97 protein-coding genes and 1 riboswitch (2 of these 98 running past the window's edge) are annotated in these 115,343 nt (G+C 74.3%); of the genes, 54 read left to right on the top strand and 43 right to left on the bottom strand.

The genetic code is table 11. The annotated features are described in order from the left end of the window. Positions 1-68: the 3' portion of a xylose isomerase gene (xylA, locus tag AC4OR8_RS08960; protein ID WP_492165186.1), read on the top strand. 1,093 nt of this gene lie to the left of the window's left edge; the window shows 68 of its 1,161 coding nt (coding positions 1,094-1,161); its start codon lies off the left edge, out of view; its stop codon occupies positions 66-68. A gap of 2 nt (positions 69-70) precedes the next feature. Beyond that, a complete protein-coding gene (locus AC4OR8_RS08965) occupies positions 71-1,375 on the top strand; it encodes an ROK family transcriptional regulator (protein WP_492165187.1) in 1,305 nt (434 codons plus the stop codon). A gap of 157 nt (positions 1,376-1,532) precedes the next feature. Here the strand turns inward: AC4OR8_RS08965 and AC4OR8_RS08970 are convergent, their stop codons facing one another. The 8 genes from AC4OR8_RS08970 to AC4OR8_RS09005 form a co-directional block, all read right to left on the bottom strand. Next, entirely contained in the window at positions 1,533-2,789 is a 1,257-nt protein-coding gene (locus AC4OR8_RS08970) for an ROK family transcriptional regulator (protein WP_492165188.1), read from the bottom strand. A 7-nt stretch (positions 2,790-2,796) separates the two neighbouring features. Next, positions 2,797-4,062, bottom strand: a complete 1,266-nt coding sequence (locus tag AC4OR8_RS08975) for a sugar ABC transporter permease (protein WP_492165189.1) — start codon at positions 4,060-4,062, stop codon at positions 2,797-2,799. Positions 4,063-4,111: 49 nt separating this feature from the next. Further along, positions 4,112-4,888, bottom strand: a complete 777-nt coding sequence (locus AC4OR8_RS08980; protein ID WP_492165190.1) for an ATP-binding cassette domain-containing protein — start codon at positions 4,886-4,888, stop codon at positions 4,112-4,114. A 204-nt stretch (positions 4,889-5,092) separates the two neighbouring features. After that, positions 5,093-6,148 carry a sugar ABC transporter substrate-binding protein gene (locus AC4OR8_RS08985; protein ID WP_492165191.1) on the bottom strand — a complete coding sequence of 352 codons (1,056 nt, stop codon included), beginning with the start codon at positions 6,146-6,148 and terminating at the stop codon, positions 5,093-5,095. Positions 6,149-6,451: 303 nt separating this feature from the next. Next, complete coding sequence (locus tag AC4OR8_RS08990) at positions 6,452-7,495, bottom strand: mechanosensitive ion channel family protein (RefSeq protein WP_492165192.1); 1,044 nt, start codon at positions 7,493-7,495, stop codon at positions 6,452-6,454. A 101-nt stretch (positions 7,496-7,596) separates the two neighbouring features. Beyond that, a complete protein-coding gene (locus AC4OR8_RS08995; RefSeq protein WP_492165193.1) occupies positions 7,597-10,188 on the bottom strand; it encodes a bifunctional FO biosynthesis protein CofGH in 2,592 nt (863 codons plus the stop codon). 91 nt (positions 10,189-10,279) lie between these two features. Further along, entirely contained in the window at positions 10,280-11,311 is a 1,032-nt protein-coding gene (locus AC4OR8_RS09000) for an LLM class F420-dependent oxidoreductase (RefSeq protein ID WP_492165194.1), read from the bottom strand. A 126-nt stretch (positions 11,312-11,437) separates the two neighbouring features. Beyond that, the gene (locus tag AC4OR8_RS09005) at positions 11,438-13,522 is read right to left on the bottom strand and encodes an acyltransferase family protein (RefSeq protein ID WP_492165195.1); all 2,085 of its coding nucleotides are present in this window, start codon (positions 13,520-13,522) and stop codon (positions 11,438-11,440) included. Positions 13,523-13,661: 139 nt separating this feature from the next. Here AC4OR8_RS09005 and npdG point away from each other — a divergent pair, with 139 nt between their 5' ends. Further along, positions 13,662-14,351 carry an NADPH-dependent F420 reductase gene (npdG, locus tag AC4OR8_RS09010; protein WP_492165196.1) on the top strand — a complete coding sequence of 230 codons (690 nt, stop codon included), beginning with the start codon at positions 13,662-13,664 and terminating at the stop codon, positions 14,349-14,351. A gap of 38 nt (positions 14,352-14,389) precedes the next feature. Here npdG and AC4OR8_RS09015 read toward each other — a convergent pair whose 3' ends face one another. Then, a complete protein-coding gene (locus AC4OR8_RS09015) occupies positions 14,390-14,932 on the bottom strand; it encodes a YbaK/EbsC family protein (protein WP_492165197.1) in 543 nt (180 codons plus the stop codon). Positions 14,933-15,058: 126 nt separating this feature from the next. On the opposite strand from AC4OR8_RS09015, the gene AC4OR8_RS09020 reads away from it, so the two are divergent. From AC4OR8_RS09020 to pcrA, 5 genes are all read left to right on the top strand, one after another. Beyond that, positions 15,059-16,180, top strand: a complete 1,122-nt coding sequence (locus tag AC4OR8_RS09020; RefSeq protein ID WP_492165198.1) for a glycerophosphodiester phosphodiesterase family protein — start codon at positions 15,059-15,061, stop codon at positions 16,178-16,180. A gap of 103 nt (positions 16,181-16,283) precedes the next feature. Beyond that, positions 16,284-17,720, top strand: a complete 1,437-nt coding sequence (locus AC4OR8_RS09025; RefSeq protein WP_492165199.1) for an APC family permease — start codon at positions 16,284-16,286, stop codon at positions 17,718-17,720. Position 17,721: 1 nt separating this feature from the next. Next, complete coding sequence (locus AC4OR8_RS09030) at positions 17,722-18,192, top strand: universal stress protein (RefSeq protein ID WP_492165200.1); 471 nt, start codon at positions 17,722-17,724, stop codon at positions 18,190-18,192. A gap of 10 nt (positions 18,193-18,202) precedes the next feature. Further along, positions 18,203-18,565 (top strand): hypothetical protein, encoded by a 363-nt coding sequence (locus AC4OR8_RS09035; RefSeq protein ID WP_492165201.1) that lies wholly within the window; start codon positions 18,203-18,205, stop codon positions 18,563-18,565. A gap of 116 nt (positions 18,566-18,681) precedes the next feature. After that, positions 18,682-21,117: a DNA helicase PcrA gene (pcrA, locus tag AC4OR8_RS09040; protein ID WP_492165202.1), complete on the top strand. Its 2,436-nt coding sequence runs from the start codon at positions 18,682-18,684 to the stop codon at positions 21,115-21,117. A 557-nt stretch (positions 21,118-21,674) separates the two neighbouring features. Here the strand turns inward: pcrA and AC4OR8_RS09045 are convergent. Continuing rightward, positions 21,675-22,784, bottom strand: coding sequence for a M23 family metallopeptidase (locus tag AC4OR8_RS09045; protein ID WP_492165203.1), 1,110 nt, complete (start codon positions 22,782-22,784; stop codon positions 21,675-21,677). A 202-nt stretch (positions 22,785-22,986) separates the two neighbouring features. On the opposite strand from AC4OR8_RS09045, the gene AC4OR8_RS09050 reads away from it, so the two are divergent. From AC4OR8_RS09050 to sucD, 3 genes are all read left to right on the top strand, one after another. After that, positions 22,987-23,319, top strand: coding sequence for a hypothetical protein (locus AC4OR8_RS09050; protein WP_492165204.1), 333 nt, complete (start codon positions 22,987-22,989; stop codon positions 23,317-23,319). Positions 23,320-23,488: 169 nt separating this feature from the next. After that, on the top strand, positions 23,489-24,649 hold the full coding sequence (gene sucC, locus AC4OR8_RS09055; protein ID WP_492165205.1) for an ADP-forming succinate--CoA ligase subunit beta: 1,161 nt from the start codon (positions 23,489-23,491) through the stop codon (positions 24,647-24,649). A 16-nt stretch (positions 24,650-24,665) separates the two neighbouring features. Continuing rightward, positions 24,666-25,562: a succinate--CoA ligase subunit alpha gene (gene sucD, locus AC4OR8_RS09060; RefSeq protein WP_492165206.1), complete on the top strand. Its 897-nt coding sequence runs from the start codon at positions 24,666-24,668 to the stop codon at positions 25,560-25,562. A gap of 70 nt (positions 25,563-25,632) precedes the next feature. Here the strand turns inward: sucD and AC4OR8_RS09065 are convergent, their stop codons facing one another. The 3 genes from AC4OR8_RS09065 to AC4OR8_RS09075 all read right to left on the bottom strand — a co-directional run bounded on the left by AC4OR8_RS09065 (position 25,633) and on the right by AC4OR8_RS09075 (position 29,048). Then, positions 25,633-26,463 carry a hypothetical protein gene (locus AC4OR8_RS09065; protein WP_492165207.1) on the bottom strand — a complete coding sequence of 277 codons (831 nt, stop codon included), beginning with the start codon at positions 26,461-26,463 and terminating at the stop codon, positions 25,633-25,635. After that, a complete protein-coding gene (locus AC4OR8_RS09070; protein WP_492165208.1) occupies positions 26,456-26,962 on the bottom strand; it encodes an RNA polymerase sigma factor in 507 nt (168 codons plus the stop codon). The genes AC4OR8_RS09065 and AC4OR8_RS09070 overlap by 8 nt, the downstream gene beginning before the upstream one ends. Before the next feature lie 121 nt (positions 26,963-27,083). Then, a complete protein-coding gene (locus AC4OR8_RS09075; RefSeq protein ID WP_492165209.1) occupies positions 27,084-29,048 on the bottom strand; it encodes a hypothetical protein in 1,965 nt (654 codons plus the stop codon). Between the two features lie 92 nt (positions 29,049-29,140). On the opposite strand from AC4OR8_RS09075, the gene AC4OR8_RS09080 reads away from it, so the two are divergent. The 5 genes from AC4OR8_RS09080 (at position 29,141) to AC4OR8_RS09100 (ending at position 35,053) form a co-directional block, all read left to right on the top strand. Continuing rightward, positions 29,141-30,487, top strand: a complete 1,347-nt coding sequence (locus tag AC4OR8_RS09080) for a cell division protein PerM (RefSeq protein ID WP_492165210.1) — start codon at positions 29,141-29,143, stop codon at positions 30,485-30,487. A 9-nt stretch (positions 30,488-30,496) separates the two neighbouring features. After that, positions 30,497-31,105: a phosphoribosylglycinamide formyltransferase gene (purN, locus tag AC4OR8_RS09085; protein ID WP_492165211.1), complete on the top strand. Its 609-nt coding sequence runs from the start codon at positions 30,497-30,499 to the stop codon at positions 31,103-31,105. Between the two features lie 10 nt (positions 31,106-31,115). Then, positions 31,116-31,214, top strand: a riboswitch (ZMP/ZTP riboswitch). A gap of 35 nt (positions 31,215-31,249) precedes the next feature. Beyond that, positions 31,250-32,812, top strand: coding sequence for a bifunctional phosphoribosylaminoimidazolecarboxamide formyltransferase/IMP cyclohydrolase (purH, locus tag AC4OR8_RS09090; RefSeq protein WP_492165212.1), 1,563 nt, complete (start codon positions 31,250-31,252; stop codon positions 32,810-32,812). 938 nt (positions 32,813-33,750) lie between these two features. Next, complete coding sequence (locus AC4OR8_RS09095) at positions 33,751-34,599, top strand: bifunctional methylenetetrahydrofolate dehydrogenase/methenyltetrahydrofolate cyclohydrolase (protein ID WP_492165213.1); 849 nt, start codon at positions 33,751-33,753, stop codon at positions 34,597-34,599. 10 nt (positions 34,600-34,609) lie between these two features. Then, positions 34,610-35,053 (top strand): DUF3017 domain-containing protein, encoded by a 444-nt coding sequence (locus AC4OR8_RS09100; protein WP_492165214.1) that lies wholly within the window; start codon positions 34,610-34,612, stop codon positions 35,051-35,053. 125 nt (positions 35,054-35,178) lie between these two features. Here AC4OR8_RS09100 and AC4OR8_RS09105 read toward each other — a convergent pair whose 3' ends face one another. Together AC4OR8_RS09105 and AC4OR8_RS09110 are read right to left on the bottom strand one after the other, a co-directional pair. Then, a complete protein-coding gene (locus AC4OR8_RS09105; RefSeq protein WP_492165215.1) occupies positions 35,179-36,165 on the bottom strand; it encodes a malate dehydrogenase in 987 nt (328 codons plus the stop codon). 182 nt (positions 36,166-36,347) lie between these two features. Next, positions 36,348-37,499 (bottom strand): MIP/aquaporin family protein, encoded by a 1,152-nt coding sequence (locus tag AC4OR8_RS09110; RefSeq protein WP_492165216.1) that lies wholly within the window; start codon positions 37,497-37,499, stop codon positions 36,348-36,350. 165 nt (positions 37,500-37,664) lie between these two features. On the opposite strand from AC4OR8_RS09110, the gene AC4OR8_RS09115 reads away from it, so the two are divergent. The 4 genes from AC4OR8_RS09115 to AC4OR8_RS09130 all read left to right on the top strand — a co-directional run bounded on the left by AC4OR8_RS09115 (position 37,665) and on the right by AC4OR8_RS09130 (position 45,456). Then, a complete protein-coding gene (locus AC4OR8_RS09115; protein WP_492165217.1) occupies positions 37,665-39,878 on the top strand; it encodes an NADP-dependent isocitrate dehydrogenase in 2,214 nt (737 codons plus the stop codon). A 135-nt stretch (positions 39,879-40,013) separates the two neighbouring features. Beyond that, complete coding sequence (locus tag AC4OR8_RS09120; protein WP_492165218.1) at positions 40,014-43,553, top strand: ATP-binding cassette domain-containing protein; 3,540 nt, start codon at positions 40,014-40,016, stop codon at positions 43,551-43,553. A gap of 65 nt (positions 43,554-43,618) precedes the next feature. Further along, positions 43,619-44,053: a hypothetical protein gene (locus tag AC4OR8_RS09125; RefSeq protein ID WP_492165219.1), complete on the top strand. Its 435-nt coding sequence runs from the start codon at positions 43,619-43,621 to the stop codon at positions 44,051-44,053. Between the two features lie 116 nt (positions 44,054-44,169). Beyond that, entirely contained in the window at positions 44,170-45,456 is a 1,287-nt protein-coding gene (locus AC4OR8_RS09130) for an MFS transporter (protein ID WP_492165220.1), read from the top strand. Here AC4OR8_RS09130 and AC4OR8_RS09135 read toward each other — a convergent pair. Further along, positions 45,405-46,556 carry a GNAT family N-acetyltransferase gene (locus AC4OR8_RS09135; protein ID WP_492165221.1) on the bottom strand — a complete coding sequence of 384 codons (1,152 nt, stop codon included), beginning with the start codon at positions 46,554-46,556 and terminating at the stop codon, positions 45,405-45,407. The genes AC4OR8_RS09130 and AC4OR8_RS09135 overlap by 52 nt on opposite strands. A 109-nt stretch (positions 46,557-46,665) precedes the next feature. Between AC4OR8_RS09135 and trpS the strand changes: the two genes are divergently transcribed. The 4 genes from trpS to AC4OR8_RS09155 are packed head-to-tail and all read left to right on the top strand — an operon-like array spanning position 46,666 to position 49,642. Beyond that, positions 46,666-47,721, top strand: coding sequence for a tryptophan--tRNA ligase (trpS, locus tag AC4OR8_RS09140; RefSeq protein WP_492165222.1), 1,056 nt, complete (start codon positions 46,666-46,668; stop codon positions 47,719-47,721). Positions 47,722-47,730: 9 nt separating this feature from the next. After that, the gene (locus AC4OR8_RS09145; RefSeq protein ID WP_492165223.1) at positions 47,731-48,252 is read left to right on the top strand and encodes a 2'-5' RNA ligase family protein; all 522 of its coding nucleotides are present in this window, start codon (positions 47,731-47,733) and stop codon (positions 48,250-48,252) included. Next, positions 48,252-49,346 carry a YihY/virulence factor BrkB family protein gene (locus AC4OR8_RS09150; RefSeq protein ID WP_492165224.1) on the top strand — a complete coding sequence of 365 codons (1,095 nt, stop codon included), beginning with the start codon at positions 48,252-48,254 and terminating at the stop codon, positions 49,344-49,346. Before AC4OR8_RS09145 ends, AC4OR8_RS09150 begins: the two co-directional genes overlap by 1 nt. After that, positions 49,343-49,642 carry an SCO4848 family membrane protein gene (locus AC4OR8_RS09155; RefSeq protein WP_492165225.1) on the top strand — a complete coding sequence of 100 codons (300 nt, stop codon included), beginning with the start codon at positions 49,343-49,345 and terminating at the stop codon, positions 49,640-49,642. The genes AC4OR8_RS09150 and AC4OR8_RS09155 overlap by 4 nt, the downstream gene beginning before the upstream one ends. 121 nt (positions 49,643-49,763) lie before the next feature. On the opposite strand, the gene AC4OR8_RS09160 is transcribed toward AC4OR8_RS09155, so the two are convergent. The 4 genes from AC4OR8_RS09160 to AC4OR8_RS09175 all read right to left on the bottom strand — a co-directional run bounded on the left by AC4OR8_RS09160 (position 49,764) and on the right by AC4OR8_RS09175 (position 54,419). Then, positions 49,764-50,507, bottom strand: coding sequence for a succinate dehydrogenase/fumarate reductase iron-sulfur subunit (locus tag AC4OR8_RS09160; RefSeq protein ID WP_492165226.1), 744 nt, complete (start codon positions 50,505-50,507; stop codon positions 49,764-49,766). Further along, positions 50,504-52,525 (bottom strand): fumarate reductase/succinate dehydrogenase flavoprotein subunit, encoded by a 2,022-nt coding sequence (locus AC4OR8_RS09165; protein WP_492165227.1) that lies wholly within the window; start codon positions 52,523-52,525, stop codon positions 50,504-50,506. Before AC4OR8_RS09165 ends, AC4OR8_RS09160 begins: the two co-directional genes overlap by 4 nt. Before the next feature lie 12 nt (positions 52,526-52,537). Further along, the gene (locus tag AC4OR8_RS09170) at positions 52,538-53,236 is read right to left on the bottom strand and encodes a succinate dehydrogenase cytochrome b subunit (protein WP_492165228.1); all 699 of its coding nucleotides are present in this window, start codon (positions 53,234-53,236) and stop codon (positions 52,538-52,540) included. 106 nt (positions 53,237-53,342) lie between these two features. After that, a complete protein-coding gene (locus tag AC4OR8_RS09175) occupies positions 53,343-54,419 on the bottom strand; it encodes a glycosyltransferase (RefSeq protein ID WP_492165229.1) in 1,077 nt (358 codons plus the stop codon). 172 nt (positions 54,420-54,591) lie between these two features. On the opposite strand from AC4OR8_RS09175, the gene AC4OR8_RS09180 reads away from it, so the two are divergent. The 12 genes from AC4OR8_RS09180 to AC4OR8_RS09235 all read left to right on the top strand — a co-directional run bounded on the left by AC4OR8_RS09180 (position 54,592) and on the right by AC4OR8_RS09235 (position 71,473). Then, positions 54,592-56,382 (top strand): methylmalonyl-CoA mutase family protein, encoded by a 1,791-nt coding sequence (locus AC4OR8_RS09180; protein WP_492165230.1) that lies wholly within the window; start codon positions 54,592-54,594, stop codon positions 56,380-56,382. Continuing rightward, entirely contained in the window at positions 56,379-58,559 is a 2,181-nt protein-coding gene (gene scpA / locus AC4OR8_RS09185; protein ID WP_492165231.1) for a methylmalonyl-CoA mutase, read from the top strand. Before AC4OR8_RS09180 ends, scpA begins: the two co-directional genes overlap by 4 nt. Before the next feature lie 10 nt (positions 58,560-58,569). After that, positions 58,570-59,565, top strand: a complete 996-nt coding sequence (gene meaB, locus AC4OR8_RS09190) for a methylmalonyl Co-A mutase-associated GTPase MeaB (protein ID WP_492165232.1) — start codon at positions 58,570-58,572, stop codon at positions 59,563-59,565. Positions 59,566-59,673: 108 nt separating this feature from the next. After that, positions 59,674-60,867, top strand: a complete 1,194-nt coding sequence (locus AC4OR8_RS09195) for an amidohydrolase (RefSeq protein ID WP_492165233.1) — start codon at positions 59,674-59,676, stop codon at positions 60,865-60,867. Between the two features lie 111 nt (positions 60,868-60,978). Beyond that, positions 60,979-62,085: a BMP family lipoprotein gene (locus AC4OR8_RS09200; RefSeq protein ID WP_492165234.1), complete on the top strand. Its 1,107-nt coding sequence runs from the start codon at positions 60,979-60,981 to the stop codon at positions 62,083-62,085. 156 nt (positions 62,086-62,241) lie between these two features. Beyond that, positions 62,242-63,822 (top strand): ABC transporter ATP-binding protein, encoded by a 1,581-nt coding sequence (locus AC4OR8_RS09205; protein WP_492165235.1) that lies wholly within the window; start codon positions 62,242-62,244, stop codon positions 63,820-63,822. Further along, positions 63,819-65,060, top strand: a complete 1,242-nt coding sequence (locus AC4OR8_RS09210; RefSeq protein ID WP_492165236.1) for an ABC transporter permease — start codon at positions 63,819-63,821, stop codon at positions 65,058-65,060. The genes AC4OR8_RS09205 and AC4OR8_RS09210 overlap by 4 nt, the downstream gene beginning before the upstream one ends. After that, on the top strand, positions 65,057-66,385 hold the full coding sequence (locus AC4OR8_RS09215; protein WP_492165237.1) for an ABC transporter permease: 1,329 nt from the start codon (positions 65,057-65,059) through the stop codon (positions 66,383-66,385). The genes AC4OR8_RS09210 and AC4OR8_RS09215 overlap by 4 nt, the downstream gene beginning before the upstream one ends. A 2-nt stretch (positions 66,386-66,387) precedes the next feature. Then, entirely contained in the window at positions 66,388-66,810 is a 423-nt protein-coding gene (locus AC4OR8_RS09220) for a cytidine deaminase (protein WP_492165238.1), read from the top strand. Between the two features lie 42 nt (positions 66,811-66,852). Then, on the top strand, positions 66,853-68,142 hold the full coding sequence (locus AC4OR8_RS09225) for a thymidine phosphorylase (RefSeq protein ID WP_492165239.1): 1,290 nt from the start codon (positions 66,853-66,855) through the stop codon (positions 68,140-68,142). A 296-nt stretch (positions 68,143-68,438) separates the two neighbouring features. Further along, a complete protein-coding gene (locus tag AC4OR8_RS09230; RefSeq protein WP_492165240.1) occupies positions 68,439-69,944 on the top strand; it encodes a fused MFS/spermidine synthase in 1,506 nt (501 codons plus the stop codon). Between the two features lie 101 nt (positions 69,945-70,045). Further along, positions 70,046-71,473, top strand: a complete 1,428-nt coding sequence (locus AC4OR8_RS09235) for a GntP family permease (protein WP_492165241.1) — start codon at positions 70,046-70,048, stop codon at positions 71,471-71,473. 59 nt (positions 71,474-71,532) lie between these two features. Here AC4OR8_RS09235 and AC4OR8_RS09240 read toward each other — a convergent pair whose 3' ends face one another. Beyond that, a complete protein-coding gene (locus AC4OR8_RS09240; RefSeq protein WP_492165242.1) occupies positions 71,533-71,988 on the bottom strand; it encodes a MaoC family dehydratase in 456 nt (151 codons plus the stop codon). 57 nt (positions 71,989-72,045) lie between these two features. Here AC4OR8_RS09240 and AC4OR8_RS09245 point away from each other — a divergent pair, with 57 nt between their 5' ends. Next, complete coding sequence (locus AC4OR8_RS09245; protein WP_492165243.1) at positions 72,046-73,140, top strand: adenosine deaminase; 1,095 nt, start codon at positions 72,046-72,048, stop codon at positions 73,138-73,140. Between the two features lie 60 nt (positions 73,141-73,200). Here AC4OR8_RS09245 and AC4OR8_RS09250 read toward each other — a convergent pair whose 3' ends face one another. The 4 genes from AC4OR8_RS09250 to deoC form a co-directional block, all read right to left on the bottom strand. Further along, positions 73,201-73,752 carry a hypothetical protein gene (locus AC4OR8_RS09250; protein WP_492165244.1) on the bottom strand — a complete coding sequence of 184 codons (552 nt, stop codon included), beginning with the start codon at positions 73,750-73,752 and terminating at the stop codon, positions 73,201-73,203. Then, positions 73,749-74,360, bottom strand: coding sequence for an ATP-binding protein (locus AC4OR8_RS09255; RefSeq protein WP_492165245.1), 612 nt, complete (start codon positions 74,358-74,360; stop codon positions 73,749-73,751). Before AC4OR8_RS09255 ends, AC4OR8_RS09250 begins: the two co-directional genes overlap by 4 nt. 33 nt (positions 74,361-74,393) lie before the next feature. Continuing rightward, the gene (locus AC4OR8_RS09260) at positions 74,394-74,822 is read right to left on the bottom strand and encodes a Rieske (2Fe-2S) protein (protein ID WP_492165246.1); all 429 of its coding nucleotides are present in this window, start codon (positions 74,820-74,822) and stop codon (positions 74,394-74,396) included. 82 nt (positions 74,823-74,904) lie between these two features. Then, positions 74,905-75,603, bottom strand: a complete 699-nt coding sequence (deoC, locus tag AC4OR8_RS09265; protein ID WP_492165247.1) for a deoxyribose-phosphate aldolase — start codon at positions 75,601-75,603, stop codon at positions 74,905-74,907. Between the two features lie 148 nt (positions 75,604-75,751). On the opposite strand from deoC, the gene AC4OR8_RS09270 reads away from it, so the two are divergent. After that, positions 75,752-76,375, top strand: a complete 624-nt coding sequence (locus tag AC4OR8_RS09270) for a hypothetical protein (protein ID WP_492165248.1) — start codon at positions 75,752-75,754, stop codon at positions 76,373-76,375. A gap of 41 nt (positions 76,376-76,416) precedes the next feature. Here AC4OR8_RS09270 and AC4OR8_RS09275 read toward each other — a convergent pair whose 3' ends face one another. The 6 genes from AC4OR8_RS09275 to AC4OR8_RS09300 form a co-directional block, all read right to left on the bottom strand. Then, positions 76,417-78,099 carry a phospho-sugar mutase gene (locus AC4OR8_RS09275; protein ID WP_492165249.1) on the bottom strand — a complete coding sequence of 561 codons (1,683 nt, stop codon included), beginning with the start codon at positions 78,097-78,099 and terminating at the stop codon, positions 76,417-76,419. Positions 78,100-78,154: 55 nt separating this feature from the next. Further along, entirely contained in the window at positions 78,155-79,159 is a 1,005-nt protein-coding gene (locus AC4OR8_RS09280; RefSeq protein ID WP_492165250.1) for an aldo/keto reductase, read from the bottom strand. Beyond that, positions 79,156-79,848, bottom strand: a complete 693-nt coding sequence (locus AC4OR8_RS09285) for a biliverdin-producing heme oxygenase (protein ID WP_492165251.1) — start codon at positions 79,846-79,848, stop codon at positions 79,156-79,158. Before AC4OR8_RS09285 ends, AC4OR8_RS09280 begins: the two co-directional genes overlap by 4 nt. A gap of 13 nt (positions 79,849-79,861) precedes the next feature. Further along, entirely contained in the window at positions 79,862-80,560 is a 699-nt protein-coding gene (locus AC4OR8_RS09290) for a TetR family transcriptional regulator (RefSeq protein ID WP_492165252.1), read from the bottom strand. 5 nt (positions 80,561-80,565) lie between these two features. Beyond that, the gene (locus AC4OR8_RS09295) at positions 80,566-81,372 is read right to left on the bottom strand and encodes a purine-nucleoside phosphorylase (protein ID WP_492165253.1); all 807 of its coding nucleotides are present in this window, start codon (positions 81,370-81,372) and stop codon (positions 80,566-80,568) included. Positions 81,373-81,483: 111 nt separating this feature from the next. Beyond that, the gene (locus tag AC4OR8_RS09300; RefSeq protein WP_492165254.1) at positions 81,484-81,936 is read right to left on the bottom strand and encodes a gamma-glutamylcyclotransferase family protein; all 453 of its coding nucleotides are present in this window, start codon (positions 81,934-81,936) and stop codon (positions 81,484-81,486) included. A gap of 70 nt (positions 81,937-82,006) precedes the next feature. On the opposite strand from AC4OR8_RS09300, the gene lpdA reads away from it, so the two are divergent. Both lpdA and AC4OR8_RS09310 read left to right on the top strand, forming a co-directional pair. Further along, positions 82,007-83,413, top strand: a complete 1,407-nt coding sequence (gene lpdA, locus AC4OR8_RS09305) for a dihydrolipoyl dehydrogenase (RefSeq protein ID WP_492165255.1) — start codon at positions 82,007-82,009, stop codon at positions 83,411-83,413. A gap of 11 nt (positions 83,414-83,424) precedes the next feature. Beyond that, positions 83,425-84,831 (top strand): NAD(P)H-quinone dehydrogenase, encoded by a 1,407-nt coding sequence (locus AC4OR8_RS09310; protein ID WP_492165256.1) that lies wholly within the window; start codon positions 83,425-83,427, stop codon positions 84,829-84,831. Between the two features lie 36 nt (positions 84,832-84,867). On the opposite strand, the gene AC4OR8_RS09315 is transcribed toward AC4OR8_RS09310, so the two are convergent. After that, positions 84,868-85,566 carry a DUF305 domain-containing protein gene (locus AC4OR8_RS09315; protein ID WP_492165257.1) on the bottom strand — a complete coding sequence of 233 codons (699 nt, stop codon included), beginning with the start codon at positions 85,564-85,566 and terminating at the stop codon, positions 84,868-84,870. A 135-nt stretch (positions 85,567-85,701) separates the two neighbouring features. Between AC4OR8_RS09315 and AC4OR8_RS09320 the strand changes: the two genes are divergently transcribed. Both AC4OR8_RS09320 and AC4OR8_RS09325 read left to right on the top strand, forming a co-directional pair. Continuing rightward, positions 85,702-87,243: an LVIVD repeat-containing protein gene (locus AC4OR8_RS09320; protein WP_492165258.1), complete on the top strand. Its 1,542-nt coding sequence runs from the start codon at positions 85,702-85,704 to the stop codon at positions 87,241-87,243. Between the two features lie 135 nt (positions 87,244-87,378). Beyond that, positions 87,379-88,629, top strand: coding sequence for a SpoIID/LytB domain-containing protein (locus AC4OR8_RS09325; protein ID WP_492165259.1), 1,251 nt, complete (start codon positions 87,379-87,381; stop codon positions 88,627-88,629). On the opposite strand, the gene AC4OR8_RS09330 is transcribed toward AC4OR8_RS09325, so the two are convergent. The 6 genes from AC4OR8_RS09330 to AC4OR8_RS09355 all read right to left on the bottom strand — a co-directional run bounded on the left by AC4OR8_RS09330 (position 88,610) and on the right by AC4OR8_RS09355 (position 99,752). After that, positions 88,610-89,794 (bottom strand): benzoate/H(+) symporter BenE family transporter, encoded by a 1,185-nt coding sequence (locus tag AC4OR8_RS09330; protein WP_492165260.1) that lies wholly within the window; start codon positions 89,792-89,794, stop codon positions 88,610-88,612. The two genes, AC4OR8_RS09325 and AC4OR8_RS09330, sit on opposite strands and share 20 nt — an antisense overlap. A gap of 800 nt (positions 89,795-90,594) precedes the next feature. After that, positions 90,595-91,920, bottom strand: coding sequence for an HNH endonuclease signature motif containing protein (locus tag AC4OR8_RS09335; protein WP_492165261.1), 1,326 nt, complete (start codon positions 91,918-91,920; stop codon positions 90,595-90,597). Positions 91,921-92,396: 476 nt separating this feature from the next. Continuing rightward, positions 92,397-95,798 (bottom strand): pyruvate carboxylase, encoded by a 3,402-nt coding sequence (locus AC4OR8_RS09340; protein ID WP_492165262.1) that lies wholly within the window; start codon positions 95,796-95,798, stop codon positions 92,397-92,399. A 26-nt stretch (positions 95,799-95,824) separates the two neighbouring features. Further along, on the bottom strand, positions 95,825-97,429 hold the full coding sequence (locus tag AC4OR8_RS09345; RefSeq protein WP_492165263.1) for a PH domain-containing protein: 1,605 nt from the start codon (positions 97,427-97,429) through the stop codon (positions 95,825-95,827). Further along, positions 97,426-97,920: a PH domain-containing protein gene (locus AC4OR8_RS09350; protein ID WP_492165264.1), complete on the bottom strand. Its 495-nt coding sequence runs from the start codon at positions 97,918-97,920 to the stop codon at positions 97,426-97,428. The genes AC4OR8_RS09345 and AC4OR8_RS09350 overlap by 4 nt, the downstream gene beginning before the upstream one ends. Before the next feature lie 47 nt (positions 97,921-97,967). Continuing rightward, positions 97,968-99,752: an acetyl/propionyl/methylcrotonyl-CoA carboxylase subunit alpha gene (locus tag AC4OR8_RS09355; protein ID WP_492165265.1), complete on the bottom strand. Its 1,785-nt coding sequence runs from the start codon at positions 99,750-99,752 to the stop codon at positions 97,968-97,970. A 170-nt stretch (positions 99,753-99,922) separates the two neighbouring features. Here AC4OR8_RS09355 and AC4OR8_RS09360 point away from each other — a divergent pair, with 170 nt between their 5' ends. The 4 genes from AC4OR8_RS09360 to AC4OR8_RS09375 all read left to right on the top strand — a co-directional run bounded on the left by AC4OR8_RS09360 (position 99,923) and on the right by AC4OR8_RS09375 (position 103,348). Further along, positions 99,923-101,119 carry an acyl-CoA dehydrogenase family protein gene (locus AC4OR8_RS09360; protein WP_492165266.1) on the top strand — a complete coding sequence of 399 codons (1,197 nt, stop codon included), beginning with the start codon at positions 99,923-99,925 and terminating at the stop codon, positions 101,117-101,119. Between the two features lie 84 nt (positions 101,120-101,203). Beyond that, positions 101,204-102,595 carry an OFA family MFS transporter gene (locus tag AC4OR8_RS09365; RefSeq protein ID WP_492165267.1) on the top strand — a complete coding sequence of 464 codons (1,392 nt, stop codon included), beginning with the start codon at positions 101,204-101,206 and terminating at the stop codon, positions 102,593-102,595. Beyond that, positions 102,592-102,690, top strand: a complete 99-nt coding sequence (locus AC4OR8_RS09370) for an MFS transporter small subunit (protein ID WP_492165268.1) — start codon at positions 102,592-102,594, stop codon at positions 102,688-102,690. The genes AC4OR8_RS09365 and AC4OR8_RS09370 overlap by 4 nt, the downstream gene beginning before the upstream one ends. Before the next feature lie 97 nt (positions 102,691-102,787). Further along, positions 102,788-103,348, top strand: a complete 561-nt coding sequence (locus AC4OR8_RS09375) for a GtrA family protein (RefSeq protein ID WP_492165269.1) — start codon at positions 102,788-102,790, stop codon at positions 103,346-103,348. On the opposite strand, the gene AC4OR8_RS09380 is transcribed toward AC4OR8_RS09375, so the two are convergent. Then, positions 103,275-103,877, bottom strand: coding sequence for a Maf family protein (locus AC4OR8_RS09380; RefSeq protein ID WP_492165270.1), 603 nt, complete (start codon positions 103,875-103,877; stop codon positions 103,275-103,277). The two genes, AC4OR8_RS09375 and AC4OR8_RS09380, sit on opposite strands and share 74 nt — an antisense overlap. 47 nt (positions 103,878-103,924) lie before the next feature. Continuing rightward, positions 103,925-104,530 (bottom strand): TetR/AcrR family transcriptional regulator, encoded by a 606-nt coding sequence (locus AC4OR8_RS09385; RefSeq protein WP_492165271.1) that lies wholly within the window; start codon positions 104,528-104,530, stop codon positions 103,925-103,927. A 94-nt stretch (positions 104,531-104,624) separates the two neighbouring features. On the opposite strand from AC4OR8_RS09385, the gene AC4OR8_RS09390 reads away from it, so the two are divergent. After that, the gene (locus tag AC4OR8_RS09390; protein ID WP_492165272.1) at positions 104,625-106,055 is read left to right on the top strand and encodes a DHA2 family efflux MFS transporter permease subunit; all 1,431 of its coding nucleotides are present in this window, start codon (positions 104,625-104,627) and stop codon (positions 106,053-106,055) included. A gap of 13 nt (positions 106,056-106,068) precedes the next feature. On the opposite strand, the gene AC4OR8_RS09395 is transcribed toward AC4OR8_RS09390, so the two are convergent. Further along, entirely contained in the window at positions 106,069-106,320 is a 252-nt protein-coding gene (locus tag AC4OR8_RS09395; RefSeq protein WP_492165273.1) for an acyl-CoA carboxylase subunit epsilon, read from the bottom strand. Beyond that, entirely contained in the window at positions 106,320-107,939 is a 1,620-nt protein-coding gene (locus tag AC4OR8_RS09400; protein WP_492165274.1) for an acyl-CoA carboxylase subunit beta, read from the bottom strand. Before AC4OR8_RS09400 ends, AC4OR8_RS09395 begins: the two co-directional genes overlap by 1 nt. 56 nt (positions 107,940-107,995) lie before the next feature. Between AC4OR8_RS09400 and AC4OR8_RS09405 the strand changes: the two genes are divergently transcribed. The 6 genes from AC4OR8_RS09405 (at position 107,996) to AC4OR8_RS09430 (ending at position 113,585) form a co-directional block, all read left to right on the top strand. Then, the gene (locus AC4OR8_RS09405; RefSeq protein WP_492165275.1) at positions 107,996-108,877 is read left to right on the top strand and encodes a biotin--[acetyl-CoA-carboxylase] ligase; all 882 of its coding nucleotides are present in this window, start codon (positions 107,996-107,998) and stop codon (positions 108,875-108,877) included. Between the two features lie 176 nt (positions 108,878-109,053). Next, complete coding sequence (locus tag AC4OR8_RS09410; RefSeq protein ID WP_492165276.1) at positions 109,054-110,037, top strand: adenylate/guanylate cyclase domain-containing protein; 984 nt, start codon at positions 109,054-109,056, stop codon at positions 110,035-110,037. A gap of 95 nt (positions 110,038-110,132) precedes the next feature. Next, complete coding sequence (locus AC4OR8_RS09415; protein WP_492165277.1) at positions 110,133-110,633, top strand: winged helix-turn-helix domain-containing protein; 501 nt, start codon at positions 110,133-110,135, stop codon at positions 110,631-110,633. Between the two features lie 25 nt (positions 110,634-110,658). Next, complete coding sequence (locus AC4OR8_RS09420; protein ID WP_492165278.1) at positions 110,659-111,819, top strand: 5-(carboxyamino)imidazole ribonucleotide synthase; 1,161 nt, start codon at positions 110,659-110,661, stop codon at positions 111,817-111,819. A 4-nt stretch (positions 111,820-111,823) separates the two neighbouring features. Continuing rightward, the gene (gene purE, locus AC4OR8_RS09425; RefSeq protein WP_492165279.1) at positions 111,824-112,378 is read left to right on the top strand and encodes a 5-(carboxyamino)imidazole ribonucleotide mutase; all 555 of its coding nucleotides are present in this window, start codon (positions 111,824-111,826) and stop codon (positions 112,376-112,378) included. A gap of 7 nt (positions 112,379-112,385) precedes the next feature. Further along, on the top strand, positions 112,386-113,585 hold the full coding sequence (locus AC4OR8_RS09430) for a heparan-alpha-glucosaminide N-acetyltransferase domain-containing protein (protein ID WP_492165280.1): 1,200 nt from the start codon (positions 112,386-112,388) through the stop codon (positions 113,583-113,585). Between the two features lie 79 nt (positions 113,586-113,664). On the opposite strand, the gene AC4OR8_RS09435 is transcribed toward AC4OR8_RS09430, so the two are convergent. Then, positions 113,665-114,123: a CoA-binding protein gene (locus AC4OR8_RS09435; protein WP_492165281.1), complete on the bottom strand. Its 459-nt coding sequence runs from the start codon at positions 114,121-114,123 to the stop codon at positions 113,665-113,667. 58 nt (positions 114,124-114,181) lie between these two features. On the opposite strand from AC4OR8_RS09435, the gene AC4OR8_RS09440 reads away from it, so the two are divergent. Further along, positions 114,182-115,343, top strand: the 5' portion of a protein-coding gene (locus tag AC4OR8_RS09440; protein WP_492165282.1) for an acyl-CoA dehydrogenase family protein. Its footprint extends 11 nt past the window's final position; only the first 1,162 of its 1,173 coding nucleotides appear in the window; it begins with the start codon at positions 114,182-114,184; the stop codon falls past the right edge of the window.

The following is a 115,343-nucleotide window of genomic DNA, read 5'->3' on the forward strand; positions in this document are numbered from 1 at the left end:
CGGCCAAGGGCATGGCGTTCGAGCACCTCGACCAGCTCGCCCTCGAGCACCTCTACGGCGTGCGCTGAGCGTGACCGACACCGACGGCGCCACCGTCGTCCCTGACGCCCCCCGCACCTCCGGGGCCGTCGGGACGGGGGTGGCGCCGTTCGGCGTCCCCGGCGACCGGGCGACCGGGGAGCGGGGAACCGGCGAGGGGCTGCGCCGGGCCAACACCGCCCTGCTGCTGCGCACCCTGCGCGCCGACGGCCCTGCCAGCCGGGCCGACCTGGCCAAGGCCACCGGGCTCGCCAAGGCCACCGTCGGCTCGATCGTCGCCGCCCTCGAGCAGGCCGGGGCGGTCGCCGAGGACGAGGCGGCCGCGCCGGTCGGGCGTGGCCGCCCTGGCCGACCGGTGCGGCTCACGGGCGCGTCGTACGTCGGTGTGGGCCTCGAGCTCAACGTCGACTACGTCGCGGCCGTCGTGGTCGACCTCGCCGGGGTCGAGCGGCTGCAGGAGACCCGGCCCGCCCACGGCGACGGCCTGGCCGACCTCGTGGCCCTCGCCGCCGACGTCGCCCGTGCCGTCGCCACCGACCACGTCGTCGGCGCCGTGGTGGCCGTGCCGGGGCAGGTGCGCAGCGACGACCGCACGATCGCGTGGGCACCCAACCTGCAGCCCGGCGTGCTGCCGCCGGCCCTCGACCTCGCCGCGGTCGTGGAGGAGGCGCTGGGGCGCCGTACGCCGGTCGCCGTCGGCAACGACGCCAACTGCGCGGTGTACGCCGAGTCGCGCCACGGCGCGGCCGTCGACGTGGGCCACGTCGTCTACGTCACCGGCACCGTCGGCATCGGTGCCGGCATCCTCGCCGACGGGCGCGTCGTGCACGGCTCCGGCGGGTTCGCGGGCGAGGTCGGCCACATGCCCGTCGGCGACCCCGCCGCCCGCTGCGGGTGCGGTCGCCGCGGCTGCTGGGAGGCCTCGGTCGGGCTGCTGGCGATGCTCGAGGCCGTGGGCGGCGAGGAGCTGGACACCCCGCTGCGCACCGCCCAGGCGGTGGCCGAGGCCGCGGCGACCGACCCCGAGGTGCGTGCCGGGCTGGTCACGGTGGGCGAGCACGTCGGCCTGGGGCTGGCGGCGGTGACCTGCCTGCTCGACCCCGACGTGGTGGTGCTGGGCGGCTACTTCAGCGCGCTCGGCGAGCTGGTGCTCGACCCCGCGCGGGCTACCCTCGACGCCCGCCTGCCGGCCAGCGCGCAGCGCCGCCCGGAGCTGCGGACCAGCCTGCTCGGCATCCGCGCCGCCGCGCTGGGCGCGGCCGAGCTGTCGCTCGACGGCGTCTTCGCCGGCACCCGCGACCTCGACGACCCCCGCGGGCGGTGCCTCGCGCCGTAGTCCGGGCGCGTGGCCCGGTCGTCGGCGCGGGTGCGGAGCCGCCTCCCGGCGACCGACGTCCAGGGAGTGAGGCGGAAACCGGCACTGGGCGGCCGAAATTTCAGCCACCCAGTGCCGGTTTCCCCGGCCGGCCGGGGAAACTGCCCACCCCGGCCCCTCAGGCGGAGGCGGGGGAGCGCTGCAGCCCGCGCGGGTCGAGGCCCGTGCCGACGTCGAACAACGCGGTGGACAGGCCCGCGACGGGGTCCTGGAAGAGCGGCTCGAGCGCGGCCTCGGCAGCGCCCATCAGCACGGAGTCGGCGCCGAGGCCGGGCGCGGTCAGCGTCACCGACTCCAGCGGGGCCGGCAGCGCGCGGTCGGCGAGGCCGGCGTCGACGGCGTCGCCCACGAGCGCGTAGAGCGGGCGGAAGTACCCGCCGAGCACGACGACCTGCGGGTTGAAGGCGTTGACCACGCTGGCCAGCCCGTGGCCGAGGTGGACGCCGGTGCGCCGCAGCGCCTCGGTCGGCTCGGCGTAGCCGTCGAGCACGGAGTGCAGCTCGGCCACCCGGTCGGCCGTCAGGCCGATGGCGGCGGCGATCGCGTGGGCTCCGACCTCGGTCTCCCAGCAGCCGCGGTTGCCGCAGTGGCAGGGGGCGCCGTCGGGGTCGTAGCGCAGGTGGCCGACCTCGCCGGCGTACCCGCCCGCGCCCTCGAGGCGACGTCCGCCGGTGATCACCCCGGCACCGACGCCGACGTTGCCCGAGACGTAGATCAGGTCGTCGACGCCGCGTCCCGCACCGCGGTGGTGCTCGGCCAGGGCGCCGAGGTCGGCGTCGTTGGCCACCGACACCGGCACGTCGACGCCGAGCGCCGCGAGCACGATCGGGCCGAACGACACGTCGTGCCAGCCCAGGTTGGGCGCGAGGCGCACGAGGCCGTCGCTGCGGCGCACGAGGCCCGGGACGCTTACGCCGATGCCGACCAGCGCCGATCCGGTGGGGGCGTTCGCCACCACCCGCCGGGCGAGGGAGGCGACACCCGAGCCGACCTGCCAGGCCTCGCCGCCGCCCAGGATCGGGGCCTCGGCGCGCTCCTGGACGACCCCGCCCAGCCCGACCCGGGCCACGACCATCCGGTCGACGCCCAGGTCGACGGCGATGACGAACGGGCCCTCGGCGGCCGGGGCGACCCCCGCGGAGGGCCGGCCGGCGCCGGTGCGCCGGCCGGGGGCCAGGGTGCGCTCGGTGACCCCGAGCGCCTCCAGCTCGGCGACCAGTCCCGCGATGGTGCTGCGGTTGAGCCCCATGCGGGTGGTCAGGTCGGCCCGGGAGATGGCGCCGGCGCGGTGGACGTGGCGCAGCAGGGTGCCGAGGTTGTGGCGACGGACGGCCTCCTGGTTGGTGCCGGTCCCGACGCGTCGATCCGGCGCCACCGGGTCCTCAGACGCCCGAGGCCGAGCGGCGACGCCGCGAGATGGCGTCGACGCTGGCGGCGAGGAGCAGCACACCGCCGGTCACCAGGTAGTTGATGTAGCTGGCCTGGTTGAGCAGGCCCAGGCCGTTGGCGATGGTCGCGATCACGACGCCACCGAGGACGGCGTCGAGGGCGCGCCCGCGGCCGCCGAAGAGGCTGGTGCCGCCGATGACGGCCGCGCCCACGGCGTACAGCAGGACGTTGCCGCCACCGGAGGCCGTGGAGACCTTGCCGGTGTAGGACGACTGCACGATGCCGCTGACCGCGGCCATGCTCGAGGCGATCACGAAGGCCGAGACGCGCATGCGGGTGACGTTGATGCCGGCGCGGCGCGCGGCCTCGGCGTTGCCGCCGACGGCGTAGAGGTGGCGACCGAAGGTGGTGCGGGTCAGCACGAACGTCCACAGGATCAGCAGGGCCACGACGACGGGCAGCACGTAGGGGATGCCGGCGATCGGGAAGTTCGGGTTCAGGCTGCGGTTGGCGTTGAGCAGGGCGGTCAGGCCGAGGACGACGACCGCGAACACGACGACCTTGGCGGCCACGATGCTGACGGGGCTGTGCTGCAGGCCGTTGGCGACCTTCTTGCGGTAGGACAGCAGGCTGCCGGCGGCGAAGGCCACGGCGAGCACGACGGCGGCGATCCAGCCGACGGTGACCGGGACGTTGTCGATGGTCAGGCCGCGGATGACGGGGTCGGCGACGCGGATCGAGCCGCCCTCGCCGATCAGCTTGAGGATGACGCCCTGCAGGCCGAGGAAGAACGCCAGGGTCACCACGAACGACGGGATGCCGAGCCGGGCGACCAGCTCGCCGATGACCAGGCCCATGAAGGCGCCGACCACCAGCGCGCCGAGCACGGCGACGTACCAGGGCAGGCCCTGCTCCACGATGAGCATCGCGGCCACCGTGGCGGAGACGCCGCCGGCCACGCCGGCCGACAGGTCGATCTCGCCGATGAGCAGCACGAAGACCAGGCCCATGGCGAGCAGGCAGATCGGGCCCGCCTGCACGACCAGGTTGGCCATGTTGAGCAGCGAGAAGAAGCGGTCGTTGGCCAGGCCGAAGATGATCAGCAGGACGACCAGGCCGGCGATGGCGGGCAGCGAGCCCATGTCGCCGCCGCGCAGCCGGTCGCGGTAGTCGCGCACGGCGTCGCCGAAGGTCGAGCTCGAGCGGGAGTCGGCCGCGAAGTCGCCTTCGGCGACCTGGGAGGTGGGTGTCGTGGTCATCGTGGTTCCTCGGCTCGAGCGGGTGGGTGGCAGTCGGGGTGCGTCGTCGTCAGACGGTCGCGGTGGCGGGGTCGCTGGCGATGCCGAGGCTGCCGCTGCGGCCGGCGGTGATCAGCTCGACGACCTGGCTGTGGTTGACCTCGGTGGTCGGCACGTCGGCGGCGACCCGACCGAGGTAGAGGGCCGTGATGCGGTCGGCGACCTCGAAGACGTCGGTCATGTTGTGGGAGATGAGCACCACGCCGAGGCCGCGGTCGGCCAGGCGGCGCACCAGGTCGAGGACCTGGCGGGTCTGGGCGACGCCGAGGGCCGCGGTGGGCTCGTCGAGCAGCACGATCTTGGAGTTCCACAGCACGGCCTTGGCGATGGCCACGGTCTGGCGCTGGCCGCCGGAGAGGCTGGACACGCTCTGGCGCACCGACTTCACGGTGCGCACCGACAGCGACGCCAGGGTCTCGCGGGCGCGCGACTCCATCGTGGTCTCGTCGAGCACGATGCCCTTGCGGGCCTCGCGGCCCAGGAACATGTTCTCGACGATGTCGAGGTTGTCGCACAGCGCGAGGTCCTGGTAGACGATCTCGACGCCCAGGTCGGCCACGTCGCGCGGGCCGTGGACGGAGACCTGCTTGCCGTCGAAGAGGTAGTCACCGGTGTCGCGGCCGTAGATGCCGGCGATGATCTTGACCAGGGTCGACTTGCCGGCGCCGTTGTCGCCGACGAGGGCGGTCACCTGGCCGGGGTAGACGGCGAAGTCGACGTCGTGGAGCACGTGCGCCACGCCGAAGCTCTTGTTGACTCCGCGCAGCTCGAGCAGGGGTGAGGGCATCGGAGGGCCTCCGGTCGTGGGTTCGGGTGGTCTGTCGGACGGGTGCTTCCGGCTGGTGCCGGGTGGTGCCGGACGTGCTGGTGGCCGGGGAGGCCGCGGGGTGGCCGCGACCTCCCCGGAGCCGGGGGCCCCGCCGCGGTGGCGCCCGGTGGGGCGCGACGGCGGCGGGGCGGTGGTCGACCGGAGCGGTCGACCGGGGGTGGATCAGGAGATGCCGGCGTCCTCGCAGGCCTTGGCGAACTCGCCCGCGCAGATGTCCTCGGCGGTCTGGCCGCCGTCGTCGATGACGTCCTGGACGTTCTCGGCGGTGATCGAGACCGGGTCGAGCAGGACCGAGGGGACCTCGCGGTCGCCGTCGACGTCCTCGGTGGTGCCGTTGGTCTCGGCCTCCTCGCCGCTGGCCAGGGCGATCGCGGTCTCGGCCAGGGCGGCCGCCTCGTCGTTGGCCGACTTGTAGACCGTCATGCACTGGGTGCCGGTGAGGATGTTCTGCAGGCCCTCGACGGTGGCGTCCTGGCCGGTGACCGGGACCTCGCCGGCGACGCCGTTCTTCTCGAGGATGGAGATGGCGGAGCCGCCGAGACCGTCGTTGGCGGCGTACACGCCCTGCACGTCGCCGTCGGCCTGGGTGTAGAGCTGCTCGAAGATGGTGACGGCCTGGTCGTTGTCCCAGTCGGGGACGGCCTGCTCACCGGCGTTGGTGTAGCTGCTGACCTCGTCGAGCACGCTGTGGGCGCCCTCGGAGAACAGCGTCGCGTTGTTGTCGGTGGGCGAGCCGTTGAGGTAGATGATGTTGGCGTCCTTCTCACCGAGGCAGTCGGCCAGGCCCTGGCCCTGCAGCTCGCCGACCTTCGTGTTGTCGAACGACACGTAGTAGTCGGCCGAGCCGCCGAGGGTGAGGCGGTCGTAGTCGATGGTCTTGACGCCCTGGGTGGCGGCCTTCTCCTGGATGGCCGCGCCCGAGTCGGAGTCGAGGTTGACGATCGCGAGGACGGTCACGCCGTCGGCGATCATGCCGTCGGCGATCTGCGCCATCGTGTCGGCGCTGCCCTCGGCGTTCTGGATGTCGAACTCGACGCCGGCGTCCTCGAAAGCGGACGTGAGCGCGGGACGGTCGGCGCTCTCCCAGCGGACCGACGACTTCGTGTCGGGGAGGATGACGCCGATCTTGCCGGCCGCCTCGCTGCCGCCGCTCTCGCTGCCGGTGGAGCTCGAGCTGTCGTCGGACCCACACCCGGTGAGTGCGATCGACAGACCCACGACACCCGCCACTGCCAAACCCTGAATTCGCTTCACGCGATCCGCCTCCTCGCGGTGAACAGCGGCGACCCACCATGGGCCCTCGCCTGTTTGTTGTTCGCCACAACATAAGGAGTGACTGCAGTCACGTCCATAGCCCAGCCGGACTATGTGTCCAACTTGTTACCGACTGGTTCCGGCGCCCTGCGGTGCCGGGACGCCCCGACGGGGCGCGTCGGCGGTCGGTGGACCGGGTCAGATGGAGGGCGGGGTGAATGTTGTGGCGGACAACGTTCAGCCGGTGCGGGCCCGTCGGCGCAGCGGTCAGTCGCGCTCGTCGCCCTCCAGCCGCAGCCGCGGCAGCGCGTCGGGGTCGTGCTCGCGCAACCAGGCCACGAGCCCCTCGCGCACGTGGCAGCGCAGGTCGAACAGCGTGCCGGCGTCCACCGCGGTGACCAGCACCCGCACCCGCACGTAGCCCTGCACGGCGTCGGTGACCTGCACCAGTGCCGTGCGCCCGTCCCAGAGGTCGCCGCCGGCGTCGAGGATCGCCGGGAGGGCGGTGCGCATGCGGGCGGTGTCGACGCGCCAGTCGAGGTCGAGCTCGACCGCGCCGAGCAGCTCGGAGGTGTGCCGCGTCCAGTTCTGGAAGGGCGTGGTGGTGAAGTACGTCGACGGCACCACCATCCGCCGGTCGTCCCACAGCCGCACGACGACATAGCTGAGCGTGATCTCCTCGATCCAGCCCCACTCCTCCTCGACGATCACCACGTCGTCGATGCGGATGGCGTCGCTGAACGCCAGCTGCACGCCGGCGAAGACGTTGGCCAGCGTCGACTGCGCCGCCAGGGCGGCCACCACGGAGATCAGGCCCGCCGAGGCCAGCACGCTCGCCCCCACCGTGCGCACCCCCGGGAACCCCATCAGGATCGCGCCCAGCGCGAGCAGCACCATCAGGGCGACGGTGAGCCGACGCAGGATCAGCACCTGGGTGCGCACCCGCCGGGCGGCCCGGTTGTCGCGCACGTCGGTGCGGGCCCGCCCCAGGCCGAGGTCCTGCAGGAACAGCAGCACGACGGTGATCAGCCAGGCGGCCGCGATGATCCACAGCGACCGGCCGGCCAGCACCGCGACCTGCCACCACGTCTCGTCGTCGCCGCGCCGACGCACACCGACGACCCAGCCGTTGAGCGCCACCACCAGCACCAGCACGCGGTAGGGCACCCGCGCCTGCCGGAACAGCCGCTCGCCGGGCGCCCACCGGCGCACGACGAGCCGCGCCAGCAGGTGGGTGACGACGATGACGAGCAGGGCGCCCAGCAGGGCCGACCCGCCGGCGACCAGGGCGGTGCTCCACGAAACGCGCATGCGTCATCGTGGCAAGCCACCACCCGTCGGCGCGCGCCGACCCCGTGCGGACCCGGTGCCGACCCCGTGCCGACCCCGTGCCGGACCCTCCGGGGGCAGGGTCAGCGAGCGCCGTACAGGGTGGTGCGCTCGCGCACGGGCCGGTCGATGCCGGCGCCGATGTCGACGAGCTCGGCCACCGTCTTGGCCGAGCCGTGCTCGGAGCCGGCCATGCGGCTGATGGTCTCCTCCATCAGGGTGCCGCCGAGGTCGTCGGCGCCGGCGAGGAGCATCGCGCGGGTGCCGTCGACGCCGAGCTTCACCCACGAGGTCTGCACGTGGTCGATGCGCCCGTGCAGCAGGATGCGCGCCATCGCGTGCACGGCCAGGTTGTCGCGCAGGGTGGGCCCGGGGCGGGCGACGCCGGCGAGGTAGATGGGCGCCGAGGTGTGCACGAACGGCAGCGGCACGAACTCGGTGAAGCCGGCCCCGCCGTGCTCGCGAGCGGTGTCCTGCACGCGGGAGAGCACCCGCAGGTGGGCCACCCAGTGTCGCGGGTCGTCGACGTGGCCGTACATCATCGTCGAGGTGGTCGGGATGCCCACGCGGTGGGCGGTGGACACCACGTCGATCCAGGTGGCGGTCGGCAGCTTGCCCTTCGTGAGCACCCACCGCACGTCGTCGTCGAGGATCTCCGCGGCCGTGCCGGGCAGCGAGCCCAGCCCCGACTCGCGGGCGCGCAGCAGGAAGTCCTCGAACGACAGGCCGGTGCGGGCCGCGCCGTTGACGACCTCCATCGGGGAGAAGGCGTGCACGTGCATGTCGGGCACCCGCGCACGGACGGCGGCGGCGAGGTCGAAGTACGCCGTGGCCGGCAGCTCGGGGTCGATGCCGCCCTGCATGCAGACCTCGGTGGCCCCGAGCTCCCAGGCCTCCTCGGCGCGGTCGGCGACCTGGTCGAGCGAGAGCGAGAACGCGTCGGCGTCGGTGCGGCGCTGGGCGAAGGCGCAGAAGCGGCAGCCGACGTAGCAGACGTTGGTGAAGTTGATGTTGCGGTTGACCACGTAGGTGACGTCGTCGCCGACGACCTCGCGACGCAGGTCGTCGGCCAGCCGGGTGACCTGGTCGAGCAGGGCGCCCTCCGCGGTCATCAGGGTCAGCGCGTGGGCGTCGGAGAGGCCGCCGGGGTCGGCCTCGGCCGCGGCCAGGGCCTCGCGACCCGCGGCGAGGTTGACGCGGGGGCCGGGCACGGCGGTGGGCGTCGAGGTGGACGCCGCGGCCTCGCGCACCGACTCCCAGTCGCCGTAGACCCCGGCGAAGTCGGAGCGTCGGTCGTCGGTGCGGCCCTCCGAGTCGACGGCGGTGTGCAGGTCGGTGCGGCCGGTGGCGGTGGTCAGCGCGGCCCCGCCGTCGGGCTCCTGCCAGGGCAGCCCCACGGCGCGTGCGCCGGGGCGCGCCAGGCCGTCGTCGTCGGCCAGTGCGGCGACGTGACCGGCCACCCGCGGGTCGAGCCACGCGCTGCCGTCGTGGAGCGCGGCGCGCACGTGCTCGGGATGGACGGTCAGCCGGGCCCGCAGCTGCAGGCCGGCGGCCGCGGTGAGCTCGCGCAGCCGCTCGAGGGTGGGCCAGGGCCGCTCGGGGTTGACGTGGTCGGGCGTCAGCGGCGACACGCCACCCCAGTCGTCGACGCCGGCGTCGAGCAGCGCCCGGCACTCGCCCGAGCCGGCCTCGGTGTCGACCAGGTTGGGCGGGGCCTGCACCCGCGCCCGGGGACCCAGCACGACCCGAGTGACCGCGATCGCCGCGCGGTGCTCGTCGAGGCCGAGGTCGTCGGTGTGGCGCATCGCGGTGTCGGGCTTGGCGCGGAAGTTCTGCACGATCACCTCCTGCAGGTGGCCGTAGGCCTTGGCCACCCGGCGCAGCGCGAACACCGTCTCGGCCCGCTCGCGGCGCGTCTCGCCGATGCCGACCAGCAGCCCCGTGGTGAACGGCACCGAGAGCCGACCGGCGTCCTCCAGCACGCGCAGCCGCACGTCGGGGTCCTTGTCGGGCGAGCCGAAGTGGGCCTCGCCGCGGGTCTCGAACAGCCGCCGGGAGGTGGTCTCCAGCATCATCCCCATCGAGGGGGCCACCGGCTTGAGCCGGTTCATCTCCTCCCAGGTCATCACGCCGGGGTTGAGGTGGGGCAGCAGTCCGGTCTCCTCCAGCACCCGCACGGCCATCGCCCGCACGTAGGCGAGCGTGGAGTCGTAGCCCTGCTCGTCGAGCCACCGGCGCGCCTGCGGCCAGCGCTCCTCGGGGCGGTCGCCGAGGGTGAACAGCGCCTCGAGGCAGCCCGCCTCGGCGCCGGCACGGGCGAGGTCGAGGATCTCGTCGGGGGAGAGGTACATCGCGTGGCCGGCGCGCTCGAGGCCGCTCGGGGAGTCGACGAAGGTGCAGTAGTGGCACCGGTCGCGGCACAACCGCGTGACCGGCACGAACACCTTGGGGGAGTAGGTGACCACCCCGGGGCGTCCGGCCGCCACGAGCCCGGCGTCGCGCACCCGGCCCGCGACGGCCGTGAGCCGGTCGAGGTCGTCGCCGGTGGCGCCGAGCAGCACGGTGGCCTCGTCGACGTCGATCGCGGCTCCGCGCTCGACGCGGGCGAGCGCGCGACGCAGCTGCTGCGGGGTCGGGGAGGGCTCGAGAGGTCGCGGCGGGGGCAGGTCTGGCATCGCCGTCAGGCTATCCCCGGCGCACCCCACTGCCCCGGCCCGCCCCGCCCCGGTCCGCCCCGGTCCGCCCGTCGGCGCCGGCCCCGGCGTCCTAGGAGATCCACTCCTTGACCTGGGCGATGGTCGCGGCGGGGTCGGCGGAGGCCGGCACGACCGACAGGTTGGTGACCCCGGCCTCGCGGAAGGCCTCGATGCGCTCCTTGACGTACGACGCCGGGCCGACCAGGTTGCCGGCCTCGAGCCACTCGGTCGGCACCAGCGCCTCGGCCTCCTTCTTCTTGCCCTGCAGGTAGAGGTCCTGGATCTGCGCGGCCTCGGCCTCGTAGCCGTACTGGCAGGCCAGCTCGTTGTAGAAGTTCTTGCCGCGCGCGCCCATGCCGCCCACGTAGAGGGCGTAGGTCGGCCGCATCAGGTCGAGCATGCCGCCCACGTCGTCGCCTATCGCCACCATGCCGCCGGCGGAGACCTCGAGCGGCGCCAGGTCGGGGGACCGCTTGGCCGCACCGGCCGCCAGCGGCTCGCCCCACACCTCCTGGGCCTTCTCGGGCAGGAACAGGAACGGCAGCCACCCGTCGGCGACCTCGGCGGTCATCCGCACGTTGGCGGCGCCCAGCGCGGCCACCCACAGCGGCACCGACGGGCGCTCGGGCTTGACCAGCAGCTTCAGCGGCTTGCCCAGGCCCAGGCCCTGGTCGGCGGGCAGCGGGAGCGTGAACACCTTGCCGTCGTGCACCAGCGGCTCGCGGCGCAGGCCCATCCGCAGGATCTCGATCATCTCGCGGGTGCGGCCCAGCGGCTTGTCGTAGGCCATGCCGTGGAAGCCCTCGACCACCTGCGGCCCGGAGGCACCGAGACCGATCACCGCACGGCCGCCGGAGACGTTGTCGAGGCCCGCCGCGGTCTGCAGCATGGCGCCCGGCGTGCGGGAGTAGACGTTGAGGATGCCGGCACCGATCTCCACGGTCTCGGTGCGTGCGGCGAGGTAGCCCATCAGGGTCGGGGCGTCGAAGCCGTAGGGCTCGGCCACCCACACCATGTCGAGCCCGGCCCGCTCCAGCGCGACGACCTGGTCGGCGGCCTCGCGCGGGTTGCCGGAGTAGGTGAGGGGCATCGACAGCTTCATGGCGCTCCTGGGCGGTGGGGACGGCGGACGGGGTCGGCCGGCTGGTCGACCGCCGTCGCGACCCTAGCGTGACAGCGCCGCTGTGAGCATCGGTCGCGACGGCTCACGGCCCGGGGTCGGCCCCGGTCAGCCGGTCATGTCGAGCGCGCGGCCCAGGGAGCCGGCCAGCAGCTCGGAGTACTCGGTGGTGATGTGGTCGGTGTCGCGGTAGGACAGCGTGCCGCCGATGACCACCGGGCACTCGCCCTGGTAGCACAGCCACGGGGTGGGGTCGACGACCTCGGTGCCGGACGCCAGCGCGGAGTCCACCGCCACGTCACCGAGCACCCGGGCCCGCTCGGCGGGCCGGAACATGCAGTCGCCCAGGCTGGGGCTGCCGCTGGTCAGGCACTCGCCGGGGTCGTCCTCCGACTTGGGCACGTCCTTGATCAGCACCACGCGGTCCGACGGCGCCTGCAGCTGGGCCCACAGCTCGTCGTAGCCCTCCTCCAGCACGGGGGCGACGCGGTCGATGGTGAGGGCGAGGTCGTCGTCGACCCACACGCCGTTGACCGGCGGCGACGACGACACGACGGTGAGGTCGGGCTCGAGCAGCTCGACCTGGTCGACCACCCAGTCCTGGAAGTCGCTGCACTCGGTGAAGACGCGGCGCTCGTTCAGCGGCGCCACCGGCACGCGCGCGGCGGGGCACTGCGGCTTGACCAGGTAGTAGGCACGCCACCCGTTCTCCACCGCGATGCGCTCGAACGCGGGGATCCAGGCACGGGCGTGGGAGTCGCCGACCACGACGACGGTGCGCCCGGCGTCGGGGTCGCCGCGCAGGCACAGCTCCTGCACGTCCTCCTCGTAGTCGCACGCGCCGACGTCCGCCACGCTCTCGCGCAGCCGCAGCAGGCTGGGGTCGAGGTCGCTCGGCACGGCCATCGCGTCGCGCGCGGCGTTGACCGAGGCCCGCACCAGCGCGACGGTCGCGCGCTCGCCGCCCCGTTGGGCCAGCGCGATCGGGGGGTTGTCGCCGCTCTCGCCGGCTCGGGCGTCGATCCACTGCCACCCCCCGACGCAGGAGGCGGCGACCAGCGCCAGGCTGACGGGGTAGAGCACCAGCGGCCGCGGCGCGCGCAGCACGCGTGCCGGGAGCCCGTGGCGGAACGGCGTCTCGACGAAGCGGTAGGTGAGCACCGCCAGGCACAGCGCGACCAGCACGGCGACGCCGCGCTCGGCCCCGGTGAGCGGGCGCAGCGCCCACTCCTCGGCGAGCACCAGCGCCGGCCAGTGCCACAGGTAGAGGGAGTAGGACCAGTCGCCCACGGCACGCATCGGGGGGCTGACCAGCACGGCCCGCACCGGGTCGAGGCGGACCGCCGGGGCGGTGCCGGCCAGCAGCAGCGCGGCGGTGCCGAGCACCGGGAGCAGCGCCGCCCAGCCCGGGAACCGGGTGTCGGGGGAGTAGAGCGCGCACGCCGCGACGACGGCGGCGAGCCCGGCCAGGCCGAGCGCGCTCGCCGCGACCCGCGGCAGGTGCTTGCCGAGGCGGGGGGCGGCCAGTGCGGCGAGCGCGCCGACGCCGAGCTCCCAGGCCCGGCCGGGCGTGGAGTAGTAGGCGGCGCCGGGGTCGGTGAGGGTGCCGCTCACCGACCAGGCGAAGCTGGCCAGCGTGAGGACGACGAGCCCCACGGCGAGGCTGCGCTCGGGCAGCCCACTCCCCGGGCGGCGGGTGAGCAGCCGCACCAGCGCGGCGCAGCCGAGCAGCAGCAGCGGCCAGACGACGTAGAACTGCTCCTCGACCGCGAGCGACCAGTAGTGCTGCAGCGGAGAGGGCGGGCCGTCCTGGGTGAAGAAGTAGTCGCCCTGGTCGGCGAAGCGCACGTTGGCGGCGAAGAGCGTGGCCCACGCGGCGTCGACGACGACCTCACGTGCGTCGATCAGGCTCATCCACGCAACCGAGGCCACCACCGTGACGGCGGTGACCACCGTGGCGGCGGGGAGGATGCGCCGGGCCCGGCGCGACCAGAACACCAGCAGCGAGACCCGGTCGCCGCGGCGCAGCTCGCGGAACAGCAGGCCGGAGATCAGGAATCCGGAGACGACGAAGAACACGTCGACCCCGACGAAGCCGCCCGGCAGGAACGGGACGCCGGCGTGCGTGGCGACGACGACCAGCACCGCGACCGCGCGCAGTCCCTGGACGTCACTGCGGTAACCCGTGACCACCTGCATCCCCTGCCCCCCTGGCGCCCGCGAGGCTACCAGGGCCCGACGCGACGCACGGCGTCGTCGCGGCGGGTGGCATCATCGCCGGGCACCGCGCGTCGCCCCGGCGCGACGGCCGCCGCCGCGACAGGAGCCCACCGTGACCCCCACCCCGACCCGCCACCGCATCGCCGTCGTCGGGGGCACTGGGCCCCAGGGCAAGGGCCTGGGCTACCGCTTCGCGCGGGCCGGCCACGACGTCGTGCTCGGCTCGCGTGCCGCCGACAAGGCCGAGGCCGTCGCCGCGGAGGTCGCGCAGCGCCTCGCCGGCACGAGCGGCGCGGGGGCGGTGTCGGGGGCCGCCAACGCCGAGGCCTGCGCCGACGCCGACCTGGTGCTGCTCGCCGTGCCGTGGGACGGCCACGACGAGCTGGTCGCCACGCTGCCGCTCGACGGGCGCCTGGTGGTCTCCTGCGTCAACCCGCTCGGCTTCGACAAGCGCGGGGCCCACGGCCTGGTCGTCGACGGCGGGGAGGGCTCGGCCGCCGAGTCGGCCCAGCGTCTCGCGCCCGGTGCGACCGTGGTGGGCGCCTTCCACCACGTCTCCGCGGTCACCCTCTGGGAGAGCGACGAGGCCCTCTCGGACGACGACGTGCTCGTGGTGGGTGACGACCGCGACGCCAAGGAGGTCGTGATGGCCCTCGCCGCGGCGGTCACCGGCCGCCCCGGCGTCGACGCCGGGAAGCTGCGCCTGGCCCGCCAGCTGGAGCCCCTCACCGCGGTGTTGATCTCGGTCAACCGCCGCTACAAGGTGCACTCCGGGGTCCGGGTCACCGGTCTCGACCGCTGAGCCACCCGGCGCCGAGCCGGCGCGTGGGAGCGCCAGCGTCAGCGAGCCAGGCCGTCGACCACCTCGGCGCCCGGCACGTCGGCGAGACGGTGCCCGGGCAGCAGCAGCTTGGAGCGGCGTACGCCGGAGCCGACCACGGCGACGTCGATGTCGACGACGCGCGGGTCGAGCAGCAGCCGCCAGCCGGCGGGCAGCCCCAGCGGGGTGATGCCGCCGTGCTCCATGCCCGACTGCGCGACGGCCGCCTCCATCGGCAGGAACGACGCCTTGCGGACGTCGAGGGTGCGCTTGACCAGGCCGTTGACGTCGGCGCGGGTGTCGGCGCGCACGACGCAGGCCGCCACGCGCTCCTCGCCGTCGCGCCGCCCGCCGACGACCACGCAGTTGGCGCTGGCCTCGGTCGGCAGGTCGTGGGCGGCGTTCAGCGCGGCGGTGTCGGCCAGGGCGGGGTCGATCTCGACGACGCCCACCTCGTCGGCCCAGTCGAGGCCGGCGAGCAGCGCGGCCACCGGGTCGGCCAGCAGGTCGGGGCGGGTGGTGGCGACGACGGTGGCGAGGGAGCCGAGGCGGGGAGTGGTCACCGCCCCATCCTGCCGGGCCCGGTGCCCGCGGCGGGTCGTGCACCGGACCGCCGACCCTCACACGCCGTTCACCTCAGGGCCACCGCGACGTCGGAGGTGCGGCGCACGGTGGGGTGCGTGACGTCCATGACGCTCCCCGTCCGCCGTGCCTCGCCGCTGGCGGTGACCCCGGCCGTCGTCGGCCACCGCGGTGCCAGCGGGGCGTGGCCCGAGCACACCATCGAGGCCTACCGCGCGGCGATCGCCGCCGGCGCCGACGACATCGAGCTCGACCTGGTGATCACCGCCGACGGCGTCCTCGTGGTGCGCCACGAGACCGACCTGGCGTGCACCACCGACGTCGCCGAGCGTCCCGAGCTCGCCCACCGCCGCACCACCCGCGTGGTCGACGGGGTCGAGGTCACCAGCTGGTTCGTCGAGGACCTGCTGCTCGACGAGCTGCGGCTGCTGCGGGTGCGCGAGCGGATGCCGCAGCTGCGCCCCCTCAGCGCCCGTCACGACGGCCTGCTGCGCATCGCCACCTTCGACGAGGTGCTGGTCATGGTCGGGCGCGAGACCCGGCTGCGCGGGCGCTCGATCGGGATGATGGTCGAGCTGAAGGACGCCGCCTTCTTCGCCGCCCGCGGCCTTCCGATCGACGAGCCTCTGGTCGCCGACCTGCGCCGCCACGGCCTGGACACCCCCCGCTCGCGGGTCACGGTGATGTCGTTCGAGCCCACGATCCTCCAGCAGCTGGCCGGCCGACTGCGGGTGCCGCTGGTGCAGCTGCTCGACCGCCGCGACGCCCGCCCGGCCGACCTGCGCGCCGCCGGCGACCCGCGCACCTACGGCGACCTGATCACCCCCGCCGGCCTGGCCCTGGTGGAGCGGTACGCCGACGGCGTGGGCGCCCACCACTCACTGGTGGCCCGCGAGGCCGCCGACGGCCGCGGCATGGCGACCTCGTCGCTGGTGGCCGACGCCCACCGCGAGTGGCTGACCGTGCACGTGTGGACCGTGCGCGCGGAGAACCACTTCCTGCCCGCGCCGTTCCGCCGCGGCACCGACCCGGCCGCCCACGGTGACCTCGCCGGCTTCGCCGAGCTGCTCCTCGAGCTGGGCGTCGACGGGCTTATCACCGACCAGCCCGACCAGGTGGTCGCGGCCCGCTCGCGCTGGCTCGACCCCTTCGGCCTGCTGCCGTCGGTCGCCCGGGTCGCCAGGGGCGAGCGCACGGCGCCGTCCGTGCACCTCGCGCACGCCTCCTGACCCCCACCGAGGGGCGTCCGCCGGCGGCCCGTCGTCCACCCCCGGGGGTGGAACCGCCCACCGGGCGTTGACACGGGCCTTCCCTGACCGGTTCGGTGGGTCGATGGCCGACCTCTCGGGTGCACCTCCCACCGCCGCTCCACCGTCGGGCGACGACGAGCTCAGCAAGTCGATCACCGGCAGGCTGCTGTTCTTCTACGTGCTCGGCGACGTGCTCGGCTCCGGCATCTACGTGCTCATCGGCGGGGTCGCGGCCGCCGTGGGCGGGGCGTTCTGGATCGCGTTCGGCGTCGGGGTCACCGTCGCCACGGTCACCGGGCTGGCCTACGCCGAGCTGGTCACCAAGTACCCCCGCGCCGCCGGGGCGGCGCTCTACGTCAACAAGGCGTTCGGCAACCCCGCGCTGACCTTCCTCATCACGATCAGCATGCTGTCGGCGACGTTCGCGGCCGCCGGGTCGCTGGCCACCGGCTTCTCCGGCTACTTCGCCGAGGTGTGGTCGCTGCCGCCGGCGCTGCTGGTCGGGCTGGTGTTCATCCTCGTGCTGGCCGTGGTCAACTTCATCGGCATCACCGAGTCGGTGGTGGCCAACATGGTGATGACGTTCGTGGAGCTCTTCGGCCTCCTGGTCGTCGTCGTGTGCGGCGTGATCGTGGTGAGCCAGGGCGACGCCGACTTCGGGCGCCTCGTCGACTTCAGCGCCGAGGGCAACCCCGCGGTCGCGGTGGTGGCCGGCGTGGCCCTGGCGTTCTTCGCGATGACCGGCTTCGAGAACGCCGCCAACGTCGCCGAGGAGTGCGTCGACCCGAAGCGCAGCTTCCCCAAGGCGCTCGTGGGCGGCATGGCCGCCGCGGGCGTGATCTACGTGCTGGTGGCCCTGTCGGCGTCCCTGGCGGTGCCGACCGGCACCCTGGCCTCCTCGCCGGCCGCGCTGCTCGAGGTGGTCGAGTCGGGCATCCTGCCGCTGCCGGTGGGCCTGGTCTCCGTGGTCTTCGCCTGCATCGCGATGGTCGCCATCACCAACACCACGCTGGTCTCGGTGGTCACCCAGTCGCGCATCCTCTACGGCATGGCCCGCGAGGACGTCGTGCCCGGGGTCTTCAGCCGCCTGCACCAGTCGCGGCGCAGCCCGTGGGTGGCGCTCGTCTTCTCGGCGATCGTCGTCATGGGCCTGCTCGTCGTCGGCACGGTGCTCAACGAGGTCGGCGTCGGTGTCGACGTGGTGACCCGCCTGGCCACCGTCACCGTGGTGCTGACGCTGTTCATCTACACCCTGGTCATCATCTCCGCGCTCAAGCTGCGCGGGCACGACGAGTCCGAGGAGACCTACCGCGCCAGCACGCCGCTGCTCTACGTCGGCATCGTGGCCAACCTCGTGCTGCTCGTCTACGTCGTCACCGACGACCCCGCGTCGCTCTACTGGTGCGGCGGGCTGCTCGCCGTCGGCCTGCTGCTGTACGTCGCCGAGCGGGCCTTCGGGCGCCGCGACCGCCCCGCCGGCCGCGGGCGCGGCGAGACCACCGTCGAGACGGGAGCCTGAGATGCACGTCGTCGTCGCCACCGACGGGTCGAAGCAGTCGCTGGCCGCTGCGCGGCACCTGCGCTCCTTCGCCGACCCCACCAAGATCACCGACGTCACGGTCGTCGCGGTCGTGCGCCCGCTCGCGGCGGTGGCCTTCGCCGACGAGCTGTCGCCGCTCGACCGGCGCGACGCCGCCGGCGACGCGACGTCGTTCCGGGCCGCCGCCCAGGGCGCCCTGCGCACCGTGGCCGCCGAGCTCGAGGGCTGGGGTCCCGCCGTGCACACCCGCATCCGCAGCGGCTCGCCGGCCAGCGAGATCATCAAGGCCGCGACGCAGCTCGGGGCCGGGCTGGTCGTGGTGGCCGCCGGCGGGCGCGGGCTGAGCAACACGGTGCTGCTGGGCAGCACCGCCCAGCGGGTGCAGCACTCCGCGCCGTGCCCCGTGCTGGTGGTGCGGCCCGTACGACGTCCGGCCGCCAAGAAGTCCTAGGCTGCGGGCCATGGAGATCGCCCGGCTCGCCCTGCTGCTCGTCCACCTCCTGGGCTTCGCCGCCCTCTTCGGCGGCCTGCTGGCGCAGGTGCGCGAGCCGCACAAGCGGGTCAACGAGCTGATGCGCGACGGCTCCGGCACGGCGGTCGTGGCGGGCCTCGGCCTCGTCGGCGTGCTCGAGGCCGGCGACGCCGACGTCGACCACGTGAAGATCGGGGTGAAGCTGCTGATCGGCGTGGTCGTGCTGGTGCTGGTGATGGCCAACCTGCGCAAGGACCGGATCCCGCAGGGGCTGTGGGCCGCGCTGCTGGTGCTGACGGTCGCCAACGTCGCCGTCGCCGTCTTCTGGTCGCCCGCCCACGGGTCGTACTGAGCCGCGCCCTGCGCTTCCCCCTGAGCTTCCCCTGCGCTTCCCCGGCACGGCCCTCCACAGCGCGGCCCCTCCGGACACCGGCACCGGGGGAGCCCGGACGTAGGGTGGGCAGCAGCATGAGCACCCCGTTCCCCCTCCCCGGTCTCGAGTCCCTCGCCCCCGCGGAGCCCCGCACCACGCGGCGCGGCCCCACCCGCGAGCAGCTGCTCGAGGGGCTCAACGAGCCCCAGCGCGCCGCCGTCGTCCACGAGGGCGCGCCGCTGCTCGTCGTGGCCGGCGCGGGCTCCGGGAAGACCCGCGTGCTGACCCGCCGCATCGCGTGGCTGATCTCCGAGCGCGGCGCCCACCCCGGCTCCATCCTGGCGATCACCTTCACCAACAAGGCCGCCGCCGAGATGAAGGAGCGCGTCGAGGACCTCGTCGGCAAGCGCGCCCGCATCATGTGGGTCTCCACGTTCCACTCCGCGTGCGTGCGCATCCTGCGCAAGGAGATCGACAAGCTGGGCTACAAGTCCAGCTTCTCCATCTACGACGCCGCCGACCAGAAGCGGCTGATGGGGCTGGTCTGCGCCGACCTCGACCTCGACCCCAAGCGCTACCAGCCCGGTGCGCTGCTGCACTGGGTCTCCGACCACAAGAACGAGCTCCGCGACGCCGAGCAGGCCACCGCGGAGGCGAAGAACACCCTGGAGGAGACCTACGCCGCGGCGTACACGCTCTACCAGCGTCGCCTGCGCGAGGCCAACGCCCTCGACTTCGACGACCTGATCATGTCGACCGTGCGGGTGTTCCAGGAGTTCCCGGAGGTGCGCGAGACCTACCGCCGCCGCTTCCGCCACGTGCTGGTCGACGAGTACCAGGACACCAACCACGCGCAGTACGCGCTGGTGCACCAGCTGTGCGCCGCGCAGCGCGAGGAGACCGGTGGGCCGGAGGGTGCGGGCGGCTCGGGCGGGGAGCGGGTGGCGCCGGCGGAGCTGATGGTGGTCGGCGACGCCGACCAGTCGATCTACGCCTTCCGCGGCGCCAACATCCGCAACATCCTCGACTTCGAGCAGGACTTCCCCGACGCCAGCTCGGTGCTGCTGGAGCAGAACTACCGCTCCACCCAGACCATCCTGACCGCCGCCAACTCGGTGATCGGCAACAACAAGGGGCGCAAGCCGAAGCGGCTGTGGTCCGACGCCGGTGACGGCGAGCGGATCGTGGGCTACGTCGCCGACGACGAGCGCGACGAGGCCCGCTTCGTCTCCTCCGAGATCGACACCCTCGTCGACGGCGGGGCGCGTGCCTCCGACGTCGCGGTGTTCTACCGCACCAACGCCCAGTCGCGGGTGTTCGAGGAGGTGTTCATCCGCACCGGCCAGCCCTACAAGGTGGTCGGCGGCGTGCGGTTCTACGAGCGCCGCGAGGTGCGTGACGCGCTGGCCTACCTGCGGCTGCTGGCCAACCCCGCCGACCAGGTGTCGCTGCGCCGCGTCCTGAACACCCCCAAGCGCGGCATCGGCGATCGCGCCGTGGCCTGCGTCAACGCGCTGGCCGAGCGCGACCGCACCACGTTCTGGGAGGCGCTGCGCCGCGCCGACCAGGCGCCGGGGCTGGCCACCCGCTCGCTGACCAGCATCCGCGGGTTCGTGGCGATGATCGAGGAGCTGCAGTCGATGGTCGACGGCGGCGAGCGCGCCGACGTCGTCCTCGAGACCGTGCTGGCCCGCTCGGGGTACGTCGCCTCCCTCGAGGAGTCCGACGACCCGCAGGACGCCACCCGCGTGGAGAACCTCGCCGAGCTGGTGGCGGTGGCCCGCGAGTTCAGCGACGACCCGGTCGCCGGCCCGTCGGCCGACCCCGCCGACGTCGACGCCGACCAGGTCGCGCCGGGACTGCGCGACTTCCTCGAGCGGGTCGCGCTGGTCGCCGACACCGACCAGCTGCCCGACCAGGGTCCCGACGACACCGGCGTCGTCACGCTGATGACGCTGCACACCGCGAAGGGCCTGGAGTTCCCGGTCGTGTTCCTCACCGGCCTCGAGGACGGCGTCTTCCCGCACGCCCGGTCCCTCGGCGACCAGCCCGAGCTCGAGGAGGAGCGCCGCCTGGCCTACGTCGGCGTCACCCGCGCCCGCGAGCGCCTCTACCTGTCCCGGGCCGTCGTCCGCTCCGCCTGGGGCGCGCCCGCGCACAACCCCGCCTCCCGGTTCCTCGACGAGATGCCGGTCGACCTCGTCGACTGGCGCCGCACCGAGGCCGCCCAGACCCGGTGGAACCGCCCCGACCTCAGCGAGTCGTGGGGCGGTGGGCTGGCCAGCCCCACCGCGGCCGGACGCCGCAACTTCTCCTCCGCCGCGCTGCGCGCCGACGCCGTCGCCAAGTCGCGCCCTGCGCGCGACGTGCCCTCCCTCGAGCCCGGCGACCGCGTGCAGCACGACTCCTTCGGCCTCGGCTCCGTCGTCGCGGTCGAGGGCGTCGCCGACAAGTCGGTGGCCTCCATCGACTTCGGCTCCCAGGGCGTCAAGCGCCTCCTGCTGCGCTATGCCCCGGTGCAGAAGATCTGACGCTCCGCCTTCGCTCGTCGGTCGAGCAGGCCCCGCATCGTGCGACCCCCGTTCGTTGGTTGAACAGGGCGCACAGCGCCGGCCTCGTCGTTGGTCGGCAGGGCGCGCTAGCGCCCGTGTCGAAACCTCCGCAGCCTGCGCATCTGCGGCCCCCGTTCGTTGGTTGAGCAGGGCGCGCTAGCGCCCGTGTCGAAACCTCCGCAGCCCGCGCTGGGACCTGCCCTCGTCCAGTCCCCGGCGGACGGTCGGGTGGTCTCGATACACCTCGTCGCTGGCGCTCCTCGGCACTCGACCACCGAGTGCAGGCCCCCGTTGGTCGAGCAGGGCGCGTGGTCTCGATACACCTCGTCGCTGGCGCGGTTCCTGAGGAGCGAGCGCAGCGAGCGTCTCGAAGGGCTCCTCGGCACTCGACCACCGAAGTGGGCCCGGCCCGTTCGTCGGTCGGCAGGCGCGCAGCGCTCGTGTCGAAACCTCCGCAGCCCGCGCTGGGACCTGCCCTGGCCGGTCCCAGGGTCCCTCGGACACCGAGGACGCCGGAGGGTCCTGTCAGGGGTGGGTCAGGGGGTGACGCCGTTGACCGAGAGGGCCTCGGCCGGGTCGACCGGGTCGCCGCCACCGGGGCGCACCTCGAGGTGGAGGTGGGGGCCGGTGACGTTGCCGGTGGAGCCGACGGTGCCGAGCAGCTCGCCGGCGCGGACGACGTCGCCGGGGGAGACGTTGATGGAGGTCTGGTGGCAGTACCAGATCTCGGTGCCGTCGTCGAGGGTCAGCACGGTCTTGTTGCCGTACGCGCCGTCGTAGCCGGTGGAGGTGATGGTGCCGTTGGCGACCGAGACCAGGGGGGTGCCGGTGGGGGCCGCGAAGTCGAGGCCGGTGTGGTAGGTCGCCCACAGGCCGTACTCGCCGTAGCGCGCGGTGAGGCGGTAGCCCGACAGCGGCAGCACCCACAGGTTCTGCTCGATCTTCTCCGACTGCAGCTCCGCGGCGTCGGCGAGCTCGCGCAGCGCGCTGTTGCGCTCGGCGGCCTGCGCCTCGGCGGCGTCGACGAGGTCGGCGTCGGCCTTGCCGGCGAGCGCCTCGCGGCTGGAGTCGCGGCTGAGCACCCGGTCGCGGTCGGCGAGGCCGACGGTGGCGACGCCGCTGGTGCCCGTCAGGGCGCTGGCGGGTCCGATGCGGGCCTGCGACGCCGCAGGGGACGGGGTCTCGCCGGCCGTGACGGCCCCGCCCACCGACACCGCGAGCGCCGCGACGCCGACCAGCACGGGCACCGACGGCAGCTTGCGGAACAGCGGGCCGCGCGAGCCGGCGTGCTTGACGGCCTTGCGGCGCCCACCCGGGGCGGCCGGGCCGGCGGGGGCCGCGGCGACGGCGGTCATCGCAGCGGGCGTCAGCACCGGCAGGGTCTGCGTGGGGTCGGTGGCGAACGACGTGGTGTGGTCGACCGGCTCGAGGTCGGCGAGGATCCGCTCGACCGTGCGGGCGTCGGTGCGGCCCTCGGGCAGCGCCGGGTGGTGCGCCTCGACGGGAGCGGCGGGCGGCACCGACTCGACACGCACAGGCTGCTCGAGCACGGCCACCCGGCGACCGACGTACGGCGTGGCGGGGGCGACCGAGTCGGCGGCCACTGCGGCCACCCGGCGGCCGCGGTAGGGCTGGTCCGGGGTCACGAGGTCGCTTCCACTGGTGCGGGTGGTGGCGACTCGATGAACCATGCGGCAGTGACTCCCGTGTGGACGGTGGTGACAGGCGGGTCGTCCCGGGGCCGGGGAAGGATGCGAGGACGAACGAGCCCAGACTCTAGCCGACCGGAGTGCTCCACGGAACTCGTCAGCCCTGCGGGTGTGGACACCGCGCGCCTAGCCTGGGCTCGTGAGCGAGACGTTGCGGGTGGTGGCCGGCGCGAGCGGGGCCGCCGACGAGGCCGGGACCGCCCGGCTGTGCCGGCTGCTGCGCGACGCCGGCCACGAGGTGGTGCGTGTCGGTGACGGCCTCGACGCCGCCGGTCTCGCCGCCACCGCCGTGCAGGAGGACGCCGACGTGGTCGTCCTCCTCCTCGCGGACGACCACGCGCCCGGGGCTCGAGGAGCGGCGGACCCGGCCACCGACCTCGAGGCCGCTCTCCTGGCCCTCGACGCCGGGGACGTGGCCGTGGTGGCCGGCACCGACGCCGCGGCCCTCGCCGCGGCGGCGACGTCGCGCTGAGTCGGCGCATGACGTCGGTCACGTGGCGACCCGGGCCCTCGTGCCGTGCGACGCGGCAGGACTAGGGTGCGAGGCGCCCCGCCGACCGCCGCCTGCCCCAGGCGTACGGGCGCGGGTGCCTGACAAGGCTCGACCGACGACGCCTCGACGACGAGAGACTGGTGGACCAGTGGACCTGATGGAGTACCAGGCGAAGGAGCTCTTCGCCAAGCACGGAGTCCCGGGCACCCCGGGCATCGTCGCCAACACCCCCGCCGAGGCGCGGGCGGCCGCCGAGCAGCTCGGCGTCTGCGTGGTCAAGGCGCAGGTCAAGGCCGGTGGCCGCGGCAAGGCGGGCGGCGTCAAGCTCGCCAAGACCCCCGACGAGGCCGAGCAGCACGCCACGGCCATCCTCGGCATGGAGATCAAGGGCCTGACGGTCAACCGGGTGCTGATCGCCCCGGCCGCCAGCATCGAGGAGGAGTACTACTTCTCGTTCCTGCTCGACCGTGCCAACCGTCAGTACCTCTGCATCGCCAGCGTCGAGGGCGGTGTCGAGATCGAGGAGGTCGCGAAGACCAACCCCGACGCGGTCAAGCAGATCGCCATCGACCCCGGCACCGGCGTCGACGAGGCCAAGGCCCGCGAGATCGTCGCCGAGGCGGCGTTCCCCGAGGCGCTGGTCGAGCAGGCCGTGACGACCGTGCTCAACCTCTGGAAGGTCTTCGTCGAGGAGGACGCCACCCTCGTCGAGGTCAACCCGCTGGCCCGGCTGGCCGGCGACGTGCTCGAGGCGCTCGACGGCAAGGTCTCGCTCGACGAGAACGCCGAGTTCCGCCACACCGAGCACGCGCAGTTCGAGGACAAGGCCGCCGCCGACCCGCTCGAGGCCAAGGCCAAGGAGAAGGGCCTCAACTACGTCAAGCTCGACGGTGCCGTCGGCATCATCGGCAACGGCGCGGGCCTGGTCATGTCGACCCTCGACGTGGTCGCCTACGCCGGCGAGGCGCACGGCGGCGTGAAGCCCGCCAACTTCCTCGACATCGGTGGCGGCGCCTCGGCGCAGGTCATGGCCGACGGCCTCGACGTCATCCTCAACGACGAGCAGGTCAAGGCGGTGTTCGTCAACGTCTTCGGCGGCATCACCTCCTGCGACGCCGTCGCCAACGGCATCGTCGGTGCCCTGGACATCCTCGGCGACGAGGCCACCAAGCCGCTGGTCGTGCGTCTCGACGGCAACAACGTCGAGGAGGGCCGGCGCATCCTGCAGGAGCGCGCCCACCCCCTGGTGACGCTGGTCGAGACGATGGACGGTGCGGCCGACAAGGCCGCCGAGCTGGCGAACGCCTGAGAACGGGACTGAATCAATGTCGATCTACCTGACCAAGGACAGCAAGGTCATCGTCCAGGGCATCACCGGCGGCGAGGGCACCAAGCACACCGCGCTGATGCTGAAGTCCGGCACGAACGTCGTGGGCGGCGTCAACGCCCGCAAGGCCGGCACGACCGTCACCCACACGGCCGCCGACGGCAGCAGCGTCGAGCTGCCCGTCTTCGGCACCGTCGAGGAGGCCATGAAGGAGACCGGCGCCGACGTGTCGGTCGCGTTCGTGCCGCCGGCGTTCACCAAGGACGCCTGCGTCGAGGCCATCGACGCCGGCATCGGCCTGCTCGTGGTGATCACCGAGGGCGTGCCCGTGCAGGACACCGCCGAGGTGTGGTCCTACCTGCAGGGCAAGAGCACCCGGATGATCGGCCCGAACTGCCCGGGAATCATCACCCCCGGCGAGGCGCTGGCCGGCATCACCCCGGCCACCATCTCGGGCTCCGGCCCGGTGGGCCTGGTGTCGAAGTCGGGCACGCTGACCTACCAGATGATGTTCGAGCTGCGTGACTTCGGCTTCTCGACCGCCATCGGCATCGGCGGCGACCCGATCGTGGGCACCACCCACATCGACGCCCTGGCGGCGTTCGAGGCGGACCCCGACACCAAGGCGATCGTGATGATCGGCGAGATCGGTGGTGACGCCGAGGAGCGTGCGGCGGCCTACATCAAGGACAACGTGACCAAGCCGGTCGTCGGCTACGTCGCGGGCTTCACCGCCCCGGAGGGCAAGACCATGGGCCACGCCGGCGCCATCGTGTCGGGCTCCTCGGGCACCGCGCAGGCCAAGAAGGAGGCCCTCGAGGCCGTGGGCGTGAAGGTCGGCAAGACGCCGTCCGAGACCGCCCAGCTGATGCGGGAGATCCTGCAGGCGCTCTGAGGCGACCTGTCGTACGCCGCGAGCGGCCCGTCCCCGGTGGGGGCGGGCCGCTCGTCGTCTCGGCGGGTCATCAACCGGCCGGGGGTGCCTCGCACGGGTCGGCGGCGAAGGCGCACAGGGCCGTGACGGTGGAGGCCGTGGTCTCCTCCAGCAGCGCCTGCGCCTGCCGCACGACCGCGTCGTCCGCGGCACCCATGGTGAAGACGGTCGCGGCGAGCACCGCGTTGCCGACCCGCACCAGCTGGACGACGGTGCCCCCGCCGGTGCCGTCGCGGCTGAGGTAGGTCAACGAGTCGTCGCCGAGGTCGGAGCCGAGCACCGAGTCGGTGAGGCAGCGAGCGGCCAGGAAGGCTCCGGTGCGCTCCTGCATCACGTCCTCGGCGTCCTCGGCGTCGGCGTACAGCAGCAGGCCGCGGAACGCGCCGCCCTCGCTGTCGGGGTTCACCACGGTGACCTGGGCGGCGTCGAGCGCCCCGGGCCTGGCCGCCGGGGTCAGCGGGTCGGCGCCGCAGCCGGCCACGGGCTCGGGCGGGGCGAACCCGTCGCTCGCCTCGGGCTCGTCGGTGACCCCGAGCAGGCCCTCGGCCAGGGGGAACGCCGACGGCACCTCGGTGACCCACGCCGTCGCCTGCGGGGTGCCGGTCCGCGACGGGCCGGCGGTGGGCTCGACGGCGACCTCGGGGCCGCGCCCGTCGCCCCTGTCGATGCCGTCACCGACGTCGGCGGCGAGGCCGAGGGGGACGGCGACGAGCAGCGCGGCCGCGGCCAGACCACCGACACCCAGCGCGGTGCGGCGGCGGCGCAGGCGGTCGCCGCGGCGACGTACCTCGGCAGCGGGCAGCGGGTGCACGGGGGTCCCTCCGGTGCGGTAGTGGGCGAACAGGTCGTCGGGGTCAGGCATGGTGGGCTCCCTCATGGAGGCCGTCGTCGTCGCCGAGCGCCGCCGCGAGCGCGGCCCGGCCCCGGCTGAGCCGGGCCTTGACCGTGCCCTCCGGGGCGCCGACCTCCCGGGCCACGGCGTGCACCGGCAGGTCGGCGATGTGGTGCAGCACCAGCGCCCGGCGCTGGGCCTCGGGCAGCCGCCGCAGCGCCTCCACCAGCACGACGTGGGCCTCCGAGGGCGGCGCGGCCGACACCGGGGCGCTCACCGCGCGGTCGGCCGGTCGTCGCCCGCGCACGGTGCGCCGCCAGCGGCTCACCGCCAGCCGGTACGCCGTGGTGCGCACCCACGCCTCGGGGTGCTCGGCGCGCTCGAGGCTGCGCCGGTGGGCCCAGGCGCGCACGAACGCCTCCTGCACGCACTCCTCGGCCTCGTCGCGGTCGCCGATCATCGCGTGCACCTGTCTCACGACACGCGCGTACGACGCGGTGTAGAGCTCGTCGAACTCGCGCTCGTCCATGGCCCGTCCTGTCTGCGGCCGCCCCGGTGGCCCGGTGCGGCGTCCTGCGCTGTCAGGAGTGGTACGCCTCGGCACGGCGGACGGTTGCACGCCACGCCGAAGTGACCGACGAGGCGCTTGCTCAGCCGCGGTCGCGCGACTGCGGCTGCTGGGACCGCGGCGACTGCTGCTGTGACTGCTGCTGTGACTGGCGCTGCGACTGGCGGGCCGCCGCCGGCGCCGGCAGCGTGCCGAGCCGCTCGGCGGCACGGGCGGTCAGGTCGAGGAAGGCGGCCGACGAGATGTCGGCGCCCGGGGCCGGCACGAAGCCGATCTGGCTCAGTGCGGTGCCGCGGCGCAGCAGCGCCATCCGGAAGCGCAGCGACTCGTCGTCGGAGAGCTCGAAGGTGACGTCCCAGACGTCCAGGGAGCGCTCGGGGCCGGTCTGCGTGGCCACCTGCGCGACCTCGGTGCCGAGGTCGCGGTCGGCGCACCGGGCGAGCTCGGAGCGCACCTGCGCCACCAGCGCGCGGGCCTGCGGCTCGGGGAGCGACCCCACGGTCTGGGTCAGGCCGAACGACGTCGGCACCTGTGCCCGCGGCACGAGGAAGGTGCGGGTGCGGTTGTCGGCGAAGGTGGCGCCGCGGAACGCGCCGGCGAAGCGGGTCTGGTCGCAGCGGGTCGCGGCGTCGTTGTCGACGGCGCGCCGGGCACCGGTGCCGACCCAGGGCCGGGTGATCCCGCCCACCGGGGGCAGGTCGATCTCGGAGAGCAGGCTCGGCACGTCGCCGACGGGCAGGGCGTCGGTGGGGCGCAGCCCGGGCCGCTGGGCGCAGGCACCGGCGTCCGGCTGCGTGCACAGCCCGTCGACGGCGTCGGCGAGCAGGCGGGCCTGGTCGAGCAGGTCGTCGGGGCGCTCGCCCTCGCGGCTGCTGACCGTGGCGGTGACCAGGCGACCGGTGCGGGCGACACCGGCCACCACGCTCTGCCCGGGCCTGGCGTCGGGGAGGCGCAGCTCGAGGACCAGCGCCTCCTCGCCCACGCCGGTGACCTCCTGGGTGGAGACCAGCCGCGCCCGCGGCTCGCCGCACCCGGCGAACCAGTCGACGGTGGTGCGGAAGGAGCGCTGTGCGGCGCGGTCGGTGCGCGAGGACTCCGCCAGCTGCCACACCGCGCGGTCGGGGTCGACCCGGGCGGGTGCGTCGTCGAAGTCGCGCACGAACGCCGCGGTGCCCCCGGGGTCGGCGTAGCGGGCGGTCTGGCAGGGCAGCACCAGTCCGTCGCCGCTGGTGTTGTCGGTGGTCGCCCCGGTCGACCAGCCCCGGCCCGGCACCCGCGCGGAGACCGCCCGGGCGTCGAGGAGGGCCTCCTCGACGAGCGGCTCGGGCTCCGGCTCGGCGGACTGCTCGTCGGGGCTCTCGACCCCCGGCGCGGCGGAGTCGCCCGGGGCGGCCGTCACCGCGCGCTGCAGGGTCGGGCGCACGCCGCTGGTGTCGGTGACCAGCGCGCCGGTCGCGACCAGCGCGGCCACCGTGGCGGCCGCACCCACCGCGGTGTGGGTGCGCCGCCGGGTGGCCCCGGCGCGACGCAGGATGCTCGAGCGGGGCCAGCGCACGTCGGCGACGACCGCGGCGAGCGGCTCGAGGGTGGTGCGCACCAGCGGCGTGGGGGAGTCGCGCAGCAGGCCGTACTGCGCGGTCGCGCTCTGCAGGTCGCGCTCGGCGGCCTCGGTGGTCAGGCCCAGCTCGCGGGCCAGCTCGCTCATCGGCACGGCCGCGAGGTGGGAGAGCAGCAGCACCCGGCGCTGGGTCACCGGCACCCCGGCCAGGGCGTCGAGCGTGGTCTGCGCCTCGGGGTCGAGGCCCTTCTCGCGGTGCCAGGGGCGGGTGGTGTGGCGGCGCAGCGCGTGCGACCAGGCCAGCGGGCGCACCCAGGACTCGGGGTCGTCGCGGCGACCGACCTTGCCCCAGTGGTGCCAGGCCGCCACGAACGCGTCGCGCACGGCGTGCCGGGCGGCGCCGAGGTCCCCGGTGAGCGCGTAGGTCTGCAGCAGCAGGCGCTCGCGGGCGTCCTTGTAGAACGCGTCGAAGTCGTCGGGATCCCTCATGGCCGCTCCACGGTACGCAACCGCCGGGTGTGCCCGCCATTCCGGCGTGGGTCCACCGCGGCGCGGGGTGGTCGGGTCAGGATGCAGGGGTCATGACGTCGCTGCTGCCTGGTTCCTCGACCACCTCGACGCGGGTCCGCAAGGTCCCGCGCACGACGGCGACGGCGCCCACCGGGGTCGTCGGCGCCGCCGGTCGCCGTCCGCTGGTGCCGGCCGCGCTGCTCGGCGGGATCGCCGCCGCGTCGGTGACGCTGCTCGTGGTGCTGTGCCTGGCGGTGATCGGCTGGTTCGCCACCGACGCCGGCGCCCACGGCGCCCCGCGCGACGCGCTGCGGGTGGGTGCGCTGGTGTGGGCGACCGCCCACGGCTCCGGGGTGGTCGTCGGCGGGGTCGCCGTCACCGCCGTCCCGCTCGGGCTCACGCTGCTCTGCGCGCTGGCCTGCTGGCGTCTCGGTCTGCGGGTGGGGGAGTCGGTCTCGGGCCACGGTCCCGACGCCGACGCGATCAGCGACGGCGAGCGCGACTGGACCGTCCCGCAGGCGGTGCTGGTCTTCGTCGCCGGGTACGCCGTCGTCGCGGTCGCGGCCACCTCGCTGGCCGCGACGCCCGAGACCTCGCCGTCGGTGCCGGCCGTGCTCGCCTGGGTGGCCGCGCTGGGCCTGCTGGTCGCGGGCCCGGCGGTCGCCGTCGGCTCGGGTCGAGCGGCCATCTGGGCCGCCGCCGTGCCGCCCTCGCTGCGCGGCGCCGCGGTGACGGCCCGCCGGCTCCTGCTGACCTGGCTCGCGCTGGCCGCCCTGGCGTTCGTCGTCGCCCTGGTCGTCGACCTCGGCACCGCCGCCAACGTGCTGGCCCAGCTGCACACCGACGCCGGTGACGCGACCGTCTTCTCCGCGGCCAGCCTGGCGGTCGTGCCCAACGCCGTGCTGTTCGCCGCCGCCTACCTCGTCGGGCCCGGCTTCACCGTCGGCACCGCCACCCTCGTCTCGCCCGAGACCGTGGTGGTGGGACCGCTGCCGATGTTCCCGCTGCTCGCGGCGCTGCCCGACGTCGGCACCCCGCCCGCCTGGACGGCCGCGCTCGTGGGGCTGCCGGCGCTGGTGGCCGCCGTGGTCGCCGTGCAGGCCCAGCGCCGGGCACCCACCCTGCGCTGGGACGAGGGTGCGCTGCGCGGCGGCGTCGGCGGGGTGGTGGCCGGCCTCGTGCTCGGCCTCCTCGCCGCGCTGGCCGGCGGGGCCGTGGGCCCGGGCCGCATGCGCGACGTCGGGCCGCTGGCCCACGACGTCACCGTGCACGCGATCGCCACCTTCGGGCTCGGCGGGCTCGTGGGCGGGCTGCTGGTCACCGCGTGGCAGCGCCACGCCGCCCACCGGGCCGCGCGCCACGGGGCCGACGACACCGCGGGCGACGACGGTGGCACCGGCCAGCCCACCGCGCCCTAGACTCCCGGCGTGCCCGCCCGTCTCGTCGTCCTGGTGTCGGGCTCCGGCACCAACCTGCAGGCCCTCCTCGACGCCTGCACCGATCCCGCGTACGGCGCCCGCGTGGTGGCCGTCGGGGCCGACCGCGCCGGCATCGAGGGCCTCGCCCGCGCCGAGCGCGCCGGCGTGCCGACGTTCGTCGAGCGGGTCGGCGACCACCCCGACCGCGCGGCCTGGGACGACGCGCTGACCACCGCCGTGGCGGCCCACGAACCCGACCTGGTCGTGCTCGCGGGCTTCATGAAGCTGGTCGGGCCGGCGTTCCTCGCCCGTCTCGGCGGGCGGGTGGTCAACACCCACCCCGCGCTGTCGCCGTCGTTCCCCGGCATGCACGGCCCCGCCGACGCGCTCGCCCACGGCGTGAAGGTCACCGGCGCCACGCTCTTCGTGGTCGACGCCGGCGTGGACACCGGGGTGATCGTGGCGCAGAGCGCGGTGCCGGTGGAGGACGACGACGACGTCGCCGCGCTGCACGAGCGGATCAAGGTGGCCGAGCGCGCGATGCTGGTCACCACGGTGGGCCGGATGGTGCGCGAGGGCTTCACCGTGGAGGGCCGCCGGGTGCGTCTGGGGCGCTGAGCCCCCTACGATGGACCCACACGACTGGCGCAGGTGGGACCACCACCGGGGAGTGCCCCGCACGGGCTGTGACGCGGGGGCGAGTGCATCGACCGCCTGGGTGCCCTCATCGACTCGACCGACGAACCGATGAGGAGCACCTCCATGACCGACACGCGCGTCCCGATCACCCGGGCCCTGGTCTCCGTGTACGACAAGACCGGGCTCGAGGAGCTCGTCCGAGGCCTCGACGCCGCGGGCGTGGCCCTGGTCTCCACCGGCGGGTCCGCGGCGCTGATCGCCGGGCTCGGGCTGGCGGTGACGAAGGTGGAGGACCTCACCGGCTTCCCCGAGTGCCTCGACGGCCGGGTCAAGACCCTGCACCCCGCGGTGCACGCCGGCATCCTGGCCGACCGCCGCCTCGACGACCACGTCGCGCAGCTCGCCGACCTCGGCATCGCGCCGTTCGACCTCGTGGTCTCCAACCTCTACCCCTTCACCGACACCGTCGCGTCGGGTGCTGCGCCCGACGACTGCGTGGAGCAGATCGACATCGGCGGCCCCTCGATGGTGCGGGCCGCGGCGAAGAACCACCCGTCGGTGGCCATCGTCACCTCGCCCGGCCGCTACGCCGACGTGCTGACCGCGGTCGGCGCGGGCGGCTTCACCCTCGACGAGCGCCGCGCGCTGGCCGCCGAGGCGTTCGTGCACACCGCGTCGTACGACGTGGCCGTGGCGTCCTGGATGGGCGACGTGCTCACCGACACCTCCGACGGCACGGGCTTCCCGGCGTGGATGGGCGCGACGTGGGAGAGGTCGTCGGTGCTGCGGTACGGCGAGAACCCCCACCAGCCCGCCGCGCTCTACCGCAGCGCCGGCGGAGAGGCCGGCCTCGCCGGCGCGGAGCAGCTGCACGGCAAGGAGATGTCGTACAACAACTACGTCGACACCGACGCCGCCCGCCGCGCCGTCGGCGACCTCGACGACCCGGCCGTGGCGATCATCAAGCACGCCAACCCCTGCGGCATCGCCGTGGGCGCCGACGTCGCCGAGGCCCACCGCCGCGCCCACGCCTGCGACCCCACGTCCGCGTTCGGTGGCGTGATCGCCGTCAACCGCCCCGTCTCGGTGAAGATGGCGCAGCAGGTGGCCGAGGTGTTCACCGAGGTGATCGTCGCGCCGGCCTACGAGGACGGCGCCGTGGAGGTCCTGCAGGGCAAGAAGAACATCCGCATCCTGGTGTGCCCCGTGGGCGGGCGCGGCGGTGTCGAGACGCGGCCGGTCAGCGGCGGCCTGCTGGTGCAGCACGTCGACGCCGTGGACGCCGCGGGCGACGACCCCGCCACCTGGACGCTCGCCGCCGGCGAGGCCGCCTCGCCCGAGGTGCTGGCCGACCTGGCCTTCGCCTGGACGGCGTGCCGCGCGGTGAAGTCCAACGCCATCCTGCTCGCCAAGGACGGCGCCTCGGTGGGCGTCGGGATGGGTCAGGTCAACCGGGTCGACTCCTGCCGTCTCGCGGTCTCCCGGGCCGGCGAGCGGGCCGTGGGCGCGGTCGCCGCCTCCGACGCGTTCTTCCCCTTCGAGGACGGCCCGCAGATCCTCATCGACGCCGGCGTCACCGCCATCGTGCAGCCCGGCGGGTCGATGCGCGACGAGCTCACCCTCGAGGCCGCCCGCGCCGCCGGCGTGACGATGTACCTCACCGGCACCCGCCACTTCTTCCACTGACGAGGCCGCGCCAGCGCCCGCGGCCACCCGTTGGTCGAGCAGCGAGCCCTCGGCGAGCGTCGTCGAGACCTCTGGCGCCTGCGCTGGTAGCGGCCCGGGTCGGGTCCCGGCGTGGGTTGCGGGGGTCTCGACGACGTTCGTCGCTGGCGCTCCTCTCTGCTCGACCACGGGGGGTGGGTTGCGGGGGTCTCGACGACGTTCGTCGCTGGCGCTCCTCTCTGCTCGACCACCGGGGCGGGCAGCGAAGCCCTCGGCGCCAGCGGCCACCCGTTGGTCGAGCAGCGAGCCCTCGGCGAGCGTCGTCGAGACCTCTGGCGCCTGCGCTGGTACCGGCCCGGGTCCGGTCCCGGCGTGGGTTGCGGGGGTCTCGACGACGTTCGTCGCTGGCGCTCCTCTCTGCTCGACCACCGGGGCGGGCAGCGAAGCCCACGGCGCCGGCGGCCACCCGTTGGTCGAGCAGCGAGCCCTCGGCGAGCGTCGTCGAGACCTCTGGCGCCTGCGCTGGTACCGGCCCGGGTCGGGTCCCGGCGTGGGTTGCGGGGGTCTCGACGACGTTCGTCGCTGGCGCTCCTCACTGCTCGACCACCGGGGCGCGCAGCGGGTCCCTCGGCGACGTTCGTCGCTGGCGCTCCTCTCTGCTCGACCACCGGGGCGGGCAGCGAAGCCCTCGGCGCCAGCGGCCACCCGTTGGTCGAGCAGCGAGCCCTCGGCGAGCGTCGTCGAGACCTCTGGCGCCTGCGCTGGTACCGGCCCGGGTCCAGTCCCGGCGTGGGTTGCAGGGGTCTCGACGACGTTCGTCGCTGGCGCTCCTCACTGCTCGACCACCGGGGCGCGCAGCGGGTCCCTCGGTGTCGTCGGTGGCGCTCCACTCTGCTCGACCACCGCGGGTCGGCGCACCGGTCGGCGCCGTGGGGCCGTCACGTCCCTAGACTGGCGCGGTGACGGCACAGAGGCTCGACGGCAGCGCCACCGCGGCGGCGATCAAGCAGGAGCTCACGACGCGGGTGGCCGCGCTGCGCGAGGCCGGCGTCGTGCCGGGCCTCGGCACCGTGCTGGTCGGTGACGACCCGGGCTCGCGCTGGTACGTCGGCGGCAAGCACAAGGACTGCGCCGAGGTCGGCATCGAGTCGATCCGCGTCGACCTGCCGGCCACGGCCACGCAGGAGGAGATCGAGGGGCACGTCGCCCGGCTCAACGCCGATCCGGCCTGCACCGGCTACATCGTGCAGCTGCCGCTGCCGCGTGGCATCGACGAGAACCGCGTGCTCGGGCTGGTCGACCCCGCCAAGGACGCCGACGGCCTGCACCCCACCAACCTGGGCTGGCTGGTGCTCGGCAACACCGCGCCCCTGCCGTGCACCCCCCACGGCATCGTGGAGCTGCTGCGCCGCCACGACGTGCCGCTGGCCGGCGCCGAGGTGGTCGTGGTCGGCCGAGGGGTCACCGTGGGCCGTCCGCTCGGGCTGCTGCTGACCCGGCGCTCGGAGAACGCCACGGTCACGCTGTGCCACACCGGCACCCGCGACCTCGCCGCCCACGTCCGCAACGCCGACGTCGTGGTCGCGGCCGCCGGCGTGCCGGGCATCATCACCGCCGACATGGTCAAGCCGGGCGCCGCCGTCCTCGACGTCGGGGTCTCCCGCGTCGACGGCAAGATCGCCGGTGACGTCGCCGCCGACGTGTGGGAGGTGGCCGGCTGGGTGTCGCCGAACCCCGGTGGTGTGGGCCCGATGACGCGGGCGATGCTGCTGTCGAACCTCGTCGACATGGCCGAGGCCCAGGCCTGAGGTGAGCCTGGTGACCCGACCCGAACCCGCGGCGGAGCCCGACCCCCCTGACGACCCGCTCGCCGTCCCGCCGGTGCCGAGCGCGGAGGAGGTGGCCGCCGAGCTGGAGGCGCTGGCCGCGGCCGAGGCCGCCCCGCCGCCCGAGGACGACGGCGCCGCCCCGGTCGTGGAGGAGCGCCGCTACCCCTCGACCGTGGGTGGCCTGGTCTACCTGCTGGTGCTCGGCTGCGGCGCTGCGGGCATCGCCGTCGTCGGCACCGGCGACTGGCGCCTCGGCGTGCGTTGCCTCGCCGCTGCGCTGGTCGCCGCCGCGCTCGTGCGGCTCGTGCTGCCCGGCCGCGACGCCGGCATGCTCGCCGTGCGCCACCGCCTGGTCGACTGCGCGTTGCTGGGGGGAGTCGGCGGCCTCCTGGTCTTCCTGGCCCAGACGATCCCGAACCAGCCCGGCACCTGACCCCCGGCCGGCGCCGACCCCCGGCGCCGACCCCTTGCGCCGACCCACGGCCGCTGACGCGACGAGGGCCCTCCCGGTCGACCGGGAGGGCCCTCGTGCGGTGCGGGGTGACCGCGGGGTGCGGCTCAGACGAGGCCGAGCTCGGTGACCGCGGCGCGCTCGTCGGCCAGCTCAGCGGTGGACGCGTCGATGCGGGCGCGGGAGAACTCGTCGATCTCGAGGCCCTCCACGATCGACCAGTCGCCGTCCTTCGTGGTGACGGGGAAGGAGGAGACCAGGCCCTCCGGCACGCCGTACTCACCGTTCGAGCGCACGGCCATCGACACCCAGTCGCCCTCGGCCGAGCCGTAGAGCCAGTCGCGGGCGGCGTCGATGGTGGCCGAGGCGGCGGAGGCCGCCGACGACGACCCGCGGGCCTCGATGATGGCCGCGCCGCGCTTGGCGACGGTGGGGATGAAGGTGTTCTCCAGCCAGTCCTGGTCGCCGACGGCCTCGGCGGCGTTGCGCCCGGCGACCTGGGCGTGGAACAGGTCGGGGTACTGGGTGGCGGAGTGGTTGCCCCAGATCGTCATGTGGGTGATGTCGGTGACCGGCGCGCCGGTCTTCGCGGCCAGCTGCGAGATGGCGCGGTTGTGGTCGAGGCGGGTCAGCGCCGAGAAGCGCTCCTGCGGGATGTCGGGGGCGTTGCTCATCGCGATCAGCGCGTTGGTGTTGGCGGGGTTGCCGGTGACGCCGATGCGGACGTCGGAGGCGGCCACCGCGTTCAGGGCCTTGCCCTGGGTGGTGAAGATCGCGCCGTTGGCGGAGAGCAGGTCGCCGCGCTCCATGCCGGGGCCGCGGGGGCGGGCGCCGACGAGCAGGGCGAGGTTGACGCCGTCGAAGATCTTCTCGGCGTCGTCACCGATCTCGACACCGGCCAGGCCGGGGAACGCGCAGTCGTCGAGCTCCATGACGACACCCTCGAGCGCCTTCAGCGCCGGCGTGATCTCCAGCAGGCGCAGCTCGACGGGCGCACCGCCGGTGAGCGCGCCGCTGGCGAGGCGGAAGAGCAGGCTGTAGCCGATCTGACCGGCGGCGCCGGTGACGGCCACCTTCAACGGGGTGGGGCTCACGAGATCTCCTTGCGTCTGGACGTGTCCTGCGACGCTAGCAGCGGTCGGGGGTCCCGGGGCACCGGGGCCGACCGCGCCCGGTGCCCGCCGCGCCGCGGGCCGGGTGAGCGCGAACGGCCGACGCCGGTGAGGACGAGGTCGTCCTGCACCGGCGTCGGCCGTCGTTCACACAGTGGTGGGGGTCAGGGGCGGATCTGCGTGCGCCCGTCGCCCTCCTCGGGCCACTGGCCCTGCTGCTGCTGCTGCGGGGCCTGCTGGGCCTGCTGGGGGGCGCCCCAGCCCTGCTGCGGCGGCTGGGGCTGCTCGGCGGGCTTCCACTGGCCGGCGACCGGGTCCCACTGCCAGCCGTCCTGGATGATCGGGGCCGGCTCCTGCTGCTGGCCCCAGCCCTGCTGCTGACCCTGCTGGGCCACCGGCTGGGCGCCGGTCTGCGCACCGGCCTGCGCGCCGGGCTGGGCGCCGTACGGCGAGCCGCCGGTGCCCTGGCCCCAGCCCTGGGCGTAGCCGCCCTGCTGGCCCCACTGCTGGGGGGCGGCCTGCGCCGCGGGACGCGCGGGGCGGGAGAGCTTCAGGCCCGAGCCGGCGACGGCGCCGCGGTGACGACCGAGCAGGGCGGGGTAGGCGACGCCGGCGAGCAAGCCGCCGACGAGGGGGGCGAGGACGAAGAGCCAGACCTGGACGATCGCGTCGCCGCCGGAGAACAGGGCCGAGCCGAGCGAGCGGGCGGGGTTGACGGCACCACCGGTCAGGTTGTTCGTGGCCAGGTAGATGACGGTGAGGGCGAGGCCGGTGGCCAGCGGGGCGCTGACGGTCCAGGCGGAGCGGCCGTCGGTGGCACCGAGGTAGACCCACGCCAGCACGGCGGTGAGCACGACCTCGGAGAGCAGCGCGGCCCACAGGGCGTAGTCGGACGGGCTCTGGTCGCCGAAGAACGGCTGGCCGAAGCCGACGTCGGTGCCGTAGCCCTCGATGCCGAGCAGCAGCAGGAAGCCGACCAGCGCGCCGAGCACGCCGCCGAGCAGCTGCGCCGCGGCGTAGAGGCCCACCTCGCGCCAGGCGAGTCGGCCGCCGGCGCCCGTGGCCACCGAGACCGCGGGGTTGAAGTGGCCGCCCGAGACGTGGCCGAAGGCCAGCGAGGCCGCGACCAGCGCGAGACCGAAGGCCAGCGCGGTCGCCAGCGCGTCGTAGTCGGTGAGCACGGCGGTGGTGCCGCCGACCAGCACGACCAGCATCGTGCCGAGCGCCTCGGCGGCCAGGCGGTGGGGCAGCGCGGCGAGCGGCTCGCGCGAGGAGGAGGCCGACGAGTCGTCGGGGGTGTCAGACGTGGAGGACATGACCGCAGTGGTCCCCCTCGCGGGGCCTGCGCAAACCCCGCGGCGAGGGTGACTAGTCGGCCGGTGGCTGACAGGGTGGGTCGAGCCGCTGCCCGATCGCCGGGTCCGGGCCGTCAGGTATCTTGACGTCAAGAATTCTTCGAGCTCCTGAGGAGTCGCCGCACCATGGCCACCATCATCTACACGCACACGGACGAGGCGCCGCTGCTGGCGACGTACTCGTTCCTGCCGATCGTCCAGGCCTACGCCGCCCAGGCCGGTGTGGAGGTCGAGACGCGTGACATCTCCCTCGCCGGCCGGATCATCTCGCAGTTCCCCGAGCGCCTGAGCGAGGAGCAGCGGGTGGCCGACCACCTCGCCGAGCTCGGCGAGCTGGCCACCACGCCCGAGGCCAACATCATCAAGCTGCCCAACGTCTCGGCGTCGGTGCCCCAGCTCAAGGCCGCGATCACCGAGCTGCAGGGCCAGGGCTTCGACCTGCCCGACTACCCGGAGAACCCGCAGAGCGACGAGGACCGCGACGTGCGGGCCCGTTACGACAAGACCAAGGGCTCCGCGGTCAACCCCGTGCTGCGCGAGGGCAACTCCGACCGGCGCGCGCCCGCCTCGGTGAAGGGCTACGCCAAGGCCCACCCGCACCGCATGGGCGCCTGGAGCGCCGACTCGCGCACCCAGGTCGCCACGATGGGCGCCGACGACTTCCGCGCCAATGAGCAGTCGGTCGTCGTCGAGGCCGACGACACCCTGCGCATCGAGCACGTCGGCGCCGACGGCACCGTCACGGTGCTCAAGGAGGCCGTGCCGGTGCTCGCCGGCGAGGTCGTCGACGCCACGTTCATGAACGTCGCCGCGCTGCGCCGCTTCCTCACCGAGCAGGTCGCGCGCGCCAAGGCCGACGACGTGCTGTTCTCGGCCCACCTGAAGGCCACGATGATGAAGGTCTCCGACCCGATCATCTTCGGCCACGTGGTGCAGGCGTTCTTCCCCACGCTCTTCGAGCAGTACGGCGAGCAGCTGAGCGCCGCGGGCATCTCGCCCAACGACGGCCTCGGCGCCCTGCTCGGCGCGGTCGGCGAGCTGCCCGACGGCGACGCGATCAAGGCCGCCGTGGACGCCGGCCTCGCCGCCGGACCGCGGCTGGCGATGGTCGACTCCGACAAGGGCATCAGCAACCTGCACGTGCCCTCCGACGTCATCATCGACGCCTCCATGCCGGCGATGATCCGCAGCTCGGGCCACATGTGGGGCCCCGACGGCGAGGAGGCCGACACCCTCGCGGTCATCCCGGACTCCTCCTACGCCGGCGTCTACCAGACCGTGCTCGACGACTGCCGCGCGAACGGCGCGTTCGACCCCGCCACCATGGGCTCGGTGCCGAACGTCGGCCTGATGGCCAAGGCGGCCGAGGAGTACGGCTCGCACGACAAGACCTTCGAGGTGCCGGCCGCCGGCACCGTGCGCGTGGTGAACGGCGCGGGGGAGACCCTGACCGAGCACACCGTAGAGCCCGGCGACATCTGGCGCGCCTGCCAGACCAAGGACGCCCCGATCCGCGACTGGGTGAAGCTCGCCGTCACCCGCGCCCGCGCCTCCGGTGCCCCGGCGGTGTTCTGGCTCGACGAGACCCGCGCCCACGACGCCAACCTCATTGCCAAGGTGGAGCAGTACCTGCCCGAGCACGACACCGAGGGCCTGACCATCGAGGTCATGGAGCCCGCCGCGGCGACGGCGTACAGCCTGGAGCGGATCCGCCGCGGCGAGGACACCATCTCGGTGACCGGCAACGTGCTGCGCGACTACAACACCGACCTGTTCCCGATCCTCGAGCTCGGCACGTCGGCCAAGATGCTCTCCGTGGTGCCGCTGATGAACGGTGGCGGGCTCTTCGAGACCGGCGCCGGCGGCTCCGCGCCGAAGCACGTGCAGCAGCTGGTGAAGGAGAACTACTTGCGCTGGGACAGCCTCGGGGAGTTCTTCGCCCTCGCCGCGTCGTTCGAGCACCTGGCCGGCTTCGCCGACAACCCCCGGGCGCAGGTGCTCGCCGACACCCTCGACCGTGCCACCGGCACGTTCCTCAACGAGGACAAGTCGCCCACCCGCCGCGTCGGCGGGATCGACAACCGCGGCTCGCACTTCTACCTGGCGCTCTACTGGGCCCAGGAGCTGGCGCAGCAGTCCGACGACGCCGAGCTGGCCTCGACGTTCGCCCCGCTGGCCGAGACGCTCGCCGGCGCCGAGGACACCATCGTCGCCGAGCTCAACGGCGTGCAGGGCAGCCCGGCCGACATCGGGGGCTACTACCGCCCCGACGACGCCCTGGCCGACCAGGTCATGCGGCCCTCGGCCACCCTCAACGAGGCCCTGGCCTCGCTGGGCTGACCCCCGTCCCACCGCGCGCCCGACCGGGCCGGCGTCGCCTCGTGGCGGCTCCGGCCCGGTCGTGCGTGCGGGCCCGCCCGGACGCCGATCAAACCGGTCGAGCGAGGTCGGTGCGGCCGCGTAGCGTGCGGGGTGATGTCCACGACCAGCCTCGCCGAGCGCGACACCCCTGCCGTCCCGCCCGCGCCGACGAGCCCGCCGCCCGTCGACCCCGCCCGCCGGGTCGACTGGCGACGCCTGCGCGGCCCCGTCGCCACGGTCGCGCTGCTGGCCTCGGTGGTCGCGGCCGTCGGGCAGACCCTCGGCACGGTGGTGGCCGGACGCCTCGCGGCCGACCCGGCCACCTCGCTCGTCGCCGTGCTCGCGCTCTGCGTCGTGGGCGCCGCGCTGCTCGACACCGTCGGTCGCACGATGTGGGCCGGCGTGGTCGACCGCGCCGAGGGCCGGCTGCGCGCCGACCTCCTCGACGCAGCCCTCCACCAGCCCCTCGAGCTGCTCTCCGAGCAGGCCGTCGGCGAGGTGCTCGACCGCGTCGACGACGACACCCACGAGGTCGGCACGCTGGTGCGCCGGCAGGTGTGGGACGCGCTGCAGACCGCCTTCGGCGTGGTGCCCCTGTGGATCGTGGCGGGCCTGACCTGGTGGCCCTCCTGGCTGCTCTTCCCGCTGTTCGCGGTGGCCGCCGTGCTCGTCGTGCGCCCGCTGCTGCCCGAGGTCGCCTCCCGCAAGGTCGTGGAGGAGATGGCCTGGACCGACCAGGCCGCGGCCATGGAGGAGGGCGTCGCCGGTCGCGACGACCTGCGCACCAGCCTCGGCCAGGCCCACGTCCTGCGGCGCAGCGCCGTGCTGTCGGCGCGGGTGCACCGCCTGCTCGACCGGGTGCTGCAGGTGGAGACGCAGGTGGCCCGGCGGGCCGGCGTCCTGCTCCACGCGCTGCTCGCCGCCACCGGCGTGGTCGGCGTCGCGCTCGTCGTCGACGGTGGGCTGTCGGTGGCCAGCCTGGTCACCCTGTTCCTGGTCACCACCCGCTTCACCGGCCAGATCGCCGCGCTGGCCCAGCACCTGCCCGACCTGCAGGCAGGCGTCGGCGCCCTGATGCGGCTGCGCCAGCTGCTCGCCACCGTGCCGGAGCCCGTCGGCGGGCACCCCGTGCCGCCGGGCCGCCTCGACCTCGAGCTGCGCGACCTGCACTTCTCCTACACCGAGGGCAGCTTCGCCCTGCGCGACGTCGACCTGCACGTGCCCGCCGGGAGCACCTGCGCGCTGGTCGGGCGCACCGGCTCCGGCAAGTCGACCCTCGCGGCCCTGGTCTCCCGCGCCGTCGACCCCGAGCCCGGCACCGTGCTGCTCGGCGGCGTCGACGTGCTCGACCTCGACCTCCAGCAGCTGCGCGCCGCGGTGGGCGTGGTCACCCAGCGCACCGAGATCCTCGCCGGCACCCTGGCCGAGAACATCGCCCTGTTCGCCGACGTGCCGCGCGCGCGGGTGGAGGCCGCCGTCGTCGAGCTGGGCCTCGAGCCGTGGGTGGCCGGTCTGCCCCGCGGCCTGGACACCCCGCTCGGGCCGGGCGGCACGACCCTGTCGGCCGGCGAGGAGCAGCTGGTCGCCTTCGCCCGGCTGCTGGTGCGCGACGTCTCGGTGGTCGTGCTCGACGAGGCCACCGCCCGGATGGACCCCCTCACCGAGTCGCTCGTCGTCCGCGCCGCCGACCGCCTGCTGACCGACCGCACCGGCCTGCTGGTGGCCCACCGGCTCACCACCACCGCCCGCGCCGACCTGGTGGCCGTGCTCGAGCAGGGCCGGGTGGTCGAGCAGGGCCCGCGCGCCGTCCTCGCCGCCGGGCCGGGCCGGTTCCGCACGCTGCTCGACGCGGGCGGCGACCTCGGCACCGACGAGCCCGACGCCGGGGGCGCCGACCGGTCCTCCGCCGTCGGCGGCCGCCGGCGCACCGGCCCGCCGCCGACCCCGCCCGAGGTCGAGGGCGGTCGCAGCCTGGCCGGCGGCATCACCCACGCCCTCAGCATCCGCCCGGCCTGGGGCGTCGCCGGCGCCGTGCTCTTCCTGCTCGCCTCGCTCACCGGCGCCTACGGCGCGGTCACCGGCTTCGTGTGGGGCCACCTCGTGCAGGGCCTCGAGCGGGGCGACGCCGCCACCGGCACCACTGTCTGGCTCACCGTGGCGCTGGTCGGCGCCCTGCTCGTGGCGCCGCTGCTGCTCGCCGAGGCGTTCCGGCGCTACCCCCGCTGGTGGATCGAGGTCATGCTGCGGGTGCGGATGGCGGTGCTGGTCGGCCAGACCGGCCAGGAGCGGCTCACCCGCACGCCCCCGGGCGAGGTGGTGGCCCGGGCGATGGACGCCGACCGGTTCGCGCGCTACGCCGACCGGTGGGTCGACTTCGTCAACGGCCTCATCATCATCGTCGTCACGACGCTGCTCTCGGGCAGCCTGCTGGCCGGCGGGGTGCTGCTCGCGGTGATGGTCGCCTCGGCCGTGGCCTCGTCGTTCGGCCGTCCGATCGCGGGCCGCTCAGCCGCCGCGTCGTCGGCGGCGCGCGCCGACTTCGGCCGCTCCCTGGTCTCGGCCCTCGAGTCGAGCCGCACGGTCAAGCTGGCCGCCGCCACCCCGGCGGTGCACGCCCACCTGCGCGCGGTCGACGGCGGCCGCGTCGACGCCGCCGTGCGCGAGCACCGCGTGCAGGCAGTGCTCGACGGGGTGCCCGTGGTGATGGTGCAGTGCGGAGTCGTGGCCGCCTGGGCCGTGCTCGTCGCCGGCCGCTGGGACCTCGCCACCGCGCTGCTGGTGGCCAACGCCGTCAACGGCTTCGACTGGTTCGGCCGCGTGGCCGGCTCGGTGATCACCGAGGCCCCCGGCACCCGCGCCTGGCAGCAGGCCACCAGCCGGCTGGCCGGCGGGGTCGACCTGATGGCGCTCCCGCCCGGCGTCGACCTGGTGGCGGGCGAGGCCCCCGAGCCCGCCCCGACCGACCGGGTGCCGCTGCAGCGCCTCGAGCTCACCGACGTCGCCGCCGTGCACGACGACGGCACCCGCGGGGTCGTCGGGGTCGACCTCAGCGTCGAGGCCGGCGAGCTGGTGCTGGTGCTCGGCCAGGTCGGCTCGGGCAAGTCGAGCCTGCTGGCCACGCTGGCCGGCCTGGTCTCCCACACCGGCTCCATCCGGTGGAACGGCGTCGAGGTCGACGACCCCCAGCGCTTCCTGCGCCCCGGCCAGGTCGCCCACGTCGCGCAGGTGCCGCGGGTGCTGTCGGGCACCTTCGACGACAACGTCCGCCTCGGCCACGCCCGCGAGGTCGACCGGGCCGTGGTCGACGCCCGGCTCGAGGCCGACGTGGCCGACGCCGGCGGCGTGCACGCGGTGGTGGGTCACCGCGGCGTGCGCCTCTCGGGCGGCCAGGTGCAGCGGCTCGCGCTGGCGCGGGCGCTCGCCGCCGGCACCGAGCTGCTGCTGGCCGACGACGTGTCGAGCGCCCTCGACGCCGCCACCGAGATCGAGCTGTGGGCCTCCCTGCGCGAGCGCGGCACCACCGTGCTGGGCGCCACGTCGAAGCAGGCGGCCCTCGCCCAGGCGGACCGGGTCGTCGTGCTCGTCGACGGCGAGGTCGCCGCGGTCGGCCCGTGGCGCGAGCTGGCGGGCCGCTGGGGACACCTGGCCGGCTGAGCCGCGCGCCCGCCTCTGGCAGGCTGGTGACGACCCGTCCCCGCGCCCGACCCAGGAGCCCGCCCGTGAGCCCCACCACCGCCGTCCGCCGTGCCGCTGTCGTCCTGGCGACCCTCGGGGTCCTGCTCGCCGGCGCCGGCTGCTCGGAGCAGCAGGTGCGCGACGCCGCCTCCGACGCCGCGGGCGACGCCGCCTGCTCGGTGGCGCGCTCGACGATGGACGAGGTGGCCGGCCAGGCCCAGGGTGTCGTCGACCGGATCGGCGCCGACCCCGCCGCGGCCCGCCGCGAGCTCGAGGCGCTGCGCGACACCGCCCGCAGCGCCGAGGAGGGGCTGAGCGGCCAGACCCGTCGTCGCGTCGCCGAGGTCACCGGGGCCCTGGACGCGCTGGCCGACGAGGCCGGGGCCGCCACCGACGGCACGCCCGTCGACCGCGGCGCCGTGGCGCGCGAGCAGGACCGGCTCGACGACGCGGTGGCCGGCCTGCGCGACGCGTGCTGACCCGTGCCGACCCGAGCCGTCCCGTGCGGTCTGCAGCCGGCCCTGCTGAGGAATAGCCGGGGGAGGGGCCGGGGTTGGAGGATGTCGTCACCCCGTTGGATCGATCAAAGGCACTCATGACCTCCTCCGCCACCGCGACCGGGCCCCGTCAGGGCGCCCACCCGCGCTACGCGATGGCCGTGCTGGCCCTGTCCATCGGCGCCTTCGCCATCGGCACCACCGAGTTCGTGACGATGGGCCTGCTCCCGCAGATCGCCGAGGGCATCGGCGTCTCAGAGCCCAAGGCGGGCCACGTCATCTCCGCCTACGCCCTGGGCGTGGTCGCCGGCGTCCCGGTCCTGTCGTTCTTCGCCGCGCGGCTCCCGCGCCGCGGCCTGCTGGTGGGGCTGATGGGCGCCTACGCGCTGTTCAACGTGCTGAGCGCCCTCGCCACCGGCTACGGCATGCTCACCGCCGCCCGCTTCCTCGACGGCCTGCCCCACGGCGCCTACTTCGGCGTCGCGTCGCTGGTGGCCGCCGACCTCGCCGCGCCCGAGAAGCGCGGCCGCGCGATCGCCGCGGTGATGCTCGGCCTGTCGGTGGCCAACGTCGTCGGCGTGCCCGCCGCGACCTTCGTCGGGCAGAATCTCGGCTGGCGCGCGGCGTACGTCGGCACCGCCGCCATCGCCGCGCTCACCATGGTGCTGGTGCTGGCCTTCGTGCCGTCGCGGCCCGTCGACCCCGACGCGACCGGCGGCAAGGAGGCCCGCGAGTTCTTCGGCTCGCGCCAGGTCTGGCTCACCATGGCCGCGGGTGCCATCGGCTTCGGCGGCATGTTCGCGGTGTACTCCTACATCGCCACCACCGTCACCGACGTCGCGATGCTCGGCTCCGGCACGGTGCCGGTGTTCCTGCTGGCCTTCGGTCTCGGCATGGTGGCCGGCACGTGGGTCGCCGGTGAGCTGGCCGCGTGGTCGGTGTTCCGGTCGCTGATCCTGGCGGGCGCCGGCTCCGCGGTGCTGATGCTGCTGTTCTGGGCGGTCGCGCCGTACGGCTGGTTCCTGCTGCCCGTGCTGTTCCTGATCACCGCCACCGGCTCGGTGCTGGTGGTCAACCTGCAGCTGCGGCTGATGGACGTCGCCGGCGACGCCGTCACCCTGGGCGCGGCGATGAACCACGCCGCCCTCAACGTCGCCAACGCCCTGGGCGCCTGGGTCGGCGGCCTGGTGATCGCCGCGGGCTACGGCTACCGCGCGCCGGCGCTGGTGGGCGCCGCCCTCTCCGTGCTGGGCGTGGCGATCCTGCTGTTCGCCGCCCGCCAGTCCGGGCGCGACGACGCGGCCGCCGACGCCGATGCCGCCGCCGCCGAGGGTCAGGACCGCTCGGTGCGGGCCTCGGCCCACTCCGCTGCCACCACGTCGTAGCGCACGAGGTCGGCGCGTCCGTCGCCGACCAGCGCGCCGAGGCGCTCCACGCCGTACTGCCGGAAGCCGGCCCGCTCGATGACCCGGCGCGAGGCCGTGTTGTCGACCGCGGCGCCGCAGCTCACCCGCCGCACGTGCAGGTCGTCGAGCACGTGGCCGGTCACCGCGCGCAGCGCCCGCAGCGCGACCCCGCGCCCCCGGGCGTCGGGGTGGGTCCAGTAGCCGACCTCGCAGGTCACGAACGGCACCATCGCGAACCAGCCGACCGAGCCCAGCACCCGCTCGGGGTGCGCCGGGTCGACGACGGCCCAGTTGACCGCGGTGCCCAGCGCGAGACGCTCGGTGGTGGCCTCGAGCCACGCGCGGGCGTCGTCGGCGTCGAAGGCCGAGGGCAGCTGGCCCAGCCAGCGCTGGCTGGTCTCGTCGGCGCAGGCCTCGACGATGCGGGGCACGTCGTCGGCGTGCCAGGGCCGCAGGGCCAGGCCGTCGGCCGCCAGCCCGGGCACGTCCAGCCAGGCGGTGCGCGGGGTGGTGGGGGTGCCGCGCAGCAGCGTGCCGACCCAGGCGTCGGCCAGCCGCCCGCGCTGGGGCAGGTAGCGGCGCACGTCGCCCTCGACGGTGAACCCCAGGCGCCAGGCCAGCTTGCGCGAGGCCCAGTTGCCGCGCTCGGCCCACCACACGACGGTGGAGAGGCCCTGCTGCTCGAAGCCCCAGGCGAGCAGCAGGCGCAGCGCGCGCTCCATCAGGCCGGTGCCGCGCACCCAGGGGTGTGACCCGTAGGCCACCTCGGCGCGTCCCGAGCCCTCGTCACGCAGTGACACGGTGCCGGCATAGCGGCCGTCCACCTCCACCACGAAACCCCACTCGCTGCCGTCGGCCCAGCCGGCCGGCATCACCCGCCCGACGAAGTCGCGGGCCATCTCCAGGGTGTAGGGCACCGGCACCGTGGTCCAGCGCTGCGACAGCGGGTCCTGGCACTGCTCGAGGCAGGCGACGGCGTCGTCGGGCCGGTGCCCGCGCAGCACGACGGCGCCCCCACCGGCGCCTCCACCGGCACCGGCGTCGGTGAGGGTGGGGGCCGTGACCGGGGGCGTCGCCATGGGCGCACCCTGCCAAGGCGCGTGCCCCGCGGCAACCGCGTTCCGTGGCGGCCGGCCCGAGCGGGACACCCGTGAGCACGACCGGGTGGTCATCAGGGAGGATGGACCCATGGCCGCCACGACCGAGCCGGACATCGCCGTGCCCACGACCCCGACGGGCGCGCGCCCCCGGGTGCTCTCCGGGATCCAGCCGACCTCCGACTCCTTCCACTTCGGCAACTACCTCGGCGCCACCCGCCAGTGGGTCGACCTGCAGCGCGACCACCAGCCGTTCTTCTTCATCGCCGACCTGCACGCGATCACCGTCGAGCAGGACCCCAAGGTGCTGCGCGACCGCTGCCTGCGTGCTGCGGCGCAGCTGCTGGCGATGGGCATCGACCCGGCACGCTCGGCGATCTTCCTGCAGAGCCAGGTGCCCGAGCACGCCCAGCTCGGCTGGGTCCTGCAGTGCCTGACCGGCTTCGGCGAGGCGCGGCGGATGACGCAGTTCAAGGACAAGTCGGCCAAGCAGGGCGAGGGTGCCGCCTCGGTCGGGCTGTTCACCTACCCGATCCTCCAGGCGGCCGACATCCTGCTCTACCGGCCGCACTACGTGCCGGTCGGTGAGGACCAGCGCCAGCACCTCGAGCTCACCCGCGACCTCGCCCAGCGCTTCAACCACCGCTACAAGAAGACGTTCCGGCTGCCCGAGCCCTACATCCTCAAGGCCACGGGCCGGATCGCCGACCTGCAGGACCCCACGTCGAAGATGTCGAAGTCGGCGTCGTCGCCGGCCGGGATCATCGACATGCTCGACGACCCCCGGGTGAGCGCCAAGAAGGTGCGCTCGGCGGTCACCGACTCGGGCTCGGAGGTGCGCTACGACCTCGAGGAGAAGCCGGGCGTGAGCAACCTGCTGACGATCTACTCCGCGCTCACCGGCGAGGCCATCACCTCCCTGGTCGACCAGTACGCCGGGCGGGGCTACGGCGACCTGAAGAAGGACCTCGCCGAGGTGGTGGTCAACGTCGTCACGCCGTTCCGCGACCGCACCCTCGAGCTGCTCGACGACCAGGCGCACCTCAGCACCGTCCTCGAGCAGGGCCGCCAGCAGGCGGCCGCCGTGGCCGAGGCCACACTGCGCGACGTCTACCAGCGGGTCGGGTTCGTCGCCCCGTCCCGCTAGGGTCGCCACGTGACGACGATCGGGGTGGCCGTCGCGATCCCGGAGCCCTGGGCCAGCGAGCTGCAGGACTACCGCGAGGGGGTCGGCGACACCACCGCCGCGATGATCCCGACCCACATCACGCTGGTGCCTCCGGTCGACATCGACGACGACGCCCTCGACCAGGTGGCCTGCCACCTCGGGGAGGTCGCCGGTGGCACGGAGCGGTTCCGGGTGCACCTGCGCGGCACCGGCACGTTCCGCCCGGTCTCGCCGGTGGTGTTCGTGACGCTGGTCGAGGGCATCGCGCAGTGCGAGCAGCTGGCCGCGGCCGTGCGCCGCGGACCGCTCGACGTGGAGCTGCAGTACCCCTACCACCCCCACGTCACCGTCGCCCACCACCTCGACGACGACCGGCTCGACCAGGCGTTCGCCGAGCTCGGTGACTTCGAGTGCACCTTCGACGTGGACGGGTTCCACCTCTACGTGCACGACGATACCCACGGCTGGCGACCGCGGCGCGAGTTCGCGCTCGAGGGGGAGCGGCACTGATGGTCGCGGTCGTCGACGACGCCCAGTCACGGCTGTGGCGCCTGCGGGGCCGGCGGCCTCTGGTCGACCACGTCCTGTCGATGCAGGAGCACTACGGCGGAGTGAAGGCCGGGCAGCAGGCCGGGGCGGTCACCTACTTCGGGTTCCTGTCGATCTTCCCGCTGCTCGCCCTGTCGTTCTTCGTGGTCGGCATCGTCTCCGAGGTCTACCCCGGCGCGAACGGCGACCTGCGCGACGCCATCAGGCTGCTGCTGCCGGGCCTGGTCGGCACCGACGAGGGCCAGCTGTCGCTCGAGGACATCCGCACCTTCTCCGGGTGGGCCGCGGTCCTCGGCGTGGCCGGCGTGCTGTACGCCGGTCTGGGCTGGCTCTCGGCCCTGCGCGACGCGCTGATGGTGGTCTTCGAGATCCCGCAGCGCGAGCTGCCGGGGTTCGTGATCGGCAAGCTGCGCGACCTGCGCGCCCTGGCCGTCATCGGCACGGTGCTGCTCGTGGCGGTGGCGCTCACCGGCCTGGTCAGCGCCCTGTCCGACTACGTCCTCGACTTCCTGGGCCTCGGCGCCGAGCTGGGCTGGGCGGTCAAGCTGGTCACCGTCGTGTTCGGGCTGCTCGCCAACGCCGTGCTGTTCTACGTCATGTACCGGCTGCTGGCCGACCCGCACACCCCGCGCCGCTCCCTGTGGCAGGGCGCGCTGCTCGGGGCGGTGGCCTTCGAGGTGCTCAAGCAGCTCTCCAACCTGCTGCTCGGCGCCACCCGCGAGCAGCCCGGAGCGCAGGCCTTCGGCATCGCGCTGGTGCTGCTGGTGTGGATCAACTACTTCTCCCGCCTGATCCTCTACTCCGCCGCCTTCGCCCACACCACGGCCCAGGCCAAAGCCGCACGGATCGCCGAGCCCGCCGACCCCGTGCAGGGCCCGCCGCTGCCCTCGGCCGCCGACGGCATGTCGGTGGTGCTGCCCGGCGGCGACCACGACACCGTGGTGGGCCACGACCCCCGCAGCACCCGCCTGCGGCCGTTCGTGGCCGGCGCCGTCACCGCCGCGGCCGCCGCGGCCGTGGTCCGCAGGACCACCGGAAAGGACGACCACGCATGAGCACCACCCCCACCACCCCGTCCACCCCGTCCAGCGCCCCCTCGGCCGGCCACGGCGCCGCCGGCGGGCTCCGCCTCGAGCGCCGGCACGGCTGGCTGCTGGTCGGCATCGCGGTCTGGAACTTCGTCACCTACGCCACGTTCACCCGCAACCTCTGGTCGGCCCACGCCGCCGGCGAGGACCGCCCCACCGGCTACTGGGTCGCCCACACCGTGCTGATCGTGGTGAACGTCGTCATCGGCGTGGTGCTGGCGCGTCTCGGCCTACGCGCCCTGCGGGCCCGCGGCCGGGGCTGACCGCCGGCCGGCCCGCCGCCGCTGTCCGCTTCCGCCCCGGACGCACGAGGGCCCCGCCCGGCTCGCGCCGGACGGGGCCCGTCGTACGTCGTCGCACCCCCTGCCGGGGGAGCGGGTGGTCTCAGTGACCGTGCCGGATGGCGGTGCGCAGGTCCTTGTTGAGCTGGGAGATCACGTCGAGCGGGATCTCCTTGGGGCACGCCGCGGTGCACTCGCCGATGTTGGTGCAGCCACCGAAGCCCTCGTGGTCGTGCTGGGCGACCATGTTGACCACGCGCTCGTCGCGCTCGGGCTGACCCTGAGGGAGCCGGCCGAGGTGGGTGATCTTCGCGCCGAGGAACAGCGAGGCCGAGCCGTTGGGGCACGACGCGACGCAGGCGCCGCAGCTGATGCAGGTGGCCACGTTGAACGCCTTGAGCGCGTCCTCCTGCGGCACCGGGGTGGCGTGGGCGTCGGGGGCGGCGCCGGTGTTGACCGAGACGTAGCCACCGGCCTGGATGATCCGGTCGAAGGCGGAGCGGTCGACGATCAGGTCCTTGACCACCGGGAACGCGTTGGCGCGCCACGGCTCGATGGTGATCTCCTGGCCGTCCTTGAACGAGCGCATGTGCAGCTGGCAGGTCGTGGTGACCTCGGGGCCGTGCGCCTGGCCGTCGATCATCAGGTCGCACGAGCCGCAGATGCCCTCGCGGCAGTCGTGGTCGAAGGCGATGGGCTCCTCGCCCTGCTCGTTGAGCTGCTCGTTGAGGACGTCGAGCATCTCCAGGAAGCTCATGTCCTCGGAGATCTCCTGCACGCGGTACTTGTGCATCGCGCCCTGGGCGTCCCGGTTCGCCTGCCGCCAGATGTTGAGGGTGAGGTTCACTTGTAGCTCCGCTGCTTCATCTCGATGGCTGTGTAGAGCAGGTCTTCCTTGTGCAGCACCGGCTGGCCGGCGTCGCCGCCGAACTCCCAGGCCGCGACGTAGGAGAACTCGGCGTCCTGGCGCAGCGCCTCGCCCTCGTCGGTCTGCGACTCCGCCCGGAAGTGGCCGCCGCAGGACTCGCGACGGTTGAGGGCGTCGATGCACATGAGCTCGCCGAGCTCGATGAAGTCGGCGACCCGGCCGGCCTTCTCGAGGCCCTGGTTGAGGCTGTCGGCGGTGCCGAGCACCTTCAGGTTGCTCCAGAACTCGGCCTTGAGCTCGCGGATCATGTCGATGGCCTTGCGCAGCCCCGGCTCGGAGCGCTCCATGCCGCAGTACTCCCACATGATGTGGCCCAGCTCCTTGTGGAAGCTGTCGGCCGAGCGGGTGCCCTGGATGGAGAGCATCGTGTCGATGCGGTGCTCGACGGAGGTGCGGGCCTCGACCACGGCGGGGTGCGACTCGTCGATCGGCGCGAACGGCCCGTCGGCGAGGTAGTCCCGGATGGTGTTGGGCAGCACGAAGTAGCCGTCGGCCAGGCCCTGCATCAGCGCCGAGGCGCCGAGGCGGTTGGCGCCGTGGTCGGAGAAGTTCGCCTCGCCGGTGACGAAGAGGCCCTCCAGGTTGGACTGCAGGTTGTAGTCGACCCACAGCCCGCCCATGACGTAGTGCACGGCGGGGTAGATCCGCATCGGGACCTCGTAGGGGTTCTCACCCGTGATCCGCTCGTACATGTCGAAGAGGTTGTCGTACTTGGCCTCGATGCCGTCGCGGCCCAGGCGGGCGATCGCGTCGGTGAAGTCCAGGTAGACGCCACGGCGGAAGTCGCCGACGACGGGGCCGACGCCGCGGCCCTCGTCACAGACGTTCTTGGCCTGGCGCGAGGCGATGTCGCGGGGCACCAGGTTGCCGAACGAGGGGTAGATCCGCTCCAGGTAGTAGTCGCGGTCCTCCTCGGGGATGTCGCGCGGGTGCTTGTCGCAGTCCTCGGCCCGCTTGGGCACCCAGATGCGGCCGTCGTTGCGCAGCGACTCCGACATCAGCGTCAGCTTCGACTGGTGCTCCCCGGAGACCGGGATGCAGGTCGGGTGGATCTGCGTGTAGCAGGGGTTGGCCATGTAGGCGCCCTTGCGGTGCGCCCGCCACGTGGCGGTGACGTTGCAGCCCATCGCGTTGGTGGAGAGGAAGAAGACGTTGCCGTAGCCCCCGGAGGCCAGCACGACCGCGTCGGCGAGGTGGGTCTCGATGGCCCCGGTCGACATGTCGCGGGCGATGATGCCGCGCGCCTTGCCGTCGACCATGACCAGCTCGAGCATCTCGTGGCGGGTGTAGGTCGTGACCTGCCCGGCCGCCACCTGCCGCTCCAGGGCCTGGTAGGCGCCGATCAGCAGCTGCTGGCCGGTCTGCCCGCGGGCGTAGAACGTCCGGGACACCTGCACGCCACCGAACGAGCGGTTGTCGAGCAGGCCGCCGTACTCGCGGGCGAACGGGACGCCCTGCGCGACGCACTGGTCGATGATGTTGGCGCTGACCTCGGCGAGGCGGTAGACGTTCGACTCGCGCGAGCGGTAGTCGCCGCCCTTGACGGTGTCGTAGAAGAGACGGTGGACCGAGTCGCCGTCCTCCTTGTAGTTCTTCGCCGCGTTGATGCCGCCCTGGGCCGCGATCGAGTGGGCACGACGCGGGGAGTCCTGGTAGCAGAACGACTTCACGTTGTAGCCGGCCTCGCCCAGGGTGGCCGCCGCGGCGCCGCCGGCGAGGCCGGTGCCGACGATGATCACGTCGAGCTTGCGGCGGTTGGCCGGGTTGACCAGCCGGTTCTCGAACTTGCGGTTGGTCCAGCGCATCGCGATGGGTCCGCTGGGGGTGTTGGCGTCGACGATGGGCTCGCCCGGCGTGTAGTAGCCGCGCGCGTCGTCGGACTGCTGCACGGAGGGCTGGTTGAGCGCCGAGGTGCCGGTGGTGTCGGTGGCTGCCATGGGGGGCTCCCTTTACTGAATGACGCCGAAGAGGACGAACAGGGGGACCAGCGAGAAGCCGCCGGCGACGACCACGGCGAGCACCCAGCCGGCGGTGCGGGCCCGGGTGCGGGCCGCCGCGGTGTTGGTGAGGCCGAGGGTCTGCATCGAGCTGAAGGTGCCGTGGTGCAGGTGCATCGCCAGGGCGAACATGGCGACGAGGTAGATCAGCGTCATCCACCACAGCTCGAAGGAGTCGACCATCAGCTGGTAGGGGTTGTCGGTCGCGCCGCCGGCGGGGTTGACCTTGACGATCGAGAAGTTGAGCAGGTGCCAGACGAGGAACGCCAGCAGCGCGAGGCCGCCCCAGCGCATGGTGCGCGAGGACAGCGACGAGTTGCGGCGCTTCGTGACCTGGTAGCGCACCGGGCGGGCGTCGGCGGCGCGCTTCCACAGGGCCGCCGCGGCGGCGACGTGGACGACGAGCGCGGCGATCAGCACGAGCCGCAGCACCCACAGCAGGCCGCTCTCGGGGAGCAGCGGCTCACCCAGCGTGCGCAGGTGCTCGGCGTAGCCGTTGAACGACTCCTCGCCGCCGAAGGCCTTGAGGTTGCCGTACATGTGCGCGAGCACGTAGCCGATGAAGATCAGGCCGCTGACGGCCATGGCGATCTTCAGCGTGATCGTCGAGCGCGTCGAGCGCGCTCCTCGGACGAGAGTCGGTGTGGCCACAAGATGTCACGGTACCTCCCGGCGAGGGGTCGGCTCCCACCCCACCGGTGTGACAAATCCCGCGCCCCCGGCGCGGTGCGGCCCTTGCGCAGCCGGGCGCGACAGGTCAGGACACGCCGACGGCGCCGGACGCCGTCGTCGGCGCGGCTCCGGCGGGCTGCAGGCCCGCCCACAGCTCGTCGACGGCGGTGGTCCAGCTGCGCTCCTCGGCCAGGGCCCTCGCCCGCTGGCCCAGCAGGTGGCGCTGGGGGTCGGCGGCCACCGCGGCCACCGCCCCGGCCAGCGCGCCGGGACGGGCGGGGTCGTAGAGCAGGCCCGTCTCGAGGGGGCGCACGACGTCGCGGGCGCCACCGCTGCGCGCGCCCACCACCGGCACGCCGCTGGCCGCGGCCTCGCGCAGCGCGTGGCAGCACGACTCCTGCTCGCCGGGGTGCACCATCACGTCGAGGCTGGCCATCGCCACGGTGAGGTCGCCGGTGGACAGCGCGCCGGTCAGCTTGGCGCCCGGCAGCCGGTCGGCCAGCCAGTCGCGCTGCGGACCGGTGCCGACCAGCACCGGCCGGATGCCCGGCACGTCGGCGAGCTCGGCCAGGCGGCGCACGCCGTGGCGGCGGTGCAGGCTCCCGACGTACCCGACGACGACCAGGGGACCGGAGCGCGAGCGGGCCCGCGCCCAGTGGTCGTGCAGCCACTGGTCGCGCAGCGCCGGGGTGAAGGCGAGGGTGTCGACGCCGGGCAGCCACAGGGTGGCCGCGACGCCGAGGGAGGCGAACCGGTCGCGCACCCACGGGGCGGTGACCACGACGCGGTCGGCGCGCTCGGCGACGGTGGTGCGCCAGCGCTCCCAGGTGAGGTCGCGCGGCATCGACTGCTGCACCACCACGCTGGGTACGCCGGTGGCGCTGGTGTGCTTGAGGGCCTTGCGGCCGAGGGTGCCGGGGCTCGTGACGTGCACGAGGTCGGGGTCGAACGCGTCGAGCGCAGCGCGGACCTGGCTGCCGGGCTTCATCAGCGGGCTGACCCGCACCACCCGGGCGCCGCGGTAGGAGCACAGCCCGGGGCCGGGGGCCACCACCAGCAGCTGGTGGCCGAGGTCGACGAGCCGGTCGACCACCGCCTTGACGGTGGTGGTCGTGCCGTCGACTGCGGGGAAGAAGGACTCCGTCACCAGGGCGATGCGCATGCACCCACCGTGGGCCCGCCGGGTGTCGTGGCGCACCCGCGACGGTGGCGGGCGGGTGAACACGCGGGGCACCGCGGCGCCGGGGCCGCGTCGGGGCCGCGTCTGACCCCGGGCCGCGTCGGGAAGGTCACAGTCGGTGGCCGACGTCACGTCGCGTCCCTAGGGTGCCGCCATGACAGAAGTCGAAGGTGGTCTCGACGACCGCACCGACCTCGAGCCCGAGCAGGGCTCGCTGCGGCTCGCCGGCGACGACGACCGGTGGACGCGCGCCGACTGGGAGCGCTCCGCGGCGGGAGTGCTGCGCAAGGCTCGCCGCCTGCGCGACGACGACCCCGACTCCCTGGTGTGGGAGGAGCTGGGCCGCACCACCCTCGACGGCGTCGTGGTCACCCCGCTCGGCACCCCCGACGTGCTGGAGCGGGTCGTCACCGGCGGGCGCCCGACCCGGTCGGGCGGCTGGGACGTGCGGGCCCACCTCGGCCGGCAGCCCGAGGCGGCGGCCAACGAGGCCGCCCTGGTCGACCTCGAGGGCGGGGTCACCTCCCTGTGGGTGCACGCCACCACCACCACCGACCTCGCCACCCTGCTGGCCGGGGTGCTCCTCGACCTCGCACCCGTCGTGCTCGACGCCCCGACCGGTGAGCAGACAGACGTCGCCCGGGCGTACGCCGACCACCTCGACCACGTCGGCGCGACGCCGGCGCCCGGCACCAACCTCGGTGCCGACCCGCTGGCCGGGGCGCTGCGCAGCGGCGCCGCCCCCGGCGGCGACGACGACCTGGTGGCGGTCGCCCGCCTCGCGCTCGAGCGCGGGGTGCTCGGCGTCGTCGTCGACGCCACCGCCGCCCACGACCTCGGTGCCTCCGACGCCCAGGAGCTGGGCTGGGCCTGCGCCGCAGGCGCGCACGTGCTGCGCGTGCTGACCGGCGCGGGGCTGTCGGTCGACGAGGCCGCCGGGCTGCTCGAGTTCCGCCTCGCCGCGACCGACGACCAGCTCGCCACCATCGCCAAGCTGCGGGCGGCACGTCGTCTGTGGGCGCGGGTGCTCGAGCTCAGCGGTGCCGCCGAGCTCACGCAGCGCCAGCACGTCGTGACCAGCCGGCCGATGATGAGCCGCTACGACCCCTACGTGAACATGCTGCGCACCACCGTCGCGGCGTTCTCCGCCGGCGTCGGGGGTGCCGACGCGGTGACCGTGCTGCCGTTCGACAGCCCGCTGGGCCGCCCCGGCGTGCTCGGGCGCCGCGTCGCACGCAACACCTCGGCCCTGCTGGTCGACGAGTCCCACGTCGCGCAGGTCGCTGACCCCGCCGGCGGGTCCTACGCCGTGGAGGCGCTCACCGACGACCTCGCGGTCGCCGGGTGGGCCGAGCTCGGTCGCACCGAGGAGGCCGGCGGGGCGGTGGCCGCCCTGGCCGACGGCTCCCTGCGCGCGCGCCTGGCGGCCACCGCCGACGAGCGCGACCGCGAGGTCGCCCGGCGGGCCCGCCCGATCACCGGGCTCACCGAGTTCCCCGACCCCGCGGAGCGGCTGCTGGAGCGCGAGCCCGACGGCGCGTTCGACCACGTGCGCAGCCACGGCGCGGCCTTCGAGGCCCTGCGCGACGACCCGCCGCCGGCCCGCGCGTTCCTGGCCACCCTCGGTCCGGTGGCCACGCACACCGCGCGGGCGACGTTCGCGGCCAACCTGCTGGCCGCCGGCGGCATCGGCGTCGACGTCGCCGGGGCCACCGCCGACGTGAAGGCCCTGCTCGCGGCGTACGCCGGCCAGCGCGTCGCCGTGCTCGCCGGCAGCGACGCGACGTACGCCGCGTGGGGCCCGGCCGCCGCGGAGGCGCTGCGCGCGGCCGGCGCCGCCCACGTCGTCGTGGCCGGGAAGCCGATGGACGGCACCGACGACTCCTGCGCCCTGGGTGTCGACGCCCTGGCGTTCCTGACCCGCACGAGGGAGCAGCTGCAGTGACGATCCCCGACAGCTTCGCCGGCCTGCCGCTCGTGGGCGAGGCCGGTCCCGCCGCGCCGCCCGTGGCGGGCGGCACGCCCTGGACCTCGCCCGAGGGCATCGAGATCAAGTCGCACTACACCGCCGACGACGTCGCGGGCCTCGACGCCCTCGACACCTACCCCGGCCTGAGCCCGTTCCTGCGCGGGCCCTACCCGACGATGTACACCACCCAGCCGTGGACGATCCGCCAGTACGCCGGCTTCTCCACCGCCGAGGAGTCCAACGCCTTCTACCGGCGCAACCTGGCGGCCGGGCAGAAGGGGCTCAGCGTCGCCTTCGACCTGGCCACCCACCGCGGCTACGACTCCGACCACCCGCGGGTGCGCGGCGACGTCGGCATGGCCGGGGTGGCCATCGACTCCATCTACGACACCCGCACCCTCTTCGACGGCATCCCGCTCGACGAGATGTCGGTGTCGATGACCATGAACGGCGCCGTGCTGCCGGTGCTGGCGCTCTACATCGCCGCGGCCGAGGAGCAGGGGGTCGCCCCCGAGCAGCTCACGGGGACGATCCAGAACGACATCCTCAAGGAGTTCATGGTCCGCAACACCTACATCTACCCGCCGCAGCCGAGCATGCGGATCATCTCCGACATCTTCAGCTACACCGCGGCGCGGATGCCCCGCTTCAACTCCATCTCGATCTCCGGCTACCACATCCAGGAGGCCGGGGCGACCGCCGACCTCGAGCTGGCCTACACCCTGGCCGACGGCGTCGAGTACATCCGCGCAGGCCTCGGCACCGGCATGACCATCGACCAGTTCGCCCCGCGGCTGTCGTTCTTCTGGGCCATCGGGATGAACTTCTACATGGAGGTCGCCAAGCTGCGCGCCGCCCGCGCGCTGTGGGCACGCCTGGTGCGCGAGTTCGGCCCGGAGAACCCGAAGTCGCTGAGCCTGCGCACCCACAGCCAGACCAGCGGCTGGTCGCTGACCGCGCAGGACGTGTTCAACAACGTGCAGCGCACCTGCCTCGAGGCGATGGCCGCGACCCAGGGCCACACCCAGTCGCTGCACACCAACGCCCTCGACGAGGCCATCGCGCTGCCCACCGACTTCTCGGCCCGCATCGCCCGCAACACCCAGCTGCTGCTGCAGCAGGAGAGCGGCACCACCGGCACCATCGACCCCTGGGGCGGCTCCTACTACGTCGAGCGCCTCACCCACGACCTCGCCGAGAAGGCGTGGGCGCACATCCAGGAGGCCGAGCGGGCCGGCGGGATGGCCAAGGCCATCGAGCAGGGCATCCCCAAGATGCGCATCGAGGAGGCCGCGGCCCGCACCCAGGCGCGCATCGACGCCGGCGCCCAGAAAGTGATCGGCGTGAACACCTACCGCCTCGCCGCCGAGGACGCCCTCGACGTGCTGCGCGTCGACAACGACGACGTCTACCGCCAGCAGCTCGCCAAGCTCGAGCGGCTGCGCGCCGAGCGCGACGACGACGAGGTGCGCCGCAGCCTGGAGGCGCTCACCCGCTCCGCCGAGCAGGGGCCGGCCGCGACCGGCTCGCTCGAGGGCAACCTGCTGGCGCTCGCGGTCGACGCCGCGCGGGCCAAGGCCACGGTGGGGGAGATCTCGGACGCCCTGGAGAAGGTCTACGGCCGCCACCAGGCCGTGATCCGTACGATCAGCGGCGTGTTCAGGGACGAGTCGGGCAGCGGCGGCGGGCCCGGCGCGGGCAAGGTCACGCAGGTGCTGGAGGCGACCGCGGCGTTCGAGGAGGCCGAGGGACGCCGGCCGCGCATCCTGGTCGCCAAGATGGGCCAGGACGGCCACGACCGCGGCCAGAAGGTGATCGTGTCGGCGTTCGCCGACATGGGCTTCGACGTCGACGTGGGCCCGCTGTTCTCCACGCCGGAGGAGGTGGCCCAGCAGGCCGTCGACGCCGACGTGCACATCGTGGGCGTCAGCTCGCTGGCCGCCGGACACCTCACCCTGCTGCCGGCGCTGCGCGACGCCCTCGCCGAGCAGGGGCGCCCCGACATCATGGTCGTGATCGGCGGGGTGATCCCGCCCGACGACGTGGCGACGCTGCGCGCGGCCGGGGCCGCTGCGGTGTTCCTGCCCGGCACCGTCATCGCCGACTCGGCCCTCGACCTGCTGGCCGCGCTGCGCGAGCAGCTCGGCCACTGACGCCCGCCCCGTGCCGGTCGACGTCGAGGCGCTGGTCGCGGGGGTCCGCGACCAGCGCCGGGCCGCGGTCTCCCAGGCGATCACGCTGGTGGAGAGCTCGCGCCCGCAGCACCGGGCCCTGGCCCGCGAGCTGCTGACCACCCTCGCCGAGGCCGCCCCGGCGGGGGGCCGCTCCGGCGGCGCGGTGGTGCGCGTCGGCATCTCGGGGGTGCCGGGCGTCGGCAAGTCGACGTTCATCGAGTCCCTCGGCACCCGGCTGACCGCCGCCGGCCAGCGCGTCGGCGTGCTGGCCGTCGACCCGTCGTCGGTGCGCACCGGCGGCTCCGTGCTGGGCGACAAGACCCGCATGGGACGCCTGGCCACCGACCCCGCGGCCTACATCCGGCCCTCGCCGTCGGCCGGCACCCTCGGCGGGGTCGCCCGGGCCACCGTGCAGGCCATGGCGGTGCTCGAGGCGGCGGGCTACGACGTGGTGCTGGTCGAGACCGTGGGCGTGGGCCAGTCGGAGGTGACGGTGGCCGGCATGGTCGACACGTTCCTCTTCCTCACCCTGGCCCGCACCGGCGACCAGCTGCAGGGCATCAAGAAGGGCATCCTCGAGATCGCCGACGTGATCGCGGTCAACAAGGCCGACGGCGACCGCGAGCAGGAGGCCCGCGCCGCGGCGCGCGACCTCGCCGGGGCGCTGCGGATGGTGCGCGGCAAGGGGGAGTGGGCGCCGCCGGTGGTGACCTGCTCCGCGCTCGAGGACGTCGGCGTGGGCGACCTGTGGGACCGGGTGCTGGCCCACCGCGACCACCTCGGCACCCAGGGGCTGGCCGCCAAGCGCGCCGAGCAGCAGCTCGACTTCACCTGGGCGATGGTGCGCGACGAGCTCGACCAGCGGCTGCGGCACTCCCCGGGCGTGCGGGCGGTGCGCGACGAGGTGCGCGCCGCCGTGCTCGCCGGCGACCTGCCGGCCACCGTGGCCGCCGACCGGCTGCTCGCGGCGTACGACGCCGGCTGAGCCCGCTCCGCGGCACCGAGCCGACCCCCGGGCCGGCCTCGGGCCGCTACCCCGGGGTGCGCCGGACACCCGGACGACGCCCGCGGGTCGTGAACTAGTCTCCTGGAGGTGCCCTCCGACGTCTCCGCGCTCATCGCCGACGTCGTCGCGCGCCACGACGCGGAGCTGGTGGCGCTGCGCCGCGACCTGCACGCGCACCCCGAGCTGTCGTGGGCCGAGACCCGCACCACCGGCGTCGTCGCCGCTCGGCTCGAGGCCGCCGGCTGGCACGTCGAGCGGCTGCCGCAGACCGGCCTGGTGGCCGAGCTCGGGCCCGACGACGGCCGCCCCGCCGTCGGCCTGCGCGCCGACCTCGACGCGCTGCCGGTGCAGGAGGAGACCGACGACCCCTGGGCCAGCACCGTGCCGGGCGTCGCCCACGCCTGCGGCCACGACGTGCACACCACCGCGCTGCTGGGTGCGGCGCACGCGCTGGTCGCCGTTCACGACGCCGGCCTGCTGCCGGGGCGGGTGCGGCTGTTCTTCCAGCCCGCCGAGGAGGTCATGCCCGGCGGGGCGCTCCACCTGATGCGGGAGGGCCGGCTGGAGAACCTCTCCCGGGCCTTCGCGCTGCACTGCGACCCCGGCGTCGACGTGGGGCAGATCGGGCTGCGCCTCGGTGCCCTGACCAGCGCCACCGACAAGCTCGAGATCCGGCTGAGGGGCACCGGCGGCCACACCTCGCGCCCCCACCTCACCGGCGACCTCACCTTCGCGCTGGCCAAGATCGTCACCGAGCTGCCCGCGATCCTGTCGCGCCGCCTGGACCCCCGCGCCGGGGTCAGCGTCGTGTGGGGCATCGTCAACGCCGGCTCCGCGGCCAACGTGATCCCCGGGCGCGGGCTGGTGGCCGGCACGATCCGCATCCGCGACGCGGTGGCCTGGGCCGACTGCGAGAAGCTGGTGCGCGAGGTCGTCCACGACGTGGTGCGCCCCTACGGCGTCACCGCCGACCTCGACTACCAGCGCGGCGTGCCGCCGGTGGTCAACGAGGCCTCCTCCCACCACGTGCTGGTCGACGTGGTGCGCGACGTGCTCGGCCCCGAGGCGCAGGTGCTGGCCCCGCAGAGCCTCGGCGGCGAGGACTTCGGGTGGTACCTCGACCAGGTGCCCGGGGCGATGCTGCGCCTCGGCACCCGCACCCCCGGCGGCCCGTCGTACGACCTGCACCAGGGCAACCTGCGCGTCGACGAGCGCGCCATCGGCATCGGCGCCCGGCTGCTCGCGGAGGCCGCGGTGCGCAGCTTGGTCACCGACAGGTAACAACCTCGCCAAATGTGGCCTCCCCGGCCGACAACGGTCCGGCACGCACCTAGGGTGACCCGATGTGCCCCGCGCTGCGGGGTCCCAGTCATTGAACCCAGGAGGATCGCCGTGAAGAAGACGGCCCGAATCGCTGGGGTGGCCGCCCTGGCCGCCCTGTCCCTGTCCGCGTGCGGCGAGCGCGAGACCACCGCCGGCGAGGACCCCACGTCCAGCTCGTCGCCGAGCTCCTCCGAGTCGGCCTCGGCCGAGCCGTCCGAGCAGTTCCCCGACGCCAAGGCCTGCATGGTCTCCGACTCCGGCGGCTTCGACGACAAGTCGTTCAACGAGACCTCCCGCAAGGGCCTCACCGACGCCGCGGCGGCCTACGGCATGGAGGAGGCCGACGTCGAGTCCAACGACCCCTCCGAGTTCAACGACAACATCGCCGAGCTGGTCAGCCAGGGCTGCGACAGCATCACCACGGTCGGCTTCCTCCTCGGTGACGCCACCCTGGCCGCGGCCAAGAAGAACAAGGACGTCGACTTCTCCATCGTCGACTTCGCCTACACCGACGACAAGGGCGAGAACATCGCGCCGCCCAACGTCAAGGGCCTCACCTTCAACACCGCCGAGCCGTCCTACCTGGCCGGCTACACCGCCGCGGCCTCCTCCGAGTCCGGCGTCGTCGGCACCTTCGGCGGCCTGAACATCCCGACCGTGACCGTCTTCATGACCGGCTTCGTGCAGGGCGTGGAGCGCTTCAACGAGGACACCGGCTCCGACGTCCAGGTCATCGGCTGGGACCCCGAGACCCAGAAGGGCTCGTTCACCAACGACTTCGAGGACAAGAACCTCGGCCAGTCGACGGCCACCGAGATGATCAACCAGGGCGCCGACGTCATCTTCCCGGTGGCCGGCCCCGCGGGCCTCGGTGGCCTCCAGGCCGCCCAGGACGAGGACGTCAAGGCGATCTGGGTCGACACCGACGGCTGCGTCTCGGCCGAGGAGTACTGCGACGTGCTGCTGACCTCGGTCATGAAGGGCATGGACGTCGCCGTGCAGGACGCCGTCCTGGCCTCCGCCAAGGACGAGTTCGACAACGAGATCTACGTCGGCACCCTCGAGAACGAGGGCGTCAAGCTGGCCCCGTTCAGCGACGACGTCGACCCCGAGCTGCAGGCCACGATCGACGAGCTCTCGCAGGAGATCATCGCGGGCGACGTCACCGTCGGCTGACCGACAGCAGCACCCGGCAGCACCCAGCAGCACCCGGCAGCACCGCAGCACCCCCGACAGGTCGGGGCGGGGACACCCGCCCCGACCTGACGGGGTTCACCAGGTCGTTCCCCGGTCGTGACCGGGGAACGACCGTCGTACGTCGTGAGGGAGCAGATGGAACTCGAGATCAGGGGCCTGACCAGGCGGTTCGGCTCCTTCACCGCCAACGACGGCATCGACCTCACGATCGCCCCGGGGGAGATCCACTGCCTGCTCGGGGAGAACGGCGCCGGCAAGTCGACGCTGATGAACATGCTCTACGGCCTGCTCGACCCCAGCGAGGGCGAGATCCGGGTGGACGGCGAGCCGGTCGCCTTCGCCTCCCCGGCCGACGCGATCGCTGCCGGCATCGGCATGGTGCACCAGCACTTCATGCTGGTGCCGCCGTTCACCGTCGCCGAGAACGTGATGCTGGGGCGCGAGCAGACCCGCGGGGTGCCCGGCCTCGGCCTGCTCGACCGCAAGGCGGCGGGCCGGCTGGTGCGTGAGCTGTCCGAGCGCTACCACCTCGCGGTCGACCCCGATGCGCTGGTCGAGGACCTGCCGGTGGGCGTGCAGCAGCGCGTCGAGATCATCAAGGCGCTGGCCAACGAGGCCGAGGTGCTGATCCTCGACGAGCCCACCGCGGTGCTCACCCCGCAGGAGATCGACGAGCTCATGGGGATCATGCGCGAGCTCAAGGCGCAGGGCACCTCGATCATCTTCATCACCCACAAGCTGCGCGAGGTGCGCGCCGTCGGCGACCGGATCAGCGTCATCCGCCGGGGCAAGGTGGTCGGCACCGCCGCCCCCACCGCCACCGAGGCCGAGCTCGCCGAGATGATGGTCGGCCGCTCGGTGCAGCTGGTCGTCGACAAGGGCGCCGCCTCCGCCGGGGCGCCCGTGCTCGAGGCCCGCGGCGTCACCGTGATCGACCCGCGCGGCCACCAGGTCGTCAAGGACGTCTCGTTCGAGGCCCGCGCCGGCGAGGTGCTGGGGATCGCCGGGGTGCAGGGCAACGGGCAGACCGAGCTGATCAAGTCGCTGCTGGGGCTGGTGCGCCCCGACGCCGGCGAGATCTGGCTCGACGGGCGCGACATCAGCCGCCACGGCCCGCGCCAGAGCCTGGCCGACGGCATCGGCTACGTGCCCGAGGACCGCTCGCACGACGGCTACGTCGGCTCGTTCAGCGTGCGGGAGAACCTCGTGCTCGACCTGTTCCGCGACGAGAAGTTCGCCAGCGGACCGGCCCTGCGCCGCGGGGCCATCGAGGACAACGCCCGCCAGCGCATCGAGGAGTTCGACATCCGCACCGAGACCATGGAGACGCCGGTCAGCGCGCTCTCGGGCGGCAACCAGCAGAAGGTCGTGGTGGCCCGTGAGTTCTCCCGGCCGCTGAAGGTGCTGATCGCCTCCCAGCCCACGCGCGGCGTCGACGTCGGCTCCATCGAGTTCATCCACCGCCGCATCGTGGAGGAGCGCGACAAGGGCACGGCGGTGATCATCGTGTCGACCGAGCTCGACGAGGTCTTCGCGCTCTCCGACCGCATCGCGGTCATGTACGACGGCCGCATCGTCGGCACCGTCACGCCCGACATCCCCCGAGAGGAGATCGGCCTGATGATGGCCGGTGCCACCGACCGCTCCGCCGAGACCACCGGCTCGTCCGGCAGGCCCGCGAGCGGCTCCACACGGGTCGGGGGAGCGGGCGCATGAGCACCCCCACCCCGCCCGGATCGCCCGGCACCGGCCGCGGTCCCGCGCCGGTCGTCGACCCCGACTCCGTCGACCCCCACGACGCCGCGACCGCGCCCCGGCAGCGGCGCGACCTCACGGCGTTCCTGCCGACCGTGGTCGACAGCGTCCTGGCGGTGCTCCTGGCACTGGTCGTCGGGGCCCTGCTCATCATCTTCTCCACCGAGAAGGTGCTCGGGTCGCTGCCGTACTTCTTCAGCTACCCCTGGGACTTCTTCCGCTTCGCCGGCGAGGCGGTCGGCGACGGCTACGCCGCACTGGCCAACGGCTCGCTGGGCGGCACCGACGCGCTGACGCGCACCCTGAACCGGGCCGCGCCGCTGATCTGCGCCGGCCTGGGCGTGAGCCTGGCGTTCCGCGCAGGGCTGTTCAACATCGGCGCCCAGGGCCAGATGCTGGTCGCGGGCCTCGCCGCCGGCTACGTCGGCTTCACCTTCGACCTGCCGACCGGCCTGCACGCGCTGGCCGCGCTGGCCGCGGCCCTGCTCGCCGGCGCGCTGTGGGGCGGGGTGATCGGGCTGCTCAAGGCCCGCACCGGCGCCCACGAGGTGATCACCACGATCATGCTCAACAACGTCGCCCGCTTCGTGGTGCTGTACTTCCTGGGCCTGGAGGCCTTCCAACGGCCCAACAGCGACAACAAGCTGTCGCCGCCGGTGGCCGACAGTGCGGCGTTCCCGTCGATCGGGGGGCTCCACCTCGGCATCGTGCTGGCCGTGCTGGCCGCCCTCGCCGTGTGGTGGCTGCTGGAGCGCAGCACGCTGGGCTTCGAGATGCGCGCGGCCGGGGCCAACCCCGACGCCGCCCGCACCGCCGGCATGAGCGTGCCGCGCGTCTACGTCACCGCGATGACCCTGGCCGGCCTGCTGGCCGGGCTCGCGGTCACCATGACCGTGCTGGGCCAGCAGAACTCCGTGACCGACCAGGTCGCCGGCACCGTCGGCTTCGACGCGATCACCGTCGCGCTGCTGGGCCGGGCCACCCCGCTCGGCACCGTGCTGGCCGGGCTGCTCTTCGGCGCGCTGTCGGCCGGCGGGCTCTCCATGCAGGGCGCGGCGGGCATCGCCCCCGAGCTCTCGCAGGTGCTGCAGGCGCTGATCGTGCTGTTCGTCGCCGCCCCGGCGCTGGTGCGCGGCATCTTCCGGATCAAGGGACGCGGGCAGGGCTCCAGCGTCGAGGCGAAGGGATGGGGAGGATGAGCGTCACCGAGGCGCCCGCGCGTCACGACGCGCCCGAGGGACAGGTGCGCGACCGCGCCGACGCACGCCGGCAGGTGCGGCTCGTCGTCGTGTTCGCCCTGGCCGCGCTGCTGGTGCTGCTGTTCCGCCTGACCACCGACTCCTTCGCCGTCACCTACCTGCTCGAGGCGCAGCGCTCGGCCGACTCCCAGCCCCGCGCGCTCGACGGGTCGCTGGCCAACTGGGTCGCGCTGGCCGCGGCGGTGGTCGCGCTGGCGCTGGCGCTGGCCGACCGGGTGCCGCGCGGGGCGCTGGGCGTCCTGCTCTACGTCGTGGTGGGCCTGTCGTTCTACGTCGCCTTCATGGTGTGGTCCTTCGCCGACCAGGGCGAGGGGTTCCAGGCCTCGATCTCCAACCCGATCCCCGGCACCGTCAGCATCGCCACCCCGCTGGTGCTCGGTGCGCTGGCCGGCGTCGTCTGCGAGCGCGCCGGCGTCATCAACATCGCCATCGAGGGCCAGTTCCTGGCCGGTGCCTTCACCGCCTCGGTCTTCGCCAGCGTCGCGCTGTCGTCGCTGGCGTTCATCCCGCTCGCGCTGTGCGCGCCGTTCGGCCTGCTCGGCGGCGCCCTCGCCGGCATGCTGGTCTCCAGCCTGCTGGGGCTGTTCGCGCTGCGCTACCAGGTCAACCAGGTCGTGCTGGGCGTGGTGATCGTCGCCTTCGCCACCGGCCTGACCGGCTTCCTGCTCGGCCAGATCCCGGGGGACAAGTCCGGCGACCTGAACAACCCCGACCCGCTCGACCCCGTGGCGGTGCCCGGGCTCAGCGAGATCCCCGTCATCGGCGAGGCGCTGTTCGACCAGACGATCCTGGTCTACCTGACCTACGCCGCCGTCGCGCTGGTGGCGCTGCTGCTCTTCCAGACCCGCTGGGGCCTGCGGGTGCGCGCGGTCGGGGAGCACCCGAAGGCCGCCGACACCGTCGGCATCAAGGTCAACCGGCTGCGCTGGCAGGCGGTGCTGCTTGGAGGCCTGCTCGCCGGCCTCGGCGGTGCGTACTACACCGTCGGCAGCTCGGGCGCCTTCGACAAGGAGATGTCGGCCGGCACCGGGTTCATCGCGCTCGCCGCGGTCATCATGGGCCGCTGGCACCCCGTCTGGGCGGCCGTCGCGGCGGTGTTCTTCGGCTTCATGCGCAACCTCGGCACCCAGCTCGGCCTGGTCGACCGCATCCCCGGCGACCTGATCGGCGCCCTGCCGTACCTGGCGACCGTGGTGGTGGTCGCCGGCTTCGTGGGCCGGGTGCGACCGCCCGCCGCCGACGGCGAACCGTTCGTGAAGGCCTGACGGTGACGACCGACGTCGGGGTCGACTGGGAGGCGCTGCGCGCCGCCGCCGTGGCGGCCGCCGCCCACGCGTACGCGCCGTACTCGCGCTTCCGCGTGGGCGCCGCCGCGCTCGTCGACGACGGGCGCGTCGTGGTGGGCTGCAACGTGGAGAACGCCGCCTACGGCGTCACCCTCTGCGCGGAGTGCGGGCTGGTGAGCCAGCTGCACGTCACCGGCGGCGGCCGGCTCACCCACTTCGTGTGCGTCAACGGCGACGGCGCGGTGATCATGCCGTGCGGACGCTGCCGCCAGCTGCTGTTCGAGAACGGCGGGCGCACCCTGCTGCTCTGGACGGTCTCGGGAGTGCGCACGATGGACGAGGTGCTGCCCGACGCGTTCGGCCCCGACGACCTCGGTGCGCGCCCCGGAGCCGGCTCCGCCTAGGGTGCTCGGGTCCGCGAGGCCCGGGGTAGAGGAGCACACGACATGGCGGCAGCACACGACGCGGTCGAGGTCATCCGCGCGAAGAGGGACGGCGCTCGGCTGAGCGACAGCCAGGTCGACTGGGTCGTCGACGCCTACACCCGCGGTGAGGTGGCCGACGAGCAGATGTCGGCGCTCGCGATGGCCATCCTGCTCAACGGGATGGACCGCGCCGAGATCTCCCGCTGGACCGCCGCGATGATCGCCTCCGGCGAGCGGATGGACTTCTCCGCCCTCTCCCGGCCCACCGCCGACAAGCACTCCACCGGCGGCGTCGGCGACAAGATCACGCTGCCGCTCGCGCCCCTCGTCGCGGCCTGCGGCGTGGCGGTGCCGCAGCTCTCGGGCCGCGGCCTCGGCCACACCGGCGGCACCCTCGACAAGCTCGAGTCGATCCCCGGCTGGCGCGCCGGTCTCACCAACGACGAGCTGATGGCCCAGCTCGAGTCGGTGGGCGCGGTCATCTGCGCCGCCGGCGACGGCCTCGCCCCGGCCGACAAGAAGCTGTACGCCCTGCGCGACGTCACCGGCACCGTGGAGGCGATCCCGCTGATCGCGTCGTCGATCATGAGCAAGAAGATCGCCGAGGGCACCGGCGCGCTGGTGCTCGACGTCAAGGTCGGCACCGGCGCGTTCATGACCTCGCTGGAGCGGGCGCGCGAGCTCGCCGAGACCATGGTGGCGCTCGGCACCGACGCCGGTGTCCGCACCGTCGCGCTGCTCACCGACATGTCGACCCCCCTCGGGCTCACCGCCGGCAACGCCGTCGAGGTGGCGGAGTCGGTGGAGGTGCTCGCCGGCGGCGGACCGGCCGACGTCGTCGAGCTCACCCTGGCCCTGGCCCGCGAGATGCTCACCGCCGCCGGCGTCACCGACGTCGACCCCGCCGACCGGCTCGCCGACGGCTCGGCGATGGACGCCTGGACCGCGATGGTGCGTGCCCAGGGCGGCGACCCCGACGCGGCGCTGCCGGTGGCCCGCGAGCAGCACGTGGTCACCGCCCCCGCCGACGGCGTGCTGACCCGCCTCGACGCGATGGCCGTGGGCCTCGCCGCGTGGCGCCTCGGCGCGGGCCGAGCCCGCAAGGAGGACCCGGTGCAGGCCGGTGCCGGCGTGGTCTGGCACGCGCGGCCCGGTGACGACGTCCGCGCCGGCCAGCCGCTGTTCACCCTGCTCACCGACGAGCCGGAGCGCTTCGACCGCGCCCTGGCCTCCCTCGAGGGCGGCTACGACATCGCCCCCGCCGGCACGGCGTTCGCACCCGACCCCCTGGTCATCGACCGCATCGGCTGACCCGCGGGCCGGGGTCGGCCCTGGCGTGGTTCGTCGTCCGCCTCCGGCCCGGGTCGGCCTGGCCCGGGTCGGGTCGGGTCGCGTGGTGCTGCGCCGAGTCATGGGTGGGTCGTGTGCCTGTGGGCGCGGCGAGGCGCGTCGCGGGGCACACGACCCGGTCGCTCACGGACCTGGGCCTGCCCGAACGGTGCAGTTGCGCCGCGGGCGCCAGCGCGGGCGCCAGCGGCAGCGCCCCGACCGACCACTGAGGCGGGCGCCCTGGGGTCAGCAGGGCGGGGTGGGGGAGGATCTTGCCCGTGCCCGACGACGCCCGACCCTCCCCGCCGCCCGCTGCGAGCACGATGGGCCCGCGGACGGCGGGCGCGCTGGTCTTCGGGTCGTCGGCGGCCGTGCTGGTGGTCGAGCTGGTGGCGCTGCGGCTGCTCGCGCCGTACCTCGGGCTGACGCTGGAGACCAGCACCCTGGTCATCGGCATCGCGCTGGCCGCGATCGCGCTGGGCTCGTGGGCCGGCGGGCGCGCCGCCGACGTGGTCGACCCGCGGCGCACGCTCGGGCCACTGCTCGGCGTCTCCGGGGTGGTCGTGGCGCTCACGCCGCTGGTGGTGCGCCTCGCCGCGGAGGCCAGCTCCGGCGGGCTGCTGCTCCCGGCGGCGACGCTGACGATCCTGGTGCCGGGCTCGCTGCTGGCCGCGGTGACGCCGATGGTGACCAAGCTGCGGCTCACCAGCCTGGCGGAGACCGGCACCGTGGTCGGCCGGCTCTCGGGTCTCGGCACTGCCGGGTCGATCCTTGGCACGGTCGTCACCGGGTTCGTGCTGGTCTCCACCGTGCCGGTCAGCGGCATCCTGGTCGGCCTCGGCGTGCTGCTCGTGCTCGCGGCCGTGGTCGTCGACCTGCCGGTGCGGGGCCCGCGCTCGGGGCTGCCCGCCGTCGCGCTGGTGGGGCTCGCGGGGCTCGGGACGGCGCTGGCCCCCGGCGGCTGCGACGTGGAGACGACGTACCACTGCGCGGTCGTCGAGGACGACCCCGAGCGCGCGACCGGGCGGGTGCTGGTGCTCGACGGCGTCCGCAATTCCTACGTCGACCTCGCCGACCCGACCCACCTGGAGTTCGAGTACGTGCAGGCCGCGGCGTCGGTGGTCGACGCGTCGTTCCCGGCCGGGGCACCGCTCGAGGCGTTCCACCTCGGCGGCGGCGGGCTGACGCTGCCGCGCTACCTCGCGCAGGTGCGCCCCGGCACCCGCAGCCTGGTCTCGGAGATCGACCCGGGCGTGATCGAGGTCGACGAGCGCTACCTCGGCCTGGAGACCGGACCCGACCTGCAGGTGCGGGTGGAGGACGGCCGGCTCGGCCTCGACCGGCTCGCCGACGACAGCCACGACCTCGTCGTCGGCGACGCCTTCGGCGGGGTGAGCGTGCCGTGGCACCTCACCACCCGGGAGGCGGTCGAGCAGGTGCGCCGGGTGCTCACCGACGACGGCGTCTACGTCATGAACCTCATCGACCACGGCCCCCTCGACTTCGTGCGCGCCGAGACCGCCACGGTGGCCGCCGTCTTCGACCACGTCGCCGTGCTGGCCCGCCCCGCGGCCTTCGCCGGCACCGACGGTGGCAACGTCGTGCTGGTCGGCTCCGACCGGCCCGTCGACGTCGCGGCGGTGGAGGGGGCCCTGGCCGGGCGCGACCTGGGCTGGGAGGTGCGGGCCGACGACGCGCTCGGTGACTTCGCCGACGGCGCCGACGTGCTCACCGACGGCTTCGCCCCGGTCGACCAGCTCCTCACGCCGTACGCCGGCGCCTGAGCCGCCGGCGCGCAGCACCTCCCACGGCGGGGGACGTCGACCCGGGCAGGGGGGTCCCCTACGGTGGTCCCGCTCACCCGCCTGACAGATCGGAACCGACCATGGAGATGCTGCACTCCGCCATCGCGATCCTCGCGGCGATCCTGCTGATCATCGTGCTCAAGGTCGACCCGGTGATCTCGCTGCTGCTGTCGTGCGTCTACCTCGGCCTGGCCACCGGCCAGGGCGCCGAGGGCACCGTCACCCAGATCACCACCGGGTTCGGGGAGATCATGGCCGAGGTGGGCCTGCTGATCGGGTTCGGCGTGCTGATCGGAGCGCTGCTGCACGCGATGGGCACGTTCCGCGACCTCGTCGGGGTGCTCGCGCGCAGCGTGGGCCGCAAGCTGCCGTACGCGCTGACCGCCGCGATGTCCACGATCTTCCCCTCCATCTACGTCGACGTGCAGGTGGTCCTCGCGGCGCCGATGGCCAAGGAGTCGGCGCCCGCCGTCGACCGCGACCACGGTCTGCCGTGGCTGGCCGGGGCGATGGGGATCGGCATCTTCTCGGGCTACGTGTTCGTGGTGCCGGGTCTCGCGGCGGTGACGATCGCCGGGCTGATGGGCGTCCCGCTCGGCACCTACCTGATGTACGGCGTGCCGATCGGCCTGGCGACCGCGCTGATCACCACGTTCCTCTTCCGGCTGCTGCTGGGCCGTGGCCTGTGGAGCCCCGACACCGACCTGGCCCCCGACGCCGTCGTCGCCGGCCACGCGGGTGGGTCCGGCCAGCAGGGCCACCCCGGTCATGCGGTCGACGAGCGCGGCGGGCGCGCCGCCGAGGCCGAGGCCGAGGACGTGCCGTCGGCCGGTACCGCCGCACGCCTCCCGCTGCTGGTGCGGCTGCTGCCGATCCTGGTGCCGCTGGTGCTGATTGCCACCGGCGCCGTCCTCGACGTGGCGGGGGAGTCGCACCCCGTCGTGACGTTCCTCGGCGACGCCACCATCGCGCTGTTCATCGGCCTGCTGATCGCGTTCGTGATGGTGCGTGCGTCGGTGGGCGCCGACGGGGTCGGCCGCGTGCTGACGCCCGGCTTCCACACCACCGGCGAGATCCTGCTGGTCACCGGGGTCGGTGGGTCGCTGGGCGCGGTCATCGCCGCGAGCGGCCTGGACGCGCGGCTGGAGAGCCTGTTCTCCGCCGACGGCAGCGCCCCGGTGTTCCTCAGCATCCTGCTCGCCTGGTGCATCGCTGCGGTGCTGCACTTCGCGATCGGCTCGGTCTCGGTGGGCGCGATCACCGCGGCCGGCATCATCGCGCCGGTGGTCGGCTCCCTCGGGGTCGACCCCGTCGTGATCGCGCTGGCCATCGCCTCGGGCGCGATGTTCGCCCTCCACGTGAACAGCAACTTCTTCTGGATGTTCACCACGCTGCTCGACCTCAGCACCAAGGGCAGCCTGAAGACGCTGACCCTCGCCACGTCGCTCGGCGCGGTGGTGTCGCTGCCGCTGGTGCTGCTCGCCAGCCTGGTGGCCGCCGCCACGTGACGGCGGCACCCCCGGCCGCGCGGCGGCCGGGGGGTGGGGTGCCCGGGTGCCGGGCGGCGTCAGCCCGCGAGCAGCAGGACGACGGTCTCCGCGACGCAGGCGGGCTTGGCCTCGTCCTCGATCTCGACGACGTGGCGCAGCGTGATCTGCTTGCCGGCCGCCACGTCGGTGACCTCACCCATGGTGACGGTGAGGCGCACGCGCTTGCCGACGCGCAGCGGGTTCGGGAACCGCACCTTGTTCACGCCGTAGTTGAGCTTGGCGCCGGGGGTCTCCAGCGCGAACACCGAGGCGCCGAGCCAGGGGATGAGCGAGAGCGTGAGGTAGCCGTGGGCGATGGTGCCGCCGAACGGCCCGGCGGCGGAGCGCTCGACGTCCACGTGGATCCACTGGTGGTCGCCGGTGGCGTCGGCGAACGTGTTCACGCGCTCCTGGTCGATCTCCACCCAGTCGCTGGTGCCGAGCTCCTCCCCGGCGGCGTCGGCGAGCTCGTCGAAGGTGCTGAAGGTGCGCATCTGGTGCCTCTCGGGTCGGGCGCCCCGCCCGGTCAGGGGGGTGGGAGGATGACTGCCATGGAACCTACCGCCCCCACGCGCGACCAGGTGCGTCAGGCGCCGAAGGTGCTGCTGCACGACCACCTCGACGGCGGGCTGCGCCCGCAGACCGTCCTCGAGCTGGCCGCCGAGGTCGGCCACGAGCTGCCTGCCACCACCGCCGCCGCGCTCGGCGACTGGTTCGAGGAGGCGGCCGACTCGGGCTCGCTGGTGCGCTACCTGGAGACCTTCGACCACACGGTCGCGGTGATGCAGACCGGCCCGGCGATCACCCGCGTGGCGCGCGAGTGCGTCGAGGACCTCGCCGCCGACGGGGTGGTCTACGCCGAGGTGCGCTACGCCCCCGAGCAGCACGTCGACGGTGGGCTGAGCCTCGACGAGGTCGTGGCGTGCGTGCAGCAGGGGTTCGCCGAGGGCGTGGCGGCCGCGGGCGGGCGCATCGTCGTGCGCCAGCTGCTCACCGCCATGCGCCACCAGGCGCGGTCGATGGAGATCGCCGAGCTGGCGATCGCCTGGCGTGACCGCGGGGTGGCCGGCTTCGACATCGCCGGCGCCGAGGCGGGGTTCCCGCCCACCCGCCACCTCGACGCCTTCGAGTACCTGCAGCGGGAGAACGCCCACTTCACCATCCACGCCGGCGAGGCCTTCGGGCTCCCGTCGATCTGGGAGGCCATCCAGTGGTGCGGCGCCGACCGGCTCGGCCACGGCGTCCGCATCGTCGACGACATCACGGTCGCCGACGACGGGACGGTCACCCTGGGCCGGCTGGCCTCCTACGTGCGCGACCAGCGCATCCCCCTCGAGATGTGCCCCGCCTCCAACGTGCAGACCGGTGCGGCCACCTCGATCGCCGAGCACCCGATCAAGCTGCTCACCGACCTGCGCTTCCGGGTCACCGTGAACACCGACAACCGGCTGATGAGCCGCACCTCGATGACCGACGAGATGACCGCGCTGGTCGACGCGTTCGGCTACGACCTCGCCGACCTGCAGTGGTTCACCGTCAACGCGATGAAGTCGGCGTTCCTGCCGTTCGACGAGCGCCTCGCGATCATCGACGACGTCGTCAAGCCCGGGTACGCCGCGCTCGCCGCCGCGCCGCGTCAGCTGTAACGCGCCGTTGTCACCTCTGCTGCCCCGTCACGACGGGGTGGAAGAGGTGACAACAGCGCATTACAGCGGCGGGCGGGGCGCGGGGAGCACGACGAACCAGGGGCGGCGCCAGCGGCCGGTGGGCAGCGTGCGGTCGTCGTAGGCGGCGCGGGTGAGGGTGCGCAGGCCCCCGGTGGCGGGGTCGTGGACGCCGAGGCGACCCGCGTCGTCGCGGCCGACCACGAGCAGCACGTGGCGCGGCAGCCACCGGTCGCCGACGTACAGCGCCGCCGGCGCGGCCTCCACCGCGACGAGCAGGTCGGGGAAGCGGCCGGCCGCCCGGCGCACCACGTGGGGGCCGCCGGGCAGCGCCCGCGCCACCGCCCAGGGCGGCGTGCCGAGCGCGCGGGGCCACGGCACCTGCAGCCGGCCGGAGGCGTCGCGGTGGGCGGTGAGCCCGCGGTGGGCGGTGAGCACCTCGGCGGCGAAGCGCGACCGGGCCTGCGCGGCGTACGCCGGGTCGGCCAGCATGCGTGCGACGACGACGGCCGCGGCCCCGCACGAGCGCTGGTCGGGCTGGCGCAGCGCCGGGCCGAACGGGACGTCGGGCGGCGGGCCGCCGCGCGGCGTCACGACCGCGCGGTCTCGACCCGCAGGCCCTCGACCACCGCGACGGCCTCGTCGGGCGACACCGGTCGGCACCCCTTGGCCACCGCGTCGGCCACGACGGCGCGCTGGGCCCGGGCCAGCGCGAGGCCGCGGCGCACCAGCACCAGCGGGGGCTTGCGGTGCTCGCGCAGGTCGCGGGTGAGGCGGAGCCCGAAGGTGAGGGCGGTGGAGCGGCGGATGCACAGCGCGGCGCCGAGGATCCCGGCGGCGGAGGCCGGGGCCACCACGTCCTGGGCGAAGATGCCCTCCGCGACGTAGAGCGGGCTCCCGTCGAGGTGCAGCTCGCGCACGCCGGTGCGCCCGTCGTGGGCGATGTCGTAGATGGGCACCTCGGCGTGGCCGTCGCGGCACAGCGCGACCATCGTGGCCAGCGCGTCGCCGGGCAGCCAGGAGTCGGGGTGGTCCCAGTCGACGATGCCGGCGTTCTTGCCCTCGCGGACACGGGGGAGGGTGGGGTCGCCGCCGGACTTGTAGAAGTCGTCGAGGCGCAGCACCGGCAGGCCCAGCCGCTCGGCGAGCCGCGACTTGCCCGACCCCGAGGGGCCGGCGAGGACGATCACCCGGGCGCGCACCGGGCCATTGTGCCGGTGACGCACCGGGGTCGCTCAGTCGACCTCGACCCGGCCGCCCTCCACCCGCGCGCGCCCGACGCGCAGGCGCAGCAGCTGGGAGTAGCCCTTGACCACCTGGCGGTAGCCGCGGGCGGGACCGTGGTAGGCGAGGAACCCGCGCGGCCCCTCGACCATGCGGCCGGTGGTCACGTCGTAGCGGCTCTGGTGCCACGGGCACACCAGGCACCCGTCGGCGTCGACGGTGCCCTTCGACAGGTCGGCGAGCTGGTGGCGGCAACGTCGCGAGACCGCGAACACGTCGTCCTCGGGCGCGGCAGCGGTGCCGGCGGCGGTGCCGGCAGCGGTGCCGGCAGGGTCGGCCGCGGTGGCCGGTCCGCGGCGCAGGCCGACGACCCAGCCCCCGACGAGGCGGACGGCGCCACCGGCGAGCTCGGCGACGGGCACGGGCTTCTCGGCAGTCATGCCGGGCAGGTACCCCGCACGGCCGCGGTCACGCGCTCCGGCCGGGCGGCGGGCCCGGGCACGACCACCGGCCGGCGAGGGGTCAGTAGGCGCTGTCGCCGGAGGCGGGCTCGTCGGCGGCACCCAGCAGCGCGCGGCTGCCGGAGACCCCGAGGCGGGTGGCGCCGGCGGCCATCATCGCGCGGGCCTGCTCGAGGGTGCGGACACCGCCGGAGGCCTTGACCTGCAGCTGCGGCACCGTCCGGGCCATCAGCCGCACGGCGTGCTCGCTGGCGCCGCCGGAGGGGTGGAAGCCGGTGGAGGTCTTGACGAAGTCGGCGCCGGCGGCGGCCGCGGCCCGGCACACACCGACGATCTCGTCGTCGCTGAGGGCGGCCGACTCGATGATCACCTTGAGCACCGTCGGCGCCGGCACGGCCGCGCGCACCGCCGCGACGTCGGCCTGGACGGCGTCGAAGCGACCCTCCTTGGCGGCACCGACGTCGATGACCATGTCGATCTCGTCGGCGCCGTCCGCGACCGACCCGGCCGCCTCGGCGGCCTTGACCGAGGAAGTGTGCTTGCCGCTCGGGAAGCCGCAGACCACCGCGACCTTGAGGTCGCTGCCCTCCGGGACGGCGACGGGCAGCATCGAGGGGGACACGCACACCGAGAAGGTGCCGAGCTCGACGGCCTCGGCCACCAGGGCCTCGACGTCGGCGCGGGTGGCCTCCGGCTTGAGCAGGGTGTGGTCGATGGCCCGGGCGACCTGGGCGACCTGGGCGTCGGGGGATGCGCTCACCGGCACAGCATAGGCTCGGCGGCGCGTCGGACCGGACGGTGGCCTCGCAGGCGTCGACGCGCCTCCCTCGCCCCGCGCCGCGCCCACGCCGCGGCCCGCCGACGCCGCGACCGCCGTCCCCGTCCCCGCACCCCGAGGAGCCCGCCCCGTGGCCGACCCCGACCCCGCCGACGTCCAGCACTTCCCCGCCAGCAACGGGCGGTTGACCGGCTTCCTCGGCCTGGCCGTCGGGCCGGCCGTGCTGGTGCTGGCCGCGGTGACCGGGGGGCTGTCGCCGGCGCTGGTGGTCGCGATGGTGCTCCTCGACGTCGTGGTGTGGCTGGTCATGCTGCGCCCGGCGGTGTGGGTGGAGGGCGACACGCTGGTGCTGCGCCACCTCGTGCGCACCGACCGGGTGCCGCTGGCCGCCGTCACCTCGCTCGTGGTGCGTCACGTGCTGGCGGTGTTCGTGGGGGAGCGGCGCTTCGTGTCGCCGACGATCGCGCGCAGCTCGCGCCAGCTGATCAACGAGGCGCGCGCCGCCCGGCGCGGACGGCCCCAGGGCTGGCTGGCCGAGGCCGCGGCCCCCGCCGGCAAGGGCGTCGACCACGCCGACTTCGTCGAGCAGCGGCTGCGCCACCTCGCCGACGAGGCCCGCCGGCGCCACGGCATCGCCGAGCGCTCCCCGGAGCAGGCCGCCCTCGCCGGAGCGGTCGAGCGGACGACGAGCTGGCCGTGGGTCACCGTCGTGGTGGTGCTGGTGGTCGCGCTCGTGGTGACGCTGCTGCTCTGAGCGCGCCGCCCACGTGTCGCCCGGGGCCCGCTCAGGTGCCGTCAGATGCCGGCCGCGGCCTGCAGGTCGGCCCGCACGGCGTCGAGGCGTCCTGCGGCCGAGATGCGGGCCGCGCCCACGGCGTCCGCCGGGTCGGCAGCGGGGTCGGCGGGCTGCTCGACCGGCACGACCACCTCGAGGTAGCACTTCAGCTTCGGCTCGGTGCCGCTGGGACGCACGACCACCCGGGCGCCACCGGCGAGGCGGTAGCGCAGCCCCTCGGTGGGCGGCAGGCCGCCGGGCTCCGGCTGCGCGAGGTCGTCGACCTGCGTCACGGCCAGGCCGCCGAGCGACGTCGGCGGCACGGCCCGCAGCGTGGCCATGGCGCGGGTGATCTCGCCGAGGTCGCTGACCCGCACGCTGAGCTGGTCGGTGGCGTGCAGGCCGTGGGCGCGGGCGAGGTCGTCGAGCAGGTCGACCAGGCCACGGCCCTCGGCCTTGGCCTCCGCGGCCATCTCGCACAGCAGCAGCAGCGCGGAGACGCCGTCCTTGTCGCGCACGTGCTCGGGGTCGCAGCAGTAGCCCAGCGCCTCCTCGTAGCCGAAGGCGAGCCCCTCGACCCGCCCGATCCACTTGAACCCGGTGAGGGTCTCGACGTACGGCTGGCCCGCGGCCGCCGCGAGGGTGCCGAGCAGGCTGGACGACACGATCGAGGTGGCGAAGGTGCCGGTGCGCCCGCGGCGCAGCAGGTGGGCGGCCAGCAGCGCGCCGACCTCGTCGCCGCGCAGCATCCGCCAGCCCTGCGGGGTCGGCACGGCCGCGGCGCACCGGTCGGCGTCGGGGTCGTTGGCCACCACCAGGTCGGCGCCGGTGCGCTCGGCCAGCGCCATGGCCAGGTCCATCGCGCCGGGCTCCTCGGGGTTGGGGAAGGCCACGGTCGGGAAGAGCGGGTCGGGCTGCTCCTGCTGCTCCACCACACGGGGGGCGGCGAAGCCGGCGGTCTCCAGGACGGCGATCACCGAGGTGGCACCGACGCCGTGCAGCGGGGTGTAGACGATGTCGAGGTCGCGGGGCCCGTCGGCGACCAGCGACGCGGTGTCGTCGAGGTAGCGGTCGACGACCGCCTCCCCCAGCACCCGCGCCGGCCGCCCGCGCGGCACGTCGGCCACGGCGCCCACCGCGGCGATGCGGGCCGCGATCTCGGCGTCCGCGGGCGGCACGATCTGGCTGCCGTCGCCCAGGTAGACCTTGTAGCCGTTGTCCTCGGGCGGGTTGTGGCTGGCGGTCACCATCACCCCGGCCGCGCAGCCCAGCTCGCGGATCGCGTAGGCCAGCACGGGGGTGGGCAGCGGCCCGGGCAGCACGTGCGCCTCGAAGCCCGCACCGGTGACCACCTCGGCGGTGTCGCGGGCGAAGGCGGCGCTGCCGTGGCGGGCGTCGTAGCCGATCACCACACCGCCGCGGGCGCCGCTGTCGCGCAGGTACGCCGCCAGCCCCGCCGCGGCGCGGGTGACCACCGCGCGGTTCATCCGGTTGGGCCCGGCGCCGAGGGCCCCCCGCAGCCCGGCGGTGCCGAACTCGAGGGTGCCGTCGAAGCGGTCGGCGAGGTCGGCGGTGGCCGCCTCGTCGCCGGCCTCCACGGCGGCCACGACCTGCTCCAGCTCGGCGCGGGTGGCCTCGTCGGGGTCGTCGGCGATCCAGGCGCGCGCGTGCTGGAGCAGGGTCGAGGCGTCCGGGCGGGTCATGGGGGAGACGCTAGTGCGTGCCCCGCCCGCCCCTGCACCCCCCAGGCGTGCCCGCTCAGGCGTCGATGCTGCTCATGTCGCCGTAGCGCTCGCCCACGACGGCGCCGCGCGGCACGGCCCGCTCGAGCGCGGCGAGGTCGTCGGCGGTGAGCTCGACGTCGGCGGCGCCGACGTTCTCCTCGAGGTAGCGCACCCGCTTGGTGCCGGGGATCGGCACCACGCCGAGGTCGGGGCCGCCCTGGGCCAGCACCCAGGCGAGCGCGAGCTGGCCGGGGGTGCAGCCCTTGGTGTCGGCGATCGCGGTGACGGCCTCGACCAGGCGCAGGTTGGCGCGCAGGCCCTCACCGTTGAGGCGCGGGAAGTACGCCGAGCGGCGCGAGTCGCCCTCCTCGAGCTGGGTCTCGGAGGTGATCGCGCCGGTGAGGATGCCGCGCCCCAGCGGGGAGTACGGCACCAGGCCGATGCCGAGCTCGCGGACCACCGGCAGGATCTCGTCCTCGAGGTCGCGGGTGAACAGGGAGTACTCGGTCTGCAGCGCGGTGATCGGGTGGGTGGCGTGGGCGCGGCGGATCGTCTCGGCCGAGGCCTCGGACAGCCCGAGGTGGCGCACCTTGCCGGCCTCGACGAGCTCGGCCATCGCGCCGACGGTCTCCTCGATCGGCACGGTCTTGTCGACGCGGTGCTGGTAGTAGAGGTCGACGTGGTCGACGCCGAGGCGGCGCAGCGAGGCGTCGCAGGCCGACCGGACGTACTCCGGTGTGCCGTTGATGCGCAGCCGGGTGCCGTCGGCGTCGCGCTCGTTGCCGAACTTCGTGGCCAGCTGCACCTCGTCGCGGCGCCCGGCGACGGCGCGGCCGACGAGCTCCTCGTTGGTGAAGGGGCCGTACATGTCGGCGGTGTCGAGGAACGTGGCGCCGAGGTCGAGGGCGCGGTGGATGGTGTCGATGCCGGTCTGGTCGTCGCCGGTGCCGTAGAACTCCGACATCCCCATGCAGCCGAGGCCGAGGGCGGAGACGGTGAGGGGCGAGGTGGTGCCGAGCGTGCGGGTCTGGAGGCTCATGGCTCCAGCGAAGCGCGCTCCTCCAAAGGTGCGGCCCCGACGTGGCCGCCCAGCTCGACCAGGAGGGCCTCGTTGAGGGCGAAGGCGACCCGCACCTCCTCGACCACGGCCGCGGCCTGCGACGCGGTGAGGTCGAGGGCGTCGAGCCGGGCCCGGTAGGCGACCTTGTAGGGCCGGGGGGAGATGGTCGGGAAGTCGTAGAACGCCGTGCCGCGACCGCGCAGGTCGAAGGTGCGGTCGAGCAGGCGACCCACGGCCTGCCCGCCGGAGAGGTCGCCGAGGTAGCGGGTGTAGTGGTGGGCCACCAGCACCCCGCCCCGGGCGGCGCCCACCCGCTGCTCGTACGCCGCGGCGGCTGCGGAGTCGACCTCGTGGCCGGTCCCGGGCGCCCAGTGCGCGAGGTCGGCGTCGAGCGCGCCGAGGCGCTCCAGGGCCGGGTCGTGCACGGCGCCCACTGCGGGGTCGTCGGCCTGCGCGCGGGTCGCCGCCTCCAGCGCGGCGTACACGCGGCGCAGCCGCAGGAGGTAGGCGGTGTAGCCCTCCGGCGCGACCCGGCCGTCGAGCAGCCCGGCCATGAAGGTGGAGCCCTCCGCCGACTGGTGGGCGGTGCGCGAGCCCTCGCGCATCCGCCGCGAGAGCGGTACGGCCTGCTCGGCCTGCTCGGCCTGCTCGGGTGGCGTGGCGGTCACGGGTCGGCCCGGCTCAGCCGGGGACGTGGCAGCGCAGCATCGCGGCCGCCATCGCCACCAGGTTGGTGACGAAGTCCTCGGTGTCGAGCCGCTCGCGGCGCGGGCTGTCGCCGCCGAGCGCGCGGGCGCGGTCGCCGACCGCCCGCAGCACGAAGCCGGCCATCAGGTGCAGCCGCTCGTCGCGCACGGGGTCGGGCAGCGCGGTCATCCGCTCCTCGACGAGGTCGAAGATGGCGCGGCCGCCGGTGCGGCCGAGCACCTCCTTGACCTCGGGCACCGCGTCGACCTGGTCGTCGGTGATCAGCTCCGCCACGATCATCAGGTAGCACCGCCCGCGCCAGCCGCTCTCGGCCAGCTCGACGCTGGGCCGCACGATCGCCTCCAGCACCGCGGACAGGTCGTCGGCGGGCCGCTGGCGGGCCAGCGCGAGCAGCTCGTGCTGGCGCAGGGCGAGGGAGTCGGCGTACTGCTCGAGCACGGCGCTGAGCAGGCCCTCGCGGGAGCCGAAGTGGTAGTGCACGGCGCCGCGGTTGCGCTGGCCCGCCTGGCGGGTGATGTCGAGCAGGGAGGCGTTCTGCACGCCGTGGTCGGCGAAGGCGCGGGTGGCGGCCGCGACCAGCTTGACGCGCGTCTCGCCGGTCTCGCCGGCGGGATCGAGCGCCTCGGCGGCGTCGGGGCCGGCCGGGTCGTGGTCCTGCGTGCGGTCGCCCACGGGCCCTAGATCCGGGGGACGATCGTGCCGAGCAGGTCGCCCATGCGGCTCGCGGCGGCGCGGCCGGTCTCCAGCACCTCCGCGTGGTCGAGCGGGGCGCCGCTCATGCCGGCCGCGAGGTTGGTGACCAGGCTGATGCCCAGCACCTCCATGCCGGCCTCGCGGGCGGCGATGGCCTCCAGGGTGGTGCTCATGCCGACCAGGTGGCCGCCGATGGCGCGCACCATGCCGATCTCGGCGGGGGTCTCGTAGTGCGGCCCGGGGAACTGCACGTAGACGCCCTCGTCGAGGGTGGGGTCGATCTCGCGGCACAGCGCGCGCAGCCGCGGGGAGTACAGGTCGGTGAGGTCGACGAAGGTGGCCCCCACGACGGGGGAGCGGCCGGTGAGGTTGATGTGGTCGCTGATCAGCACCGGCTGGCCCGGCGACCAGGTCTCCTTGAGGCCGCCGCAGCCGTTGGTGAGCACGATCGTGGAGCAGCCGGCGGCCGCCGCCGTGCGCACCGGGTGGACGACGGCGTCGACGCCGCGGCCCTCGTAGTAGTGGGTGCGGCTGAGGAATACCAGCAGGTTGCGCTCGCCGGAGCGCACCGACCGGATCTTCCCGGAGTGGCCCGCGACCGCCGCGGCGCTGAAGCCGGGCAGGTCGGTGGTGGCGATCTCGGCGGTGGCCTCCCCGAGGGCGTCGACGGCCGGGAGCCAGCCCGAGCCGAGGACCAGCGCGACGTCGTGGCGCGCGACCCCCGTGAGCTCGGCCAGCGTCTCGGCGGCCTCGGTGGCCAGGGCGTACGGGTCGTCGGTCACGCCGGTCACCCTAGTGCTCCGGGCGACGCCGATCGTCAACCCCGGGGTCCGGGTCGAGGCCGGGTGGGTGGCGTCGGGGCCGGGTCGGAGCCCGGCCCCGAGCCCGACTCAGAGCCCGACTCAGAGCCCGGAGGAGCGGCACGGACGCCGGCGCAGGGCGTGCACGTAGTCGTCGGGGGCGTCGGCGGCCTCCGCGGCGTCGGCGAGCATGCCGACGTACGACGCGGAGGGCAGGCCGCCCTCGTAGGCGTCGAGCACGTAGGCCCAGGTCACCAGCTCACCGGTGAGCGTGGACACCCGCACCCGCGTCTTGCGGTAGAGCCCGGAGTGGGCCTGCTCGAGCTCGTCGAGGGTGCCCTCGTCCTCCTTGGTGACGTCGTAGACCGCGACGAAGACCTGCTCGAACGGGTCCTGCACCAGCGTGGGGAGCGCACCGTCCCACCCGAGCTCCTCGCCGCCGAACGTGAGCCGCCAGCCCTGCAGCCACCCCGTCGTGCGCAGGGGCGAGTGGGGGCAGCGCGCGCCCATCCGGGCGGGGTCGAGGTTCGTCCCGTAGGCGGCGTAGAGCGTCACGCCCCCGAGGGTAGTGGCCCGGGCCCGCCCGCCTTGGGGTGACCTGCGCCGCACACCTAGAGTGGAGGCCGTGAGCACGCACTTCGATGTCCTCGTCCTCGGCGCCGGCCCCGGTGGCTACGTCGCCGCCATCCGCGCCGCCCAGCTCGGCAAGAGCGTCGCCGTGGTGGAGGAGAAGTACTGGGGCGGGGTGTGCCTCAACGTGGGCTGCATCCCCTCGAAGGCGCTGCTGAAGAACGCCGAGCTGGCGCACGTGCTGACGCACGAGAAGGCCAAGTTCGGCATCGAGGGCGACGCCACGATGGCCTACGGGCCCACCCACAAGCGCAGCCGCCAGGTCTCGGGCGGCATCGTCAAGGGCGTCCACTTCCTGATGAAGAAGAACAAGATCACCGAGATCGACGGCTGGGGCACGATGACCGGCGCCGTCGACGGTGGTCAGGGCCTCGACGTGAAGGGCAAGGACGGGGAGGTCACCTCCTACACCTGCACCGACCTGATCGTCGCCACCGGCGCCAAGACCCGGCTCATCCCGGGCACCTCGCTCAGCGACCGCGTGGTCACCTACGAGGAGCAGATCCTCACCGATGAGCTGCCCGGCTCGATCATCATCGCCGGCTCGGGCGCCATCGGCGTCGAGTTCGCCTACGTGCTGAAGAACTTCGGCGTCGACGTCACGATCGTGGAGTTCCTCGACCGGATGGTGCCCACCGAGGACGCCGACGTGTCGAAGGAGCTGCTCAAGCACTACAAGAAGCTCGGCGTCGACGTGCGCCTCTCGACCAAGGTGGAGTCGATCGACGACTCCGGCGACCAGGTGTCGGTGACGGTGTCGAAGGACGGCAAGCAGGAGGTCCTGAAGGCCGACAAGGTCATGCAGGCCATCGGCTTCGCGCCCCGCGTCGAGGGCTACGGCCTGGAGGCCGCCGGCGTCGAGGTCACCGAGCGCGGCGCGATCGCGATCGACGGCCGCGGGCGCACCAACGTCGAGCACGTCTACGCCATCGGCGACGTGACCGGGAAGATGATGCTCGCCCACGCCGCGGAGGCCATGGGCATCGTGGCCGCCGAGACCATCGCCGGCGCCGAGACCATGGAGATCGACTTCGACATGATCCCGCGTGCCACCTACTGCCAGCCGCAGGTGGCGTCGTTCGGGTACTCCGAGCAGCAGGCCAAGGACCGCGGCTACGACGTGAAGACCTCGACGTTCCCGTTCTCCGCCAACGGCAAGGCGCAGGGCCTCGGCGAGGCCGTCGGCTTCGTCAAGGTCGTCGCCGACGCCGAGCACAACGAGATCATCGGCGCCCACATGATCGGCCCCGACGTCACCGAGCTGCTGCCGGTGCTCACGATGGCCCAGCAGTGGGACCTCACCGCCGACGAGCTCTCCCGCAACGTCTTCGCCCACCCCACGCTGGGGGAGGCCGTCAAGGAAGCCGTGCACGGCATCGCCGGCCACATGATCAACTTCTGAGACGAGCAGCCATGCCGGACAGGTCCACTGACAAGGTCGTCATCATCGGGGGAGGCCCCGGCGGGTACGAGTCGGCGCTGGTCGCCACCCAGCTCGGCGCCGACGTCACCGTCGTCGACACCGACGGCGTCGGCGGCTCCGCGGTCATCACCGACTGCGTGCCGAGCAAGACGCTGATCGCCACCTCCGAGCTGATGACCGAGCTCGGCGGCGCCGCCGAGCTCGGGCTGAACTTCCACGACGTCGAGGGCGACGCCGCGACGGCGCTCAGCGTCGACCTGGGCCGGGTCAACCGCCGGGTCAAGGCCCTGGCCGCCGAGCAGTCGGAGGACATCGCCAGCCGCCTGGCCCGCGAGAACGTCACGATGGTGCAGGGCCGCGGACGCCTCGACGGGCCCGACCGCGTCGTGGTCACCACCGCCGACGGTGGCGAGCAGGTGCTCGAGGCCGGTGCCGTGCTGATCGCGACCGGTGCGTCGCCGCGGGTGCTGCCCAGCGCCCAGCCCGACGGCGAGCGCATCCTCACCTGGGAGCAGGTCTACGACCTCACCGAGGTGCCGACCGAGCTGATCGTGGTGGGCTCCGGCGTCACCGGCGCGGAGTTCGCCAGCGCCTACCTCGCCCTCGGCATCTCGGTCACCCTGGTCTCGTCGCGCGACCGCGTGCTGCCCGGCGAGGACGCCGACGCCTCCGCCGTGCTCGAGGAGGTCTCCACCCGCCGGGGCATGAAGGTGCTCTCGAAGTCGCGGATGGAGTCGGTCACCCGCGACGGCGACGTCGTCACCGTCACCCTCACCGACGGCCGCAGCGTGCAGGGCTCCCACTGCATCCTGGCGCTCGGCTCGGTGCCGAACACCGCCGACCTCGGCCTCGAGGAGGCCGGCGTACGGCTCGGTGACGGCGGCTTCGTGGACGTCGACCGCGTCTCGCGCACCTCCGCGCGCGGCGTCTACGCCGCCGGCGACTGCACCGGCGTGCTGATGCTGGCCTCGGTCGCGGCCATGCAGGGCCGGATCGCGATGTACCACTTCCTGGGCGACGCCGTGGCGCCGCTCGACCTGCGCAAGGTCGCCTCCAACGTGTTCACCGCCCCCGAGATCGCCACGGTCGGCTGGTCGCAGCAGGCCGTCGACGCCGGTGAGATCCAGGCCGACGTGGTGATGCTGCCGCTCTCCGGCAACGCCCGGGCCAAGATGCAGGGGGTGCGCGACGGCTTCGTGAAGCTGTTCTGCCGCCCCGGCACCGGCATCGTGGTCGGCGGGGTGGTCGTCGGTCCGCGGGCCAGCGAGCTGATCCACCCCGTGTCGCTGGCCGTGGCGGAGTCGATCACCGCCGACCAGCTGGCGCAGGCCTTCACCGTCTACCCGTCGATGAGCGGCTCCGTCGCCGAGGCCGCCCGCCGCCTGCACCGCGTCTGAGTCGAGACCGGCCCGCGGCGAGTCGGAGGGCGGCGGTCAGAGGGCGGCGAGCAGCTGCTCGAGCCGGTCGATCTCCGCGCTCTGGCCGGCGGAGATCTCCGTGGCGATCTCCTGCACCCGCTGGTCCTCGCCGTCCTGCAGCGCCGCCGAGGCCATCGTCACCGCGCCCTCGTGGTGGCGCACCATGCCCTCGAGGAAGAGCCGGTCGAAGTCGGCACCGTCGGCCGCGGCCAGCTCGTCGAGCTCGGCCTGCGTGAGCATGCCGGGCATCGCGTCCATGCCGTCCATGCCGTCCATGTCGCCGTGGCCGGCGTGGTCCTCGGTCATCGCCTCGGCGTCGGCCACCGTCGGCACCGCCACGTCGTGCTGCTCCAGCCAGGCCGCCATCTCGAGGATCTCCGGGCCCTGACCGGCGGAGATCCGCTCCGCCGCGGCCACCACGCCGCGGTCCTCGGCCCGGGTGCGGGCCAGCTCGACCATCGCCAGGGCCTGCGCGTGGTGGGGGAGCATGTCCTGCAGGAAGCGCGCGTCGTCGGCGTCCACGCCGGGCGGCAGCGCCGTCGTCGACGCGGTCGGCGCGGACGAGGCGGCGGACGAGGCGGCGCCGGCCGGCCCCGCGGAGGGTGCGTCGTCGGCGGAGCAGCCGACGGCCGCCGCCGCCAGCACGACGCCCAGCGCGGCGGCCGCCGCCGTACCGCGACGTGGCGTGCGGTCGAGAAGATGTGCCCGAGTCATGACCGAAGCACACCACAGGGTGGCGCTCGGGGGCCATGCAGGCGAAGATCGTCCGAACCCCCGGTGACCCGCACCTCCCGAGGGCAGCCACACCGCACCACTACATCTCGGACCATCTCGGACGAAGGGCTCGTCGTGACCCCACCCCCCACCCGCTCCTCCCGCCGCCGGCGCCTCGGCGCTGTCGGGTTCGGCGTCGCCCTGCTGGGCGCCAGCCTCACCGCCGTCCAGGGCTCGGCCTCCGCCGAGCTCGTCGACGACCCCGCCGCCTGCTCCGCCGAGGAGCGCGCCGCGCTCCGGGCCGCCGGCGACAACTTCTCGGCGGCCTGCGCGCTGCCCGGCCAGGACCTCGCCGGCCTGGAGGACCTCCAGGCCAACGCCGACCAGGGCGAGGTCGACAAGAGCAGCAACGTCAGGCAGATCGCCCGGCTGCCCCTCGTCGACACCTTCACCCCCGAGAACGGCGGGGTGGGCAGCGACATGGCCTTCAAGGGCAAGTACGCCTACGACGGCAACTACAACGGCTTCGCCGTCTACGACATCTCGACCCCGACCGCGCCGGAGCGCGTCGCGCAGGTGTCGTGCCCCGGCGGGCAGGGCGATGTCTCGGTCTACCGCGACGTCCTCGTGTTCTCCGTCGACTCCAGCCGCTCCGACGACTCCTGCGCCAGCGTGGCGCAGTCGGCGAGCGAGAAGTCGTCGTGGGAGGGCCTGCGGGTCTTCGACATCTCCGACCCGGCGAACCCGGAGTACGTCGCCGCGGTCGAGACCGACTGCGGCTCGCACACCCACACGCTCGCGCCTTCGCGCTCGGGTGAGCAGCTGTTCGCCTATGTCTCGTCGTACGGACCGAACACCTCGTTCCCCGACTGCCAGCCGCCGCACGACCGGATCAGCATCGTCAAGGTGCCGATGCGCGCGCCGGCCGACGCCGCGGTCGTGGCCACGCCCAAGCTGTTCCCGGGCGGCGGCAACCCCGGCAGCGGCGTCCCCGGCGGCAACAGCGCCACCAGCGGCTGCCACGACATCACCGCCTACCCGTCGAAGAACATCGCGGCGGGTGCCTGCATGGGTGACGGCATCCTGATGGACATCAGCAAGCGCACGGCGCCGAAGGTGACCCAGCGGGTGCGCGACGAGCGCAACTTCGCCTTCTGGCACAGCGCCACCTTCAACAACGCCGGCTCGAAGGTCGTCTTCACCGACGAGCTCGGCGGTGGCGGTGCGCCGACGTGCAACCCCGGCACCGGGCCCAAGCGCGGCGCCGACGGCATCTACGACATCGTGCGCGGCAAGCTGCAGTTCCGCAGCTACTTCAAGATCCCGCGCACCCAGTCGCTCACCGAGAACTGCGTGGCCCACAACGGCTCGCTGATCCCGGTGAAGGGGCGCGACATCATGGTGCAGGCGTGGTACCAGGGCGGGTTCTCCGTCTTCGACTTCACCGACTCCCGCAACCCGGTGGAGATCGCCCACTTCGACCGCGGCGCCATCTCCGACACCGAGCTGGTGCTCGGCGGCGCCTGGTCGACGTACTGGTACAACGGCCACATCTACTCCAGCGACATCACCCGCGGCTTCGAGGTCTTCTCCATCGACGACCGGCGCGTGAACGGGGCGAAGAAGGTGCGGATGGGTGCGTTCAACGCCCAGTCGCAGCCCTCGTACAACGGCTGATCAGCACGCCTCCACGAACGCGCCCGGTCCGCTCGGACCGGGCGCGTTCGCCGTCTCCGGGGGCCGGGCGAACTACGCCGTCGTAGTTCACGCAGAGCCCCACGGGGCTGCTGTGACCTGTGGTGCGATCGGGACATGCCTGCCTCCCGCCCGGCCCCGGCCGCCGCGCTGTCCACCCTCGTGCTGACCGTCCTGCTCACCCTGGTGCTGGCCCCCACCCTCGGCCCCGGCACCGCCGCGGCCGCCGCACCGGCCGCCGGTGCAGCGCGGGCCGGGGCCGCGGACGACTCCTGGTCGGTGCCGTCGAACGCGGTGCTGACCCTGGTGGGCCACGGGTACGGCCACGGGCACGGCATGTCGCAGTACGGCGCGGAGGGCGCGGCCCGTCAGGGGCTGACCCACCGCGAGATCCTGGACTTCTACTACCCGGGCACCCGCTGGGGCGCGGCCCGCGGGCGCATCGACGTGCTGGTGGGCGCCGACACGACCGACGACCTGGTGGTGCGGGCCCGGGACGGCCTCGTCGTGCGCGACACCGCGAACGGTGAGGAGGTGACGCTGCCCGACAACGGCGCCACCCTGTGGCGGGTGGCCGAGGTGGGCGGCACGACCCGGGTCGCGTTCCGCACCGGTGCCTGGCACCGCTGGCGCGACCTGAGCGGCGACGGCGTGCTGCACGCCGGGGGAGACCCGGTCACCCTGGTCACGCCGTCGGGCGACGCGCGCTACCGCGGCTGGCTGCGAGCGGCCACCGTGCGTGCGGGCTCCCCGGCCCGCGACACGGTCAACGACGTACGCCTCGAGTCGTACCTGCGCGGCGTGGTGCCGCGCGAGGTGCCGGCCACCTGGACGCCCGCGGCCGTGCAGGCGCAGTCGGTGGCCGCACGCACCTACGCCGCCTACGAGCGTGCCCACCCCCGCGGCGCGCACTTCGACGTCTACGACACGACGTCGTCGCAGGTCTACGGCGGCGTCGGCTCCGAGCACCCCGCCTCCGACCGGGCGATCGTCGCCACGGCGACGCAGGTGCTGCGCGCCGACGGTGGCGCGGCGTTCACCCAGTTCAGCTCCAGCAGCGGTGGCTGGACGTCGGCCGGCTCGGTGCCCTACCTGGTGGCCCAGGCCGACCCGTACGACGACTGGGCCGGCAACCCCGTGCACGACTGGCGGGTCGAGGTGGCCGACGAGACCGTGGAGAACCGTTGGCCGGCGGTCGGTGACCTGCGCCGGGTGCGGGTGGTCTCGCGCGACGGCAACGGCGAGTGGGGCGGACGGCTGGTGAGCCTGGTGCTGAGCGGCAGCCGGGGCTCGGTCACGGTCTCGGGCGACACGTTCCGCTCGGTGCTGGGGCTGCGGTCGACCTGGCTCACGTTCCGGGTGTCGTGACGCGGCCGGTGCGCAGCACGGTGCGCACGGCCAGTCCGGCCAGCAGTGCCCAGAACGCCGCACCGACGCCGAGCACGGTGACGCCGCTGGCGGCGACCACGAACGTCACGACGGCGCCCTCGCGCTCCTGCTCGTCGGCCAGCGCGCCGTGGGTGGCCGCGGCCAGCGTGCCGAGCAGGGCCAGGCCCGCGGCGGCCGGCACGACGTCGGACCCGGCGACGCTGACCAGCGCGACGAGCCCGGCGCTGGCCACGGCCAGCACCAGGTAGACCCCGGCGGCGCTCACCGCGGCGAGCCAGCGTCGCGACCGGTCGGCGCCCGCCTCGGGCCCGGCGGCCAGCGCCGCGGTGATGGCGGCCAGGTTGACCGCGTGGGCGCCCGCGGGGGCCCCGACCACGGTGGCGATACCGGTGACGGCGAGCGACTCGCGCCACGGCACGGCGTACCCCTGGCTGGCGAGCACCGCCGCGCCGGGCACGTTCTGCGAGGCCATGGTGACGACGTACAGCGGCAGGGCGATGCCGACGAGGGCCGCCACGCTCCACCGGGGCGCGGTGAGGTCTAGGGTGGGCAGCAGGTCGGAGCCGGTGAGGCCGCCACCCCCGGACACCTCGACCACCACGACGACCAGCGCCACCAGCAGCGCCGCGGGCGCGGCCCAGCGGCGGGCGAGGCGCACGAGCACCAGCCAGGTCAGCGCGACCGGGAGCACCGCGGCGGGGTCGTCGACCAGTGCGGTGACCGGTACGACGCACAGCGGCAGCAGCACCCCGGCGAGCATCGCGCGGGCCAGCGCGGGCGGCACCGCCGCGACGAGGTCGCCGAGGCGGGGCCAGGCCGCGGTGAGCACCACCAGCAGCCCGGTGACGACGAACGCCCCCACCGCGGCCGGCCACCCGCCCACCGCGCCACCGGTGGAGGCCAGCAGCGCCGCGCCCGGCGTCGACCAGGCCAGGGTCACCGGGGTGCGGTGGCGCAGGCTGAGCCAGAGCATGCCGAGGGCCTGGGTGACGCAGAGCGTGGCCAGCCCCGACGCCGCCTGGTCGGGCGTCGCGCCGACGGCGACCAGACCGGCCAGCACCACCGCGAACGAGCTGCTGAAGCCCACCAGCGCCACCACGACCCCGGCCAGCACGGGGCTGCCGTGGTGCTCCTGCTGGTCCACCGTGCCTCCTGGGCGTGGCCCGGTCAGGGTTGCGTGCCGCAGCACCCTAGGCCACCGCCCCCGGTCCGCCGGTTCGTGGTGACGGCGCCGAGACGCACCGTCGCTGCTCGGGCTCCACGGAGCCCCGGCGACGAGGGGTGCCGAGACCTCGTCGTCGCCTGCTGGGTCCGGGGAGCGCAGGTCCCGGCGCCGGCTGCGGGGGTTTCGACACGGGCGCTAGCGCGCCCTGCCGACCAACGAACGGGGGCCCTTTCGGTGGTCGAGTGCCGAGGAGCGCCAGCGACGAGGTGTATCGAGACCACCCGACCGTCCGCTGGGACTGGCCCGGGGCAGGTTCCTGCGCTGGCTGCGGGGGTTTCGACACGGGCGCTAGCGCCCTGCTCAACCAACGAACGGGATCGGGCTCGACGGGCGCGCTCTCGTTGGTCGAGTGCCGAGGAGCGCCAGCGACGAGGTGTATCGAGACCACGCAACTGTCCGCCGGACCCGCCCACGGCGGGTACCCAGCGCGGGTTGCGGGGGTTTCGACACGGGCGCTAGCCCGCCCTGCTCAACCAACGAGGGGATCGGGCTCGAACGGGCGCGCTCTCGGTGGTCGAGTGCCGAGGAGCGCCAGCGACGAGGTGTATCGAGACCACCCGACCGTCCGCTGGGACCCGCCCAGGGCAGGTCCCAGCGCGGGCGGCGGGGGTTTCGACACGGGCGCTAGCGCGCCCTGCTCAACCGACGAACGGGGGCCGGGCGCTGCGCGTCGTACGCGACGACCGACGACCGACGACCGACGACCGACGAGGGCGCGGTCAGGTGAGGTGGGTGGTACCGCTCTGGTTGACGGCGTACCGGTGACCGTGGGGACTGGTCCATTCGTACGCCGCGGCGGCGGTGCGGGTGTAGGTCCAGCCGTCGTGGGTCTTGGCCCGGTGGTGGCGCCTGCACAAGCAGGCGAGATTGTCGGTGGAGGTCTGGCCCGGCGGGCCGCCGTCGGCGAGGGCTCGGTACGGGCGGGTGTGGTCGACATCGGCCGACCTCGCCGGGCGGGCGCAGTGCGGGAAGCGGCAGGTGCCGTCGCGCTGGACCACTTGCTCGCGCATCCGGTCGGGGACCTCGTACGAGTCGGTGTGCAGCAGCTCGGCGAGGTCGAGGACCGGCCGGACGGTGACCTGGGTGCTGCTGGTGGCGCACCAGGTCTTGACCTGGTCAGCGGTGACGAACGAGCGGGTCCTCTCGACCCGGGCGAGGTGTAGGTCCGACGTGGCGTTGGTGAGGGCAGCGTCGCTGAGATGGACGTGCAGCACCACCTGGCGCGCCGGGCGCCGTCTGCGGAGCGTGGGCTCGGCCTCGGTGTCGTCGCGGGTCAGGTCGAGTGCGGTCTGGGCACGGGCGATCTCACCCACGGCCATTGCGCGGCGGGCGTTGAGGGACTCGGTGCAGCCCAGGTCGGCCAGCTGCGCGGCGCAGTGCGCGACTGCGGCGTCCAGGTCGAGCGCGTCGGCCAGGTCGAGGTCGCCCTGCACGTGCATCGTGCCGAACACCGACACCTGGGAGGTGTCCACGTCGAAGCAGCGGTCGTCGGCCGCCTTCGCCGCTCGCACCCGCGCCTGTGCCGGGTCGTGACGAAGGATCGCCTCGTCGACCAACCGGTCGAGCGCGCGGTAGCCGATCTTCGAGGCCACCGGGGCGACGTGGCGGTCCACGAACGCCGCAGCGTCCGGGCTCAGCACCAGGGTCTGCTCCGCCACCCGGCGGGCACGCCACACCTGCACATCGCCGGCGGTGACGCGGGACCACAGGCGGGGCAGACGGTGGGCGATCTCGAGGGCGTGGCCGACGTACCGCATGCCGGCGTCGCTGCTCATCCCGAGAGCGGCGGCGAGCTCGATGACCGCGAACTCCGAGACCAGTGGCGCACCGTCACCTGCGACCGCGAGCTGCTGGTCGGTCCCGGGAACGGCCGCGGCGAGGTCTCGGTCGTCGGGCTCCAGCTCGTTCTCGGCGGCCCACTCCACCGCCGTGGTCAACAGCCCGACCTCGGCGGCGTCCGCGGCCTGCCGGTAGGACCTCGCGCGCTCCAGCAGCGAGCCTGCTGCGGGCCCCTGACGGCGGGGGCGGAGGGCGGTCGAGGTCATGACCTCATTCTACTCGAACACACGTTCGATTACAGGGGTTCTCCACCGGCTCGATGGCCGGGTTGCGGGGTCTCGATACACCTCGTCGCTGGCGCTCCTCGGCACTCGACCAACGAGGCGCTGGCGCTGGCGCTCCTCGGTGCTCGACCAACGAGGGGCCGGCGCTCCTCGGCACTCGACCAACGAGGCGCTGGCGCTCCTCGGTGCTCGACCAACGAGGGGCCGGCGCTCCTCGGCACTCGACCAACGAGGCGCTGGCGCTCCTCGGCACTCGACCAACGAGGCGCTGGCGCTCCTCGGCACTCGACCAGCGAGGCGCTGGCGCTGGCGCGCCCTGCTCGACCGACGAGGGGACGCGCTGGGGCGCCCTGCTCGACCACTGGTGTGCCGGGTCTCGACACGAGCGCTGGCGCGCCCTGGTCGACCGACGAGGGGACGCGCGTGCGCGCGCCCCCTGGCCGTCGACGGACCGGACGCTAGGCGGGCGGGGAGACGACGACGACGAGGTCGCCTCCCTCGACGGCCTGGGTGCCGGAGACGGCGACGCGGTCCACGGTGCCGGCGACGGGGGTGGTGATGGAGGCCTCCATCTTCATCGCCTCGATCGTGGCCACGGTGTCACCGGCCGCGACGGAGTCTCCGGCGGCGACGGTCACGGTCACCACGCCCTGGAACGGCGCCGCGACCTGGCCCGGCACGGAGGTGTCGGCCTTCTCGACGGCGGCGACCTCGGAGGCCACCGAGCGGTCGCGCACCGGCAGCGGGCGCATCTGGCCGTTGATCGTGCACATCACGGTGCGCACACCCCGCTCGTCGGGCTCGCCGATGGCGCGCACCCCCAGCAGCAGCGTCTTGCCCTCGGCGAGCTCGACGGAGTGCTCCTCGCCGTGGCGCAGGCCGTAGAGGTAGTCGAGGGTCGAGAGCACCGAGACGTCGCCGTACCTGGCTCGCGACTCGCGGAACTCCTTGGTGGGCCCGGGGAAGAGCAGCTCGTTGAGGGTGGCGCGGCGGGTGGCGGGGCCGACGTCGGCGCCGAGGCCCGCGGCCTGCTCGGGGGTCAGCTCGGCGGCCGGGGGCTCGTAGGAGCGGCCCTCGAGCGCCTTGGTGCGGAACGGCTCGGGCCAGCCTCCGGGCGGGTCGCCGAGCTCGCCGTGCAGGAAGCCGATGACCGAGCCGGGGATGTCGAAGGACGCCGGGTCGGCGGCGAACTCGGCGGGGTCGGCGCCCGCGGCGACGAGGTGGAGTGCGAGGTCGCCCACGACCTTCGAGGACGGCGTCACCTTCACGACCCGCCCGAGGATGTCGTTGGCGGCGGCGTACATGTCCTCCACCTGCTCGAACTTCTCCCCGAGGCCCAGCGCGATGGCCTGCTGGCGCAGGTTGGAGAGCTGGCCGCCGGGGATCTCGTGGCGGTAGACCCGCCCGGTCGGCGCCGGCAGCCCCGACTCGAACGGCGCGTAGACCCGGCGCACGGCCTCCCAGTAGGGCTCCAGGGCGTTGACGGCGGCGAGGTCGAGGCCGGTCTCCCGCGCGGAGTGGTTGGTGCCGGCCACGAGCGCCGACAGCGGCGGCTGCGAGGTGGTGCCGGCCATCGAGGCGGTCGCGGCGTCGACGGCGTCGACCCCCGCGTCGATCGCGGCCAGCAGGGTGGCCAGCTGGCCGCCGGGGGTGTCGTGGGTGTGCAGGTGCACCGGCAGGTCGAAGCGCTCGCGCAGCGCGGTGACCAGCGTGCGCGCGGCGGGGGCCCGCAGCAGGCCGGCCATGTCCTTGATCGCCAGCACGTGCGCACCGGCGTCGACGATCTGCGCGGCGAGGTCGAGGTAGTAGTCGAGGGTGTAGAGGTCCTCGTCGGGGTCGGAGAGGTCGCCGGTGTAGCACAGCGCCACCTCCGCCACGGCGGTGCCGGTGGCGCGCACGGCGGCGATCGCCGGGCGCATCTGCTCCACGTCGTTGAGCGCGTCGAAGATGCGGAACACGTCGATGCCGGCGGCCGCGGCCTCCGCCACGAACGCGTCGGTCACCTCCGTCGGGTACGGCGTGTAGCCGACCGTGTTGCGCCCGCGCAGCAGCATCTGCAGGCAGATGTTCGGCACGGCCTGGCGCAGCTGCGCCAGCCGCTCCCACGGGTCCTCGGAGAGGAACCGCAGCGCCACGTCGTACGTCGCGCCGCCCCAGGCCTCCAGCGACCAGAGCTGCGGGGTGGTGCGGGCGACGTGCCCGGCGACGGCGAGCAGGTCGGTGGTGCGCACCCGGGTGGCCAGCAACGACTGGTGGGCGTCGCGGAACGTGGTGTCGGTGACCGCCACGCCCTCCCGCTCGCGCAGGGCGCGGGCGAATCCGTCGGGACCCAGGCGCAGCAGCTCCTGGCGGCTGCCGTCGGGGGCCGGCACGGTGAGGTCGGTCGCGGGCAGCTTGGCGGAGGGGTGGAGGCTCACCGGCGCCTCGCCGTGGGGCTTGTTGACGGTCACGTCGGCGAGGTAGGAGAGCAGCTTGGTGCCGCGGTCGCCCGAGGCGCGCGCGGTGAGCAGCTGGGGGTGGGTCTCGATGAACGACGTGGTCACCCGCCCGGCGGCGAAGTCGGGGTCGTCGAGCAGCGCCTGGAGGAACGGGATGTTGGTGGAGACCCCGCGGATGCGGAACTCGGTGACCGCACGCCGTGCCCGGGCCACCGCGCTGGGGAAGTCGCGCCCGCGGCAGGTGAGCTTGGCCAGCATCGAGTCGAAGTGGGCGCTGACCTCGGCACCTGAGTACGTCGTGCCGCCGTCGACGCGCACGCCGGCGCCGCCGGGGGAGCGGTAGGTCGTGATGGTGCCGGTGTCGGGGCGGAAGTCGTTGGCGGGGTCCTCGGTGGTGATGCGGCACTGCAGGGCCGCACCGCGCAGCTGCACGGTCTCCTGCGACAGCCCGAGGTCGGCGAGGGTCTCACCGGAGGCGATGCGCAGCTGGGCCTGCACGAGGTCGACGTCGGTGACCTCCTCGGTGACGGTGTGCTCCACCTGGATGCGGGGGTTCATCTCGATGAAGACGTAGCGGCCCTCGGGGTCGAGCAGGAACTCCACGGTGCCGGCGTTGCGGTAGCCGATCTCGCGGGCGAACCGCACGGCGTCGGCGCACATCCGCTCCCGCAGCTCGGCGGGCAGGTTGGGCGCCGGCGCGATCTCCACGACCTTCTGGTGGCGTCGCTGCACCGAGCAGTCGCGCTCGAACAGGTGGATGACCCCACCCTCGGCGTCGGCCAGGATCTGCACCTCGATGTGGCGCGGCTCGACCACGGCCTGCTCGATGAACACCGTCGGGTCGCCGAACGCCGCCTCGCCCTCGCGCATGCACGTCTCGACGGCCTCGCGCAGCCGGGCGGGGTCGTCGACGCGGCGCATGCCGCGCCCGCCGCCACCGGCCACGGCCTTCACGAAGAGCGGGTACGGCAGGTCGGAGGCCGACTCCACCAGCGCGTCGACGTCGGTGGAGGGCTCCACGCCGGCCAGCGTCGGCACGCCGGCGGCCTTCGCCGCGGCGATCGCGCGGGCCTTGTTGCCGGTGAGCTCGAGGACGTCGGCGGTGGGGCCGACGAACGTGATGCCGGCGTTGGTGCAGGCCTCGGCGAGCGCGGGGTTCTCCGAGAGGAAGCCGTAGCCGGGGTAGACGGCGTCGGCGCCCGCCTGCACGGCCGCGGCGACGATCGCGTCGGGGTCGAGGTAGGTGCGCACGGGGTGGCCGCGCTCGCCGATCTCGTAGGCCTCGTCGGCCTTGAGCCGGTGCTCCGACCCGCGGTCCTCGTAGGGGAAGACCGCCACGGTCTCCGCGCCCAGCTCGAACGACGCCCGGAACGCCCGGATCGCGATCTCGCCCCGGTTGGCCACCAGCACCTTGTTGAACATGCCCGGAGGGTATCGACGTCGCGGGCCTAGGTCATCGGCTCGTCCACCAGGCGGGTCGGGCCGCGGAACTGCTCCACCAGGCCGGGCACCGCGGTGGCCGCCAGGGCCTCCGCGACACCGACCGGGACGTCGGGCACGACCACGACCTGCCGCCCGCCGGCGGTGGTGGCCAGCAGCGAGCACAGCCCGGCACGCCGCTGGAACCACGTGGCGCGGAACGTCCAGCCGATCACGGCCGAGCCCCGCAGCACGTCGCGTCGCTGCAGCAGGCTGCCCTGGCGGGCCACCAGGTGCCCGTCGACGTAGGCGTGGCCCAGCGCGCGCGCCCGGTCACCACCCAGCGCCACCCCGGCCACCAGCACGCCCGCGGCCACGGCGAGCAGCCACGACGACGCCCCCCGCACGTCGGCGGCCACCGCCGCCCCGAGCAGCACCGCCACCACGGCCGCCGGCACGACGGCGCGGGCCCGCACCCGGCGGACGGCGGCCGGCCCGTGCGGCACCAGCGGCCCGGTCACCGGGGCGACGGACCCGACCACCCCGACGGCGGCGCGCACCACCACGTCGTACGGCGCCGGGGGCACCAGCAGCGCGCTGCTCTGCGCGTCGTCGCCGCGCAGGCCGGTGACGACGGCCGACAGCCGGGCGCCGCCCGCCAGCCGCAGGCCCACCGGCCGGGCCAGCGACACCCCGCTCACCCGGGCCTCGTCGAGGCTGGTCTCACGGGTGGTGAGCAGGCCGCGGCGCAGGTGCCAGCTGCTGCCGGCGTGACGCAGCGTGAAGTCCCAGTTGGCCACCAGGTAGGCCACCACCGCGAGCGCCGCGACCAGCAGCAGTCCGAGCGCCGCCAGCAGCGGGACGGCGGCCAGCAGCGACAGCGACGACACCCGGCGGGCCACGCCGTCCAGGTCGAGGCGCTCGACGCCGCCGGCCACGTCGAGCAGCTGCGCGCCGCCCCCGACCACCGCGAGGGCCAGCACCAGCCCCGAGCTGGTGAGCGGGGCGTAGCGCGCCCACGACGGCCGCAGCGCCACGAGCGGCGGGCGCGGCGCGGCCGGTCCCGGGCCGTCGTACGCGCCGGCGGGGCCGTCGGGGCCGTCGGGGCCGTCGGGGCCGTCGGGGAGCGGGGCGGCGCGCAGCAGGTCGTCGCGCAGCCGGTGGGCCCGCTCGACGGGCAGCCCGTCGAGGGCGAGCACCTCGTCGTCGTCGGTGGAGGCCGTGCCGGTGCCGATGCGCACGGTGGTCAGCCGGAGCGCCCGCTGCACCAGCGAGGAGGTGAGGTCGACGGTGCGCACCCGGTCGACGGGGGTGGACAGCACGTGGCGCTCGAGGAGGCCGCGGCGCAGCTCCACCCGTCCGGCTGCCACGCGGAACCGGGTGGTGACGTAGCGCAGCACGCCGAGCACCACCGGGACGACGACGCCGAGGAGCTGCCACGTCGAGCCCATGGCGCTGCCGGCCACCCACACGGCCAGCAGCGCGGGCAGGAACTTCACCACCTCGCGCAGCGGGTGGACCAGCAGCATCCGGGGGTCGAGGCGCTGCCACGAGCCGTCGTCGGGCCCCACGGGCGCCACGGGCCCCACCGGCGCCGCCCGCTCCGCCGGCTCCGGCCCCACGGGCACCGTCACGTCGCGTCGCCCTCGACGGCGTCGGCGCGCAGGGTGAGCTCGTCGACGAGGCGCTGCGCGCGCTGCCGGTCGAGGCCGGAGATGCGCAGGGCGCCGGCCGCCGAGGCGGTGGTGACGGTGACGGTGGCCAGCCGGAACGCCCGCTCGACGGGCCCCTGCACGTGGTCGACGGTCTGGATGCGCGACATCGGGGCGATCCGCCGCTCGCGGCTCCACCAGCCGCTCTGGGTGTAGACGGCGGTGTCGGTGACCTCCCAGCGGTGCACCGCCCAGCGGCACCGCGGCACGACGGCCGCCCACGCCACCACCAGCACGCAGAGGCCCGCGACCATCCACCAGCGCACGTCGACGGCGTCGACCACGGCGCCCACCCCGACCAGCACGGCGACGGTGACGGCACCCTCGAGGAGGGTCTCCACGGTCCACATCGTGCGGGCCCGCGGGCTCACGCGCTGGCCGGGCTCGCGCAGGGCGGGGACGGGCTGCGACATGCCCCGAGCCTAGGCGGGCGCACCCCCGGGGGCGCCCGCCGCCGGCGTCAGTCCTTCAGCTCGCAGATGACCTCGCCGTTGGTGACGGTGGCGCCCACCGTCGCGGCGAGGCCGGTGACGGTGCCGGCCTTGTGGGCCTTCAGTGGCTGCTCCATCTTCATGGCCTCGATGACCACCACGGTGTCGCCCTCGGCCACGGTGTCGCCCTCGGCGACGGTGACCTTGACGACGGTGCCCTGCATGGGGCTGGTCACGGCGTCGCCGCTGGCCGCCGCGCCCGCCTTGCGGCCGCCGGCGCGCTTGGGCTTCTTCGCGCCGCCGGCCGGGCCGGTCGCCAGGGCGCCGAGGCCGCCGGGCAGGACCACCTCGAGGCGGCGTCCGCCGACCTCCACGACGACGCGCTGGCGCTCGTCCTCCTCACCGGCCTCGCCGGCCTCGCCGGCGTAGGGCTCGAGCTGGTTGTCGAAGTCGGTCTCGATCCACTGGGTGTAGACGCTGAACGTGCCGGTGCGGTCGTCGCCGGTGCCCACGAAGGCCGGGTCGGAGACCACCGCGCGGTGGAACGGGATCACGGTGGGCATGCCGTCGACGACGAACTCGTCGAGGGCGCGCCGCGAGCGCTCGAGGGCCTGGGTGCGGTCGCGGCCGGTGACGACCAGCTTGGCGATGAGGGAGTCGAAGGCGCCGGGGATGGTCTCGCCCGACACGTAGCCGCCGTCGACGCGGACGCCGGGGCCGCTCGGCGGCGCCCACGCGGTGAGGGTGCCGGGGGCGGGCATGAAGCCGCGGCCGCCGTCCTCGGCGTTGATGCGGAACTCGATGGAGTGCCCGCGCACCTCGGGGTCGTCGTAGCCGAGCTCCTCGCCGGCGGCGATGCGGAACATCTCGCGCACCAGGTCGATGCCGGTGACCTCCTCGGAGACGCAGTGCTCGACCTGCAGGCGGGTGTTGACCTCGAGGAAGGAGATGGTGCCGTCCTTGGCGACGAGGAACTCACAGGTGCCGGCGCCGACGTACCCGGCCTCCTTGAGGATGGCCTTCGACGACTCGTAGAGGCGGGCGACCTGGTCGTCGGTGAGGTACGGCGCGGGCGCCTCCTCGACCAGCTTCTGGTTGCGGCGCTGCAGCGAGCAGTCGCGGGTGGAGACGACCACGACGTTGCCGTGCTGGTCGGCCAGGCACTGGGTCTCGACGTGGCGGGGCTGGTCGAGGAACTTCTCGACCAGGCACTCGCCGCGGCCGAACGCGGAGACGGCCTCGCGCACCGCCGACTCGTAGGCGTCGGGGATGTCCTCGAGGGTGGTGGCGACCTTGAGGCCGCGACCGCCGCCGCCGAAGACGGCCTTGATCGCGACGGGCAGTCCGTTGGCCTCCGCGAACGCGACGACCTCGTCGGCGTCGGCGACGGGGTCCTTGGTGCCGGGGGCGAGCGGCGCCTTGGCGCGCTCGGCGATGTGCTTGGCCTTGGCCTTGTCGCCGAGGGCCTCGATGGCCGCGGGCGGCGGACCGATCCACACCAGGCCCGCGTCGATCACGGCCTGCGCGAAGTCGGCGTTCTCGGCGAGGAAGCCGTAGCCCGGGTGCACGGAGTCGGCGCCCGACCTCTTCGCCACCGCGACGATCTTGGCGATGTCGAGGTAGGAGTCGGCGGGGGTGGCGCCGTCGAGGGAGTGCGCCTCGTCGGCCATCCGCACGAACACGGCGTCGCGGTCGGGCTCGGCGTAGACGGCGACGCTGCCGATGCCGGCGTCCTTGCAGGCCCGGATGACCCGGACCGCGATCTCGCCGCGGTTGGCGATGAGGACCTTCTGCAGCGGCGTGGTCTGCGGCACCTGGGGACTCCTGTGGCTCGGACGGATCAGCGGGCGGGCGGGTCTCGCGACGGGTCCGTGGCGGACCCGACGGGCAGGCTATCGCCCGTCCTCGCGCGGCGTCGGCGAGGTCTGTCCTGCGGAACTCCGCCGTGGTTAACAACCGCTAACCTCGGCGCTAGCATGGGGACATGACCGGAGTCACACCGTCCCCGACCGCCTTCGAGCTCTCCCGCGAGCACGAGGAGTTCCGCCGCAGCGTCCGCGAGTTCGCAGAGGCCGAGATCGCGCCGCACGCCGCGCGCTGGGACCGCGAGCACCACTTCCCGGTCGACGTCGTGCAGCGGATGGGCGCGCTGGGGCTCTTCGGCCTCACCGCGCCCGAGGAGTACGGCGGCGCCGGCGAGGACGGCGACTTCACCAGCCTGTGCGTGGCGATCGAGGAGATCGGGCGCGTCGACCAGTCGATGGGCATCACGCTGCAGGCCGGGGTCGGGCTGGGCATCAACCCGGTGCTCACCTACGGCACCGCGGAACAGAAGGAGCAGTGGCTGCCGACGCTGGTGGCCGGGGAGCAGCTGGCCGGCTTCGGCCTCACCGAGCCCGGTGCGGGCTCGGACGCCGGCGCGACCGCCACCCGCGCCGAGCTGGTGGGCGACGAGTGGGTCGTCGACGGCGCCAAGCAGTTCATCACCAACTCCGGGTCCTCGATCACCTCGCTCGTCACGGTGACCGCCCGCACGGGCCGCCGCGACGACGGCCGCCCGGAGATCTCGGCGATCATGGTGCCGGCCGGCACGCCCGGGTTCACCGCCGAGAAGGCCTACGACAAGCTCGGCTGGCACGCCTCCGACACCCACCCGCTGTCGTTCAGCGACGCACGGGTCCCGGCCGACCACCTGCTCGGCGAGCGCGGTCGCGGCTACGCGCAGTTCCTGGCCACGCTCGACGACGGCCGGGTCGCCATCTCCGCGCTCTCCGTCGGCTGCATCCAGGCCTGCCTCGACATGGCTCTGGCGTACGCCGGGGAGCGGCAGACCTTCGGTGGACCGATCGGGCGCAAGCAAGGGGTGGCGTTCCAGCTGGCCGACCTCGAGGTGATGCTGCACGCCAGCCGGATGCTGACCTACCGCGCCGCGGCCATGAAGGACGCCGGCGCGCCCTACCGCGACTTCAAGCAGGCCGCGGCCGTCGCGAAGCTGTACACCACGGAGTCGGCGGTCACCGCCACCCGCATCGCCACCCAGGTCTTCGGCGGCTACGGGTTCATGGAGGAGTACCCGGTGGCCCGCTTCTACCGCGACGCCAAGGTGCTCGAGATCGGCGAGGGCACCTCCGAGGTGCAACGGATGCTGATCGCCCGGGGTCTCGGCCTGCCCGTGGAGTGAGCGACACGCCGACCCCTCTTGGGGTGAGCCGTACGCCGCGGGTGCAGGCGTACAACTAGCCCGTTCCCCACCCGGAGGTGTTACGTGGTCCCGTCGTTCCTGGCCCGAGAGAAGACCGTGGCGCCGCCCGGCTTCAACCGTTGGCTGATCCCCCCGGCAGCCCTGGCGGTGCACCTGTGCATCGGCCAGGTCTACGCCACCAGCGTCTACAAGACCGCGCTCGTCGAGCACTTCGACTCCAGCCTCACCGCGGTGGGCATCTCGTTCTCCATCGCCATCGTGATGCTCGGCGTCTCGGCGGCGCTCTTCGGCACCTGGGTCGACCGCAACGGCCCGCGCGCGGCGATGTTCGTGGCCGCCTGCTTCTGGGTCACCGGCTTCCTCGTGGGCGCCCTGGGCATCGCCGTGGGCAGCATCTGGGTCTTCTACCTCGGGTACGGCGTGATCGGCGGCATCGGGCTCGGCATCGGCTACATCTCGCCGGTCTCGACCCTGATCAAGTGGTTCCCCGACCGCCCGGGCCTGGCCACCGGCATGGCGATCATGGGCTTCGGCGGCGGCGCGCTGATCGCCAGCCCGCTCAGCGGCGAGCTGCTGGCCGCCTACGACCCGTCGTTCAACGCCACGCAGAACCCCGTGGCCGACGGCCGCGCGCTGGTGCTGCTCTTCCTCACCCTGGCCGCGCTGTACCTGCTCTTCATGATGTTCGGTGCGTTCTCCATGCGGGTGCCGGCCGAGGGCTGGAAGCCCGACGGCTTCGACCCCGCGTCGGTGAAGCAGAAGAGCCTGGTCACCACCGACAGCGTCTCGGCGTCCAACGCCATCAAGACCCCGCAGTTCTGGCTGCTGTGGACCATCCTGTTCTGCAACGTCACCGCCGGCATCGGCATCCTCGAGCAGGCCTCGCCGATGATCCAGGACTTCTTCCGCGACGGCGACACCAGCACGGTCTCCGTGGTCGCGGCCGGCGGCTTCGTCGGCATGCTGTCGATCTTCAACATGGCCGGGCGCTTCGTGTGGTCCTCGACCTCCGACGTGATCGGGCGCAAGGGCATCTACTTCCTCTACCTCGGCCTCGGCCTGGTGCTCTACGTGCTGCTGGCCACCGTCGGCACCGTGTCCACCGGGGTGTTCGTGCTGCTCGCGGCGGTCATCATCAGCTTCTACGGCGGCGGCTTCGCCACGATCCCGGCGTACCTGCGCGACCTGTTCGGCACCTTCCAGGTCGGCGCCATCCACGGCCGCCTGCTCACCGCCTGGTCGGCGGCCGGTGTGGTCGGTCCGCTCATCGTCAACACCGTGCTGGACAGCTCGGGGGAGCCCGGCAGCCTCACCGCCGACGCCTACCGCCCGGCGCTGTTCATCATGGTCGGGCTCCTCGCGGTCGGCCTGCTGGCCAACGCGATGGTGCGCCCGGTCGCCAGCAAGCACCACGAGCCGTCGCGCGAGCGCGCGACCGAGGGGAGCCACGCATGAGCAGGGTCGTCGTGTCCTGGGCGCTGGTCGCCGTGCCGCTGGCGTACGGCATCGTCGAGACCGTGCGCAAGGCCTCCACGCTCTTCACGGGCTAGTCCGCAGCGGGCCCGAAGCGGGGCCCGACGCCGGGCCGGGGCCAGCGGTGTCCCGGCCCGGCGTCCGTGCGCCGGCGCGGTGGCCTAGCCTGAGCCCATGGGTGACCGGTGCCGGCGACTCCTCGCCGAGGTGGGTCGCTTCCTCGCAGTGGGCGGCCTGGCCACCGTGGTGGCCCTGATGCTGTTCAACCTGCTGGTGCACGGGTTCTCCTCGGGCGGCTCCGCGCCGCTCACCGACCAGCCGATCCTGGCCTACGTGCTGGCCAACTTCGTCGGCATGCTGATCAGCTACCGCGGCACCCGCAGCTGGGCCTTCCGCGACCGTCCGCCGCGCCAGGCCGACGGTGGGCGCTCGGCGTTCCTCGTCATCAACGTCGCCACGATGGCCCTGCCGGTGCTGTGCCTGGTCGTCAGCCGTGACGTGCTCGGGCTCGACGACCCCGTCTCCGACAACATCGCGGCCAACGTGATCGGCCTGGCGCTCGGGGTGGTCGCCCGCTTCTGGCTGTTCCGCACCTACGTCTTCCAGCGACCGATCGGGCTCTCCGACATCTACCCGCCCGAGGAGTCGCCGGCCACCGGCGTCAGCGCGGCGCCCACAGCGCGGTCCACGAGTGACCGAGTCCCGCCGTCAGCTCCCGGAGGAGCGGCAGGCTGACGCCGACCACGTTGTGGTGGTCGCCCTCGATGCCGGTGACGAAGGCCCCGCCGAGGCCGTCGACGGTGAAGGCGCCCGCGACGTGCAGCGGCTCGCCGGTGGCGACGTAGGCGGCCACCTCGTCGTCGTCGACGTCGGCGAAGTGCACGGTGGTCGACGCGGTGGCCGAGACGGTGCGCCCCGACGGCAGGTCGCGCAGGCAGTGGCCGGTGCGCAGGACGCCGGAGCGCCCCCGCATCGCGCCCCACCGTGCGACGGCCTCCGCGGCGTCGGCGGGCTTGCCCAGCGCCCGGCCGTCGAGCTCGAGCACGGAGTCGCAGCCGAGCACGAGGGCGTCCGACGGCACCCGGTCGCCCTCGGCGACGGCGGCGCACTTCAGCTCCGCCAGGCCGAGCGCGAGGTCGGCGGGGGCGAGGCCGTCGAGCTGCGACTCGTCGACGCCGCTGACCACCACGAGGGGGTCGAGACCGGCGCTGCGCAGGGTGGCGAGGCGGGCGGGGGAGGCGCTGGCCAGCACGAAGGTGGTCACGCCCCGACCCTAGGCGGTGGGGGCGGTGCGGGGGGTGGGGCGGTGGCTCAGCCGTCGCGCCGGCCCACGAGCGGCAGGGCGTCGCCGAAGGTGCAGGCGGTGAGCGCGCTCAGCGCGTCGGCCTCGTCCACGTGCTCGGGGGCGCGCATCGCGAGCATCACGTTGAGCAGCATCCCGTGGGCCACGAAGTCCCGGGCCCGGTCGTCGGTACAGCCGGTGCGCTGCACCGTGGCGTAGATCCGGCCCATGCCGGCCCGGGCGTGGGCGGCCACGTCGTCGAGGTCGCCGGCGGAGAAGCCGTGCATCATCACCTGCAGCAGCGACCGGTCGGCCAGCAGGTCGGCGTACGCCGCGCCGAGGCGTCCCCAGTCGTCCTCGTCCTCGGGATCGAACGGTCCCTGGGCCAGCACCTCGGCGAAGCCGCGGTCGATGCGGTGGACGGCCCGGTCGAACACCTCGAGGAACAGCTCGAGCTTGGTGCCGAAGATCCGCACGACGTAGGGCTGCGACACCCCGGCCTCGCGGGCGACGGCGTCGGTGCTGGTGCCGTGGTAGCCGCCCCGGGCGAAGGCGCGGGTGGCGGCGTCGAGCACCAGCTCGCGCCGGTCCTGCGCGTTCATCCGGGGGACGGGGGCGGTCGGTTCCGGGGCCATGGTTGACAGGTTATCAGTCGATTACCTAACGTCGTCGGCAGGAGGTGATCATCCGATGCCTTCCTGAATCCGCCTCGTCGCCCCGGAGACCCCCATGGCCCTGCTCGACCGCCCCGCCACGCCCGAGACCCCCGCACCCCCACCCGGCTCCGGCCGCCGACGCCCGGTCGCCCTGGCCGTGGTCGCCGCGTCGCTGCCGATGTTCATGGCCACCCTCGACAACCTGGTGATGACCACTGCGCTGCCGGTGGTGCAGGCCGACCTCGACGCGAGCGTGGGCCAGCTGTCCTGGTTCCTCAACGCCTACACGCTCGCCTTCGCCACCTTCATGCTGCCCGCGGCCACGCTCGGTGACCGGCTCGGTCGGCGCGCCGTGATGCTCGCCGGCATCACGGTGTTCACCGCCGCCTCGATCGCCGCCGCGCTCAGCACCACCGCCGAGGCGCTGGTGGCCGCCCGAGCCGTGCAGGGGCTCGGCGCGGCCGCGATCATGCCCCTGTCGCTGACCCTGCTGGCCGCCGCGGTGCCGCCGGCGAAGCGGGCGGTGGCCATCGGCATCTGGGGCGGGGTCTCCGGCCTCGGCGTCGGCCTGGGACCCGTCGTGGGCGGGGCGGTCGTCGAGGGCGTCAGCTGGCAGGCCATCTTCTGGCTCAACGTGCCGGTCGCCGTGGTGGCCGTGCCCCTGCTGCTGCTGGCCGTGCCGGAGTCGCGCGGGGCGTGGAAGCGTCTCGACCCCGTCGGCACGCTGCTGCTCGGCGGCGCGGTGGTGCTCGGCATCTGGGGCATCGTGCACGGCAACGACGAGGGCTGGGACGCCCCGCAGGTGCTGGTGCCGCTGGTGGCCTCGGTGCTGCTGCTGCCGGCGTACGTCGCCTGGGCGCGCGGTCGCGACCACGCCGTGCTGCCGCTGCGGCTGTTCGCCGCGCGCGGGTTCAGCGTGGCCAACGTCATCGGGCTGACCTTCACCCTCGGCATGTTCGGCACGGTCTTCCTGCTCTCGCAGTACCTCCAGGTCGTCGACGGCTACTCCCCGCTCGAGGCCGGCGTGCGCACTCTGCCCTGGACGGCCGCGCCGATGGTGGTGGCGCCGATCGCGGGGGCTCTCGCGGCCCGCACCGGCCTGCGCGCGCTGCTGGTCACCGGACTGCTGCTGCAGACGGGGTCGCTGGTGTGGTTCGCCTGGCTCACCGAGCACCAGTCGTCGTACGCCGCGTTCGTGCCGGCCCTGGCGATGGCCGGCATCGGCATGGGGCTGACGTTCGCCCCGAGCGCCACGGCGGTGCTCGAGGGGCTGCCCGACGACGACTTCGCCATCGCCAGCTCGGCCAACTCCACGATCCGCGAGTTCGGTGTGGCCCTCGGCATCGCCGTGCTCACCGCGGTCTTCCTCGGCGCGGGCGGCGACATCACCCCGACCGGGTACGACGGCGCCATCGGCGTCGCGCTGCTGACCGGGGCCGGGGCCGTCGCGGTCGCTGCGCTGGCCGCGCTGGCCGCGCCCGGGCGGGTGCGCGACCGCCAGTAGGCCGGCCGGCGGGTCAGCGGGGGAGGCCGCTGGCCCGCCACCCGCCCGGGCCGTGCGGCGGTGTGTGCCGCACCAGCCGGTGGGGTGCCGCCCACACCGGGCGCGGGCGGGCCGGCGCCGGGGCCCCGCCGCCCAGCGACGCGACGACCGCCACCAGGGCGGCCAGCTCGTCGGGGGTGGGGTCGCCCGAGACCACCCGCAGCACGGGCTGCGCCGGCTGCGCGGCGGCGCCGTCCTCGCCGGTCACCGTCGTCTCGGCGGCCATCAGAGGGGGATGTTCCCGTGCTTCTTGGCCGGCAGGGTCTCCCGCTTGGAGCGCAGCAGCCGCAGTGCGCGGGTGACCTCCACCCGCGTCTCGTGGGGCGTGATCACGGCGTCGACGTAGCCGCGCTCGGCAGCGACGTAGGGGTTGGCCAGCGTGGTCTCGTACTCGTCGATCAGCTCGGCGCGGCGCGCCTCGACGTCGCCGCCGTCGGCCTCGACCTGCGCGAGCTCCTTGCGGTGCACGATGTTGGCCGCGCCCTGGGCGCCCATCACCGCGATCTGGGCGGTGGGCCAGGCGAGGTTCATGTCGGCGCCGAGGTGCTTGGAGCCCATCACGTCGTAGGCGCCGCCGTAGGCCTTGCGGGTGATGATCGTGACCAGCGGGACGGTGGCCTCGGCGTAGGCGTAGATGAGCTTGGCGCCGCGCCGGATGATGCCGTTCCACTCCTGGTCGGTGCCGGGCAGGAAGCCGGGCACGTCGACGAAGGTGAGCACCGGCAGGTTGAAGGCGTCGCAGAACCGCACGAACCGGGCGGCCTTCTCGGAGGCGTCGATGTCGAGGGTGCCGGCCAGCTGCATGGGCTGGTTGGCCACCACGCCGACCGACTGCCCCTCCACCCGGCCGAAGCCGACGAGCAGGTTGGGGGCGAACAGCTCCTGGACCTCGAGGAACTCCTGGTCGTCGAGCACCGTCTCGATGACGGTGTGCATGTCGTAGGGCTGGTTGGGGGAGTCGGGGACGATCGTGTCGAGCGCCAGGTCGAGCTCGGAGGGCGTCAGGTCGGCCGGCTCGTCGAAGGCCGGCGCGGGGTCGAGGTTGTTCTGCGGCAGGAACGACAGCAGCGACTTCACGTAGTCGATCGCGTCGTCCTCGTCGGCGCCCATGTAGTGGGCGTTGCCCGACTTGGTGTTGTGGGTGCGCGCGCCGCCGAGGTCCTCCATCGACACGTCCTCGCCGGTGACGGTCTTGATGACGTCGGGGCCGGTGATGAACATGGCGGAGGTCTGGTCGACCATCACGGTGAAGTCGGTGACGGCGGGGGAGTAGACGTGGCCGCCGGCGCAGTTGCCCATGATCATCGAGATCTGCGGGATGACCCCCGAGGCGTGCACGTTGCGGCGGAAGATCTCGCCGTACAGGCCGAGGGAGACCACGCCCTCCTGGATGCGGGCGCCGGCGCCCTCGTTGATGCCGATGATCGGGCAGCCGGTCTTGATCGCGAGGTCCATCACCTTGGTGATCTTCTCGCCGTACACCTCGCCCAGCGAGCCGCCGAACACGGTGAAGTCCTGGGAGAACACGCACACCTGGCGACCCCCGATGGTGCCGTAGCCGGTGATCACGCCGTCGCCGTACGGGCGGTTCTTCTCCAGGCCGAACGCGGTGGAGCGGTGGCGCGCCAGCTCGTCGAGCTCGACGAAGGAGCCCTCGTCGAAGAGCCGCTCGATGCGCTCGCGGGCGGTCAACCGGCCCTTGGCGTGCTGCTTCTCGACCGCCTTGGCCGACCCTGCGTGGACGGCCGCGTCGAGGCGGCGGTCGAGGTCGGCGAGCTTGCCGGCGGTCGTGTGGAGGTCGAGGTCGTCGGGGACCTCGGTGCCCTCGCCTGGCTGTGCGCTCACGTGTATCCGGCCTCCTGAACTGACCCGTCGGGTGGACGTGCGTCAGGGTAGTGCCCGTGACCCCCGAGCCTCCCGCGCGCCCACTCCACGACCCGGCGCAGGCCCTGGACCGCTCCCGGCTGGCCCGCCCCGGCCCGGGCCTGCGCGTGGAGGTGGTCGAGGAGACCGGCTCCACCAATGCCCTCGTCGCCGCGCGTGCCCGCGCCGGGGAGCCCGAGGGGCTGGTCGTGGTGGCCGAGCACCAGACCGCCGGCCGGGGGCGGCTCGACCGCGGCTGGACCATGCCCGCGCGCACCTCGCTGCCCTTCTCCGTGCTGCTGCGCCCGCGGGTGCCCGCCGCGCAGTGGCCGTGGCTGCCCCTGCTCACCGGCCGGGCGGTCGCGGCGGCACTGGTCGCCCACGGCTTCCCGGTGGGCCTGAAGTGGCCCAACGACCTGCTCACCTCGGCCGGCGGCGGCGAGCGCAAGCTGGCCGGAATCCTGGTCGAGCGCGTCGAGGGTCCCGCCGGCCCCGTGGCGGTGGTGGGCGTAGGGCTCAACGTCACCACGGCCGCCGCCGACCTGCCGGTGCCCACGGCGACGTCGCTGGCCGTGGAGGCCGCGCGCCTCGGCATCGAGGTGCCCGGGCGCACCGACCTGCTCCTCGACGTGCTCGACGCGCTGCGGGCCGCCCACGACGACTGGCAGGACGACTGGCAGGACGGCGGGGCCGCCGGGGCCGCCGGGGCCGCCGGGGCCGCCGGGGCCGAGCGGCTGCGGGCGGCGTACGCCGGCGCGTGCGTGACCGTGGGCCGCGACGTGCGGGTGGACCTGCCGGGCGGTGCGGTGCTGCGCGGGCGGGCCACGGGCGTCGACGCCGCGGGCCGGCTGGTGGTGGCCGGGCCCGACGGCGACGTGGCGGTCGGGGCCGGCGACGTGGTGCACGTGCGCGCCACCTGAGCCCCACCTGAGCCCCACCTGAGCCCCGCCGGGGCCGTGGCCGTGCCCGGCCAGCTCACGCCGCGGCGCTGACGCCGACTGCCAGCGGCGCGGGGCGCCGGGTGACATGATCGGGGGGTGGTCATCTCCCAGGCGCGGTCGAGCGACGTCGTCGTCGATGCGCCCCCGGGTCGACGGTGACCGATCCGCAGCGGCGTCCCGGTGACCTCGAGCGGGCGATCCTGGGCGACGTCCCGGTGCTGACCTCGCCCGAGCTGGCCGAGCACGCCGGGGTCACCCAGGAGCAGGCGCGCAGGTTGTGGCGCGCCCTCGGCTTCCCCGAGCACTCCCCGGACGAGCGGGCCTTCATGGGCGCCGACTCCGAGGCCGTGGCGATGCTGCTCGGCGTCGTCGACTCCGGCCTGATCGACTTCGACCTCGCGGTCAACCTCACCCGCGCCGTGGGCCAGACGATGGCGCGGCTGGCCGACTGGGAGGTCTCCGCACTGGTGCAGCACGTGGAGTCGCTGGAGGAGCAGGAGGTGGCCGAGGGGGGCCGCCTGGAGGCCGCGATGCGGCTGGTCGAGGACTTCAGCACGCCGTTCGAGGCCATGCTGATCTACGCCTGGCGTCGCCACCTCGCCGCCGCCGCGGCGCGGGTCGAGGCCCTCGGTGCGGCCGACGAGGACCTGCACACCACCACGCTGACCGTCGGCTTCGCCGACATCGTGGGGTTCACCGCGCTCAGCAACACCCTCACCGAGGAGCGCATCGGCGACCTCGTGGAGCTCTTCGAGGTGCGCTGCGCCGACGTGGTGGCCGCGCAGCGGGGGCGGGTCATCAAGAGCATCGGCGACTCCGTGCTGTTCGTGAACGCCGACCCCATCCAGGCCTACGACACCGCCGAGGGGATCATCAACGTGATCGGCCGCGACCCGCGGATGCCCGACGTGCGCCTCGGACTGGCCAGCGGGTCGGTCGTGATGCGGCTGGGCGACGTCTTCGGCCCGCCGGTCAACATGGCCGCGCGGCTGACCGCGGTGGCCCGGCGCAACCGCATCATCATCGACGCCACGACGGCCGGGCTGCTGCCCGACGAGGACTTCGAGACGCGCCGGTTGCCGGCGCGCCCGGTGCGCGGCTTCGGGCTCGTGGAGCCGGTGGCCGTTCGACGTCACTGACGCGTCGCCGTCGATCTGACAGGTGGCACGTTCCTGCCACTGTCATTTTCCGGCATTTACTTACCCTGTGCCGAGCCGGTTCGTACGGTGGAGGGGTGCACAGAGTCCAGGACATCAGTCTCGACCCCGGGACCCGTCAGGTCTGGAAGGGCTCCACGGAGCTCACCCTCTCCCGCAAGGAGTTCGACCTGCTCGCGGCCCTCATCGCCCGCGCCGGCGAGATCGTCAGTCGCGAGCAGCTGATGCGCGAGGTGTGGCACACGACGTTCTGGACGTCGTCGAAGACCATCGACGTGCACCTGGGCTGGGTGCGCCGCAAGATCGGCGACGACCCGCGCCGTCCCCACCTGATCACCACGATCCGCGGCCAGGGCCTGCGCTTCGAGCCGGAGCCGCCCGAGGGCCACCCCGCCGGTGCCACCGCCGACCTCACCGGCAGCGACGGCAGCACCGTGACCCCGGCGCCGGCCGTCGTGATCGGCACCGACGTCGTCGTCGAGGCGCCGCCCGAGGCCGCCGCGCCGCCGCAGGTGCGGGTGGCGCACCCGCCGGCCGGCGCGGTCGCCGTCCAGGTCGTCGACCACGTCGTCGTCTGACCCGGGCGTCTCCTAGGCTGGGCGGGTGCCCCAGCCCGCCCCCACCCTCGCCGTCGTCGGCGGCGGACAGCTGGCCCGCATGATGGCCCAGCCCGCCATCGCGCTCGGCCTCCCGCTGCGTCTGCTCGCCGAGGCCGACGGCGTCTCGGCCGCCCAGGTGATCGTCGACCAGGTCGTCGGCGACCACCGTGACCTCGCCACGCTGCGCCGGGTCACCGACGGCTGCGCCGTGGTGACCTTCGACCACGAGCACGTGCCGACCGAGCACCTGCGAGCCCTCGAGGCCGACGGGGTCGCCGTCCGGCCCGGGCCCGACGCGCTCGTGCACGCCCAGGACAAGGCGGTGATGCGCGAACGGCTCACCGCACTGGGGGTGCCCTGCCCGCGTCACGCGGTGGTGGCCTCGGTCGCCGAGGTCGAGGCGTTCGGGTTCCCGTGCGTGCTGAAGACGACCCGCGGCGGCTACGACGGCAAGGGCGTGTGGTTCGTCGACGGCCCCGACGACTGCGCCGCGGCCCTCGACGCGGCCCGTGCCGCCGGGGTGGCGCTCCTGGCTGAGGAGCGCGTCGACTTCCGCCGCGAGCTCTCCGCGCTGGTGGCCCGCTCGCCGTCCGGCCAGGCCGCGGCGTGGCCGGTCGTGGCCTCCACCCAGCGCGACGGCATCTGCCACGAGGTCGTCGCCCCGGCGCCCGACCTCGACCCCGACCTCGCCGCCCACGCCCAGCAGGTGGCGCTGCGCATCGCCGGCGAGCTCGGTGTCACCGGCGTGCTCGCGGTCGAGCTGTTCGAGACCACCGACGGACGCATCCTGGTCAACGAGCTGGCCATGCGCCCCCACAACACCGGGCACTGGACCCAGGACGGCGCGGTGACCTCCCAGTTCGAGAACCACCTGCGCGCCGTGATGGACCTGCCGCTGGGCTCCCCGGCGCCCCGGGCGCGCTGGACGGTGATGGTCAACATCCTCGGCGGCGACGACCCCGCGGTCGGGCGCCTCTACGACGGCTTCCCCCACGCCATGGCCCGCGACCCGCACCTGCGGGTGCACCTGTACGGCAAGGACCTGCGTCCGGGCCGCAAGGTGGGCCACGTCAACGCCTACGGCGACGACCTCGAGGACTGCCTGGAGCGGGCGCGGCACGCCGCCGCCTGGTTCCGCGGCGACCTCGGCAACGAGAGCGAGTGACCCCGTGACCCCAGCTCCTGACAGCCCCTGGTCCGCCAGCCCGACCTCCGGCCCCCGGGTCGGCATCGTGATGGGCTCCGACTCCGACTGGCCGGTGATGAAGGCCGCGGCCGAGGCGCTGGCGGAGTTCGACATCGCCCACGAGGCCGACGTGGTCTCGGCCCACCGGATGCCGGAGGAGATGCTCGCCTACGGTCGCAGCGCCGCCGAGCGGGGGCTCGCGGTGATCGTCGCCGGCGCCGGGGGCGCCGCCCACCTGCCCGGGATGCTCGCCGCGGTGACGCCGCTGCCGGTGGTGGGCGTACCGGTGCCGCTGGCCCACCTCGACGGCATGGACTCGCTGCTGTCGATCGTGCAGATGCCGGCCGGGGTGCCGGTCGCCACCGTGGCCGTCGGCGGGGCGCGCAACGCCGGGCTGCTCGCCGTGCGCATCCTCGCCGCCACCGACCCCGCGCTGCAGCAGCGGATGGTGGAGTTCCAGGCGGCGCTGCGCACCGCGGCACAGGAGAAGGGCGAGAGCGTACGGCGTGACGCAGGGCCCCGCCGGCTCGGGTTCTAGCCCGTCCGTGACCACCGCCGTCGACGCCGACCTGGTGGCGCGCGCCCGGCTGGTCGGCGTCGACGTGGCGCGGTGCCTGGCGCTGGTCGGCATGGTGGCCACCCACGTCGCCGCGCCCCGCGATCCCGACGGGTCGCTCAGCCTGGCCCACGCGGTGGCCGGCGGGCGGGCCGCGGCGCTGTTCGCGGTGCTGGCCGGGGTGAGCCTGGCGCTGACCACCGGACGCCGGGTGCCCGTGGTCGGGCGCGAGCGGGCGGCGCGCTCGGCGGGCATCGCCGTGCGCGCGGTGCTGGTGGCCGTCGTGGGGCTGCTGCTGGGCGGCCTCGACTCCGGGCTGGCGGTGATCCTCACCTCCTACGGCGTGCTGTTCCTGCTGGCGCTGCCGTTCCTGGGGCTGCGGACGCCGACGCTGCTGGCCTGGGCGGCGGGGTGGGTGGTCGTCACGCCGCTGGTGTCGTGGGTGCTGCGGCCGCGGCTGCCCGCCCGCGGGTTCGACAGCCCCACGTTCCCCCGCCTGGTCGCGGACCCGGGGCAGCTGGCCTCCGACGTGCTGTGGGCGGGGTACTACCCGGCCGTGCCGTGGCTGGGCTACCTGCTGGTGGGCCTCGCGGTGGGCCGCCTCGACCTCGCCCGGCGTGCCACCGCCCTGCTCGTCGCCGGGGTCGGCGCTGGGCTCGCGGTGGCGGCCACGCTGGTGTCGCGGCTGCTGGTGGCCCGCACCGACCTCGGCCCCGGCGTCCTCGACGAGGCCGCCGGCGGGCTGTTCGGCAACACGCCGACCGGCGGCGACCCGGCCTGGCTGCTGGTCGTCTCACCGCACTCCTCGACCACCCTCGACCTGCTGGCCACCAGCGGGAGCGCGCTGCTCGTGCTCGGGCTCTGCCTGGCTCTCGACGCGACCGTGTCGGCCCGGGGAGCCCGGCCGGGTCGGGCAGGCCGGGCGGCGTCGCTCGCCCGGGCCGCCACGGGCGTCGTGTTCGGCGCCGGCACGATGGTGCTGTCGCTCTACTCGCTCCACGTGCTGCTCCGCACCGACCGCCTGTGGCCGCCCGAGGAACCCTCCGCGCTGCCCGCCCACCTGTTCGTGCTGCTGTTCCTCGGCGCGGTCTACGCCGCCGTCGGGCGGCGCGGGCCGCTGGAGACCGCGGTGTCGGCGGCCTCCCGGGCCGCGGCGGGCGCCGTACGACGCGCCGGCCGGTCGGGCTGACCCCCGACCTGGTCGACCGGGCGCGCTGGTCGGGGGTGCTCGAGCGGCGCGATCGCGCTGGTCGGGCAGCGCCGGGCGGTCAGGCGCCGCGGCGGCGCCACTCGATGGCGGGGCAGGTGTCCATCACCATGGCGACGCCGGCCGCGCGGGTGCGCTCGAGGGCGGCCTGGTCGACCACACCGAGCTGCAGCCACACGCCGCGCGCCCCGATCGCCACCGCCTGGTCGGCGAACTCGCCGGCCGCCTCGGAGCGGCGGAAGACGTCGACGACGTCGACGGGGAACGGGATGTCGGCCAGCGTGGGGTAGGCCTGCTCGCCGAGCACCACGAGGTCCTGCTCGGCGGCGAGCGGGTGCACCGGCACGATGCGCTTGCCGCGGGCCTGCAGCAGCGCGGCGATCTGGTGGGCGGTGCGGGAGGGGTCTCCGGAGAGGCCGACGACGGCCCAGGTGTCGCAGTCGTCGAGCATCAGGTCGACCGAGGCGGGGTCCTGCGGGCCGAGGGTCCCGGCAGGGGACCGGGGAGTGGGGGAGGTCATGCCGGAAGCCTAGGACGACGGCCCCGGGCGGTCCGTACCTGCGAGTAACATGAATGCTATGACGTCCACGTACCCGATGTATGCGCTGTCCGAGGAGCACCAGGCGATCCGCGAGGCGACCCGGGCGATCTGCGACGCCAAGGTGGCGCCGTACGCGGCCGACGTCGACGAGCAGGCCCGCTACCCCCACGAGGCCGCCGCGGCGCTGCTCGCCGCCGACCTGCACGCCCCCCACGTGCCCGAGGAGTACGGCGGCGCCGGTGCCGACGCGCTGGCCACCGTGCTGGTCATCGAGGAGGTGGCCCGCGCCGACGTGTCGGCCTCGCTGATCCCGGCGGTCAACAAGCTCGGCTCGCTGCCGGTGCAGATCGCGGGCTCGGAGGAGCTGAAGAAGCGCTACCTCGGGGCGCTGGCGCGCGGCGAGGGCGGCTTCTCCTACTGCCTCTCCGAGCCGGAGGCCGGCTCCGACGCGCTGTCGATGAAGACCCGGGCGGTGCGCGACGGCGACGACTGGGTGCTCACCGGCACCAAGCGCTGGATCAGCAACGCAGGGGAGTCGGAGTACTACACGGTGCTCGCCGTCACCGACCCGGCGAAGCGCTCGCGCGGCATCTCGGCGTTCGTGGTGGAGAAGTCCGACCCCGGCGTGTCGTTCGGCGCACCCGAGCGCAAGCTCGGCATCAAGGGCAGCCCGACCCGTGAGGTCTACCTCGACGCCGTGCGCGTCCCGGCCGACCGGATGATCGGCGCCGAGGGCACCGGCTTCGAGACCGCGATGAAGACCCTCGACCACACCCGCGTCACCATCGCCGCCCAGGCGGTCGGCGTCGCGCAGGGCGCCCTCGACTACGCGCTGCGCTACGCCAAGGAGCGCGAGCAGTTCGGGAGGCCGATCGCGGAGTTCCAGGGCCTGCAGTTCATGCTCGCCGACATGGGCATGAAGATCGAGGCCGCCCGCCAGATGACCTATGCCGCCGCCGGCCGCTCCGAGCGCGGCGACGACGACCTCACCTTCTTCGGCGCCGCGGCCAAGTGCTTCGCCTCCGACGTCGCCATGGCGGTGACGGTCGACGCGGTGCAGGTGCTCGGCGGCTACGGCTTCACCAAGGACTACCCGGTGGAGCGGATGATGCGCGACGCCAAGATCACCCAGATCTACGAGGGCACCAACCAGGTGCAGCGCATCGTGATGGCCCGCCAGCTGCTCGCCGGGGTGCAGT

The sequence above is a fragment of the Nocardioides sp. FY1077 genome (assembly GCF_058681775.1).

Bases quoted from the DNA above. Each gene is read 5' to 3' on its own strand.
- AC4OR8_RS09030 (WP_492165200.1), top strand. From the start codon at position 17,722: ATGCACGTCGTCGTCGCCACCGACGGGTCGAAGCAGTCGCTGGCCGCT.
- AC4OR8_RS09225 (WP_492165239.1), top strand. From the start codon at position 66,853: ATGGCGGCAGCACACGACGCGGTCGAGGTCATCCGCGCGAAGAGGGAC.
- AC4OR8_RS09135 (WP_492165221.1), bottom strand. From the start codon at position 46,556: ATGGCGACGCCCCCGGTCACGGCCCCCACCCTCACCGACGCCGGTGCC.
- AC4OR8_RS09370 (WP_492165268.1), top strand. From the start codon at position 102,592: ATGAGCAGGGTCGTCGTGTCCTGGGCGCTGGTCGCCGTGCCGCTGGCG.
- AC4OR8_RS09000 (WP_492165194.1), bottom strand. From the start codon at position 11,311: ATGAAGCTGTCGATGCCCCTCACCTACTCCGGCAACCCGCGCGAGGCC.
- AC4OR8_RS09025 (WP_492165199.1), top strand. From the start codon at position 16,284: ATGGCCGACCTCTCGGGTGCACCTCCCACCGCCGCTCCACCGTCGGGC.
- AC4OR8_RS09180 (WP_492165230.1), top strand. From the start codon at position 54,592: ATGACAGAAGTCGAAGGTGGTCTCGACGACCGCACCGACCTCGAGCCC.
- AC4OR8_RS08995 (WP_492165193.1), bottom strand. From the start codon at position 10,188: ATGCCAGACCTGCCCCCGCCGCGACCTCTCGAGCCCTCCCCGACCCCG.
- AC4OR8_RS09340 (WP_492165262.1), bottom strand. From the start codon at position 95,798: ATGTTCAACAAGGTGCTGGTGGCCAACCGGGGCGAGATCGCGATCCGG.
- AC4OR8_RS09335 (WP_492165261.1), bottom strand. From the start codon at position 91,920: ATGACCTCGACCGCCCTCCGCCCCCGCCGTCAGGGGCCCGCAGCAGGC.
- AC4OR8_RS09110 (WP_492165216.1), bottom strand. From the start codon at position 37,499: ATGTCCTCCACGTCTGACACCCCCGACGACTCGTCGGCCTCCTCCTCG.
- AC4OR8_RS09325 (WP_492165259.1), top strand. From the start codon at position 87,379: ATGCCTGCCTCCCGCCCGGCCCCGGCCGCCGCGCTGTCCACCCTCGTG.
- AC4OR8_RS09215 (WP_492165237.1), top strand. From the start codon at position 65,057: ATGAGCGTCACCGAGGCGCCCGCGCGTCACGACGCGCCCGAGGGACAG.
- AC4OR8_RS09315 (WP_492165257.1), bottom strand. From the start codon at position 85,566: ATGACTCGGGCACATCTTCTCGACCGCACGCCACGTCGCGGTACGGCG.
- AC4OR8_RS08990 (WP_492165192.1), bottom strand. From the start codon at position 7,495: ATGCGCGTTTCGTGGAGCACCGCCCTGGTCGCCGGCGGGTCGGCCCTG.
- AC4OR8_RS09275 (WP_492165249.1), bottom strand. From the start codon at position 78,099: ATGACCCGCCCGGACGCCTCGACCCTGCTCCAGCACGCGCGCGCCTGG.
- sucD (WP_492165206.1), top strand. From the start codon at position 24,666: ATGTCGATCTACCTGACCAAGGACAGCAAGGTCATCGTCCAGGGCATC.
- AC4OR8_RS09070 (WP_492165208.1), bottom strand. From the start codon at position 26,962: ATGGACGAGCGCGAGTTCGACGAGCTCTACACCGCGTCGTACGCGCGT.
- AC4OR8_RS09210 (WP_492165236.1), top strand. From the start codon at position 63,819: ATGAGCACCCCCACCCCGCCCGGATCGCCCGGCACCGGCCGCGGTCCC.
- AC4OR8_RS09240 (WP_492165242.1), bottom strand. From the start codon at position 71,988: ATGCGCACCTTCAGCACCTTCGACGAGCTCGCCGACGCCGCCGGGGAG.
- AC4OR8_RS09235 (WP_492165241.1), top strand. From the start codon at position 70,046: ATGGAGATGCTGCACTCCGCCATCGCGATCCTCGCGGCGATCCTGCTG.
- AC4OR8_RS09205 (WP_492165235.1), top strand. From the start codon at position 62,242: ATGGAACTCGAGATCAGGGGCCTGACCAGGCGGTTCGGCTCCTTCACC.
- AC4OR8_RS09165 (WP_492165227.1), bottom strand. From the start codon at position 52,525: ATGGCAGCCACCGACACCACCGGCACCTCGGCGCTCAACCAGCCCTCC.
- AC4OR8_RS09360 (WP_492165266.1), top strand. From the start codon at position 99,923: ATGACCGGAGTCACACCGTCCCCGACCGCCTTCGAGCTCTCCCGCGAG.
- AC4OR8_RS09080 (WP_492165210.1), top strand. From the start codon at position 29,141: ATGACGTCGCTGCTGCCTGGTTCCTCGACCACCTCGACGCGGGTCCGC.
- AC4OR8_RS09120 (WP_492165218.1), top strand. From the start codon at position 40,014: ATGTCCACGACCAGCCTCGCCGAGCGCGACACCCCTGCCGTCCCGCCC.
- purH (WP_492165212.1), top strand. From the start codon at position 31,250: ATGACCGACACGCGCGTCCCGATCACCCGGGCCCTGGTCTCCGTGTAC.
- AC4OR8_RS09435 (WP_492165281.1), bottom strand. From the start codon at position 114,123: ATGACCTCCCCCACTCCCCGGTCCCCTGCCGGGACCCTCGGCCCGCAG.
- AC4OR8_RS09065 (WP_492165207.1), bottom strand. From the start codon at position 26,463: ATGCCTGACCCCGACGACCTGTTCGCCCACTACCGCACCGGAGGGACC.
- AC4OR8_RS09280 (WP_492165250.1), bottom strand. From the start codon at position 79,159: ATGAGCCTCCAGACCCGCACGCTCGGCACCACCTCGCCCCTCACCGTC.
- AC4OR8_RS09155 (WP_492165225.1), top strand. From the start codon at position 49,343: ATGAGCACCACCCCCACCACCCCGTCCACCCCGTCCAGCGCCCCCTCG.
- AC4OR8_RS09375 (WP_492165269.1), top strand. From the start codon at position 102,788: ATGGGTGACCGGTGCCGGCGACTCCTCGCCGAGGTGGGTCGCTTCCTC.
- AC4OR8_RS09175 (WP_492165229.1), bottom strand. From the start codon at position 54,419: ATGCGCATCGCCCTGGTGACGGAGTCCTTCTTCCCCGCAGTCGACGGC.
- AC4OR8_RS08975 (WP_492165189.1), bottom strand. From the start codon at position 4,062: ATGACCACGACACCCACCTCCCAGGTCGCCGAAGGCGACTTCGCGGCC.
- AC4OR8_RS09395 (WP_492165273.1), bottom strand. From the start codon at position 106,320: ATGGCCGCCGAGACGACGGTGACCGGCGAGGACGGCGCCGCCGCGCAG.
- AC4OR8_RS09020 (WP_492165198.1), top strand. From the start codon at position 15,059: ATGACGCTCCCCGTCCGCCGTGCCTCGCCGCTGGCGGTGACCCCGGCC.
- AC4OR8_RS09260 (WP_492165246.1), bottom strand. From the start codon at position 74,822: ATGACTGCCGAGAAGCCCGTGCCCGTCGCCGAGCTCGCCGGTGGCGCC.
- AC4OR8_RS09075 (WP_492165209.1), bottom strand. From the start codon at position 29,048: ATGAGGGATCCCGACGACTTCGACGCGTTCTACAAGGACGCCCGCGAG.
- AC4OR8_RS09035 (WP_492165201.1), top strand. From the start codon at position 18,203: ATGGAGATCGCCCGGCTCGCCCTGCTGCTCGTCCACCTCCTGGGCTTC.
- AC4OR8_RS09150 (WP_492165224.1), top strand. From the start codon at position 48,252: ATGGTCGCGGTCGTCGACGACGCCCAGTCACGGCTGTGGCGCCTGCGG.
- AC4OR8_RS09310 (WP_492165256.1), top strand. From the start codon at position 83,425: ATGCCGGACAGGTCCACTGACAAGGTCGTCATCATCGGGGGAGGCCCC.
- trpS (WP_492165222.1), top strand. From the start codon at position 46,666: ATGGCCGCCACGACCGAGCCGGACATCGCCGTGCCCACGACCCCGACG.
- AC4OR8_RS09115 (WP_492165217.1), top strand. From the start codon at position 37,665: ATGGCCACCATCATCTACACGCACACGGACGAGGCGCCGCTGCTGGCG.
- pcrA (WP_492165202.1), top strand. From the start codon at position 18,682: ATGAGCACCCCGTTCCCCCTCCCCGGTCTCGAGTCCCTCGCCCCCGCG.
- AC4OR8_RS09350 (WP_492165264.1), bottom strand. From the start codon at position 97,920: ATGTCGCAGCCCGTCCCCGCCCTGCGCGAGCCCGGCCAGCGCGTGAGC.
- AC4OR8_RS09385 (WP_492165271.1), bottom strand. From the start codon at position 104,530: ATGGCCCCGGAACCGACCGCCCCCGTCCCCCGGATGAACGCGCAGGAC.
- AC4OR8_RS08980 (WP_492165190.1), bottom strand. From the start codon at position 4,888: ATGCCCTCACCCCTGCTCGAGCTGCGCGGAGTCAACAAGAGCTTCGGC.
- AC4OR8_RS09245 (WP_492165243.1), top strand. From the start codon at position 72,046: ATGGAACCTACCGCCCCCACGCGCGACCAGGTGCGTCAGGCGCCGAAG.
- AC4OR8_RS09130 (WP_492165220.1), top strand. From the start codon at position 44,170: ATGACCTCCTCCGCCACCGCGACCGGGCCCCGTCAGGGCGCCCACCCG.
- AC4OR8_RS09390 (WP_492165272.1), top strand. From the start codon at position 104,625: ATGGCCCTGCTCGACCGCCCCGCCACGCCCGAGACCCCCGCACCCCCA.